This window comes from Ligilactobacillus sp. Marseille-Q7487 (genome assembly GCF_949152225.1).
GTDB lineage: Bacteria > Bacillota > Bacilli > Lactobacillales > Lactobacillaceae > Ligilactobacillus.
Window position 1 is genome coordinate 1,066,886 of record NZ_CASCJC010000001.1, and the last position, 115,343, is coordinate 1,182,228.

Sequence of the window (115,343 nt, forward strand, 5' to 3'; positions counted from 1 at the left end):
GCAATTTGGATAGTTTTTCCTCCTGGAGCCGCACACGCATCTAGTACTATATCATTAGGCTTAACTTCTAATGCTTCGACCGCTAACATTGCACTTTCATCTTGAACAGTAATAAGTCCTTGTTTAAAAGCTTCACTTTGAGGAGCAAAACCACCTTTTATTCTTAATGCTTGTGGGGTAACCGGACTTTCTTGCCAACTTAAATTATCCTTATCTAATTGTACTAAAATTTCTTTTTTAGCATGATTAGCATTTAATCTGACACTTTGCAGTGGATTTTGATTAATACTTAGCAAAATTTTAGTAGTTTTTTCTTGTCCTACTTCTTGCCAGAGCTCTTCAACAAGCCATAAAGGTGTACTTGTTTCAATGCTTAGTCGTTGTTTAACCGCTAATTTATCAAAACTTGGTAACCCTTGCCGATCAATAGCATGTAAGATACCTGTAACCAATTTGCGAATCCCACCATGTCCTTTAACCTTTGCTATTTCAATTGTTTCATTGAATATAGCCCGTTTAGGAATCTTATCTAAGAATTCCATCTGATACAAAGCACTCAATAATAGTTGTTTTACCCAAGGTTCTAGTTTTTGTGGCTTAGCAATAAAAGGAGTTAACCAATATTCTAACGTTAGTTTATGCTGCAAAACACCATAAACCAATGTTGTTAATAAATTAGCATCTTTTTTAGTTAAATTTTTTTGTTGTAAAATCTGATTTAAACCTAAATTAGAATACGTTCCTTGTTTTTCAATACGCGTTAATAACTCTATTGCCAAAAAACGTGGTGTTTGTTTTATGTTATTTGTCATCTGTAATAATTACCTGTCCTAATTTTATCCCTTGACCAACACCATTTAAATAATCGCTAATTTTTAGACGTGGCTTACCAGCTGGTTGCAATTCTTTAATACAATAAACAGTTCCTTGAGCCGCAGCAATTTTTAGTTCGTGTTTACTTATACCGACTACTGTTCCTGCTGGTTTATCCGTTTGTTGTACTAAAGGTTCAACATCCCATATTTTAGTACGCTTTTGATTCATTTGTGCAAAATAAGCACCTGGAGCTGGCCGTAACGCCCGTACTTGCCAATCGATTTGTTGCGCTGTTTGTGTCAAGTGCAAAACTTCTTCATGCGGCTTAATTGTTGGCGAAAAGACAACTTCTTGTTCATTTTGCTTAATGGGTGTAACTGTTTGATCTATCAATTTAGGTAAGGTTTTTAATAACAAGTCACGCCCAACGATACTCATCTTAGCAAAGATACTCCCTGTATCATCATCTTTTGTTATTGGCAATACTTCTTGAGAAATAATATCGCCAGCATCCATTTGTTTTACCATGTACATGATAGTAACACCTGTTTGTTGATCACCATTCATAATAGCATATTGAACCGGTGCTCCACCACGATACTTAGGTAAGAGCGAACCATGAACATTAATTGCAGCTATTTGAGCTGCATTTAATACTTGAGTTGGTAAAAATTGGCCAAATGCTGCTGTAATAATAAAATCTGGTTGTAAAGCAATGATTTCAGCCATCTCTTGACTACCACTTAATTTTTCTGGTTGTAACACCTTAATTTCATGTTTTAAAGCAACTTGCTTTACCGGAGAAGCCGTTAAAACTTTTTTTCTTCCAACTCTTCTATCTGGCTGAGTAACAACGGCTTTAACCTCATAACCTTGTGCAATGATTCCTTCCAAAATAGGTGCCGCAAATTGTGGCGTTCCCATAAATATAACTGATTTCATTAGTTCACTTCCCTTAAATCAAATAAAATTCAAAGGATTACGATCAATAGTTAATTGTAATCCTTGGCGTTGTTTTCCTTGACTAGCAATCAACAACTCTTGTAAATAATTTTCTAATTGTGGTTCATTTTTATACTTAATCACTATTTGATAATAATAACGATTATTAATACGTGTAATTGGCTTAGGTGTTGGTCCTAAAATTTTTGCACTAGAACTTAAATATGATTGCAATTCATTCTTTAAACGATATAGCTCGCGTGCTACCGTTGCTTCATCTTTATCACTAGCAGTTATTTTAATTGTATAATAATATGGCGGATATCCTCCACGATGACGCATGTTCATCTCAAGTGCAAAAAATCTTTCATAATTTTGTGTTTTAGCCAATGAAATTGCGTAATTTTGTGGATTGAAGGTTTGAATCAAAACTTCTCCTTTTTTAGTTGCTCGTCCAGCACGTCCACTAACTTGTGTCAATAATTGAAAAGTCTTTTCATTTGCTCTAAAATCCGGAAACGCTAAAGTTGTATCAGCATTTAATACTCCTACCAAAGTAACATCAGGAAAATCTAATCCCTTAGCAATCATTTGTGTACCCAATAAAATATCTGCTTTTTTTGCACTAAATTCTTCTAATAATTGTTCATGAGCACCTTTTTTCCTTGTAGTATCAACATCCATCCGTAAAATATTAGCATTAGGTAACAATTTTTGCAATTCTTGTTCTATTTTTTGAGTCCCTGTGCCATAACACCTAATCTTTTTCCCTTGACAACTTGGACAAGTTTTTAAAAAGGCCTGCTCATGGCCACAATAATGGCAACGTAAACTATTTGTATCCAGATGATACGTCAATGAAATATCACAATTAGGACAACGTAAAACTAAACCACAATCATGACACATTGCAAAAACAGAATGCCCTCGTCTATTTAATAATAATACAGCTTGTTCCTTTTTAGATATCCTATCTTTTAACGCTTCTAGTAATTCTTGAGAAATATCGGGTGTAGGTGCATATTTAGCAACTTTACGCATATCAATCAATTTGACTTCAGGTAATGTTTGGCCGTTGGCACGTTGATTCAAGCGCAACCAACAATAGACACCTTTTTGAGCACGGGCACGTGATTCAAGGCTAGGAGTCGCACTTCCCAGCACCAATGGACATTGTTGATATTTAGAACGCCACAAAGCCACATCACGCGTATGGTAACGAGGCATATCTTCTTGCTTATAGCTACTTTCATGTTCTTCATCCATTATGATTAAGCCTAAATCTTCTAAAGGTGCAAAAACCGCTGAGCGTGCTCCTACAACCACTTTAGCTTCCTTGCGCTTAATCCTACGCCATTCATCATATTTTTCGCCATCAGATAAACCACTGTGCAACACCGCAACATCTTGTCCAAACCGACTCTTTACTCTTCTTACCATCTGTGGCGTTAACGAAATTTCTGGCACTAACATCAAAGCGGTTTTATTTAACTTCAAAGCTTGCGCGATGCTTTGCAAATAAACCTCAGTCTTGCCACTTCCTGTAACACCTTGCAATAAAAAAGTCGTTGCTTTTTTAGCAATTATATCGTGCGTTATTTTTTCTAAAGCTATGGCTTGCTCGGAATTTAAACACAATGGTTGCGAAGATTGAATCTCTTTTTGATAGGGATCACGATAATGTTCAATTTTTTGGCGTGTCAACCAACCCTTTTGTAAAGCTATTTTAAAATCTTGATTGTCTAACTCAAAAATATTTGCTAAATCTTTTTGCAAACCATTTTCACCTTTTTTAGCTAGCTGTAATAAACAATTCAATAAACGCTGCTGGCGCTTGGCGTTTTTAGGGATTTTTTGCAATAATTCTTGATATTGTTTATCGCTTAAAGTTGGATAAATCACCTGTTGATATTTAGCCTTAACTTTATCTTTAACATGATAAACTACTTCTATTTGTTGTTGCTTAATTAGTACTTCTAATTTAGAAAATAATTTATCATCTAAGTCATTAGTTAAAAAAACTTCTTGTTGCTTTCCAAAAAATTGTTCAATTTCTGTATCAAAAGCATTATTAGTCAAACGACGCACACTTTTTTGATAACTAGCACGTAATGCATTAGGCAACATTACTTGTAAACAGCTAATCATAAAAGCAAAAGTTTGTTGACTCATCCATTGAGCTAACTGTAAGAATTCAGGTCCCAATACGGGCTGCAAGTCTTGAAGCCCTTCAATTTCTTTTAGCTTTACGTTATCTGGATTTTCTTTTGTTAGTCCCACAACAAAACCTTGAATTTGGCGTTTACCAAATGGAACAACTACACGCATTCCCTCAGCTATCTTAGTTTGAAGCGTTGACGGAATTGCGTATGTATATGCTTGATTTGTCTGTCTGCTAGGGACATCAACAATTACTTGGGCATAGCGTTCGATAATTTTTCGCCTCTTTCTTGTCTCAATGCTATAATTTCATCAAAAATCCATTCTGCTATTTGCCTTTTAGAAGCCTTGGGTAACGGTTTAGGCTGACGCTTTGGGGTTAATAAAGTTACTTCATTATCTTTCGTCCCAAATCCAATATCTGTACGTGCAACATCATTTGCCACTAACATATCTAAATTTTTAGCTATGAGCTTCTTTCCACCATTAGCCAATACATCTTGCGTTTCCGCTGCAAATCCTACCAAAAATTGGCTCTTTTTTTGTTGGCCAAGCTTCTTTAAAATATCCGGATTTTTCACCAATTCTAATGTTAAGGTTGGCGTATCTTTTTTAATTTTTTCTGTTGCTGGTTCTTTTACACGATAATCTGACACAGCCGCTGCCATGATTGCAATATCAGCATCAACAAATTCAGCTTGCATAATATTTTGCATTTGCGTAGTATTCTTAATCGCATGATATTTGATACCTACAGGAACTTGTAAGTTACTTGGTCCAGAAACTAAGACAACCTCTGCTCCACGTCTTTTAGCAACTTCTGCTAAAGCGTACCCCATCTTACCACTAGAAAAATTTGTTAAATATCTAACCGGATCTATTTTTTCAATTGTACCAGCTGCCGAAACAACTACTTTTAATCCTTTCAAATCTTGTTTAACTGCCATTTGTTGACTAATCCATGAAAAAATCTCCTCAGGCTGTGGCATCCGACCTTTTCCATCATATCCTTCTGCCAAAAAACCATATGCTGGTTCCATGATTTTTACCCCATCATCTTTGAGAACAGCTATATTTCTACTAGTTGCCGGATTAGATAACATCTTATCATTCATTGCAGGAATCACAAACTTAGGGGCTGCCGTTGCTAGCAATGCAGTGCTGACAAAATCATCTGCCAATCCATTTGCCATTTTGGCAATTATATTAGCGCTAGCAGGAACAACTACTGCTAAATCACTCCAGTCTGCTAAACTTATATGTGGCACAAAATCAGTTTGCCCAGGCATCTCAAAATCGGTATAAACTGGATTTTGACTCAAAGCTGCTAGCGTTAACGGTGTAATCATTTTTTGTGCACTAGCCGTCATTGCAACTTTAACATTTGCTTTGGCTTTAACAAATTCTCTGACGACATTAACCGCTTTATAGCAAGCAATTCCACCTGTTAAATAGATTGCAACATTTTTATTTTCCACAAGTTTTCCTCCCAAAACGATAATCATCGTTTATATTGTATCAATTTTATCTCAAAGAAAAAAGAGCCTAGGCTCAACGCTAGACTCCTCACAAATTTTATTAATCTTCTTGAATCTTAAGCTTTCCAGCTTCAACTTCTTCTAATGCACGTCCAACGTTTTTAACTGAAGTATATTCTGTTAACATTGGATCTTTTTGCATATCAAGTTCATGGGCACGCTTAGCTGCTAACATTACCAATGAGTAACGTGAGTTTACATGCTCTAACAACTTATCAACAGATGGATATAAAATCACTTTAAAACATCTCCTAACTGTTTTTTATAATCTGGTAAAAATCTCTTCACGCGCCAACGTTCTGCCCGAATAATCGTCTTGATTTTTTCCGTGGCCTTGATAACTTCATCGTTAACAACTGCATAATCATAGTTTTGCATCATTTCGATTTCTTCAACAGCTGTCTGCATTCTCTTATTAATCGTATCCAAATCATCGGTACCACGATTAATAATGCGCTGCCGCAATTCCATCAAGTCTGGTGGAGTCAAAAAGATAAATAACCCATCAGGCACTTTTTCTCTAACTTGCATCGCACCTTTGACTTCAATTTCTAAGAAGACATCCTTACCATTATCTAACATCTCATTAACGTATTTTAACGGTGTTCCATAGTAATTGTCAACATATTGAGCATATTCTAGCATGCCACCTTGCGCTATTTCTTGTTCGAATTCCTCTTTCGAAACAAAATAATAATCCTTCCCATTCACTTCACCCGGTCGCATATCTCTAGTAGTCATTGAGACTGAATAGTCAAAATTATTCCCTGGTTGTGAAAAAATCTCTTTTCTAACAGTGCCTTTTCCTACACCTGAAGGCCCTGATAGTACAATCAACATTCCTCTTTTAGCCATGCCACAATAGCTCCTCATAATATAGTGTTATCTACTATAATGCACTGAATAGACAAATTTTTCAAGTAATTATCGAACAAAAAAACTAAAAAATTAATATGAAAGTTATAAAAAGATTTTAATTATTCCATTTAGCCAGTTTTTCAGAATATTTTAAAATAACACTTGAAATAAAGAACGTTTGTTCGTATAATTGTTTTTGCAAACAAATGTTCGTTTTAATTAAAGAAAGGATTTGTTATTTATGAAAAATAAATTTTTAGCTTCTACACAACGCTTTTTTGATTCTGCACTTAATTACTTAGAAAATTTTTTCGTTCTTACACCATCTTCATCACCTAAACAAATGCCTGAATTTCAAATACGTTTTTGCGTCCAACAAGCAATTAAGCAAAATAAACCAGTTAAACTTCATGTAATTTGCCCTTCTAATCAAATTGAATTGATATCTGGTTACTTAACAAAAGGGCCTACCAATGAAGTATTTTTAATGCAACAAGCTCATAGTACACGCATAATTTTCTTGAATCAAATCCATTACTTACAACTAGTTTCTCCTTCTAGTCTCTCTGTAAAACACGCACTAAAATCTTGTTCTTAAGTATTTTATCAGAAATAAAAATGGATGTTTCCTAATAACTAAGAAACATCCACATATTTTAATAATCAAGTTATAAGATAAATATATCTAAGGTTTCGGATACATATCAAATTCTAATACATTTCAAGATATTGATCACGTTCCCATTCGGAAACTTCTTGGCGATATGCATCCCATTCTAAACGTTTTGCTTCTAAAAAGCTTGGACACAAATGAGGGCCCATTGCTGCTAACATTGTCTTATCTTCTTTCAGTGCTTTTAACGCATTATGCAAGGTTGATGGTAAGTCTTCAATATCATTTGCTTTACGTTCTTCTTCACCCATTGCATAGATATTACGATCAACAGATTTTGGTGGTTCAATCTTATTACGTAAACCATCTAATCCAGCTTCCAAAATAGCAGCTACTGCTAAATATGGGTTAGCTGCTGGATCAACACTTCTTAATTCCAAACGAGTAGATGCACCACGAGCAACTGGTACACGAACCAATGGTGAACGGTTATGACCAGACCAAGCAATGTAAACCGGTGCTTCGTAACCTGGAACTAACCGTTTATAAGAGTTAACAACTGGATTGGTAATAGCTGTAAAACCACGTGCATGCTTCAATAGACCACCTAGGAAATAATATGCTTCTTTGGAAAGCTGTTCTTTACCATTTTTATCGTAAAATGCATTTCCATCTTTATTGAATAATGACATATTAATGTGCATTCCTGAACCATTGATGCGTGCCAATGGCTTAGGCATAAATGTTGCATGCAAACCATGTTTACGCGCAACTGTTTTAACTACCAACTTGAAAGTTTGAATATTATCGCATGCACGTAAAGCATCTTCATATTTAAAATCTACTTCATGTTGACCTGGTGCAACTTCGTGATGTGAAGCTTCCACATCAAAGCCCATGCGTTCAAGTTCTAACACAATATCACGCCGACAATTTTCACCTAAGTCAATTGGAGCTAAATCAAAGTAACTTCCTTTATCGTTTAATTGAGTTGTTGGTTTACCAGTTGTTGGATCAAGCTTGAATAAGAAAAATTCTGGTTCTGGTCCAATGTTAAAATCAGTAAAACCTAATTCTTTCATTTCTTCTAGCACACGAATTAAATTATTTCGCGGATCACCTAAGAATGGTGTGCGATCTGCATTATAAACTTCACAAATAATACGGGCAACCTTACCATGTTCATTTCCCCATGGGAAAATCATCCAAGTTGATAAATCAGGATATAACCACATATCACTTTCTTCAATTCTTACAAAACCATCGATTGAAGAACCATCAAACATCATTTTATTGTCTAAAAGCTTATCTAACTGACTAACTGGAATTTCAACGTTTTTGATTGTTCCGTATAAATCTGTAAACATTAAACGTAAAAATTGAACATTTTCTTCTTTTGCAATTCGACGAATGTCGTCTTTTGTATAAGTTACTTTTGGCATTATTCAGTGCTCCTTATAAGTCAAATTAGAGATTTCTGTTATTCTGGAAAAAAGAATCATTTGTTCGATTAAAACCACCCACCGCAATAAATTCATCATGCAAAATTCTACGCACATCAGAATCTGTTAACGGCTTTTCTAATTGAGCTTGTTTGCGTGCCTCTTGTTTTGCTTGTTCTTCATAGATATGTTTGATTCCAGCCATATTAATGCCTTCAGACAAATAATCTCGAATTTCTAGCAATTTATCAATATCATTTAAAGAATACATCCGACGATTTCCTTCATTTCTTTCAGGAATCACCAATTCTTGTTCTTCATAATATCTAATTTGACGCGCAGATAAATTTGTCAATTTCATAACCGTTCCAATCGGTAAAACGGCCAATGAACGGCGTAACTCCTTTTCCTTCATAACGCTCCTCCTAACTATGGTTTTATAATAACAAGGGTATTTTCAAAAGTCAATATCTTTATGTTACATTTTCTAACATCAAATTAAAATCCTGTGAATTTCACTTAAAAATCAATGTTCTAACCATATTTCCACATCATTTATAACTTGTGTTAATTCTTCTGGATGTAAGACCAAATCATACCAATTAACATTCATCTTATTTCTAAACCATGTCAACTGACGTTTAGCATAATGACGTGAATTTTTTTTAGCTTCTACACTACACTCCTCTAGGGTTTTCAAGCCTTGAAGATATGGATAAAATTCTTTATAACCAATACCTTTTCCACTTGGTAAATCACTACCTCCATGAGCATACAAATACTTAACTTCTTCTAACAAACCTTGTGTTAACATCAAATCAACTCTACGATTAATCCGTTCATACAATACATCTCGCTGCGTCGTCAAACCAATTAAAAATGGATCGAATTCTAAACTTGCTTGATCTGCTTGCTGCGAAAATAATCGTCCTGTTTTTTCAATCACTTCTAAAGCACGCACAACACGCCGTTCGTTAGTCACTGGAATTTTTTGTGCTGCTAATAAATCCGTTTTAGCCAATTCTTCCCATAAAGCTTGTTGCCCTTTTTCTTTTGCAAATGCATGCCACTTATTACGGATAACTTCTTGACTATCATATTTATCATTTCCAAGGCTAAAATTATCTAATAGTGCTTGTAAATAAAAACCTGTCCCACCAACAATTAACGGCAATTTACCTTGTGCTTGAATTTCTTTGATAGCTTTACGACATTTTTCAATGAAAAGCGCAACAGAAAAACGTTCGTCTATATTACATTCATCTATTAAATAATGTTTAATCCCCCGCATTTCTGACGGAGTAATCTTAGCTGTTCCTACATCTAATTTACGGTAGACTTGCATTGAATCCCCTGAAATTATCTCTGCATTAAATTTTTTTGCTAATTCAATTGATAAATTCGTTTTACCAACCGCAGTCGGTCCAACAATTAACAAAATTTTTTGTCCAGTTTGCAATCTTTTTCTCCCCATCTTTTATATTTTCGTTATTATTTTAACATTTATCAAACTTTTTAGGAGTTATATCTAGATATTTTTTCAATTATCGTTCATAATGGATATCAGAAGTATTTCATTGGTAAAAAATGAAAACTTTATTAAAAGGAGGGAATCTCATGAAATCATTTGGTAAAGGCTTTTTCTTTGGTGTCGTTTCAACAATCGGTGCTTTAGCAGGTGCTGCTTTTGCATTTAAGAAAACTGTTGTTGAACCAATCGAAGAACGCGAAGCTATCTTAGAAGAACATCGTAAACGCGCTTTACGTAAAAGTCGCTCTGCTCATCAAGGATAATCTTAATAAAAAATGGCTCGGATTTAAACCGAGCCATTTTTTATTAATCTTGATACTTCTTCTTTTTGGTTTTACCATCCCATTTATCGTAACCGTTTTTTAAAATCACTAAATCACGATAGCCTTTTTTATGCAATTGTAATGCTGCACGTACAGCCATGGAACGGCCTGTTTCATAGATATAAATCGGTGTATCTTTGCGCAAACTATTTTCATACAACTTAAATTGAGACAATGGCATATTACGTGCACCTAAAATGTGTCCTGCTTCAAAGTTAGCAGCTTCTCGTACATCGATAACTTGTGCTTTCCGCATACCTTCTTTGAATTCTGCGTTATCAACAATTTTAGCAACTCTCTTACCACGCCAATTCAAATACATCGGATAAAAAATCATCCATAAGATAATAATAATTAAAATTACATTAATCACATACCATATGCTAATTTGTCCTAAAAGAAACAATCCCAAAAACTCCTCTCAATTCTAATTAATTATTGAAATTTTAAAGCTAATGAAGCTGCACCAATTACACCAGCATCATTACCAAGTTGAGCTAACTTAATCTTAGTAGTATTTCTAATCGTAGGGAATGCAAATTCTGCAAAGTAAGCTTTAACTTGATCTAACAAAAAGTCGCCAGCTGCAGAAACTCCTCCACCGATTACAATATATTCTGGATTAAGTGTACTTGCAAGATTAGCACAAGCTAAACCTAAATAACGACACACACGATCAACTACACTTTTAGCCAAGAAATCACCGGCTTTAGCCAAATCAAATACTAACTTAGAAGTTACTTCTTCACCATTATCCAATGTTTGTTTCAACTGCGATTCACCAGCAAATTCTTCTGCCATTTCACGCGCAACACGAACTACCCCAGTAGCGGAAGCATAAGTTTCTAAACAACCTTTATTACCACATGTACATTGATATCCACCTGGTTCAACATTAACATGGCCAATTTCACCACCAGCACCCATTCCATGAACCATAGCACCGTTAGCGATAATACCGCCACCTACACCAGTACCTAAAGTCATAAATACAACATCTGCTGCATTATCGCCTGCACCCATCCAACGTTCACCTAACGCTGCAACGTTAGCATCGTTATCGATAGCAAACTTAATCTTAGTTTGTGTTTCAATTTGTTCTTTGACATTTTGAACAGTTTTCCAATTTAGATTGTACGCTCCTACAACCGTACCTTTTTCTAAGTCGACAGTCCCTGGAGTACCCATACCGATTCCAACAAATTGTTCAGGGGTCATATTGTATAAGTCTAAATGATGGTTAATCGAATCAATAATATCTGGAACAATGTGAGAACCTTCATCTAAAATATTAGTTTCGATGCTCCATTTTTGTTGAATTTCGCCTGCAAGTGTCAAAATAGCAAACTTGATAGTTGTACCACCCAAATCAATACCAATTAGTTTTTTATCCATCATATTTCATCTCCTAAAACTTTTAGCCTTGTGATCGTTTTTCTTCTAATCTATGTTCTCGTGTTAATACAAGTTTAGCACTAATAAAAGTTTTTTCATCGATTACACCGGCTTTATGCAAATGATCTAACTCTAACGCCATTAATTCGATATCCCACATCCTTTTTCCTACATAAACAAAAACGCCAAAATTTTTCAAAAGTTGCTGAACATCATACAGAGTTTTCATCAGACCATCTCCTTAATTATACTGAATATTAAAGATTTTTTAAACCTATATTCCACATTAAAACATAAATAATGACCAATGCAATTAAAGCCAAAATACGTTTATGTCTTTCAATCATGCCTTTTCTTGGTAAGCCAACAATGTAAGCTAATAAAAAGCCAGCAAACAACCCACCTAAATGTCCACTCAAATCAGCATTACCAACAAAACTAAAAGCAACATTTAAGATAATTAATAACAAAAATTGTTTAGCATATGCTCGTAAATAAGGATTATTTTTAAAATTTTCAGCTAACATGAAAAATGCACCAAATAATCCAAATAAAGCAGTACTTGCCCCAGCGGAAATACCTGGATTAAATGCAAAACTTGCTAAATTCCCACCAATTCCACTTAATAAATATAAAAGTAAATATCTTGTTGGGCCAAAAAGCATTTCGATTTGCATTCCAATAAAATAAAGCGTCACCATATTTAAAATCAAATGTTCGATCCCAATATGTAAAAACATTGGTGTAAATAAACGCCACCATTGTCCTAAAGCAATTAATGGATTAAATTTTGCACCAAATGCCAATAAAACATTGACGCTTTCACTTCCTCCAACAACTGTCATCAATAGATAGACAACTATATTGACAGCTATCAAGCTATACGTTATCCATGGTTTACCAGCTAATTTTTTCTTTAACATTTTCAAATCCCCCACCATTTACTGTAATCACATAATCAACGTCAACATCCGTCGCGTCTATTTGCCATAATGGTTCAGGAAAAAAACGTAGCTCATCTGCTAAAGCAATTGTTACGCCACGATAGTCTTTTAAATAACGATCATAAAAGCCACCACCATATCCTACCCGCTTACCATTTGCACTAAAAGCAACACCTGGAACAATTATTAAATCAATTTGATCCTTAGGAAGCGTTGTTTCTAAAGATCCATTAGGTTCAATTACACCAAATGCTGTCTTTTTAAATGTTGTAGATTCTGTCATTTCAATAAAACGCATTTGATTTCCAGGTAATGTTTGTGGTAGTACAACTTGTTTTTGAGCATTTAAAGCTGTTAAAATCAACGATTTAGTATCTAATTCTAGATTGGTGCTCAATGTCAACGCAACAGTTTTTGCTTCTTTCCACGCACTTGTTTGCAACAATTTAGCTTGTAACTTTGCTAAAGCATATAATTGTTGTTCTTGAAAGCGACTTGCTAGACGTTTTAATTGTTGTTTTCTAAATACTTCCTTGGTCAACATCACAAAATCTCCTTATAAAGAAAAAAACAACAGGGTATTAACCTGTTGTTATTTTGTTTCGCGATGTACTGTTACTTTGTGATCGCGTGGGCAGTATTTTTTAAGCTCAATGCGATCTGGATTATTACGCTTATTTTTGCTTGTCAAGTATGTTTGTTCATGACATTCTGTACATTCCAATGTAATATTTACACGCATGTTTCAAACCTCCAAACTACGTCTCAATTTCAGCAAGACACACCTAGGTGCCTTCAACGTTAATATCATATCATTTTTTAAAGTTGAATGCTAGTATTTTTTACTTTTTTTGTTAAGTATTTTACCTTGACACTAAAAACTACTTTACTCAATCGGTTTCTTTAAAGCTATTTCAAAAGTGATAATACTAAATTCCACCCCAAAATTAAATAAGAAAAACGGTTGTATAATATTTAGGACTGATAATGTAAAATTTTTTTGCATTACGGTCCTTCTTTTATTTTCTCCATTTTTACGGCAAAATAAAAGAGATGGCCCACAACGCCAATCTAATTAAAGAAAGGACACCATCTCTATGGATAATAATATCAAACTTTTACTTGGAATTACAGACCCTAATTTAACTATTGACCCTAAATATCAATATACTTCGTATATTGAAGAAAAAATTATTAAAAATAGTAAGGCTTTGCTCTGTCATCTATATTTGTCTTACCCTATGTATTGCCCTAATTGTAAAGCATTGATGTTACATAACGGCACTAAAGTAGTTAATAATATTCATCTTTCTTCTGCTGGTAAAAAGCTTGTGCTTTCTATAAGAAAACAGAAGTATCTGTGTCCTGAGTGCAAAAAGACTGCGACAGCTAAATTTAAAGATACTAACTATCATGATCATTTTTCTAATGCTGTTAAAGCCAAACTTGTACGTGATTTAAGTCTATCCAGACCTATGTGTGAAATTGCTGCGGACTCTTTTACATCTTCAAACACAATTATTAGATCTTTAGAGAATGTAGAAAATAATTTTAAAGTCAATTGTAACTGGCTTCCTAGTCACTTATCCTTAGATGACTTCAAATCTGGTAAAAGATTTTCATCTAGTGGTATGAGTATGTGTTTAATCAACGCAGTCAATCATCGGATTATAGATATAATTCCTGAAAGAAATAATAAATTCCTTAGGAATTATTTCATTCAATATAGTTACAAAGCTAGATTATCAGTAATGACTATAACTGTTGACTTATATGCACCTTACCGCAGTTTGATTAAGGAGCTATTCCCTAATGCATTTATTATTGCAGATAAATTTCATGTGGTTACACAGGCATATACAGCTATGAATAAAATTAGAATTAGGGTTATGAAAGAATATGGAGCTGGAACCCATGAGTATCGAGCTTTGAAACGTTTTTGGAAACTACTTCTAAAAAATCAAGATGATGTTGATTATCATCGATATTATCCAAGGATAAATTTTAAATACGCTGAATTAAGCGATTCTGAAGTTTTAGATCGTTTATTTGATATGTCTTCTGAATTGAAAACAGCCTATGAATATTATCAGTTACTTCTACAAATGTACCGTAAAAACAGTTGTCAATTACTAAATTTATTAACTGATACAGTTTCTTGGAATCCTCCACCAGAAATGAGACAAGCTTTAAAAACTATCAAGAAGCATAAGGCAGAAATAGAAAATAGTTTTGTTTTACCTAGACTTACCAATGGTCCTATTGAAGGCGTCAATAATCACATTAAAGTAATTAAGCGTATAGCCTATGGCTATAATAATTTTAAGCATTTTAGACTCAGGATTCTGCTTTCGCTAAAAAATAATGTAATTTTCTTCTCCACCTAAAACAAAAAAACTATTAGACTTCCATCTAATAGTTTAAAAATAATAATTAAAATTTTGGCATCAGTCCTTTTTGACAAAGAACCAGAAAAACACTTGAATATACAAGTTAGCTACTATTCTAATCCATCATTACTCATAACTTGACTCCAGAATGCTTCATAAATTTTTTTAGCTGCATCCGTATTAACCCCAGTTGCCTTGGTAGTTCCTGGAAATGCCAACGCGATAACAACTTTGGCATCATCTGAAGGTGCATAGCTCACTAAACTTAACGTTTCTGTTTCAGCAGTTCCATGATAAGTTGTAGCAGTACCGGTTTTAGCACTGACTGATGGTTTCATGTCTTGGAACTTACTACCAGTTCTCCATGGACTAGTACCATGAACTACCTTCCAAAAACCATCTTTAACAACCTTCCATTGTGAATTTGTGGCAGGAACCACATTTAAAACATTTGGAGTAAACTCATAAACCGTTGAACCCAACGAGCCATCTGAATTAGTTTCACGAATTGATTCAAGAATATGTGGTTGCATTCGATAACCACCATTTGCAATGGTCGATGCATATTGTGCCAATTGTAATGTCGTATATGAATCATAGTTCCCAAATGATAAGTCAAGCGCCTTACCTATATCAGCTTGACTTGATGGGCCTTCAAACCCAGTTGATTCACCAGGAATATCAATCCCTGTCTTAACACCTAAACCAAATTGTTTAAAATAACCACGCAATTTATCAAAAATCGAAGTTGGTAATGATAATGCAGCACCTGGAACATAGTTAAACCCACCTTCTAGCATTGCTAATTTCATCATATATACGTTTGAAGAAACCATCAACGCATCAGAAGCAGTTAAAGCTACTGATCCATTACGGTTAAATAAAGAAGACTTAACCGGTGTTCCTTTTAATTTAATTGGTTCATCGACTAATGTGTTACTTTGCGGAGTAATAACTCCCGATAATAAACCGCTAATAACTGTTGCTCCTTTAACAACAGATCCCATTACATAACTTTGATTAATCGCGCCTAAAGCATTTTCTGTAACTTTTCCTGTCTCTAAATCACGATTAACTCCCGCCAAGGCATAAATCGCACCCGTATTAGGATTCATTACAACAGCATATGCTCCTGGTAAATATGGATTAGATCCCTTAATAGAATTAACAGCATCTTCCATAATCTGTTGTACTGTATTTTGGAACTGTGAATTAATCGTTAATACTAAATTATCTCCAGGTTTTCCGCCATATTTTTCAACTTCATCAACAATCGAACCGTTTTGCGTCTCAACATCTGTGATTGCTTTTGTTCCTTTTAAAACATCTTCATATTTAGATTCGATATAACTTGAACCAACACTATCATTACGCGAATATCCTTGCGCTAATAGTGTATTAATAGAATCACTTGGTAACCCTTGTTTTTCAGTCGTAACCGTCCCAATCACACTCTTAACAGATTCGCCATTAGGATAACTACGCTTCCAACTAGTCCCAATCTTTATTCCAGGTAATTTTGAAAGGTTTTCACCAACTTCTGCCATTTCTTTATCAGTAACATCACTTGTTTTTAAATAAACAGTTGATAAAGAATATGCTCCATTCATTTTACTATATAAAATAGCTGCTTGTTTTTGTCTTCCACTTAAATTTGCTTGTAAATTATGTTGTTTAACATATTTTGATTCAGCTTTATACAAATCATCGGGTTGCAAACTATCAGCATTAGCAATCTTTTTTTTGACATTTTCTTCATGAATTGGATTTGCTAAATAATAGTCAATTTCATCCGCTAGATTGATATTTTCATCTTCTACGCTAATATATTTAGTCAAATCATTAGCAATTTGATACATAACTGTAGCTGAAACGTTTAAAGGTTTAGTATAAGTAATTGCACGTGAAGAATCGTTAGCCGCCAATAGCTTACCAGTAGAATCATAAATCATCCCACGTTGTACATTCGTTGTTTCTGTACGCACATCTCCACTGTTTACTTCAGCTTCAAACATTGGTCCATTCACAATTTGTAAACGTGCTAATTGGATAATTAAGGCAGCAAATAAAATAAAAACTATTACAAAAAGAAAGTTCAACCGAAAAGGAATATGTGAGTGCGGCGCTTTCTCATTTTTAGTGGTACTTCTTCTAATAAATTTCACAAAAGCTATCTCCTATCTCATCTTGCAACTATGCTTACACGTATTGCACAAATTATATGGTATCACAAAGTATACCTTAACGGACACTTATTTGCGGTTAAAAATTTGTTAAAAGTTATTTTATTTACTAAACCCAACTCTAATTATGCTATGATGAATTTAGACTTTAAACGAAAGGATTCCAGTCTTTGAAGATTAAACGTTTTTTTAACAAAAATTATCCATTAATTTTTAGTTTTTTGACACCGTTCATTTTAGTATTGTTGTATTTTATTTCACGCCAAATGTATCCATTTGGAAAAAATAGCATTCTAACAGTTGATCTAGGTCAACAATACGTTGACTTTTTTGCATTTTACCGCCAAACACTTTTGCATTCTTGGGGAAATATTTTCTATTCTTTTGGAAAAGCACTGGGTGGACCTATGATTGGTGAATTTGCTTATTATTTACTAAGCCCTTTTAATCTTGTCTTATTACTTTTTCCAGGTAAAACAATCACAGCTGGGATAATGCTTGTTGTATTATTAAAATATGGCTGTGCTGGACTTAGCTTTGGGTGGCTACTTTATCAAACTAAATTGCAAAACAGCTGGAAAATCCCACTCTTTGCAACATCCTATGCTTTAATGGGCTGGGCAATTGCTAATCAATCAAATATCTTATGGTTGGACGCTTTAGTCTTTTTACCATTAATCGTTCTTAATCTTATTAACCTTTTAGAAGGCCAAAGAAATAAAGCATATTGTTTATGGCTTGTAGTTATGTTAATAAGCAATTATTACATGGCTTATATGATTTGTTTATTTTTATGTCTCTTCTTTTGTTGGCATCAAGTACAAAATTTTACAAATTTCAAAAAATTAATCTCAAACTTATGGCTATTTGCCAAAAATTCATTACTAGCCGTTGGTTGTGCTGCTGTTTTATTATTACCGACCGTTGCCACTTTGCAAACTAGTAAAGGTCAATATACCATCAATCATTTCAGTTGGAAATTAGAATATTTTCCTCCAAAGCTTTTATCTAAATTTGTAATCGGGGCATTTAACTTCGACCAAATGCCCCAAGGATTTCCTAATTTATTTATTGGAACATTAGGATTAAGCCTTTTTTTGCTTTATTTTTTAGATAAACGTTTTCCTTTAAAGAGTCGGATATGCGCTTTTTTAATCAGCAGCTTTTGTTTTGCTTCAACATTTATTGAACCTTTTGATCTTTTATGGCATGGAATGCAGTTTCCTGTCTGGTATCCTTATCGCTTCTCTTTTTTAATTTCGTTTTGGATGCTTTATCTAGGTACACAAGTTTTTAATACTAGATTTAAGATTACTTGCCAGAAACTTTTACTTTTAGGAATTTTTTTAACGGCTTTATTTGCTTATGTTTGCTTGAATGCCACTGATTTTTCCTTTATCAGTTCCAAAAATCTTTTATTATTTGCTATCTTTTTAATTCTTACATTATGGTTATTAACGCTCAAAACTACCCATAAAAATTACTATTTACTATTTTATTTAGTTATCGTATGTGAGATGGGGTGTAATCTTTTCTTAAGCTTAGGTAACTTATCTTATTTAACACAAGCTGATTACGTCTTACCTTCCACTTCTCTTGCAGCTGATGTGAAACTTATACAAAAAAAGAAACCTGTACTGTATCGCGTTGGTCAAACATATGCACGCACTAAAAATGATGCTTTAGCTCATAACTTTAATTCTGGATCTTATTTTAGCTCTGCACTTGAAAAAAGCCTACCTGATTTTTATGGACAGCTTGGTAATCCTGATGGCGATAACTATGTGACTTATACTAACGGAACACTAATCAGCGACAGTCTTTTAGCAATGCGTTACTTTTTTGATAATAAAGACTTAGGTGAAGTTGTTCCAGATTTAGAAAAAGAACAACTAAGCTCACAAAGTGAAAAAAGTGATTTAAAAGAGTATTCTCTTATTGAACAAACAGACTTAACACAAATTTATCAAAATCCTTTTGCTCTTAGTTTAGGTTATGGTGCATCTGAAAAATTAACAGATTTAAAAGTGTTATATAACGATCCTATTAGTTATCAAACTAACTGGTTAAACTTAGCAACTAACACTCCTATTAGCAATCGCTATTTTAGCGCACAAAATTTCAATGAAGTTGTCTTCCAAAATACTAAATCTAGCATCAACCTAACGGGGCAAACATTTAAGCGCACAGATAACGATAAAGATGCTCAAATTATTTTTAAGTTTACTCCGTCAACTAACGATTCATATTATCTAACTCTTGGACCACAGCTTTCTTCAACTAATGTTACTTGGTCTTTAGGCAATCGATTATTGCACTATTATGGAACTTTTAGGCATACAGTTATTTTAAATTTAGCAAATCAAGATAAAGGAAATGAAATCGTCTTGACTGCTAAGTTCAAAAAACAAAATCTTACGCTGGATAATTTTGTACTCTATCGCCTAAACAATCAAGAAGTCAAGAAAAAATTACAGCAATTACAAAAACATCAATTAAAAACAACTGACTTTAATTCTAGAAAAATACGCGGAACAATCACTGTTTCAAAAAAGCAATCCCTTTTAGCCACTACAATTCCTTATTCTAAAGGTTGGCATATTAAAGTTGATGGACATAAAGTTGAGACATTAAAAATTCAAGATACTTTCTTAGCATGTAAACTAAGTCCAGGCAAACATCATGTTGAATTATTTTTCGTGCCACCATATCTTTACTTAGGCTTGTTTATCAGTTTTATTTCTTTATTAATTCTTTTACTTTCAAACAAAAAACTAAATAATCAAAGGGCCTAAAATCCGGTTGTATAATATTTAGGACTGATAATGTAAAATTTTTTTGCATTACGGTCCTTCTTTTATTTTCTCCATTTTTACGGCAAAATAAAAGAGATGGCCCACAACGCCAATCTAATTAAAGAAAGGACACCATCTCTATGGATAATAATATCAAACTTTTACTTGGAATTACAGACCCTAATTTAACTATTGACCCTAAATATCAATATACTTCGTATATTGAAGAAAAAATTATTAAAAATAGTAAGGCTTTGCTCTGTCATCTATATTTGTCTTACCCTATGTATTGCCCTAATTGTAAAGCATTGATGTTACATAACGGCACTAAAGTAGTTAATAATATTCATCTTTCTTCTGCTGGTAAAAAGCTTGTGCTTTCTATAAGAAAACAGAAGTATCTGTGTCCTGAGTGCAAAAAGACTGCGACAGCTAAATTTAAAGATACTAACTATCATGATCATTTTTCTAATGCTGTTAAAGCCAAACTTGTACGTGATTTAAGTCTATCCAGACCTATGTGTGAAATTGCTGCGGACTCTTTTACATCTTCAAACACAATTATTAGATCTTTAGAGAATGTAGAAAATAATTTTAAAGTCAATTGTAACTGGCTTCCTAGTCACTTATCCTTAGATGACTTCAAATCTGGTAAAAGATTTTCATCTAGTGGTATGAGTATGTGTTTAATCAACGCAGTCAATCATCGGATTATAGATATAATTCCTGAAAGAAATAATAAATTCCTTAGGAATTATTTCATTCAATATAGTTACAAAGCTAGATTATCAGTAATGACTATAACTGTTGACTTATATGCACCTTACCGCAGTTTGATTAAGGAGCTATTCCCTAATGCATTTATTATTGCAGATAAATTTCATGTGGTTACACAGGCATATACAGCTATGAATAAAATTAGAATTAGGGTTATGAAAGAATATGGAGCTGGAACCCATGAGTATCGAGCTTTGAAACGTTTTTGGAAACTACTTCTAAAAAATCAAGATGATGTTGATTATCATCGATATTATCCAAGGATAAATTTTAAATACGCTGAATTAAGCGATTCTGAAGTTTTAGATCGTTTATTTGATATGTCTTCTGAATTGAAAACAGCCTATGAATATTATCAGTTACTTCTACAAATGTACCGTAAAAACAGTTGTCAATTACTAAATTTATTAACTGATACAGTTTCTTGGAATCCTCCACCAGAAATGAGACAAGCTTTAAAAACTATCAAGAAGCATAAGGCAGAAATAGAAAATAGTTTTGTTTTACCTAGACTTACCAATGGTCCTATTGAAGGCGTCAATAATCACATTAAAGTAATTAAGCGTATAGCCTATGGCTATAATAATTTTAAGCATTTTAGACTCAGGATTCTGCTTTCGCTAAAAAATAATGTAATTTTCTTCTCCACCTAAAACAAAAAAACTATTAGACTTCCATCTAATAGTTTAAAAATAATAATTAAAATTTTGGCATCAGTCCTTTTTGACAAAGAACCTAAAATCCAAAAGCTTGAATTTTAGGCCCTTTTAATTATACTAAATTTCTAATACCATTTGAGCTTTAACTAAGTAAAGGTATTTATGCGCAACTTTTTTATGCAAAATATTTTCTAATGCTTGTGCATATAGCTCTAATTGTCCTTGATAAAGCTGTTTTAATTTATGTTCACGTCCAACAAAATAATTATCTGTCTTATAATCAAACAAAATAATCTCGTCATTTTCATCGATGAAATAGCCATCGATAATCCCATGAACCAAGAGTGCTTCTTCTTGTAAATCTAGTTGTCCATTAAAAAGTTGATTTAATGGATAAAGTAAAGAAATAGGTTCTTCACGTCTTAAGCTTGCTTGAGATTGCAAGATTTTTTGTCCTAAAGAAGTTTGATAAAATGCCACAATCCCCTTAACATCTATTAATTGCGCTACTTCTGTAGTCAATAAGCCCGCTTGCAAAACTTCATCTAGCAAATCTTTGATCTTTTGTTCATTGATTTCACCTTGTAAATCAAGTTTTTGGAAAAGCAAATGCGTCGCCGTCCCAATTTGAGCCGCAGATACTTCAATGCTTTGCTGCATGAATTCAGGCAAAGCGTATTCACCAATATATTGCAGCCTACTATTATTGCTAAGTGCTGTTTCTTGGGTATCAAATTGGGGCATATTTTCATTATCCGGATCATCAATTAGCCGTTTAATATCACTAACAGCTTGATAAGCACTAATTTTTGTCAATAACTCATGCGGATAACGATACTCCAAAAGATCTTGTAGCGCACTACCGTCAAAATCTGTTTGTAATTCTTGCATTTTTAACCATTCATCAATACTTTGTTTAGGCATCTCACAAATTTCTAATTGTTGTTGTAAATAATCTTTACTCCAAATCTCTACTTTAAATGGAACATCTGTTGAAATCTTGGTACCATCAGCAAAATTAGCTATATCGGTAACTAAAGCATCCATATCATTAACCTTTTGTACACCTTGGTTGCGATATATCACTTTATCGATGAAACCTTCTGTGCGAACTAGACAATTACCAATCCAATCTAAATAACAAGCTTGCGTTGATTTTCGTAAACTAAGTGGCAAGGTCATATCACTTGCGTCAAGTGCCTTGCTCCACGTCTGTAAACAAGTAGCTAAATCACGATATTGTCCAACAATAAATAACCTTTGTTCTGCTCGTGTTAAAGCAACATACAATTTACGCATTTCTTCAGCCAATGACTTATTAAGACTTTCTTCACCAATTAGCGTTAAAATTGGTGTCTTAATTTTGGCTTTCACCTTAGTTTGTTCAACTTCTATTTCTTTTAAGTAATTCAAACCAAAGCCTAACTGTTCATCCAACAAATAATTTCCACGAACAATTTCTTGTAAATTAAATTGCTTTTTAGTATTGATTAAAAAAACAATTGGAAATTCTAGTCCTTTACTTTTATGAATTGTCATAAAAGTCACTGCATCTTCGCCACCCGTTAGATTAATCTGCGCTAAATCATTGTCTTTTGCTTGCATCTTTTTAATAAAGCGCACAAACTGAAAGATTCCTTTAAAACTCATTTTTTCATATTCTGTAGCCCGATTATATAAAGCATGTAAGTTAGCTTGACGTTTCTTACCTCCAGGCATCCCTGCGACATAATCTAAGAACCCTGTTTGCTGATAAATTTGCCAAATTAAAACAGCTAACTCATCTTTATGGGCGGTTTCTCTAAACAAAGCTAAATCGTCTAAAAAACGTTGTTGTTTACATTGAAGTTGTACTTCAAACTCTAAAGTTTCATCTGCTTTAAAATTCGTTAAAGCTGTGTAAAAATCTCCTTGTTTAGTTTGAATACGTAAATAACTTAATTCATTTTCATCAAAACCATACATTGGTGAGCGTAAAACCGCTACTAATGAAATATCTTGATGCGGATTATCGATAATCTCAAGTAAAGACATCATTATTTGAATTTCAGTTGTCTGAAAATAGTTATTAGCATTATCAACATTAACTGGAATTCCTTGATTCCTAAACTCTTCTGTAATCAATAAACTGTCACCATGCGTAGAGGCTAAGATTGCAATATCTGAATACTTGATTGGGCGCAATTGCTTAGTCTTTTTATCATAAATTAGGTTGTCTTGTCCTTTTAAAAGCTCTTTAATTCGTTGACAAACTAATAAAATTTGTCCTTGCTCTTTAGTATCAATTGTAAAATCTTGCGTCTCTTGTTCATCATCTGGTAGTTGCGATTCATAAATTAAAATTTCTGTAGGTATAGTAGCTAGCTGCTTTGGGTAACTCAAATTAGCTGCTTTTAGTTTTGCATCTTGATCATAATCAATCTCGCCTAACTTTTTATCCATCAATTGCTCAAAAATCAAATTAGTAAACTCTGTTACATTGGCAACTGAACGAAAGTTTTCTTGTAGTAAGATATTTTCACCTAAAAAATCCGGATTAAAGACATCATTTACATCAAGATTTTGATAACTTTGCAACTTTGCATTAAAAAGCTGTGGATTTGCTTGTCTAAAACGATAGATTGATTGTTTAATATCACCAACCATAAACATATTTTGCGAGGCAAGCTGTGTTAATAATGCTTCTTGAACACCGTTAGTATCTTGATATTCATCAACCATTATTTCTTGGTATTTCTCACGTAGCAATTCTACAACTTGTTTTCCTTCAGGACTTTGATTTGAAACAATCTCTAACGCAAAATGTTCTAAATCATTAAAATCAAGCAAGTGCCGACGCTTTTTTTCACGTTGATAGGCTTGACGAAATTCGACTACAATCTGTGCTAAACGTTTAACAACATCGCTTGAATTCAATAGTAATTCTATTAGTTCTTGACTATCTAAATAAAAATAGTCATTTTGAAGTTTTTTTATCGCATCTTTAGCTTGTTCATGCAAAGCTTTCATTTCTTTATTAATCTTAGCTGCTGGTGTGGTTAAATCATTTGGAACAGTGGGTGAACTATATTTTTTTAAAACAGGTTTCCCACTAAGATTAAATGTCGTTAACTTATTTTTTAAGCTATCAAAATCACATGTTTGCTGGCATTCTCGCATAATTTCTTTAAATGTATCTAATTCAGTTAATTGAGTCAGCTTTTTTTCTTCATACTTAGCTAGATTGCGCGCCTGTTTTTTTTCAAAATCTTTTAGCTCAGGATCAACCCCATTTACCCATAAATCATCCAATAAAGGTTTTAACTTTTCTTGATACAGAGTATTTCGTTTTTCTAAAATTCTAACTATTGCTTGTAGCCTTTGAAAAATAAGTGGCTGTAAATAACCTTGCCATAGTTTAGTCTCAGTAAAATCTTGCGTTGCTTGACAATCATAAAGCTTAGCTAAATGTGCTAGCCATTCTGTTGGCTGCGCATTTGCACTGGCAAATTCATCTACTTTCATTATCACTTGTGAGACGCCTTCATCACTGCGATCTTTCCCAAAAATTTGAATGATTTTTTCAAAGTTTTTAGCATCTGAAACTATCTTAGGATCCGTCTGTTTTCCAGTTAAAACATCTTCTAACTGTTGATAGTAACCTTCAAGTAATTCTTCCCAAACGTCATAACGCAATAAAATTCGCTCTGTTTCATCTGCTAGTAATCTAAAATTAGGATCTAAATCCAACAAATAATAGTAACTACGAATAAGTCGCATACAAAATGAATGTAAGGTGCTGATATCTGCAGTATTAACGCTCATTAATTGTTGTTGCAAGTGACGTTGCAGATTAGCAGCGCCTTTTTTAGGATTTTGATTTAACTCTTGTAATTTCTCTTGTAAAGCCTTGATCAAACGTTCTTTCATTTCTTTAGCTGCAGCTTCGGTAAATGTTACTACTAATAAGTTTTCTACACTCATTCCTTGCAACACAATTTTACGAATAATACGTTCAATCAATACTTTTGTTTTTCCTGAACCAGCTGAAGCTGAGACTAAAATATTATGTCCGGTATTTACAATAGCTTTTTGTTGTCCTATAGTCGGAGTAAATCCACCATTTTTTGCTTGTTTTTCTTCCATTAGGCACGCCCCTCCGCATTCAATAGTTCTTTAATTTTTAGCCACAATTCTTCTTCACTTAATTCTTCGATTCGATGATAATTATTAGCTGCTAAAAGTGTATCAAAAGTCATAATTGCTCCATAATCAGTATAATCTAAGCCCGTGTTATCTTTTAATTTATACGGCGCTAAATCTATCACACCTTCAAAAATTTGCTTTCTTGCTTCATTTAACTTTAAATCATTCAATAGCAATAATTCGTTAAACTGATTAAGTGTCAATAATTTACTTTGATTTTTAGCCTTGAAACTTTGTGAACCACTCTCAAATTTTAGTGGATAAGACATTGACTCTCCAGCTTTTTTATTTTGTGCTGCTTGCTTAAGTTTAATGTCTAAAGCTTGTAAATAACTATTTTCATCTAGTGAGCTTGGATCATCTGCACACCGATATAATCCTTGATAGACGTACTTTTGACTAATATTTTTTTGTGCCTTTCCTTGTTGTAAATCCTTAACATCAAATATTGGATCAAGTAATTGTAAATATGAAACACTTCCCAAATTAAGCAAGGTATCAGCAGAAATACCTAATTTTTCCAGTAAGTCTGGTGCTAAATGCAAATCAGCAACCTGTAACTTTGTTTTACTTAGATTATGCAATGCGTTTAAGTATGTCAATAATTGTAAAGATAGACCATTATAAGCTTTCAATAAAAAGTCTTGCATCTTTGCATTTAGATTGCCTGATTTATAATCAATAACATTCAAATATAAACTGGCATTAGCATCTTTAACCAAATCCAATCTATCAATGCGCCCACGTACATACATCTTATTTTGCAAACCATCTTTGGGATAAACTAAGGCTGGCAAAGAGCCTCCCATACCAAAACTAGTTTCTGTTTTTAAAGTATAAATTTCTTCACCGCTTTGTTGACGCTTAATAGCTTGACTTACTTGATAGATAGTTTTTTCCAATTGGCGTTTCGTATAACGATACCTAGCACTACTATTAAAAACCTTGAAACGTTGTTGTTCATCTAACTGCTCAAATGTTTGTTTCATCAAGCTATCAAATTCTTGACTGCTTAACTCTGCTACAGTCGCATGCTTTTGCAAAACATTTTGGAAAAACCCATCCAAAACCGCATGGAAAAACTCACCCGTATCAGCCGGAGCTAAAACAAATTCTTTTCTAGGCTGTAGCCGCAAACCATATTGTAAAAAATATTCATATGGATTGGCATAAAACGTCTCTAGCCTTGAAATAGAGGTAAATATTTCTGTACCATATAATTTTTTTACAATTTCAGGAGCTAATTTTTTGTGTCCATTCTCGTCAACTGGTGTCGTAGGTAAAATATCGTTTTGATAATTCAAACTTTGCAATAGCTGTTGCGTTAAAGCTGGCAATTTTTTACGTTCATATGCTAATAACCACTGCCATGGCAAATCTAATGTAGTTTGCTTTTCATAGGCTTCTTGACTAGCAGTAATCAACTCGCTTAATGAAGTTTGTGCTGTGCCTAAAAACGCTAAACCAGTTTGACCAATGTCATCACATAAGTCTATCGTCTTTAACTTTAATGCATCAGATATTTTTTTCACATAGCTTGACAATTCAAGTTTTTTACCATCAACATCGGATTTAGGAGCCGTAAATATAAGACGTTGACTTGGCGTTAAAAATGCCTGATAGTGTTTAAATGGTTCATCTGCTAAAACTAATTCACTATAGTCGTTGATAAACTTATGCTCTGATTCGGCTTGATTCCAATATTTTTCTAACAGGTGTCTATCTTGATCAGTCAATAACATATTATTTTCAACACGAACTGGCATTACATCATCACAAGCACCTATAATAAAAGTCACTTTGCGTGTTGCTAGTTGTGTCACACTAGTCTGTGAAAAAATAACTTGATCTAAGGTTGATGGGACACGTGAATAGGTCGCACTTTCAAAACCACTTTGTAAGATATCTAAAAATTCCTTTTCAATAAACGGCTCTTTACCTAATGCAATCACATACTCATCTAGTAATAAACAAAAAGCATCCCAAACTTGTTTAGGCCGTGTAAAATCATCATAGGAAGCATCCGTAGCTTGCAACTTTTCTTGTGCAGCCTTTTGCCACGCTTGCAATTGAGCTGTTACACCTATTTTTTGTAAAAAAGTAACTAGTTCAAAAACAGCCTGTTGACCAGTAGTAACTTGTGTTAATTTTTTAAAAAAGCCATTGAGCTGTTGAAAAATACTTCTTCGCAACATATTAATTTTTTGATTAAGCCCCAAAGAATCTTGTGCTTGTAAATGCTCTTTAGGGCTTTCATTAGGTTGTGGTTTCCTTTTTTGTATAACCCAATTTTCATCCCCCGACCAATCGCACACTGTCCGATAGCCATTTTGTAGTATACAATTTTCTAACAAATCAAGCATTCCACGGTATTCCTGTACAGTCAATTCATCTGCACCGATTTTAGGTATAAATAATTCAGTTTTTAGCAACCTCATCATTTCATGGTAGCCAAATCCCCGTCGCTTAATCGCAAAAAGTGCCATAATAAATTCGACTAAGGGATGATCTATCATACTTTTATCTAAATCAACGAAGACTGGAATTTGATATTGTTGAAAAATTGGCTGTAACAAATTACGATATTTGGTCATATCTGGCGTTAATACTAAAATTTCTTGATAACTATAGCCATTTTTAACTAATCGTCGAATTTGACTAGCAACATATCTTAACTCATAGACACGATCATTTGTTGTCACCAACATAAGATTTTCGTTAGATATTGCAGGATATGTCTTATCTCTAAGCAACTGATTGGTATCTATCCAATACTGTTCTAGCACCTGCAAGGTTGGTGTAACACGTGTTTGATCGGTAATAAAAGTTGTAGGCTCTAAAACTATTTTTAATTGTCTAGCTTCATTACAAAGACTGTTATACAGCCGTTGTTGCTTAAAAAACAAGCCTTGTGTTTGATTAATAGCTTCTTTAGTCATTGTCAAAGCAATTTCAACGCTCTTAGCTTGTTTAAATAATACGCTTAATACATCACGTTCTAGTGCACTAAAATGTGTAAATCCATTAAATATAAACACTGAATCTTGTAGATTCTTTGTCTCTAAATATTTCTTTAGTGCTGCCAAAACTTGTGCACTGTCCAAATAATCATCTTTTAAATATTCAACAAACTCTTGATACACTAAATTTAAATCATTAAGTTTTGCACGTAAATTTTCATTTTGTCCATTTTGTTTAGGTAAATTAACGATTAATTTATCTAAATCGCTTGGTGTAATTCCTCCAAGCTTTAATTCTAATAATTGTTCTGCTAATTTAGTCGCAAACCCAGGCTTTCCCTGCTCTCTTGTAAAGACATACAATTTTTTTGCATCTAAACCATGTAAAATATGCGCAACTACCATCGCTAAGCCATCTTGTGTTAAATGACGTCGTTGAAAAATCGCTTGGTCCTTCATAAAATACCAAGCTAAGCGCGTAAAAGAAAAAGTTTGGACATTGTTTTGTGCGTATAGATTGGTTATTTGACTAAACGCTTGACGCAAATACTTCAACAAGTTTACTTCTGATTCAAACTTTATATGATCAGGAACAATATAAAAATACTGACTATTCGGTTCTTTTTTGAGTCGCGTCACTATATCTTCAAACAACACCTTTTGCAAATCTTGCGATGCTGCTCCCAAAACAAATTTTAAACTCATCTTAGCTCCTCGCTTTCATTTAATACTATTAGTATATCATTTTTTATTTGAGCTAATTACAAAAAAGCAACGAAACTACTTTAGTAACGTTGCTTTTTAGCTAAATATCCGTTTGTTGTTTGAGATAATCATTCAAAGCCTGACCCTGCAAGTCTTGCCATTTCTTTGAATAAAATTTATCGTTAATTTGATATGTTGGCTGCTTTTGTTTATTCATCAAAAATGGTGCCACATATTGATCCATCTTCAACCAACCGCGCCAGCCTAAATGAATAGTATCTTGCATAAAGTATTTTTCAGCACCGTCTTTAGATAAGTCAGCAATATTATGAAAACCTTGACTTTCTAACTGATAACGAATCTTTTCGTTAAATTGCGTTAACATTTTTAAAGATAAGCCTGTAAAATTACTCCATTGGCGGTTAACCGGTGGAATTACGAATAAAACATCCGTATGATTTTTTGCAAATTGATTCAAAACTAATTGAAAATCTGCAAATTCTGGTGAAGCAACATAATTTTTACTTGCTTGTTCACCTGCTAATTTTCGGTACGTTTTTTTCAAACGCTTATTCCAAAAATTATTGCTAATTTCAAATTGATTATTATCCGTCTTTTTTTGTCCAATCTGATAGGCTAATTGATCTAGATCTGCAAAATCATAATTGTCGGGTAATGCTTTAGCTACACGTTTGATACGTTGCCGACGATCATTTAACTTTAAAGTTGAAAATAATTGATCTTCATGCATAAGTTGATTGCGGCGTAATTTCAAGTAAACTAATTGCATCTCAGACAAATTTTGACCATCTGCTTTCTTTTGAATACAATTCTCAATCATCTTATCTGAATGTGCAGATGGCATTTGTAATAAGCGTTTGGCTGCATAGCGTTGCATTTCTGTATTTTTATCTTGATTATCCAATAACCAAGTTACGGCTTGTAAATTAGAATAGTATAATGCAAAAGCTCCTGGCGCTATTCCTTGTTTAACAAACCATTGTGGCGAAATTACAAAAACAGCCTTCTTATCTTTTAATTGAGCATTAATTTCTTGCATACCAAAGAACTGAGATAACGATTGCGCTCCCATTGCTCCTAACAGAAACGGACGATATGGACGCTTATATTTTTGTGCCAGTACAAAAGGATGAAAAGCATCTATTCTTGAAAACTCCGATGATCCAAAAAAAGGAACATAATTTTTCTCAAGTGCTGTTTGTTTAACGATTGTTCCTTTAAAAATATTAGCCGACTGCGATAACGCCGCCCTTTTTAGCGTTACATTATCTATTTTTTTAGAACTAAGTGGTGCAACCAAAAAGACACCTAATAAGAATGCCGCTAAAAAGACCGGTCCAAAAATTTTGAACAGCTCTTTTCTTAACTTCATAGTTACATATTTTCAACTTTCGCAATAATTTTATTTGGTGTATCCCATTCTGTTCTTTCAAATTCAGAAACTGGAACTTCAATACCACATTGCATTTGTAATTCAAGTAATAACTGTACTGTCCCCATCGAATCTAACAAGCCACTTTCAAACAAGTTATAATCCATATCTGTTGCAAAATCTTGTCCTGTCAAACCTTCTAAAATTTCTAAAACTTTTTCTTTCATAATTTACTCCCTATCCTTTCTAATTTCTAAAAAATAATGTATCTAAAAATCCGGAAAAAATCAAAAAACTAAAGCAAACAACATTAAATGTGATAACAATCCCTAACAAATGTGTTGCTTTATTACTTGGTAGCTTAGCTTGATGCTTCTTTTTAAAGCGTAACCATGCATCACAGATGATAATTGCACAAGCATGAAACAAACCATAAACAATATAATACCAAGTCACACCATGCCAAAATCCCATTAGTAAAAATAAAACTAAATAACCGAGATTGGCGATTGTTACCTTATTAGTCAACAGTTTATTTTTCATGATAAAAAAGACAAACCGCATATAAACATAGTCTCTAAACCAAAACGACAAGGTCATATGCCATCTATTCCAAAATTCTTTGATATTCGGTGCACTAAATGGTTTATTAAAGTTAATTGGTGTTTTTACACCCAACAAATAACTAATAGCGACTGCAAACAAACTATAGCCTGCAAAATCAAAGAATAAGTCCATGGAATACACATACATATATGCTACTAATGCCCATGAAATTCCACCATCAAACAAAGCAACATGACCAACTTTAGGCAACAACACACTTCCAAAGAAATACGCCAAAACAAATTTATATAAAAAGCCTAAAAAGATATAAAAAACACCTTTACCCAACAATTGAATATATTCTTCTTTACTTGGGGCTTTATTATAATCTTGTAAAAAACGTCGATAGCGATCGATTGGTCCTGATGAAATAGTCGGGAAGAATAACAAGAAGTGCAAAACTTCTTTAAAATCAAGCTCTTTGATTAAACCATCCCGCATTTCCATAACTATTCCAACAACTTTAAATGTTAAATAACTAATTCCCAAAAAGCCAATTAAAGAATTATGCCCGCTTAAAGCCGGCGTTAACTTAACAATAACCAACGGTAAAATTGCTAAGATAACCGCTAAAACAAAGACACTACCACTGTTTTTTTGTCGCCTGTGATACAAGTATGCATATAAAATACACAACTCAAAAACAATGTATCCTATTAAGGCTAATCCTTCTTGCCACTTAGGACCTCCAAAGGTTAGCAATAAGAATAGAAATGAAATGACTGTTTCATAAACTCTAAATCTTTTACCATTTAAAAGACCGACCATAATAGGCAAAAGACCCAAACCTAGTAATAAAAAATACGTTGGATTTTGATATGGTTGTAGGTTTAACATGATCCATTAACCTCGGCCATTAATTTCTTACGGTCGATCTTACCATTTTGTGTCAAAGGCAAACTGTCAACATAAATGAAACGTTGTGGCATCATATAAGCCATCATTGTTTGATTTAATTCATCTTTAATTTCTTTGGTCAATTGGTTAACGTCTTTATTTTGAGTTTCTTTAACAACGACATAAGCCAACAACTGGCTAACTTTATGGTCTTTATCATATTTAGGAATCGCAATCGCTTGATTAATTACGCTAACTGCTGCCAAATGATGGTCAACATCTTCTAATTCAATGCGATAACCATGGAGTTTAATTTGAAAATCTAAACGTCCCTTATACAATAACTGACCGTTTTCATCATATTGACCTAAATCACCTGTTTTGTAGGCCCATTGACCAGCAATTTGTTTAAATGAAGCAGCTGTTTTTTCTGGATTATTCAAATAACCTGCTGAAACGCTCGGACCAATAATCGTAATTTCTCCAGCTTGGTTTAAGCCAACCTCTTGTTCATTTTCATCTAATAAAATGACGCGTGTATCTTCTTTAGCCTTTCCAATCGGTAAGCGCGTATAACTTTGCATAATCTGTTCATCCAACCTAACTACAGTTACCGCTACAGTGGCTTCAGTTGGCCCATAAGTATTATAAATCTGCGCTTGCGGGAATCTTTGCTTTAATTTATCAGCTGTTGCATGCGTCAATTCTTCACCACAAAATAGCAAATATGTCAAATCAGGTAAATTTTGTGCATTAAAGTTTGGATCTAACATACAAAGCTCGACAAAAGAAGGAGTTGACACCCATTCTTTAATTTTTAACGTCGGTAATTTAGCAAATAACTGTTTAAAATCCATACTAATTTCTTTAGGCATCGCAACTAATTTGCCTCCTAACAATAGGGTCGGATACAAATTCATTACAGACAAATCAAAAGAATACGGTGGCTGCGCTAAACAAGTCACACCTGTTGGTAAAGCAAAATCTTGCAACATCCAGTTACAAAAGCTTACCAAATTATCATGACTAATACGAACACCCTTAGGAACACCTGTTGTTCCCGAAGTGAAAATAATATAAAAATCTTCTTCTTGTTTAACACTCAACGTTGTTTCATATTGACAATCATTTGAAGTCATCAATGAAGTTAGCTCTTCATTGGTAATAATCAAGCTATCTAATGTTAAATCAAGTTCACTTATCGTAATACATGCTGCTGGTTTAGCAATTTCAACAATTAACTGTACGCGCTCTTTTGGAGAACTATCATCAATTGGAATATAAGCATGCCCAGCCTTAACACATCCTAAAAAAGCAACCAACATCTCAAAACTTTGACCACCAAAAACAACAATCGGTGCTTTAGCTGCTAAATTCATATTTTGTAAGTATTTAGCCAAGGCATCCGAATATGTCTTAAGTTGACCATAAGTATAAGTCTGGCCTAAATAATCATAAGCTTGTCGGTTAGGCTCTTTTAGCCCCCATTCGTCTATTCGGGATACAATACTTTTCATCAAATACTTCCTCCTACCTAAAACTCGTTATAGATGAAATGCGGTTGATCGACTCCACTATAACTATATAAATAAACAAGTAAAAACATAATTATGAAGTAAAAAACAGTTTTAGCTAAAAATTTAAAAACTTCATTTTGCCAGACTTTACGCAGTTTTTCTAGCATATTTTAGCCCCCTTTGAACCCATTTTTCATCACCAAATAACATGCCTACATATTATGTCCATTAGTTTAAAACTATTACAAATAAATTACAAGTAATTACCCTCTAAATTTTTTTAAAAATTTTCTTATATTTATTGAAAGTTTTATAAATTTTGACTTTACTTCATTACATATTGTTATAACTATCAAAACTTATTGTGGTTTTTTGTCAAATATTTAAACTTTATTTTTTGACATCAAAAGCCATTAAGATATTGCATTTGCTTAATCAAAATTAAAAAGGATTGACCCTTGTACAATCCAGAAATCAATCCTTACCAACTAGTAAAATAATCAGTTTATTTCACGATATGCTTTTTATTAATACTTCATTAAACTCAAAACATCATAGTTTTCAAGTTTAGCACGACCATTAAGATCTGTTAATTCAATAATAAAGGCACAACCAACAACGATACCACCCAATTGCTCAACTAAATCGATCGTTGCTCCAATCGTGCCACCCGTTGCCAATAAATCATCAGTAATCAAGACTTTTTGTCCTGGTTTAACCGCATCTTTGTGCATACATAAAGCAGATGTACCATATTCTAATTCATATTCCGCACGCACAACATCACGTGGTAATTTACCTTCTTTTCGTGCAGGTGCAAAACCGACACCTAGTTCATAAGCAACCGGACAGCCCACAATAAATCCACGTGCTTCTGGTCCGACAATCATTTCAACACCTTTATCTTTAGCAAATTGGACAATGCGATCAGTCGTTTGGCGATAAGCTTCGCCATCAGCCATTAAAGGTGAAATATCACGAAAAATAATTCCTTTTTCAGGATAGTCTGGAATACTTGCAACATAATTGTTTAAATCTACTGCCATAAATAATTCTCCTTTGTCATCTGCATTGTTGTCTAATCCATCTTTCAAGCTCATTGAAATCTGTACCTAACAAAAACTGTTGGTTTTTGCGTTCATACAGATACTTTTGATATGCAACAGTTTTTTCCAAAGGATAAAACTGTGGATTTGCAACAACGTGTATCGTCTCTGTTTTTATTTTAACAAAATTTGCTTCACTAAACACCTGTAACATAAAAATAAGTGTCGCTTTTTTACATTTTAGCTGGTTTGCCACACTTGCTAAATCACTCTTCAAGATTTGTTGTTTTTGCTTTAAATAACGATATAATGCTGAAAAATCCGCTCTATTAGGAACTTCTTGCCGCCAAATTTCTTTTGCAGTAAAAAAGATCGTTCGTAAATTTGTAAATTGGCTATGTGCCAAGACTTGTTGCAAACTATCAATATCTGGTGGAAAATCTACTAAAACCAAATTTTGCGTATTAATTTCATTTGTTTGTGATAACAAACAAGCTTGACTGTGCTGTTTGATATATGGTTTTAGTTGTTTTAAATATTTAGCATTAAAAAAGCCATAAGTTGCTGGTTGTTCAAACAAACTCGTAGTCAAAAGCTGATTTCTTTGATCTTTAATAGTAATTGAAAAATCTGTAGTTGCTATGTCTTCAATCATAATTTGAACACTTGCCTTATTTTGCCAAACGTTTTTATCTAGCGCTCCAACTAATTGAATAGCACTTGTTTCAGATGTCAATTGTTCCATGACTTCTTGTGCTACGCCAAATTTTAAAGCAGGGACTTGGACATTTTTATCTGCTAATGTCAAACGCAAATGATTTTTCTTTTCACCTAAAAAATTAATTGCTTTAACTTGATATCCAACAAAACCAAAAATCGGTTTAGGATTTGCCTGCCCAAAAGGCGCTAACAAGGCCAATTCATCAATTAAGGCTAAATTTAATTGTTCTAGCCGTAACTTCCCTGCTAAATGTAAGGTCTCTTTAGGCGCATTTGATAGATCTTGTTTTATAGCTTCTTGATCTAAAATCATTTGTAATTCGGCAAGTTTATCTGTTTTGATACTCAAACCACAAGCTAAATTATGCCCACCAAAACTTTCTAATAAGTCTAAATGATTATTTAGTGCACTAAACATATCAAAAGCTTCTAACGAACGCCCTGAACCTTTGGCGATGCCCTTTTCTCCTATATTAAACACTAAGGTCGGTTTACCGGTTTGTTCTTTAATTTTGCCAGCAATAATTCCTAAAATTCCTTCATGCCAGTCTTCATGTGCTAAAACATTCACCAAATGCGACTGATTTTGTGCACAAAGTTGTGCGCTAGCTTGTAGTATCGCTTGGTTAGTCAATTCTTGTCGCTTATTGTTTAATTCATTCGTCTTTTTAGCCAAATCTTTAGCTACATTTTCATCAAATGTTGTTAATAATTCAACACCTGCACTTGCATCATCTAAGCGTCCCAACGAATTTAACCGCGGGCCTAAATAAAAGCCTACCGTATCTGAGGTGAAATTTTTAAGATCAATCTTGGCTATATTATACAGTTCTTGTAAGCCTACACGATTAGTATTTACAAGCATCTCTAAGCCATATTTGACAAGTATCCTATTTTCATCAATCAAAGGCATAATATCTGCAATTGTTCCTAGTGCTACAAGATCTAACATTTCAACTGGAATTTCTTCTAATAAGGCACTTGCCAATTTTAAGGCTACACCAACACCTGCTAATTTCTTAAACGGATAATTTCCCATAGGATGATTGGGATGAATGATTGCATAAGCTATTGGTAGTTTACTTGGTATTTCATGATGATCGGTAACAATGACATCTATGCCTTGTTTAGCCGCATATTCTAAAGCTTCTCCTCCAGCAATCCCATTATCAACCGTAATGATTAAATCTGTTTGTTGCGCAATTAAATCTTGATAGACGCTCAAATTAGGCCCATATCCATCTAAGAAACGATTAGGAACATAAAAATCAACTTCAGCACCTAGTTGCAACAAAGTTTCATACATAAGTGCAGTACTTGTGATTCCATCGACATCGTAGTCTCCATAAACAACAATTTTTTGTCCTTCACCAATTGCAGTATATATACGTTGGACGGCTTTTTGCATATCGTATAGACTATATGGATCATATAGATCTTCTAATGTTGCTTGCAAAAACTGCGTAATTTTTGCTTGGTCATTATATCCTCTTTGCATCAAGATTCGTGTTAATAAAATAGATAAGTTAGTTTGTTTAGCAAGTTGTTTAACTTTTTGTTCATCTAACTTTATCTCATCACACCAATCTTTTTTAGCTATAATCACTTATTTCACCTCTTATTTTTTAGCAACTATTTTAGACTCATCTTTTGTACTACGACGCATTGTTTGATTTGCCTTAAGTCGTTCTGACAGTTGTTTATTTTCAGCTTTCAAGTGATAAATAACTGTCCACGAACTAAATAATGCAATCAAAGCTCCTAAAAAAACAGAGCCAACCAAAACCACTACTAACGGTAAGGTAATATTTCCCAAACCAAAACTAATAGTAACTGGTTGAACATTGAGCCAAGAAAAAATTACTACGATTAATACCAATAAAATAGCGATTAACGTTCTCCATTGTTTTTTCATCTGATTCATCCTTATTTTTTATTGAAAACCTGTCCTGCAAAATAATCACCCAACCGTGGACATGCTTCATATAGATGATGTGCTACTTCTAAAATCCCCGGTATATTCAATTCACGTTTGTTAGTGCCAATTGCACTAACAATTCTTGTCGCAACGATTTCTGGATTCAATACAAAATCGCCAACTTTTTCCAAATATTTTCCACTCTTATCTGCAAAGTCAAAGAAATCAGTACGAATTGGTCCTGGATTAACTGTTAACACATGAATTCCTAATGGCTTAACTTCTAAACGTAACGCGTTAGAATAACTGATGACTGCTGCTTTAGTCGCTGCATATATTGCTGCTTTAGGTGTCGCAATTTTACCAGCACTTGAAGCAATATTAACGACCAATCCTCGTTTTCTTTGTGCCATTTTTAAAGCAGCATATTTAGTCATATACATTAAGCCTAAAACATTAACCTTAAACATTTCTTCAGCAACATCCATTTCAAACTCTAAAACATTTTCCATCAAACCAAAACCAGCATTATTTATCACAACATCGATTGGTCCAACATTTTCTTCAACATCATTAACAAGTTTTTCTATTTGATTTGGTTGTTTTAAATCTAATTGATAGGCAAATGCTTGGCGTCCAGATAAATGCCGACAAGTCGCAGCTACATCTTGTAGTTTATTTAATCTGCGTGCACACACAACAACAATTGCACCTTTTTTGGCAACTGCATATGCTACTTGTTCACCTAATCCTGAAGACGCACCAGTAATCAATACAACTCTATTACATAAATTTTTTAAAATTTTATAACTTTGCATTTATTTTCCTCCTATGGCTTCATTATTTAGGAAAAGGAACTTTAATAATATCAAAATCCTTAACAACTTTTGTGTTATTAAAGATTTGTTGGGCATCATTTTGCAATTCTAAAACAGCCGCACCAAGATAACGTGCTGAAATATGCGTTAACAACAACTGCTTGACTTGTGCTTCCTTAGCAACGGATGCTGCTTGTTGACAAGTCGCATGATAATAGTTTTTAGCAATTTTTGCTTCACCTTTGCCAAAAGTACTTTCGTGCACTAAAACATCAGCATTTTTTGCAAGTTGTGCTACAGAAGAAACTTGTCTAGTATCACCTAAAATTGTAATAGTTCGACCCTTTTTAGTTTGTCCTAGATAATTCTTACCATCTAAAACTCTACCATCTTCTAAAGTCACCGTTTCACCGGCTTTTAATCGTCCATAAATTGGACCTGGTGCAACATTTTCTTCTTTTAACTTATCAATCAACAATTCTCCTGGATAATCTTTTTCTTCAATACGGTATCCAAAACAACTGATACGATGATCTAAACTCATGCATGTTACTTTAAAACGGAATTCGTCAAATAAAGTTCCAGCAAAATTTGGTGTTAATTCAACATATTCAATCGGATATGTTAATTTTGTTTGTGAAAATTTTAAACTCGTTTCTAGATATTGCTTTATGCCTTTAGGTCCATAAATCTTTAAGACATCTGCTTTTTGTGCGCCTTGAAATGAGCGACTGCTTAGAAAACCAGGCAAACCAAAAATATGATCTCCATGAAGATGTGTAATAAAGATTCGATCAACTTTGCGTGGGCGAATCGTCGTGTGCAAAATTTGATGCTGGGTACCTTCACCACAATCAAATAACCAGATTTCATTAATTTCATCTAATAATTTTAACGCCAAAGATGTAACATTACGAAACTTGGCGGGTGAACCTGCACCGGTTCCTAAAAATTCTAACTCCATAAAAACGTTCCTATTCTATCCAAACTTCTAACCTTTAATTATTAAAAGGTACACTATGCATTATTATAGCATGGATTTGCATCAAACCAAAGAATCGTCTATACTCAAAGAAAAAAATACGGAGGTCTTAACCATGAAAGTTGCCGATTTTCTTGCAAGCTGTCAAGGTATTAACGGACAGTTAGCTGTCTACTTTGAAGTAGCAAAAATACCTTTAAGCATAACTAAACTTACTTATGTAGCTAACACTAACATCCTTTATCTTCAAACATCTGCCCAACCTGCAATTAACTTACATTCATTATGCCAACAACTTGGCCACCTAACACCAGATAGCACATTGAAATTTCAAACCTCTCAACTAGAAGAATATAACATCTATGGCTTTAAAATTACCACTGAAAAACTCTTATTAGCCTAAAAATTGCTCTATAATTTATAGCCAGAAAACTTACATTTTATTGCGAAATTTCCAAACAAAATCCCCTTACTGCGAAATTTCAGTAAAGGGGATAAAATTATATTCATAATCTTAGTTAAAAAATGATTCTATCAGTCTGTTTTAATAAAGAATCCTTATTTTACAACATACTACTATTTTAAGATTTCACGAGCAACAAATGTTGCAAATTGTTTGCTTCCATCGACATTAGGGTGAATATTGTCTTCATAAAACCAATCAGGATGATTTTGACTATAAGTAAACCAATCAATAACCTTGATATTCTTATATTGCTTTGTAGCTGCTTGCAAATCTCCGTTAACTTGATCTTGCCATCTTCTAGTTGGAACATGTACGTTTACCCAATAGACTTGTCGTTGCCCGACAACTTGCATGATAGAGGCCAAATCATCTTGACTAAACGGTCCATTTGTTCCTAACACCAACAAAAGCTTATCACCTAACTGATTATTAGCATTCAAAGACTGCAAAATTGGCACAACATCTTTAACTTGTCTACCTACTTTAGCATCGACATACATTTGTGTAAATATTTGTTGTAACTGTATGCCTGTATCAGCTAAAACTGAATCACCTAAAGCCGTGAGTTTCATTTGTTGAGCTTGTTGACTTTGCTTAGCAGTCAAGCCATGTTCATTTACAGGTGGCTGTTTCTTAGGTGGTGCAGCAACCGTTTTTTCATGCAAAATTTTAGCATTGTTTTTTTGAACAATCTTGGTATTTTGTGCAATCTGCGTTTGTAAGCGGGTATCTTTTTTGGGTTCTAGCTTTTTAGCGCAAACAATTCCCACTAAAGCAATTACACTAACACTAGTCATTAAAAATAACTTGGCTTGTAACTTTTTATGTTTCAAATTAATATTTGTCAAATCAACCTTTTGTAACGGTCTTTCCAAATAGCGATATGATAACTCACTGATTGCTAAAATCAATAAAATCTCAACAAGTGCATGTAACCATGGATGAGCCGCAATGTTTTGAACCTTACTTTCATAAAAAATCATCAATGGATACTGATACAAATAAATTCCATAACTTCTTTTTCCTAGCCATGAAAAAACAGGGTTAGTCAGCCATTTATTCAAACTAGCTCCTGGATGAGCAACAACAGCCACTACTAAACAAGCTAAAAGCGAGTAAAAATACATCCCTCCACGATACAATAGCTCTGATTGATCATCAACGACTAAAAATAAACCACATAATATTATTAAACTCACACCACCGATAAGATTCAAAACGCATTTAGCATTTTTCGCTAATCTAGGCTTAAGATTTACACTAGGCCAAATCACTGCCAAAGTGGCTCCTAAAAGAATCGAAAATATTCTGGTATCTGTACCATAATATACGCGCGAAGGATCTTGATTAGGCTGATAGAGTGTACACATCATCAAAAATGATAATAGCGACCCTAACAAGAATATATTAAAAATATGACGTTTCTTTCCAATGTACTTTGCACATAAGCCAACAATTATCGGCCAAAATAAATAAAATTGACCTTCAATTGAGAGCGACCATAAATGTGTAAATGGTGATTGCACCGCTAAATGTTCAAAATATGACTCATGCAAATGAATTTGAAACCAATTATAAAGATAAACAAGATTGCTGCCAATTATACCACGAATATTGGTCAACAATGATCTTTCAAATAAGGTGATATAAGCAGTTGTGACGATTAATAACGCAACTAACGCCGGATATAAACGGCGCATTCTTCGCATATAAAAACCACCGATATCAATATAGTTATCTTGTTTCCATTCTTGAAATAACTGGTCAGTAATCAAATACCCCGATAAAACAAAAAAGATTGGCACTCCCAAAAAGCCACCTTTAAGTTGGTAAGGCATCAAGTGATATAAAATCACCCCAATTACCGCCAGACTTCTAAGGCTATCAAAGCCCGTGATGTATCTGCTTTTCTTTAATCTTTTTTCCAAAAAACCTTAACCTCAAATGACTATTCTACAAATTCAAAGACAAAATCTTTAATCTTAACCATATCTCCAGCCTTAGCTCCACGTGCCCGCAAGGCATCATCGACTCCCATCGCACGCAATTGCCGTGCAAAGCGCATCAAGCTTTCATCGTGCTCTAAATTAGTCATCTTAAAGAGTTTTTCAAGTTTTTCACCACTTAAAATCCACGTTGCATCAGCATCACGTGTCAAGATAAAATCTGGTTCTTCTTGTTTATCTTCAAATTTATATAATGCCGCTTGTTGTTCTTGTTTACGTTGAGCCAATGTTGCAAATTTTGGTGTTTGTTCCAAAATTTCAGCTGTACGTTTTACTAAAGCATCTAACCCTTGGTGTGTCAATGATGATATCTCCATCACTTCAGGTATTTGCTTTAATGTTTCATCTTGCATGAGTTTTTCTTTAAACTCCGCTAAATTTGCAGCAGCATCTGGCATATCCATCTTACTTGCAACCACAATTTGAGGCCGATCAAGTAGGGTTTCATCATATGTTGCCAACTCAGCATTAATCTTTTGATAATCATCAAATGGATCTCGGCCTTCCATCCCAGACATATCAACTAAATGTAAGATAACACGCGTTCTTTCAATATGTCTTAAAAATTGAATTCCTAACCCTACCCCATTTGAAGCACCTTCAATCAATCCTGGTAAGTCAGCCATCACAAAATCACGGCCATCATCTAAGCGGACCATGCCTAAATTAGGTACTAAAGTCGTAAAATGATACTGTGCAATCTTAGGCTTTGCGCTAGTTACCACGGAAAGTAAAGTTGATTTACCAACAGATGGAAAACCTACCAAACCAACATCAGCTAGGACTTTTAATTCTAAGCGCAAGTTGCGTTCAACACCAGGTTCACCATTTTCAGCAATCTCTGGTGCCGGATTTTTGGCAGATGCAAACCGCATATTACCACGGCCTCCACGCCCTCCCTTGGCTACAACTAATTCTTGGTTTGCTTCAATTAAATCGCCTAAAACTTCATCTGTATCAGCATCATAAACAGTCGTCCCTTCTGGAACAGAAATATATAAATCATCTGCTCCTCGGCCAAACATTCCTTTAATCATTCCATTTTGACCTGGTTGAGCTTTAAACATACGGTGATAACGAAAATCCATCAAAGTCCGCAAGCCTTCATCTACTTTTAAGATGACGCTTCCGCCTTTACCTCCATCACCTCCGGCTGGACCACCATTAGGAACATATTTTTCGCGTCTAAAAGCAACCATCCCATCGCCGCCTTTGCCAGCCTTAACTGATATTTTAACTTGATCTACAAACATTAATCGGTTGCTCCTTTCATTTTTTCATTGATTATTTTCTAAAATAAAGATACCAAGCCCAACTATACCAGTTTTTGGGGACTTGGTCAAAACTATTTTTAATTACTTTTCATTTTTTAAACTAAGTTGAATCGTTTGTGCAACACGCTGTGAGATTCCACAGGCTTGTAATTCTTCTAATGAAGCTTGTCTTATCTTTTTTAAATTACCGAACTTTTGTAATAATTTATTGCGTGTCTTAGGTCCTACACCTGCAATCATATCAAGTCTAGAAGCCAAAGAATTTTTCGAGCGTAGTTGTCTATGATAACTAACAGCAAAACGATGCACTTCATCTTGAATACGTTGTAAAAGATAAAACCCTTCACTCTTAGGATCTAAATCTATTTGTTGCATATTTTCTGCCAATAAAGCTGCCGTCTTATGGTGTGTATTTTTGACCATACCAGCGACCGGAATATCAAGTCCTAACTGATTTATCAAGACATCTTTGGCCGCTTTAACTTGGATTTGGGCCCCATCCATCAAGATTAAATCAGGTAAAGGTGCATTTTCTTTTAATAGTCGACTATAACGCCGATAAATAACTTCTTTAGTACTTGCTGTTTCATCAGCATGTTCAACCGTTTTTAACTTGTATTTACGATACTGTGTCTTTTCTGCACTTCCATCAACAAAACATACCATTGCAGACACAATATCTTGTCCTTGCAGATGTGAATGATCAAATGCTTCAATGCGATGTCCCCGTGCAATTCCTAAAGCATCAGTTAATTCATTCATCGCTTGAATCGTTTTTCTTTCGTCTAACTCTAATAATCTAAATTTTTCTTCCAAGACTAGGCGAGCATTTTTTTGAGCCAATTCAAGCAAATCTTTTTTAGCACCACGTTGTGGCGTTTTAACTGGAACACCTAAAATTTCACTCAAAACTTCCTTAGGCATCCCTGCTGGTACCAAAATTTCTTTAGGCAATATACGATTTTTTTGATTGTAAAATTGTAAGATAAACGAGGCAAGCTCTTCTGTTGGCTCTGCAATACAAGGAAACAGACGTTTTTCACGTTTCATTAAGCGCGCTTGTCTGATAGAAAAAATCTGTAATGAAAGCCACCCTTTATCCATATAAAATGCAAATAAATCTCTTGGTGTATTGTCATTGGAAATAATTTTTTGTTTTTCAACAGTAATCTCAACATAACGAATCTGGTCGCGTAGCTCAGCAGCTCTTTCATAATCCATTTCATCTGCAGCTTGTTGCATCTTTTGCGTTAATGTCTTTTTGATACCAGCAACATTTCCATTTAAAAATGATTTAATTTTTTTAATCTGTGCTTGATATTTTTCAGGTGGCACTTCTTGAAAACAAGCACCTAAGCATTGCCCCATATGATAATACAAGCATGGTCGCTTTTGATAACCACTGCATCTTCTTAATGGATATACTTTTTGCAAAAGTTGTAATGTTTCTTGGGCTGCATAGACATTAGGATATGGTCCAAAATACGCCGCACCATCCTTAGTAACTTGACTGACGATTTTTAAAGTTGGATCTTTTTCATTAGTAATTTTAATATACGGATAGCCTGTTCCACGCTTTAATTTAATATTGTAATGAGGCTTATGCTTTTGGATTAAGGTAATTTCTAACAAAAAAGCTTCCTTGTCAGTTGACGTAACAATTGTTTCAAAATCGCGAATTTCTTCAACTAAACGCGCTGTCTTACCTTCATGAGAACTCTTAAAATAAGAGCGCACTCGATTTTTTAAATTTTTGGCCTTTCCTACATAAATTATCTTGCTGTTGAGATCTTTCATAATGTAGCAGCCGGGTAAATCGGGCAATAATTTTAATTTATTTTCAAGATACTCAGTCGCCACTAATCTCATCCTTTCCTTTTAATCAACCAGCGTTTGCCATTTTTCCTTTGCCTGATAAGCTGCAAAACACATCTTAATTTGCTCATATGTGTTTTTTTCTGTTGCTAATGTCGGTAAATCGTCTAAACTAAAATATCTACTACTTAGCGTTTCTGTATTGGCAACAAATTGTCCTCCTAAATTTTCACATAATGCAAAAATCTTACATACCTTATTAGCATATACTGGACGATTGTGTTTTTCACGATCTTGTACAGCAATCAAGTGTTTAACTTCAACATCTAATCCAGCTTCTTCTTTGACTTCTTTAATCAAATTTTCTTTGACAGATAAATAAACCTCACACCATCCACCAGGTAATGACCAGGTATAATTATCTTCTTGCACTAACAAAATCTTATCATTTTTAAAAATAGCTGCTCTAGTATCTATTTTAGGTGTCTGATATCCTACTTCATTTGCAAAAAGATTATACACTTTAGCCATCGGAAGTTTAGTTTGTTTAGCTAACATTTCAACCGTAATTTCTCGAATTCTTGCAAAACGTTCTAAATCATACTTATCTTGACTATAAGCTAAGCCTGCTTGCGCTAGACTTTGCAATTCAACTATCCAATCTAGCCAACACATATCTTCCATTGTTTTATCTTCTTTATTTATACTATCTCTTGAAATTATAACGCGAAACGCCATTAGTACTCAACACTTGCGATTAACTTTTATCCAAAACAAAAAGGTGGAATTACTTCCACCTTTTTACTATAAAACTTTTGATAAGAAATCTTGCGCCCGTTTTGTTTGCGGATTTTCAAATACTTCTTGTGGTGTTCCAATCTCTTGCACATATCCATCAGCCATAAACCAAATTTCATCGGCAACTTCACGCGCAAAACTCATTTCATGTGTTACAACCACCATTGTCATTCCAGATTCCGCTAAATCTTGCATAACTTTTAAAACTTCACCCACCATTTCCGGATCAAGCGCACTAGTAGGTTCATCAAACAGCATTACATCTGGATCCATCGCCAAAGCTCGTGCAATTGCCACACGTTGTTTTTGACCACCCGAAAGACTAGCTGGATATTGATTTGCTTTGTCTGCTAAACCAACCTTTGCTAATAATTCTTGTGCTTTTTGTGTGGCTTCTTCTTCTAAAACACCCTTAACTTTCATTGGAGCAAGTTTAATATTTTCTAAGACACTCATATTAGGGAACAAATTAAATCCTTGAAACACCATCCCCATTTTTTCACGCAAGCTATTTAACTCTTTATCAGAAATATGTGCTAAGTCTTTACCTTCAAAAATAATCTTGCCTTCTGTTGGTTTTTCCAAAACATTTAAACAACGTAAAAATGTACTCTTACCCGAACCAGATGGTCCAATAACACAGATTACTTGACCTTTTTTTACAACTTCATTAATTTCTTTTAAAACTTCATTTTTTCCAAATGTCTTTTTTAAATTTTGAATTTCAATCATATTAGTCATGCTTCATCTTCCTTTCTAGCAAACCTAACAACTTGGAAAGACCAAACGTCATTACAAAGTAGATCATCATTGTGATAAATAACGGAACAACTCCTCGATAGGTTGCTGATTGTACTAATTGCGATTGATACATTAAATCTGTTACCCCAATGATTGAAACAATTGAACTTTCCTTAATTAAGGTGATAAATTCATTACCTAATGCAGGCCAAATATTTTTTAAAGCCTGTGGAATAATAACATAACGATAAGTATCCTTTTGTGACATACCTAAACTACGAGCTGCTTCTGTTTGTCCTACATCAATTGAAGAAATCCCAGAACGAATAACTTCAGCAACATAAGCACCAGAGTTTAATGAGGTGGCAATAATACCCGCTAAAAGCGCAGGTAATGATTGAATAATTGCCCCAACACCAAAGTAAATAAACATAACTTGAACCATCAATGGAGTCCCACGAACAAATTCAATATAAGCAATTGCTATTCCACGTAAAAATTTGCTATTTGAAAGACGTAAAAGCGCTAAAAGTGTCCCAAGAATAAAGCCAAAAAAGACAGATAATACTGTGATTAATAAAGTATATTCGATCCCTTTAGCAAAATAAGTCCAATAATGCCACATTGTTTTGTTGGCTGAGTTTTTGTTCATATATTCACCAGCAGATGGCAAATACTTTTTATCAATAAGTTTATCTTTTTTAATCTTTGCAATTGTTTTATTTGCAGCTTGAACTAAACTAGTTGAACCTTTAGGAAAAGCAATCGCTGTGCCATCTGTGTCGCCAACGTCTTTCCATTTTGGATCAAGTGCAACCATTCCATTATTAGCAGCATATGCTTTAGCTGTTGGTTCATCCATCGCAACAGCATCAACCTTATGACTTTGTAAAGCTAAAACTAAATCATTTAACTTTGTCAAACCTTTAATTTCAACATCGTCTATATTATTTTTAACGATATCATATTGAATTGACCCACTTTGGGCTCCAACTGCTTTACCTGTTAAATCTTTATATGTCTTGTATTTATTCTTATCAGCTTTATTAATAATTAAATATTGCTTGCTCTTATAATAAATGTCTGAAAAATCAACACTTTTTTTCCGTTCAGGACTTGGATTCATCCCCGAAATAATACAGTCGATTTTATTAGTTTCTAAAGCTACTAGTAACGAATCAAAATTCATGTTTTTAATTTCAACTTTAACACCAATATCTTTAGCAAATTGTTTAATAATATCAACGTCCATCCCAACAAACTTGGTTTGGCCATTTTCTTTAACTGTAAATTCATATGGGGGAAAATCAGCACTCATTCCGACTACTAAAGTTCCCTTATCTTTAATTTTTTGTAGTGAGTCTTCTGCTGCATTGACATGTGACCAATTAAATAATGGTAACAAGCAGACCACAAAAGTCACCATAAATAATATTAATTTTTTTACTTTATTCATCAACAATTTCTCCCTTTTACTTTACTAATGCTATTTGAGTATACCGCAACGAAAAATTTCATGCAAGTATTTTTTATAATATTCACGTTTTATTTTGTAAAAATGCATAATTATAATTTATATACAAAAATAAATTCATTTAGAAATTGAAAAATCTATTCGAAATTGATATGCTTAAGCTAAGATAACAAATAAAGAAGGTGAGTTTATGGGATTAAAGATTAATCGTCAAACCGATTTAACCGAGCTATTTGATCAATTTGCTATTGATCCGCTAACTAAAGAAAAGCAAGTAAAACAACCTCAAGAAAATAAAGATGATAAAACTAAGCAGACTAAAGAAACCAAAAAATAATCTGTTTATTAAATAAGCCTCTCCTTACTAATTGTAAAGTTATTTCCCATCACGAGAAAAAACTTTACTTTTTAGCAAAGAGAGGCTTTTTAATTAATTTTTAGGAGAAAAACCGTTTGGATAACGTTTATTCAAAGTTTCGATATTATTTTGTGCAACTTCATCAAATGGAATATCTGCCCATTGTGCGATTTGCGAAAGATACCATAAAACATCTCCCATTTCATGAATCAATTTATCACGATCAAGCTTTTTACCTTTAAAAGTATAATCTTTAATTAGATAAATTAATTGTCCTGTTTCTCCTGAAAGACCTAAAGCACAATTAGTCAATACCTGTTCATTACCATACAATGTCCGATTTGCGGCTTCTTGATATTCATTAAATTCCATTAATTTTCCTCCTGTAATCCTGTCATTTTTTCAATCCATTGCCAAACTTCTTGTTTGCCGGTTTTATCGACCGAAGAAAAAAGAATCAAATGATCTTTAGCTGTTAACTTTAATGCTTTACGAATTGTACTTTCACATTTATTATGTTTACTTCTTGGAATCTTATCTACTTTAGTTGCAACAACTAAAATTGGCAAATCATAATAATGCAAAAATTCAATCATTTGTTTATCCAACTGTGTAGGTTCATGCCGTGCATCAACTAAAGAAACAACTCCACATAGTTGTTTTCTTTGTGAAAAATATGTCTCTAACATAGCAGCCCATTTTTCACGCTCTTTTTGCGATACCTTAGCATACCCATATCCAGGAACATCGACAAAATATAGCTTCGATTCAATATTGTAAAAATTTAAAGTTTGCGTCTTTCCAGGTTGACTAGATGTACGCGCTAAATTTTTACGATTAATTAATGTATTAATTAAAGACGATTTACCAACATTTGAACGTCCTGCTAAAGCAATTTCTGGATAACCTTGTTCAGGATATTGTTCTGGTTTTACCGCACTAATCGTTAACTCAACATTATGAACTTGCATTTGTTTACTCCTTTTTCAAATTACAATTAATTTTACCACACCTAGCACTAAACTTCCTCAAAAAATATGTAATCACATCATAAAAAATAGCATCTCTCATCCAAGATAAGAAATGCTATCAGGCTCACAAAAAATCAAAGGGCCATGGTCCCTAAGATAGTTTGGAGATTAATTATTTAACTTTGACAACTTCCTTGTCGCCATAGAAGCCACAGCTTGGGCATACGTGATGAGATTTTCTCAATTCACCACAGTTAGGGCATGCGCTCATGCCAGGCACTTGAAGCTTGTAATGTGTACGACGTAATCTCTTACGTGTCTTAGATGTTCTACGTGCTGGTACTGCCATTAGTAGGCACCTCCTTTTTACTCTTTAGCAAAGTAATTCAACAAGAAAATTTTAAGTTTTTCGCATTAAATTTGCAAGCTTTAAATTTATTCAGAATCACTAAATAAGTCTTTAAGCTTGGCTAAACGCGGGTCAACTTGTTTTTCTTGTTGGTCTTTTAACTGATCTTCATAAACAACGTTCCAATCATTACCACTTGGTAAAATCGCATCTTCGCGCTGTTCATCTGCAGTTAAAACCTGCATAGGAATCTGTAACAAAATGTTATCTTCCACCACACTATTTAGATCTAAGATATCGTCATCTAATACAATAACAACATCTGTGTCTTCAAAGCGTGATAAATCTTGATCATGACGACTGACATAATGTTCAGTCAAATCAAAGTCCAAACAAACATCAGCTGGTTTTAGAGAACGTGTTGAAGGTAACGTTACTTTGACTTTAACACGCATATAGCCTAAAACACCTAGTTCATCAACCGAGAACATTCCTTTAACCTCAGCACTTGAAACTGCAATAATATCAGCTTGGCGCGCTTTTAGATTATCTTGAACGTCAAGAGTGGTTTCAAATTGGATTGGGTTAGCACCTGCCTGGCGCAATTCATTCCATGACCATTTCATGCTATATTCCTCCTAATGCAACAAGATTGATTATACAATCATGAAAATACTTTGTCAATGGTTTTTCCTTGACACCTTTAGTAAAACCGCTCAATTCACGCCGTCAATCCTAATCGGTGCTCGTTTCAAATCTTGTTCTTGTCCATTAACCAATTGATAAAGTTTCCCAGCACGATAATCAACTCGCAAACGTTTATTTTTATCTTTTTGACTAACTTTAGTATATAAACTATACTGTAAATTTTTCTTTACTTGATTTAAATAAGTCCGCCCTTTGGCACTAAAACCTAATAAACGCATATACGGCGCTTCATTATATTCTATGACTTCAGCGGGCTTTAAATTAACTAAAATCGCTTGTGCTAAACGACTCAAACGTGTATAAGTAAACCGCTTAGATTTAACGGCTTTTAACCACTCGTCAAACGTTGCTTCAGGCAACAATTGTGCTTGTTGTTGTAAACGATACTCGATTCCTTCTGCCATGCCATAAATTTCGGCTAACTCTTGTGGCGTCTTAATTAACAAACTGTAACGTAAGTAAGGCCAAAAATCATCCCAACTAACTAATCTTTGGTTGCATAAATCTTGATATGTGGCCTCAGGAACATACTGTGAAATGCTAGCAACATTTTCAATAACATTTGCTCTAATCGCCGAAGCACTGGCAATTGCTTGACCTTTTTTTAAATCGCGTTCGTGGTAATTAGCACCCAATCTTTGAATCGGATTGAGTCTTAGTGGTTCCCCTAAAGAATAATTTGCCTTGGCATAAGCTAGTCCTAAAACGTCATTAGGTTGCGAAAGATCATGCCCAATTTTCGCAGCAATCGCCTTTTGAAATGAAGCAGCATATGATTGATCATACTTATTAAATTCACCATAAACCTCATGCACTAAGCGCGCATAATTCATAAAATCATACTCTGCATGTTCTGCACCAAAAAGCAATTCACTAACACCTAAATCTGCTAGTAAACGAACAGCACCTAAAGCAAAACGATCCGCTGGTTGAACACATGCTACCATCGGAACTTCAATCACTAAATCAACACCGTTTTGCAAAGCTTGTTTTGCACGGGTCCATTTATCCATAAAGGCTGGTTCACCACGTTGCAAAAAATTTCCGCTCATTGCTACAACAATAATTGCATCTGGAAACATTTTTTTAGCCATTGTCACTTGATGTAAATGACCATTATGAAATGGATTATACTCAACGATTATCCCGACAACTTTCATCTTTTCGCCTCACTCGTTACTTTTGACAACAAAAAAACCACCGTGTTGTCTGTTCATCCGGTTGTTTAATACCAAAATCGGCTGTTATTTCAACATTTTTAAAACCTGCCTTAGCCAATAGTTTTTGGTAAGTTTCCATTGAATAGGTTCTTTCATGATGCTCTTCTTGTAACCGATCATACGCTTTACGTTGCTCATTCCACACAAAAAAGGTCAATTCATGAACCACACTATGCGGTAAATCATCGGCAAAACTACTCCAAACAAAAGCCTGATTCTCTTGCGTATAGTTATACATATACCCAGGATATATTTCATCTGTTTGGTATGGGGTAATGACATCAAATAAAAATACACCTGTATCACTTAAATGCTCATAAACTTGCTTTAAAGTAGCCAATAATGTCTTTTCATCTTGCAAATAACAAAATGAATCCGCAAAACACGTAATATTATCAAAAACCGGTAATTCGCTCAAGTCACTCATATTGCCTTGAATCAAGGTCAAATTAAGCTTTGCTTCGCTAGCATGACTGTCGGCGATAGCTAACATTTGTTCAGACAAATCAAAGCCCCATACATCATAACCCTTTTGTGCTAACATCACCGCTAAACGTCCCGAGCCACACGCTAAATCTAAGGTTTTAGATCCTTTGATTAGCTTTTTTTGTGCATAAGCCAACCAGTCATCATACATTTTGGGCTCCATTAATTCATCATATAATTGGGCAAAAGTCGTGTATATCATGATTATTTAAGCCATTCAGATACATCTACTAACGGTGCATCTACCCATAATTTTTCTAAATTATAAAATTGACGTGTTTCAGTCTTAAAGATATGAACAACAACATCGCCTAAATCCAATAAAACCCAATTAGCAGCATCCTTACCTTCAATATCACGTACTATAAGGCCTGCTTCTTGTACTTTTTCTTCAATATTTTCTGCAATCGCCTTTACTTGACGATCTGAAGTTGCCTGCATAATAACAAAATAATCAGCCAAAAAACTGATATTTTGCACATCTAAAGCTACAATCTCTTCTGCTCTTTTACTATCTGCCGCTTGCACGACAATTTGTAATAATTTTTTACTATTCATTCATTTACCTTCTTTCTACTTTGCCACCCAATGATTATACGTCACAATTGCTGCAGGATAAATTGTCTTTTTAGTCTCAATCAAATGTTTAAGTGTATGGTAAGTCTCATATCTTACCGCAGCTTGTAAATCAGATGCTGCAAGCTCTCTGGCCTCTGCTACACCTGGAAAATCACGATTTTCTTCAATATAATCGGCAACATATAGTATTTGTTCTAAAGTTGTCATCTGTGCAGCTCCCACCGTATGTTTTTCAACCGCACTTAAAATTTCTGCATCCGTAATTTTTAATTCTTGGGCAATCATCTTAGCTCCAACTACACCATGCCAAATATTGTTATTCCAAGACAATAAATCTTCATCCATATTGTGTTCTTTGATGCAGTTGATAAAGTCTTGATCGCTACGTTCCTTAGCATAATCATGTACCAAAGCAGCTACACTTGCTTTTTCAAGCTCACAACCATTTGCCTTTGCTAATTTTACGGCTGCTTTTTCCACTCCACAAACATGCTTGAAACGTTTAGGGCTCATTGCTTGTTGAACTATTTCTAGCAGTTGTTGTCTAGTTCCTGAATAATATTTGTTAGGATAACTAAGTTCTTTCATGATATAAGCCTTCTTCTCGAATATATTTTTCTACAGTTGGGGTTACTAAATACTTAATTGAGCACCCTAACGCTACTTTTTTACGAATTTGTGTTGAACTGATGTCAAAAATAGGTGCATCTACCCACAAAATAGGATATGGGCTTGTTTTAGCATAACCATTGCGTGTTACACCAACAAAATTGACTAGCTTTACTAACTCATCAATTCGATACCATTTAGGCAAGTATTCAACCATATCCCCTCCGATAATGAAATAATAATCATTTTCAGGGTGAAGTTCTTTTAACTGAACCAATGTATCGTAACTATAACTTACTCCTCCACGATTAAGTTCGATATCTTCAATTCCAAAACCTGGATTGTCAGCAATACTCAAGCGTACCATTTCTAAGCGAGTTTGTGCACTGATTGTCTCTTTTGCATCTACATGCGGCGGAACATTATCTGGCATAAATAAAACTTTATCTAACCCCAATTGGCTTTTGACCTGTTCTGCAATCATCAAATGACCTAGATGAGGTGGATTAAATGTTCCTCCCATCAAGCCAATTTGCTTTTTAGGTAGCATCTGAGCTTGACTTACTTTTGTTTTTGTATGATTGATTGTCACATTACTCACCTATGACACCTCTATTTAAAGTTTAGCAACTTCACTAGAATATTTGCGATTTTGCGGTTTGCTTGAACGTTTATATAAAACCAATACGCGGCCAATCTTTTGTACAACTTGTATTTGACTGTGTGTTTGAATGTACTCAATTGCTTCATCTTCTTCAACCAATGAATTTTGTAAAATATTAACCTTAAGTAATTCATGCTTGTCGATTGCATCGATAACTTGGTTTAACCAATTTTCATCAAGTCCGTCTTTGCCAATTTGAAAAAGCGGGCGCATATCATGTGCTTGCGCTCTTAAATAACGTTTTTGTTTTCCTTTTAAGTTCATCTTTTCTCTCCTAAATCATCGCTTTACGTAAGACAACGGCCACTCCTTTAGGTGCCCAACCAGCTACTACACAACCTGCTTTAACAGTAATCCAACCCAAACCAGCAAAAACTAAATCACTTTTTTGGGTAACTTTAAATTCATATCTGACTAATTCTGGAAAATGCTTCATTTCATCTGAAGTTGGTGGTTGCAATAAGCTTCCTGCATGTTTTTGATAAAATTCTGTTGCCTTTTGTGTCTTAGTTCGATGAATCATCAAATTATTTTCTAAATAAACAGTAACTCCGTCTTTCTTTTGACTAGTACTAATCAAATCAAAACGTGCTAATCCTCCTAAAAAGAGAGTCTGTTCAGGATTTAATTGATAAACCTTAGGCTTGATTTCTTTTTGTGGAGCAGCAATACGTAATTCTTTAGCCGACAAATAATGGGCCATTTGATTTTTATGAATAATTCCTGGAGTATCAATCAAGAAATGATCATCATCAAAAGGAATTTCAATTCTATCTAGTGTTGTCCCAGGAAACTTAGAAGTCGTAATCAATTCACTAATTCCGGTTTTTTGTTTAATAATTTGATTAATCAAAGTTGACTTACCTACGTTGGTAACTCCGACAACATAAACATCTCGGCCCTCACGATATTTATCAATCAACGTTAGTAATTCATCGATTTCATGATTTTTCTTAGCACTTGTCAAAACAACATCGATTGGACGTAAGCCTTGGGCATTTGCTTGTTGACGCATCCAATCTTTTAATTTAGATCGTTTAACCGATTTAGGAAGTAAATCTTCTTTATTTCCAACCAACAAAACTGGATTATCTGCCACAAAACGATGTAGACCAGGAATGATTGAACCGCTAAAATCAAAAATATCAATAACATTAACAATTAATGCGTCTGAATTTCCAATTTGATTTAATAATGCTAAAAAATCATCATCAGTCAATTGTACATCTGAAACCTCATTATAGTGGCGTAATCTAAAACACCGTTGACAATATAGTTCTTCTGTCTGCAAACCCTTAGCAATAGCTGATTGTGGTGTATATCCTAGCCCTTTAGGATCTTGGGATTGAATTTTAACTCCACAACCAATGCAGTATAAATCTTGTGTCGTTTCAGTCATCTAATGAATGCCCCCATGTTTTTTTCATTTGTCCTGTCTTTAGTAACTGACGTTTCACGATACCTTCGAAAAATCTATTAATTTTAGTATTCCAAGCATCCGATTGTACCAAAGGTTTTACCAAAATACTTCGAATATTAGCACTATTAGCCGCAGCTACATCTGTCATTAATTGATCTCCAATTAAAACTACTTCATCATCTCTTAGTGCATATTTTTCCTTAGCTAAATTTACGCCTCGTCCAAACGGTTTTAAGGCACGTGAAATAAACGGCAAATCAAATTTAGCTACTGCGCGTTTAACTCTTTGATGGTTATTATTCGAAACAACAATCACTGGAATTTCATGTTCTTTCATCAATTCCAACCATTGTTTTAATTCAGGTGTACCATCAGGATTATTCCATGCAATCAAAGTATTATCTAAATCAGTTAAAATTGCCTTGATTCCATGTGCCTTAATTTGTTCAGGCGTTAAATCATAGACGGACTCGATCATCCAAGTAGGTCTAAAATTTGCAAACATAACAATCTCCTTAATTCCTGCATTATATATTCCTCATTATAAAGGATTTCACTAAGATTTAGCAAAACAATCCACAATTCTCTGGCAAAAAAGGCTGAGACAACCAAATACTGTCCCAGCCTTTAGGCGCATTCAAACGCTAATTATTTTGCTAAAGCTTTCTTTGCTTCATCAACAAGAGCTGTAAATGCAGCTGCATCGCTGATTGCAAGGTCAGCTAACATCTTGCGGTTAACATCGATGTTAGCAAGTTTCAAACCATGCATTAACTTGCTGTAGCTGATATCATTCATACGAGCAGCAGCATTGATACGAGCAATCCATAATTTACGGAAGTTTGATTTTGTCTTACGACGATCGCGGAATGCATACAAGTATGACTTCATAACTTGTTGCTTAGCTACCTTAAATTGGATGTGCTTTGCACCGCGGTATCCTTTAGCTAATTTGATCATTTTTTTACGACGTTGACGCGTAACTGTACCGCCTTTAACACGTGACATGAAAATTCCTCCTTAAAAATCACTCAACCTACTGGCTGAATCTACCCACTATCTTGGGCCTCTTTATCTGTGTACTGTCTAGTACTTCAAATCGCTTAAATGCGTTAAGAATTCAAATGAAAATTATTTCATTTGGGAAAGCATTTGCTTGATACGTTTCATATCTGAAGCAGATACCATTGATGCCTTACGTAATTGACGGCGTTGTTTCTTTGTCTTGCCGTGGAAACGGTGAGATGTGAAAGCACGAGAACGCTTCAAACCACCATTTCCTGTACGCTTAAAGCGCTTTGCTGATGCGCGGTGTGTTTTTTGTTTTGGCATAATTGATCTTCCTCCTATGATGATAAAGCCTATTCTTTTTCGGCTTTAGGTGCTAGCATTAAAAACATGCTGCGACCATCCATTTTTGCTTTCGATTCAACTGTTGCAACATCTTGTGTTTCATCAGCGAACTTATTAAGAACGTCGCGGCCGATCTCTTTATGAGTAATTGCACGACCCTTGAAGCGGATGGAAACTTTCACTTTGTCCCCTTTTGCTAGGAACTTGCGCGCGTTCTTCATCTTCGTATTGAAGTCATTCGTGTCGATCGTTGGGCTCAAGCGGACTTCTTTAATATTAACCACTTTTTGCTTTTTACGAGCTTCACGTTGTTTCTTCTGCAACTCAAAACGATACTTCCCATAATCCATAATCTTGGCAACGGGTGGCTTCGCTTTTGGTGCAACTAAAACAAGATCTAAGTTAGCTTGTTCAGCTAAATTCAAGGCTTCTTGCTTGGTCTTGATTCCAAGCTGCTCACCATCGTCTCCAATCAAGCGGAGTTCTTTGGCGCGAATACCTTCGTTAACCATCTTATCAACTGCTATGGCGTTTCACCTCCATTAAAATTCAGGAGAAAATGCAGAAAAAAAGGTGTTTTGCAGTTGCAAAACACCCATAAATCCGTATTAAACGGAAATTAATTTCGTAATTCTGCCCGGGAGCTTGAACTCTCTAGGCGAGAAGCGGGTGCTTCTGCTTTTTTCTCAACTGTTAAATCATAACAAGTTTTAAATCATAAGTCAAGCAAAAATTCAGATTAATCTTCACGACTATATGTTTCAATGTCATGATTTAAAACTTGCATAAACTCATCAAACGTCATTGTTTCAGTCTTTTCTTGACCATACCGACGTACTGCCACAGTGTTATTAGCTACTTCTTGATCACCAACAACTAAAGTATATGGCACTTTATTTACTTGAGCTTGACGAATCTTGTAACCCATCTTTTCGTTACGATCATCGATACTTACACGATATTGATGGACTACTAAACGGTCACGTAAGCTCTTAGCGTAGTCAAAATGTAATTCATTTTTAACTGGAATAATTTCAACTTGTTTTGGTGCTAACCAAGTTGGAAAGGCCCCTTTGTACATTTCTGTCAAATAAGCTGTGAAACGTTCCATCGTTGAAATCACACCACGATGGATCATCACTGGACGATGTTCTTGACCATCTGCACCGATATAGTGCAAATCGAAGCGTTCTGGTAACAAGAAGTCTAATTGAATAGTTGAAAGTGTTTCTTCTCCACCTAAAGCAGTCTTTGTTTGAACGTCTAATTTAGGACCGTAAAAGGCAGCCTCACCTTCTGCTTCAAAGTATTCTAAGCCCATGTCATCCATAGCTTTCTTTAACATACTTTGAGATTTTTCCCACATTTCATCATCGTCAAAATATTTTTCAGTATTTTGCGGATCACGATAACTCAAACGGAAACGATAATCAGTAATATTGAAATCATGATACACGTCAACCATCAATTGCAAAATTTTCTTAAATTCATCTTCAATTTGATCAAGTGTCACAAAAGTATGACCATCATTTAAAGTCATTTCACGTACACGTGATAAACCTGTTAGCGCACCAGACTTTTCATAGCGATGCATCATCCCTAATTCGGCTAAGCGTAATGGTAATTCACGGTATGAACGTTTATGATGCTTGTAAACCTGAATATGTGATGGACAGTTCATTGGACGTAATTCCAACAATTCCCCGTCACCCATATCCATTGGTGGAAACATATCATCACGATAATGATCCCAGTGACCAGATTGTTTATACAAGTTAACATTAGCCAAGATTGGAGTATAAACATGATCATACCCTGAGCTAACTTCCTTGTCGATAATATAACGTTCTAAAATACGACGAATTGTTGCCCCATTTGGCATCCAATATGGTAAACCAGCTCCTACAGATGGATCAACAAAGAATAAATCTAAATCATTACCAATCACACGATGATCACGTTCATGTGCTTCTTTTTGACGTTGTAATTCATCATCTAAATCTTTTTGTTTAAAGAAAGCTGTCCCGTAAATACGTTGTAACATTGGATTACTTGAAGCACCTTTCCAGTAAGCTCCTGCTACAGAAAGCAATTGGAAGACTTTGATTTGACCAGTAGAAGAAAGTTGTGCTCCTTCTGATAAATCAATAAAATCACCTTGCTTGTACACTTCAACTTGACCGTTATTAGCAGCTGCTATATCTTTAACCAATTCTTCTTGATATTTATCACCAGCAACTAATTCTAAGGCTTGTTGTTCAGTATAAACTAAACGTTCGATTGGCAAATCAGCCTTGATGATTTCGGCCATTTTTTTGGTGATTTTTTTAAAATCAGCTTCGGCAACTTGCCCTGCTTGATTATCTGTATCATAGTAAAAACCATGTTCCGTTACATCACCTTTACCAAAATTCATTTCAGGATACAATTGATGTAAAGCATTCGCTAATACTTGAGCTGCTGTATGCCATAAAACAACCAATGCATCTTGTGAATCTTTAGTAACAATTTGAATTGCTCCATCTTCATTTAATGGTTGATTATAATCAACTAATTTATCATTAAATTTACCAGCTACTGCTTTTTTAGCTAAACTAATACTGATTGATTCAGCAATCTCTTTAACTGTAACACCAGCCGCAAATTCTTTCACTGCTCCATCAGGAAACGTGATTTTAATTTGTGTCATGTTTGACCCTCCTAAATAAAATAAAAAGCCCCTAGCACAAAATGTACTAGGGACGTTCATTAACGTGGTTCCACCCAAATTTAAGCCTAGTCTAAGACTAAACTCCTCAAGTCTGCTGTTAACGGAAGCAATCCGTCCTAACTTTTCATTAGGCTGTAAATGAAAGTGGTAAGTCATTATTTTAAGAAGCTTTCAGTCAAGGCTTCTTTCCCTGCAAGAATGACCGTTTGTCTTTCACATGATTTAGTTTAATTTAAACACTATCTATCATTTTTTGCAAGAGTTATCTGCCATTTTCATGAATTTCGCCAATTTTTTCCAATCATTGCACACTCATCAGCTAAAAATTTAATACGTTCCATCAATCTTTGGGCCTTCAATGGTTCTGAGATATCCCGATTATTAACCTCTAATGCTTGTTGTAACTCGTCTAATGAAAGGTTTGACGTAAAAAACGTTGGCAACTCTTGTTCCATGCGTGCTTGCAAAACAATTGCCAAACATTCATCGCGTACCCAATTACTTGTTTCAATTGAACCAATCTCATCAAAAATTAAAATTGGAACATCACATAATTCATTTAACAATTGGGTCGTTTGCCCATTGTTAATTGCATCTTTCATTTTTCTGACAAATTCAGGATAATACACTATTAAAGATGAATATCCTCGTATTGCTAACTCATTAGCTAAAGTAGTCATGAAAAAAGTCTTTCCAGTCCCAAAACTACCGTACAAATATAAACCTTTATGAAATTCATAAGGTTTTTCAATGTAATGATTCAAAAAGTCCATCATTTTTGCAAAAACTATTGATCTACTTGGATTATTATCATTTGTCGTAATATCTTTAAATCTCACTAATTTATTATGCTTAGGAGTTCGATTATTAAAAAAGCGGATTCTTTTTTTAATCTCTAGTTGACGTTGCTTTTCTAAAAACTCCGCAGTTGGCGTATAAACAACTTCTATTCTTTGATTATTTAAAACTAAGCTAGGTGTATATCCTGGTGTCATCGTTGCTTGGCCTTGAGCAAGTTGATTTTTTACTAATACAAACTCATATAACTTACTTTCACCACGTTTAATGATTTCTGGAGTAAGCTGGGCTTGATTATCCTTTAAAAAAGCTTTTACATCACTGTCAGGCCATACCTTTTTTTGCATGATCTCAATGTATTTTTCAGTTAAATTTGTTTCATTTTCTAAGTACCCATTAATTTTATTTAGCAATGTCAACACCTCTTTTCTTATTCATCTAAACGTCTTAGTTTTTCAGCTAGTTCAGCACTGCTAGGCACATTTTCTTGTTCAATTTTAATAGATTCTGGATTTGTAGCCCACTTTGGTAATTTTCCTTTTTGACGAACAGTCTTTTTAAACGACACCGGCGTCTTAGTTTGTGCGATCTTTGCATAAAAATCTTGTACCTTGTTCATTGCTTGTTGGGCTGTCATAATGTTATTAGCCTTCATATCCGCAATAATCTTAGTGAAATATTTTTCATTGAGAACACTATATTCTTGGTTAATAATTGCATAATGAATAACAATATTAACAACTTCAGCAGGAACCATTTTCAAGGCATTTTCAAGTAACTTAACCTCTTGAGAGCTAGCACTCTTATTTCTAATAATTTGTAAAAACATTACTGGTCGATAATACCTACATGCTTTAAGCAATTCTTGATTTTCATTATTTGATATATTTTGACTCTGTTTGACTTCAGCATTCATTACCGTTTCATCGGTAACTTTTAATTGCCAATCATATTGCTCTTGAATTCTTTTTTCAAAGCCAGCCCAATCAATGTCGTTATCTTGAATCGACCATGAAGCTTCTAGTAACGAAACAAGCTGCTGCTCTGTCAGACCATATAAAGCCTTTAATAAAGATAAACGTTCAATTTTCGCTAAAACGACTTCATCTAAAACAAAAGAATTCTTCACCAAATCATAAAAAAATTCTTTATCAAAATCTCCAACTATTTTGGGAAACTCAACTTGCGCTGTTTCTTCGGTCTGTGGCGCTTTTAGATTTTGTTGAAGTTGTTGTGGAGCCAACGAAAAGACATCAAGCAAATTACAACTGACTTCTGTCAAACCTTTTTCAACCGACTTAACAGTAACAAACTTATCTACCAAACACTGATACTGCTGTTCTCCTACAAATTGTAGTAATAATAAACGTAACATATCCTCTTTAAAAAATTGAGTCGGGGTCAATGGCTTTTGAAGTTCATAAACATAATAATTAGTTCCTTGCTTAGCATAAAATGTACGTAATAATCCTAAAGCTTCTAATTTTCTTTTAGCATCATAAAAAGCTTGCAATCCACATCCTAAAAGCATTTCTAAGTCAGATACTTTCATAATTGGTTGTTCTTTTTCTTGTGCTAAATCCCCGATTAAAGCATATAAACTAAATCCCACCGGTTCCATTAACGGTTGATATAAACGCAAAACGAACTGCAAATCTTGATACGTTATCGGGGCAACGCTTTGCAACATCACTGTATCTTTAGGTGAAATTTTCATTTTGATTACTCCTACTTAGCTATTTTTTACCATCTTTTAATAATTCATTTAATTCAGTCGCAAATGCTTTCATATCTTTAAACTCGCGGTAAACACTAGCAAAACGAATATAAGCAATATCATCAATCTGGGCTAATTCATCCATAACATACTTACCAATCAATTGACTGGCTATCTCGTTGCCACCTAAATTACGAATTTTCTTTTCCACAAGCTCTACAACTTCATTTATTTTATCCATTCCGATTTGACGTTTTTGAGATGCGCGAACAATCCCTTTACGAATCTTTTCTCTGTCAAATTCTTCACGTGTACCATCTTTTTTGATTACTAATAGTGGGGTTACTTCAATGCGTTCAAAAGTTGTAAATCTATGACCACAGTTTTCACATTCACGCCGTCTTCTAATAACTTGACCATTATCCGCCGAGCGACTATCAATTACTCGTGAACTACCGCACTGACATTGAGGACATTTCATTTTTTTCACCTCGGTTATTTAAAACTTACCTATAATATTTATTATAACCTATTTTATCAAATTCTTTAAGTCTAGCCATTTTTGAACCGCCAAACAAGTCTTTGACGGTTGTTGACTACTGTCGATGACAACATCTGCTAATTTTCTCTTTTGTTCATCTGGCATTTGACTTGCTATGCGTTGTCTAGCTTGTTGCATCGTCAAATTATCTCGTTTCATTACTCTTTGAATCTGTAACTTTTCAGGAATTGTTAGTACCATCACTGAATCACAAAGTTGTTGATAGTTATTTTCAAACAATAAAGGTATATCTAAGACAAGCAATCTAACATCTCTTTTTTTAGCTTCTGCAATTTCTTGCAAAAATAATGCATGTATCAAAGGACCCGTTATCTGATTTAACTGTTTTAATTTGGCTGCATCGGCAAAAACTAGTTGGCCTAATTTTTGTCGATTTAGTGTTAAATCCGCAGATAACACTTCATTTCCAAACACTGCTATGATTTCTTGCCAACCTTTTGTTTTGGGCTTAACAACTTCTCTAGCAAGTAAGTCAGCATCAATAATTTGAGCTCCTTTAGTTTTTAAATATGCACTAACAGTTGATTTACCCGTGGCTATACCACCAGTCAATCCTAAAATATAAGTCATCGACTCACCTTCTGACATTTTGGACAAAAATGTGTTCCACGTTGACCAACAACGATTTTTTCAATCTTTGTTTGACAACGTTCACATGGTTGTCCTTTTTTACCATAAACATGTAAATTAAATTGAAACATTCCACTGTGCTCAAATGCATCAGTATACGAGCGAATTGTTGTCCCACCGGCTTGAACAGCTAAAGCTAATTCTTCAATGATATTAGCATGTAAAACTTTAGCCTGCGCAAAAGTAATCTTATTACATAAAGTTTGCGGATGAATCTTACTCATCCATAAAACTTCATCAACATAAATATTTCCCAGACCCGCAACTAAACTTTGATCAAGTAAAGCAGTCTTAATGACTTTCTTTTTCCCTTGTAACGCTTGATAAAAATCTTTAACCTTAAAATCAGGTAAAACCGGTTCAGGTCCTAATTTACATAAACTTGTCGTGGATTCCTCTTGACCAGTTATAACTAGCTGCATTCTACCAAATTTGCGAACATCGTTGTAGCAAAGTTTTTGACCATTATCTAGCTCAAAAACAACATGCGTATGTTTTTTTGGCTCTTGTTTACTTGGCAAAACAAAATACTTACCTTCCATACGCAAATGTGAAATCATCGTTAGGTTATTCGAAAATCTAAAAAGTAAATATTTTCCTCTTCGATCAATCTTTTCAATCACTTGTCCGACTAATTTTTCGCAAAATTCAGTAGTATCTCCAATAATGATCTTAGGATAAAAGATTTCAACTTTAGTAATTTTAGTTCCTAGGACCAATTTTTCTAAACCTGCACGGACCGTTTGAACCTCTGGTAATTCTGGCATAATTCAATCTACTATAAAAATATAGCTTTTCCTTTCATCAAATCTATTTAGTATCAAACCACGTTAATCCATGGGCACTTTCAACCTTTAATGGAACTGCTAATTCAACTGCAGAATCCATAATCTTAGGTACAAGTTGTTCTAAAATTGCAATTTCTTCTTTAGGCGCTTCAAAAATCAGCTCATCATGAACTTGAAGTAACATCCTGGCTTGTAAGCCTTCTTTTTTTAAAGCTTTTTGCATTTTTATCATTGCAACTTTAATAATATCAGCTGCACTACCTTGAATTGGCGTATTCATTGCAGTTCTTTGTGCAAATGAGCGCAAATTAAAGTTTTTAGCATTAATATCTGGCAGATAGCGACGCCGCTTGAATATCGTTTCAACATAACCTTGCTCTTGCGCTTTGGCAACAATTTCTTGCATGTAACAATGAACTCCTGGAAAAGCTTCAAAATAAGTTTGAATGAATTCTTTTGCTTTTTTACGCGTTGTTCCTATGCTTTGTGCTAAACCAAAATCACTAATCCCATAAACAATCCCAAAATTAACGGCTTTGGCTTGACGTCTCATATCTGCAGTCACTTGTGTTGGATCACTTAAACCAAAAACACTCATCGCCGTATTAGCATGGATATCTAAATCATTTTTAAAAGCTTGTTGCATATTTTCATCACCTGAGATATGCGCTAATACGCGTAACTCAATTTGAGAATAATCAGATGCAAATATTTCCCAACCTGGCTTACTTGCAACAAAAGCTTGTCTAATCTTACGTCCTTCTTCTAAGCGAATCGGAATATTTTGTAAATTAGGATCAACAGAAGATAAACGTCCCGTGGCAGTTAAAGTTTGTGTATATCTTGTATGCACCTTACTATCTTTTTTAAAGATTACCTTTAACAACCCTTCAATATACGTCGATTGCAATTTAGCAAGTTGCCGATAACTTAAAATATCGTCTACAATCGGAGCCATTGGACGTAGTTGTTCTAAAACATCTACTGAAGTAGAATAACCCGTTTTGGTCTTTTTAATGACTGGCAACTGAAGTTTTTCAAATAAAATTACTCCTAATTGCTTAGGCGAATTCAAATTAAATTCCTCGCCTGCTTGACAATAAATGTCTTCTTCTAGTTGTGTCAAACGTTGTTTAAATTCCTCTTGCATTGTCAAAAGACGTTCTTGATCAACCTTAATACCTGCAATTTCCATTTCTGCTAAGACTAAAGCTAATGGACGTTCAATCGTCAGATATAAGTCTTCTTGACAATTGCTTCGTAATTTTTCTTGCAAGGAAGGTTTGAGTTGTGCAATGGTATTGGTTTTACGTACTAAATGTTGTAAGAATATCTCATCTTCAACTGGAATTTGTCGTTTAGCCCCTTTACCATAAACTTCTTCATCACTTGGCATTTGGTGATAATCATGTTGTAATGCTAGTTTACCCAAGTCATTATCGTTATCACTAGTATCTAATAAATACGATACTAATAACAAATCAAAGTCCAAGCCTTGCATTTGAATATCTAGTCGTCTCAAACCAACATAGGTTCTTTTAGCATCAAACAAATCAATTTTGATTACTGGATCTTCTAACAAACCTTTAATTGCTGGATTTTGCAACAATTCACAATTTCGACTAGCATAGTGCTTCGCGCCTACTTCAAAAGCAAAACCTAAAAAAAGAGCTGTATGATAATTATCATTATCCATTTCTAAATGAAAACTAAGCTTTTGAGTTTTCTTAGCATCTTCAATTAACTCAAAAACATTTTCTTCAGTCAGTAAAGTATATGCGATATCTGCTAATTGTTCTTGTGTTTGTAAATCTAATTGTGTTTGACCCAAAAGTTGCTCTAAAAAGCGTTTAAAATCTAATTCTTGATACAAAGTTACTAATGCGTTTTGATCTGGTCTAGTTAAGAGTAAATCTGCAACTTCAATTGTAATTGGAGCATCTTGACGAATCGTTGCTAAATCTTTACACAAATAAGCTATCTCTTGTTCAGCCACCAAGTTATCTTTCATCTTTGATTTTTTTAATTCATCGATGTGTTCATAGATTCCTTCAACACTTCCAAATTGACTCAATAATTTCACTGCTGTTTTTTCGCCAATTTTAGTCACACCCGGATAGTTATCTGAACTATCACCAACTAAAGCTTTCATGTCGATGATTTGTTGTGGCTCTAAGCCGTATTTTTCGCGCACGTGTTGTGGCGTGTATTCTTCGATTTCACTGACTCCTTTTTGCGTTACTGCAACTGTTATCTTATCGGTCACTAGCTGAGTTAGATCACGATCTCCAGTTACAATTACTACTTCATATCCAGCATCTTGTCCTTGCTTAGCTAATGTTCCAATAATATCATCTGCTTCATAATTGACCAGTTCATAATACTTAATTCCATACGCTTCTAATAATTTGCGCAAATATGGTAATTGTTCTAATAACTCGGTCGGTGTCTTAGCTCTTTGTCCTTTATAATCTGCAAATTTTTCGGTTCTAAAAGTTGTTTTACCCGCATCAAATGCAACCATTACATGTGTTGGCTTAAAGTCTGCTAAAATCTTATCTAACATATTTTTAAAAGCATAGATTGCGTTTGTGTGTAATCCATCATGATTTACAAATCGATCTAATGAACTATATAATGCGTAAAAAGCACGAAAAGCCACACTATTCCCATCGATTAAAACTAGTTTTTCCATCATTTTTCTCCTCAAATTTCCATTATTAACTTAATAATATTCTAACAAATATTTGTCCAAAACAAAAACCGATAGTCTAAGATTATAAATCTTTTAATGCTCCCCCAACTTATTATTTTGCATTCAAAAATCCCCCAAGTACTAACACTTGGGGGATTAAATTCTAATATTAATCTTTGCTATTTCCCATACCAAAAATTTGAAGTAAGTATAAGAAAATATTAACAAAGTCTAAATAAAGTTGTAATGCACCCATCAAAGCAAGATTTGTTGGGTTAATTTGACTACCATATTGCAAATACATTTGACGGAATTTTTGTGAATCCCATGCTGTTAAAGCACTAAAGATAATAACTCCGATAAACGAAAAGACATAGGTAATTGCTGAACTTTGCAGGAATAAATTGATTAAGCTAACAATTACTAACGCAATCAATGCAGCCATTGCTTGGCGCCCAATTCCTGAAAGATCTTTTTTAGTCGTTGTCCCAAAAGCTGCTAACACTACAAAGACTACCGCTGCTGAAACAAAGGCCATCGTAATGTCTTGAGCAGTATAAACTAATAATACAACTCCAAAAAACAATCCTTCAATTGCCGCAAATAAAAATAGTGTCAACATACTTAAAGCAGGATTACGATCCGCTTTAAACGACATTGAAATCGCTAAGCCCATTTGCACTACTAATAATAGTAACATCGCAAATTTATTTTGCACGAAAAACGCAAAAACACTTTGATAAAAAACAGTCACGCTTAACCAGGCAACCAAAGCTGAAACACCTACTGCTGCAGCCATAAAACCATACATCTTACCTAAAAAATTATTTAATCCCACCTGTGTCTGGGGCTCATAAATATTATTATTCATATTTTTCTTCCTTTCTTTTGCTTATCCTAGAGGTTTAGGCGGACGCACCATCAAAACAGCATCTAAAATTCTTTCTGCTTGACGATTAACGCCTTCAACAGACATCGTCACAACTTCTTTCATATTATCTACCTTAATGATTTCAAAATTAAATGTAACCATTTCATCGTGAAAAACAGGTTTAGGTAAATTTAATGAAATGTTAACAATTTCACTACCAGGTCCCGGAAAAAGTTTAGATACTGAACTTGTGATAATCCCCATTAACAAAACGGGTGGAATAATTGGTTTTTTATATTCCGTTTGTCTTGCATAACTTTGTTGAATATAGATTGGATTATCATCATTGGTCAATCCTAAATATAACAATAAATCTCTTTCCGAAATACTTTCTGTGACAGTCAATGAATCGCCTTCTTTAATTTGTTCGATTGTTTTGCCCTGCCGATACGCATCTTCAGACATTTACATTGCACCTCCATGAGATCTTAAAAATATTTTATCATAACTGATTCTTCTTTGCGATAGTCTACGCTTGCTAAAATATTAAAATATTTTAAATTTTATAATAAAGTCTGCTATACTAGGTTTAAAACAACAAAAGGATGCGTCTTATATGTTATATGAAGGATATATGTCATTTAACCAATATCAAACTTATTATCGCATAATTAAACCCGCTCACAGCACTAAAACACCACTAGTCATGTTACATGGCGGACCTGGATCAACTCATAATTATTTTGAGATTTTCGATGAATTTGCTCAAAAGTATAAACAACCAATCATCATGTACGATCAAATTGGCTGTGGTAATTCTAGTATCCCCAATGATCCTAGCATCTATAATCGTCAAACTTGGCTAAAAGAATTAGATGCTTTGATTAAGCATCTACAGTTATCATCATTTCATCTCTTAGGTCAGTCATTTGGCGGAATGCTTGCCATCATGTATTTATGCGATTATCAACCTACAAATGTCAAAAGTGTCATCTTGTCAAGTACACTTTCTGATGCTAATTTATGGGGGCAAGAACAACAGCGCATGATTAAAGAATTACCTTTAAATCTACAACAAGCTATTGCTTTAGCTCAGGAAACTGGCGACTTTACATCATCTGAATATCTTAAAGCTAACGAAGAATTCATGTTACGTCATTGTGCACCACATTTCACCAAAAATGATCCCGAACCACTATGGCGTCCTAAAAAAAGCGGAACACTAGCGTACCAAACCGCCTGGGGACCAAATGAATACTCTCCATTAGGAAATTTGGCCGATTATAACTACACAGCTAAACTTCACCAAATCAAGATTCCTAGTTTGATCATCAGTGGTACGGATGACTTATGCACTCCTTTGGTCGCTAAAACAATGTTTGATAACCTGCCTGATGCTAAATGGGAGTTATTTGCCAACTGTCGGCATATGCCTTTTGTTGAAAATTATCCTAAATACTGCCAAATTTTAGCAGATTGGCTCAACGAATATAATTAATACTCAAATGCTAATCATTTCAAAAATATTGCTAATAAACGCGCAATATTTTTGGAATGATTATTTTTTAGCATCGCTATGCCACATTTAACTAGCTGATAGAATAAATATCACTTAATAAGTGTAGCAAAAAAGAGCCATGAACTAATTCATGACTCTTTTCAAAACTTACTTTTATAGTCTAAAAGAATTTCTTAAACCACGCTAAACAACCAATAGCCGCTGTGACAATCAGTCCTCCGATTCCAACTAAATTATTAGTTGCTTCACCTGTTTGTGGCAAGTTATTTTTATTGACTTGTTTCTTTGAACCAGTCTGATCTTTGTTTTCTGTGGATGGTTTAGTAGTTGTCTTAACAACTTGAACTTTCACATTCACTTCGTCAATTGATCCATCTGCATAAGTCACAATTACTGTAGTTTCACTTGTTCCAAGTTTTTGTGAATCAATTGCTTGTTTCCAAGCAAACTTCGTATTAGCAGGTAACTTATCCTTATTCTTAATCGCTTGTGTTGCATCTAGCGCCTGCCCTTGTGTAACTACAAGATTAATTCCTTGTGGTTCGTATTGTTGTGCTAACGTTGGACCTGCTTGATTAGCCAAAACTGCTACTTTAACAGTAAGAGTAGTCTTTGAACCATCAGGATAAGCAATCTGGACGCTGCCTTCTTTAACGCCTGGTGTAGTCGTCTCGATTTCTTTTAGCCACGAAACCGTTGTTCCTGCTGGAAAACTGCCTTGATTGGTAATAATATCTGCCAAATCAATTTTAGCACCAACGTTGACCGTTATTTCTTGTGCCACTGGCGGATATTTTTGTGCATCATCTTGGGTTGAACTTGCTTTAACATTAACTGTTAATTTTTGTTGAGCTGTCAATCCTGCAGTGTTAGTTGCAGTAAGCGTTACCTCATATTTTCCTGGAGTTTTGATATCAACTTTACTTGTATCAACTTGCAAATCATCATAAACTGCCCCGTCGATACTATCATTGTATTCAAAGTATTGATTCCAATCAACACTGCTCAAGTCAGTATTCGTTGGCAAATCAACTGCGTTTTGTTTTAAGCTCAAAGATGGCGCCGTCCGGTTAATCATCAACTTAAATTCTGCCGCTGACGCAAATTTATCGGCTGCATCACCAATCGTATGCACTGGGACAAGACGAATCTTATTGGTTGTAACAGGATCAAAGTTGACCGTCTTAACACTATTATTACCAGTCCATGTTCCTTTAGCAATTGTCTTCCATTGATCGGTTGCTTTAATAGTATCTGGAATTTGAATTTCATATTCAGTGATAAGACCGTTTTTACCACTTGCACGTGGTACATAAACAAAGCCATTTAATTCGTAGTCTTTGTCCAAATCCATCTCAACTGTCCGTTGTTGAGTAGTAGTTGTTAGACTATAATCCGTATGCCAGATCGTATTAGGATCACCATCAAAGGCTTTGTCGATTGTTTCACCCGTACTACTATTGCCATATTCATTAATAGGTTTAATTTTACTATTGGAAATATATTTAGTATCTTCAACCAATATCAATTTCTTTTGTGCTTCTTGTAATTTTGTCAATCGAGTCTGCAATTCATTTAATGTCGCATTTTCATTTGCCACTACTTTTTGTGCATCTTCGAGTACAGCTACTAAATTCTTGTAACTTCCATTAGTATATTGACTCTTATCCAATGCTTTAACGGCATCAATTTGTGATTGTAAGTTATCACGTGCAATTTGTTTTTGTTCAGTATCAATATTTTTTTCTGCAATTTGTGTAACTTTGAAATTATCTAAAACAAAATCAGTATCACCACCATCATTTTGAATACCAAAGCCCATCTGACTAGCATTATCACCGGCTGTTACAAGATAGCTGACATGTTTGGTATGGTTTTTGCTCAAATCATTAGTAGATAAATCACCACTTGTCTTAGCTAAACCATCATAAACTGTTTGAGCCGTTTCACCATTCATAATTACTGGATGATATTGTCCGGCACCATCTGTTTGATAATCAAATTCAATCTTATAAGTTTTACCGCTTTCAAATTTAACCGATTGTGGATCTGTGACATACATCAAGCCACTAGCTTGTTTATGTGCCTTAAGTGACCAATCACCATCTAAAGCATCGTCAATCTTGTTACCATTCCACCCATATTGAGTATATTTATCATGTCTTTGTGACAAATGCACCCGTGGATCTTCAACACCACCTGCAGGCCCTTTAAAGAATGGATACAAACCTATTGCCCCAGCATCTTCAAAATCTTGTGAAATGATGATTGTATTACCATCAGCATCAACACTACCTTCTTGCAAATTCCCACTACGTTTTACTACTCGTAAATCATCAAATAATGTCTGTTCAGTACTTGCATCTGCAGCTAACGTAATTGACACGGTTTTGGCATTGCTTGGCACTTCGAAATCAACACGCGCTTTTTGCATATATGATTTAGTCTGTTCTTGATAACCCTTAGTATGATTACTATCAGCTTGGATATAGTTTTGAACGATTGAATCTTCAAATGAACGCGTATACTTCTTACCATCGACATCAACTGTTAAGGTTACCGGACGATTATTTGTTTGGGTATTTACATAAAATGAATATTTTCCTGCCGCTAAATCCGTTAACTCTTGGGTCATGCTTAGTTTTTCGCTACCAGCATTTAACAGATAATCACCGGTATCATTTTTTTCAACACTTGGATTTCCACTAGTAATTTGCCAGTTATTTTTCAAAGTATCCTTAGCATTAAATCCAGGGTCTTTTAGATGTGTGCCTTCACCAAAGGTTATTTCTTCTGATTTTTCGGCTGCAACAGTCAAAACATACGGCGTTTGCTTAGCTAGATTTAACGTTACACTACCATCTTTAACATCCACTGTCCCTTGATCAACACGTCCTTGATCAGTTAATTTATAAACATGTAATGAGCTGGCATTCTTAAATTTATCGGTTAACTTCCAAGTCGTTTGGCCATCTTGATCGTTCCAATAATACATCTTATCATAATTCAAACCATCCGTGTCTTTTGTGCCACTCTTGACGCCATTACCAACTTCATCACTTGAATCCCACGGTAATAGCATACTTACATTATGTCCGGTTTCAGAACCACCATAAGTCAACTTATCGTTTAATACTGGGATTCCATCAAGCGTAATTACCTTAGTTCCACTGGAATTATCAACTTTAACATCATGATCAAAGCTAATCGAGCCCACATAGTCTTTTTTAGTATTATCCCAATTGGCATTCCAGTTCATGATATTAAAATGTTGCAAGAATTTAGTTGGCAAATCAGTGCGATAAGTTACATCAACAAAGCTATCAAATGATGTCTTACCCACCCAGCCTTCGTAAGCTTCAAATTCTGCACCACCTAACAAGGAGTTATCAGCAATGATCCAAGAGTCTTTTTGATTGTTGCGGATAAAACGTTCAATATTACTGTTGATTCCTTTGGTTGATGAGCCACCATAAGCCTTTTCTGCTGACCAGTGATTCCACAAGCTATCATATTCCAAGGCACTTGGAAATTCATTGTGCAATTTCCAACCTAAACTGTTGATTTCACTAGCTAAACGACGTGACTCCCAGCCACCTTCAGTTTGATTCCCCCATACATCAACATAGATAAAATCAAGGTTTGGTGCTTCTTGTTTTAAGCTCTTTAAGCGATTATAACGATTACCACTTAAAGCATCATAACGCTGATTAATATAATATGACGGATCCAACCAATCCCAGCCTTTGCTGTTAATATCAACTAATTGTTCATTAAATGCCTTAGCTTCCGGATAAGCTTCAGTCGCATTAATATGCACACCAAAACTTGCATTTAATTTATGTCCAGCATCAATCAATTCATTGAAATCTTGGACGCCACCTTGGCGTTGTCCAATTGCATCATAATCTGGATGCGCTGAATCATGGCCTTCATTTTGATAACCTTTAAGCAAAACCGTTTGTCCTAAGCCATCAGTAATTGCCGCGACACGTTTGGTTTCATCTAAGGTCATTAAAAATGGATTAGTTGCTTGCGAAGCAAAATTCATTGGAATACGTTGAACAACAACGCGTTTAGTATCTTGCCAACCATAAGGATTATTCATGATTTGACGATAGGCAATCGCACCATCTTGCCAGTCAACTTTTCCATCATTATTTTCATCAAAAGCAAAAGCCACTTTCCATTCAGGCATATCTAACATATCATCACTTAACTTAGATGTATCGTCATCCTTAGCTCGAATTGTAAAGTAGTTAGATTCCATCCCTGTATTATTTTTTCCATTAATACTTTGAGTATTTAAAATAATTTTGTTATCTTCGGATTTATCATTTCCGTCTTGTGCTGCATTTGTCCATAAACCAACCGCTACATCATGATTATTCAAAAAGCCATAGCGATAATTTTCTTTATCAACGCCCTGCTTAGCTAATGTTTTAAAGGTATCACCTGTTTGCCCATTAGTTGAAGAACTTGTTGCAGTATACATTTTCATTCCTGCAAAACTTGCATCAGTCTCATCTGTGTCAAGCGAAGCCATCTCAAGTCCTGGAATAGCCAGTGTATGGATTCGATCACCTAACTCAGTTAGATTTTGCACTTTAAAACCAAACGTTTCTTCACTTAAGGTTGCAACAACATCAAATTTAGCGACATCATTTATGGTGATGGTATAAATAATTTGATTGTCACCTGATTTATTATATGAGACCGTTGGTGTATATTCTTTATCATCAATCTTAATAGTTGTTAATTGCTGTTGTGTAGCTTTAAATTCTTTACCGTTTTCAAATTTGTAACCATAAACAGTAGGAAACTTATCAGAAAGATAAACCGTCATTTTACTATTAGCCAAGTTTACAAAACTAAGATTTTTAGGCACAACAGTATTGGTTGTAGCCTTAACTTTTTTGCTTTTTTTATGTTTAACACTGACTTTTTTAGTTATTTTACTGTTGGTATCAGCATTAGCTCTAGTAGTAACCACGGTTACTGTCCCAACACTGGTAAATACCAAAGCAGCTACAACCCATTTTCGTCCTGCTTTATACATTTTATAACGCACTTTTTTATCCATGACAAAACTACTCCTTTATAAAAAATTGACTTAGTTACTGAAAAACAATAAAACTACGCATAATATTTATTCATTTTCACCAAGTATTCTAACTTCGTAAAGAAAGCGTTGTTAATATGTTTTTTCAAGGATTCTCAAGCTTAATATATCAACTTATTAAAAAAAATAATATATCAAGTAATGGATAAAAAAATTGACATATCAATCTCAAATACTATTTTTATTACTTTTATTTAAAGTTATTTGAAATATTTATCTTCTTTTTTTATAATGAACTCTATACTTTTTTCTCAAAACTTAATCTAAAATCTTTACAATTTTTTTGCATAAAATAAGTAACTTGTATTAATTTTTTTAAATCAAGAAAGTAAAAAAAGACACCGCCACAGCAGTGTCTTTTATTTTTTACATTTCTTCTGGAGCATGAACTCCTAAGAGGCGCAAAGATTCTTTTAAGACGATTGCCACACTCTTCACTAACGCCAAACGCGCTTGCTTTTGTTCATCATCAACCAAAATTTTTGAATTAGCATAGTATTTATTGAACGCCTTTGCCAAATGAATTGCGTACTTAGCAATTACTGATGGTTCGTATTCATTAACCGCACGCTTAACAACGTTACTAAAGTCACCCAATAAACGTAATGTTTCCCATGCATTTGAATCGGATAATTCATAGTTTCCAGCTGCTAAATCTTTAGCATCTGCTTTACGTAAAATACTCATCGCGCGTGCATGTGAGTATTGTACGTAAGGACCTGTTTCACCTTCAAAGCGCACAACTTCTTCCAAATCAAAATCAAAGTTATTCAAACGTTCATTTTTCAAATCATGGAAAATAACCGCACCAACACCAACTTGATCAGCTACAATTTCTTTATCTGCTAAAGTTGGATTCTTTTCTTCAATTTGTTTTAACGCTAAGCTAACTGCATCATTTAACACATCTTCTAATAAGATGATGTTACCTGCACGAGTTGATAATTTCTTACCACCTGAAGTAATCAAGCCAAATGGAATGTGATGAATATCATCTGCCCAAGCAAAGCCCATTTCCTTTAAAACAGCCTTTAATTGTTTAAAGTGATTAGTTTGTTCATTACCAACAACATATAGAGATTGTGCAAAATCATAAGTCCGATGACGATAAATTGCAGCTGCCAAATCACGTGTGATATAAAGCGTTGCTCCATCAGTCTTTTTAATCAAAGCTGGATTTAAATTGTATTTTTCAAGATCAACAATTTGTGCACCCTTGCTTTCTTTTAAGAGTCCCTTTTCTTCTAAAAGATTAACAACTTCATCCATCTTATCATTATAGAAAGCTTCACCATTATAAGAATCAAAAGTTACTCCCAACTTATCATAGATACTCATAAAGAATTGTAAGGACTCATCTCTAAACCATTTCCAAAGTTTAGTTGCTTCTGGATCACCATCTTCAAGTTTCTTGAACCATTCACGTGCTAAATCATCTAATTCAGGATTTTCAACATCTTCTTGATGGAAACGTACATAGTAACCTAACAAAGTATTGATCGGGTCTTTTTGAACTTCTTCTTCACTACCCCACATCTTGTAGGCTTGAATCAACTTACCAAATTGGGTGCCCCAGTCACCTAAGTGATTGATCTTAATTGGTTGATAGTTCGTCTTAGCCAAAAGATTGGCGATGGCGTTACCAATCACAGTTGAGCGCAAATGACCCATCGACATTGGTTTAGCGATATTAGGTGAAGACATATCAATTGGTACATTACGTCCTTTACCTAAATCTTGATTCCCATAAGCAGCACCTTTAGCCAATACTTGGTTCAAAATATCTTGACTATAAATATCCTTTGCTAAAAAGAAGTTTACATATGGTCCCACAGCTTCTACTTTTTCAAAACCATCTGTACTGATTTTTTCAACTAATTCTTGTGCGATTACTTGTGGTGCTTTACGTAAAACTTTTGATAATACAAATGCTGGAAAAGCATAATCTCCTAAATGTAACGCCTTAGGCACTTCAATTTTAGCCATGATTTCTGCTTGATCTAATTGACCATCGACAGCCATTGCAATTGCTTGGGCAACTTGTTGTTTGTAATCCATAATTTTCCTCCTAAAAACATTAATTTTAATCAATAAAAAAGTCCCTTACACTACACACATGTAAGAGACGAGAATTTTTTATCCCGCGGTACCACTCTAATTGATCAGCGATCCACTTTAAGTATTTAAATGTTTCATTCTAAAAAGCGCGCTTCAAATCTTTCCACTACCTAGCTTCCATCATCCTAGGCTCGCTGTAAGCTTATCAGATCCTACTTTTCTTTTATCATCGAATTATTAAAATAAAAGCATCTTCAAAATTGAAGATGCTAATTCAAGCGGGTGACGAGAATCGAACTCGCGACATCAGCTTGGGAAGCTGGGATTTTACCACTAAACTACACCCGCATTAACTAACGGAATATAGTATAGCACCTTTTTTCCAGCTTGTCATCAAGTTATTTAAATTATGCTGAAATTTTTTTCATATGTTTCAAACTAACAATGGCTTTTTCATGAAAATCACTAACGGCAATTGCATCTTCAGTGTCATTTTCCAAAATTGCAACCATTGCTGAATTTTCGTAAATTTTTTCTATCGCACCAACAAAATCATGCTTCAAAGCACCAAATTTTTTACATTTTACTTTATCGCCAATTTGGAATTCTTTTTCCATTAAATTCACTCCTAACCGGATAGCAATCTTTTCGCATAATACCAAATTTTTTTAATAAATGCAAGTTTTTTAACAATAATATATTTAAGGCTCTCACTGCCAGAACCATAAAATTACTTGAGTAATATTAGTATCTTGCCGTAGTAGACGAATAGTATTTTAATCATGTTCACATTTCTTCTTATAAGTTAGTTTTTCCTCTGAAAAGTTGTAAAACTTACTCCATTTTACAACTTTACAACTCACCTAACTACGTGTCTTTTTCATCTCTTTTTGAATATCATAAAAGCCTACATGGGTATAGGTGTTCAACGTCACGCCGATATCCAAGTGTTCCATAATCTTCTGCAATGTCCTAGGGTTCATGTCCGACTTTGCTATACATATTAGAATAAATGGTATGATGGCAGACATGGGGCGTTACCTTTGGCATTTCAGATTTATAAATTTTATTATACTTCTCACAGATATGCTGGAAATATTTCTCCGAGCGAAGGACAACTATTGGCATATCATTTTTGTCCAGATACAGAAAACCCACTTTACGTCTATCATAGGTTCTGTCTTAGGCTTTTTGCGGTTCTCAATGATTTTTCGGAAACACTTTTTCATCTCGTATGTTATAGGCACAGGTCTTGTACCGCACTCGATTTTCATCTCCTCTATAACATATTCCGTTTTCGCTGTAACTGATGATTGACGTTGATAACACCGTTTTTCAAATCAATATCCGCAATCGTCAGCCCTACAAATTCAGAAATCCGAAATCCAGTCTTAAAAATGATATGAATTCCCTCGTAGTATTTGGAAAAGTGTTTATCCTCTTTCACGAATTTCAGAAACGCCCGTTCCTGCTTTCTGGTGCGGGATTCTCTTGTCACACTGTCATCGACAACTACCGTGGCAAGCTGGAACTTAAAAGGATTTTTCTATCATCAATCGCCAACTAGAACGCTGGACTTACGACGCCACACCCATAATGTATAGTGCTATACCTTTTGCCGTCGCTTTGTAATTTAATCAGCCAACCTTTTACATCCGATAATTTCACCTTATCAATCCGTTTTTTCCAAAATCCTCTTTCTTGATAATGTTAATGATAAACTTGTAATTGGCTTCTGTATTATGCTTCACACCTGTTTTTTTATGACACATATTTCTTCACCAAATCCAGCACTGTCATTTCATTGCCGCAAGGAACAATATCATCTATCCAATTGTTCAGCATTTAAAATTTCAGAAACTGATTGACAACTATGATAATTTATACAGCGTTGATATGTTTTTAGAAAATCCAGTATACAGACTTTGATGGCGGAAAGATTATCTCCTACACGCCAACAGCCGAGAACGAAGAAATCTTGTCCAATCCTGCAAAGATACATCAAAAAAGGTGACACAGATATTACAGTATGAACTGACGCTACATAAGGATAGCAACTGGAAGGTTATCCGATAATCCTAATCCGCAAAACGGAAAGCAAACTTGATATCAGAGCCACATTTGCTATAATATAAGCGTGGAAAGTTTACTTTCCATAGAAAGGGAGATATTTTGAAGAATCGATTAGAAGAATTACGAAAGCAGAGAGGCATTAAACAAGAAGATTTAGCTACTGCACTAGAAGTATCTCGCCAAACAATAGGTTCTTTAGAAAACGACCGATACAATCCTTCTATCATATTAGCTTTTAAAATTGCAAGATACTTCCACATGAGCGTTGAAGAAATCTTTATCTATGAGGAGGAAAATGCAAAATGAAAAATAAAAATCAAATTTGGTACATTGGATATATTATTTCATTATTGTTAGTCCTTATTATTCTTTTTACAAATTTTTCAAAAATGGTAGATATGGGGCTTGCAGTTTTATTAAGCATGGTTTTTAGTGTTTCTCATGTTCAAATCTTGCATAACAAAATGATGAAAAATGATACTGATTATAAAATCAATGTTATGGATGAACGTAATATCATGATTAAAGAAAAGGCAGGTAATATAACAAATATGGTTAATACCGCATTATTAGGTATAGCAACCGTCATATTTATTTGCTTAGATTATGTAATTCCAGCGATTGTTACTGGAGTCATTATTGCAATTCAGCCTATTATATTGATTACTATTAGCAATATGCTTGAGAAAAAATGTAGAAATGAGATATATTGATTATGATTAGACTTAAAAAGCAAACGAGAGCCACTTTTTGGTGATTTCGTTTGCTTTTTATGTTTATGATTGAAGCGTTCTTCAAAAGTTGTAAATTCGTTATAAAATACTTCTTTTTATTATTGAAATCCGTATTAAACAAGAAGTTTTAGAAAAAATGACATCTCCTACCATAATAACTACACAATCTAACTAGTTATTATACGCCAGTTTTGTTCCAGTCCATTCATAGCTGTTAACAAAAAAAGATTATAAATAAAAACAACAATACCTTACCCTATTCTTCGTTAAGAATAGATTTTAAATATTAAACATACAAATTTTAATATCTTGACGGTCTGTAAAATATAATGCTATGGTTTACAATCAACAAAAATATGGATATAGTCCGTTTTTACAACATTAATTTTATATACCATGATTCTTCCAAATAATTTTTGTAAATCTTGGTATATGTAACCCATACTAAGATCTTATTATCGTCACTTAACGCATCAGCCGTATGATAACGTCTTCCCTATCGTTATAAATTTCAATTATTTAATAAAATCTATATCATTTTGTATTTATTCATTTTCTAGCGAATTATTTTCTAACTTCTCCCGTCGCTTTAACATTTTAACTGCTTTAACATAAGAAAAGATTAACACTACACACGAACCGATCCACGCTAATGGACTAGCAAAACAAGCCCCCGCATAACCAAACGTTGTGGCCAAAAACAACGCAGCCAAGGTTCTCATCACTAACTCAGAAACACCGGCAATCGTTGGCACGATACTTTGTCCAAGGCCTTGTAAAGTGTAACGAATAATAAATAGGACCGCTAAAACCACATAAAACGTGCAGTTAACGTTGAAATAAACCTGAGATAAATCTAAAACTTTTTGTTCTGAATGCCCTACAAAAAGCATCACCATTTCTTGGCCAAACTTCATGATCAACAAACCTGCAATAATACTAAAAGTACAAGAAACAAGTAGGCATTGCTTAACACCTTGTAAAATTCGTCCGTATTTACGTGCCCCATAATTTTGAGCTGTAAATGTTGCCATTGCAATTCCAAAAGACATCATCGGTAATGTTGCCACTTGATCAATCTTACTAGATGCTGTTGTAGCAGCAACAGCTGTCGTACCCAAACTATTTAATGCAGATTGGACCATAATCGAACCAATCGCAATAATCGATGCTTGAAACGCCATTGGCAAACCAACATAAAGATGTTGGCCGATTACTTTCCAAGTTACACTCTTAAAATCAGACCAATGAACTTGTAATAGCGGAATTTTACGGATGATATAGATAATGCATAAGAAAACAGAAAAAGTTTGTGCTACAATCGTTGCAATCCCTGCACCAGCAACGCCCCATTTAAATACAATGATAAATAATAATTCTAAAATAATATTAACTACAGCTGCAATAATCAAAAAATAAAGTGGTGTCCGACTATCACCTAGTCCTCGAATCATATTGGCTAATAAGTTATATGCCATCGAAGCAATAATCCCACCTAAAATAATAGAAATAAAAATAAATGCATCATGCTCAATTTTTTTAGGTGTTTGCATCAACACTAAGATATCTTTAATAAAATACAAACTCAAAAAGGTTAAAATTACAGTAACAACTAAACTAATCATAATGCTTGCTGCAAAACTTTCTCGAACTTTACGATAGTCTCTAGCTCCAAAATGCTGTGCAGTCATGATGGCTAAACCAGCCGTTAATCCTTGTGCAAACCCGATGATTAAAAATTGAATACTTCCGGTTGCACCTACAGCGGCTAAAGCATCGACACCTAATGTTTGTCCAACGATCAATGTGTCTGAAATTGTATATAACTGTTGAAATAAATTACCGATTAAAAGTGGTATTGCAAAGAATAAAATTAATTTAAGTGGATTTCCTTTAGTTAGTTCTTTCAAATCTTCATCCCCTGTTTTAACAATATTTTTCTTTTAAATAATTTTTAATCGTCTTAACAAAAGCCTTAGTCGAAGGTGTTTGTTGTGCTTCAAAATGCGTCACTAAACAAATTGTGCGGTAAAAGTCTTCGGCAAAAGGATAATGATTTACCTTACCCGAAAGCTTTTGTAAAGCTAATTCTGGTAAAATTCCCAAACCCAAACCACTTTCAACCATAGCAATAATCGATGCATCATCGATACTATATTGAATTGAATTTAATGAAACATTATAAGTATCCAATGCTTTTTTAGTATCACGATCATAATCAATTTGTTGCAAAATAAAAGTTTCATTAGCAACATCAGCCAACGTGACAGTCTTTTTATTTTGGGGTACAAAATCTTGAGGTGTTACACAATAAATACGATCTTTGCATAAAGGTGTAACTTCTAAATTTTGTGAAATTGGTAAAGCACTAAAACCAACATCTAACATTCCCAAGCGGACCTGTTCAGCCACATCATTAAAGTCACCTTGATTAACCGTCAATTCAATATCTGGATACTCTTTTTTAAAAGTATTAATAATATCTGGTAACCAGTTAATACAAACACTACTAAAAGCTCCGATTCTAACTCTTCCAGAATTCAATCCGTTAATATTTGCTGCTTCTTCATTAAGCTTTGCTTCTGTATTTAGTATTTCTTGAACAATCGGTAAAATTCTTCGTCCATCCGGTGTTAACGTCACACCTGTTCTATTTCTGATAAAGACCGCAAAACCAAGCTCTTTTTCAAATCCTGTAATCGAATGACTGATCGCTGAAGGGGTTACATTTAATTCCTTAGCAGCAGCAACGAAGGTTTTTTGCTTGGCAACTTCACTAAATACTTGGTACGAAAAATTAGCCATTTTATTATCTCACTTCCCCCATAAAAATTTACGCAATTTCAAACTACTCTTATTTAGGGTAAACGTCAACCCTTTTTTACCCTAAAAATACTATTTTACCCATAAAATTTTGACGAATTTAAAAATTTATAAAAATTCATCACTCAAGGATAACAAAAGACACAAAAAAGCGCAATTCTTTTTTTAGAAATGCGCCCCTAATATTAAAATTTATAATTTGTTGCTTTAAAGCCAATATCTTTACGATAAAAGCATCCATCAAAATCAAATTCATTCAAATACTGATAGGCTTGCTTTTGTGCTTGAATCAAGTTATCGCCTTGACTTATAACCGTCAACAAACGTCCGCCATTGCCCATAAAAGCTTCGTCGTGACTTTTAACGTTGGCATAATCAATATCAATTACATCTGTTTTATTCAAAACAGGTAAAACTTGATTTTTAATTGGTTCTTTAGGATAACCATTTGCTGCTAAGACAACGCCTAATACAGCTTGTGAACTTTCTTTAATCTGTGGCAATTCCAATTCGTTAACACAAGTATCTAGTAAGGTAAAGAAATCATTACTTATACGTGGTAAAATAACTTGCGTTTCAGGATCTCCTAATCTAACATTATATTCAATTACTTTTGGGCCTTGCTTAGTTAAAATCAAACCAATATAGATAATTCCACAATATTGGTATTTTCCTTTGTTTAAACCAGCGATGGTTGGCTTAACCACTTGCGTTAGCATTTTTTGATAGTCACTTTCTAAAAGCTGTGGTACAGGGCTATAAGCTCCCATTCCTCCTGTATTAGGTCCTTGGTCATTATCAAATGCACGTTTATGGTCTTGTGCTAATGGTAAAACGCGCCAATTTTTTTGGTTGGTCAATACAAATAGTGAATATTCATCTCCATCTAAAAATTCTTCTAAAACAATTTGTTTTTGTCCTTTTTTAAACATTAATTTAATCTCTAAACAAGCTTCTTGCTTGGTTTGCGCAATAACCACACCTTTTCCAGCTGCAAGACCATCAGCTTTAATAACAACTGGCTCGCCAAATTGCTCTAAACCCGCAATCGCACTTTTAGAATCTTGATAAGTTGCAAATTTAGCTGTTGGAACTTGATATTTTTCCATAAACCGCATTGCATAATCTTTAGAGCCTTCTAGTTGTGCTGCACGCTTGTTAGGACCTAAAATTTTTAAGCCATCAGCTTGAAACGAATCGACAATTCCTGCAACTAAAGCATTTTCTGGTCCTACAAAGGTCCACTCAATTTCATTTTCAATTACAAATCCTTTTAAAGCATCAAATGCCAATTCACAAATATCGACAGTTTGTATTCCATCATTTTGCATCCCGACATTTCCAGGGGCGCAAAAGACAGCTGCAACATGTGGACTTTGTAATAACGCCTTAGCAATTGCATGTTCGCGTCCGCCAGAACCAACTACTAAAATTTTGACATTATTTTTCATCACTTATCTACCTCAAATTAGTGTCTAAAATGTCTAACACCAGTCATTACCATTGCAATCCCATATTTATCTGCCATATCAATCGAAGCTTGGTCTTTGATTGAACCACCTGGTTGAACAATTGCCTTAATTCCATGCTTAGCTGCGTACTCTACGCAATCATCCATTGGAAAAAATGCGTCACTAGCTAATACTGCTTTATCATCTAAATGATCTTGGGCATGCGCAATTGCTATTTTAGTTGAATCAATCCGATTTGGTTGTCCAGCTCCAATCCCCAATGTTTGTTTGTCATTTGCAACCACAATTGCATTTGATTTAGTATGTTTAACAGCTTTCCAAGCAAATTCTAGCGTTGCTAATTGTTCTTTAGTTGGAGCTACTTTGGTCACAACTTGCCAACTGCTAGGATCTTCTTTCAATACATCTTGTTCTTGTACTAATAATCCTCCCATTACAGAAACAACCTCTAAACCAGTCTGTTCATCTTTAGTGCTAAAATCAAGTTCTAATAAACGAATATTTTTCTTTTGGGACAAAATAGCAAATGCTTCGGGTTCATAACTTGGAGCAATAATAATTTCCAAAAATAATTCATGCATCTTAGTCGCTGTTGCAACATCAACTGGACGATTTAACACAATGATACCGCCAAAAATCGATATAGGATCAGCTTGATAAGCACGTTGCCAAGCTTCTAAAATAGTTTGTCCTTTACCAATCCCACAAGGATTCATGTGTTTTAAAGCTACGACCGTTGGACTGTCAAATTCCCGTGCAATTCTTAACGCAGCATCAGCATCTTTAATATTATTATAGGATAGCTGTTTGCCATGAAGCTGTTTAGCTGAAGAAACAGAGTATTTTTTAGGTAGGGCATCTTGATAGAACCATGCTTTTTGATGTCCATTTTCACCATAGCGCATCTCTTGTTCTAAATCATAAGTTAAGGTCAATTTTTCTGGGGCCGTTTTTCCTACTTGTTCAGTTAGATATTGCGCAATCAACGCATCATAAGCGGCAGTATGTCTAAATGCTTTAGCAGCCAACTCAAAGCGTAATTGATGACTTGTATTTCCTTGATTGTTTATTTCTTCTAAGACACGTGTATAATCATCACTGTCAACTACAACCGTTACGTCTTGATGATTTTTAGCAGCAGAGCGTACCATGCTAGGACCACCTATATCGATATTTTCAATCGCATCAGCTAAAGTCACATTTTGTTTAGCGATTGTCTGCTTAAATGGATATAAGTTAACACAGACCAAATCAATCGGCGTAATTTGTAATTCTTCCATTTTTGCAACATGTTGGACCACATCTCTTCGTCCTAATATTGCTCCATGAATATATGGATTCAAAGTTTTAACACGTCCATCCATAATTTCTGGAAATCCGGTAACATCTTCAACACTAATTGTTGCAATTCCAGATTGCTCTAAAACTTTTTTTGTCCCACCAGTTGAGATAATTTCAAAATCATTTGCGATTAATCCTTTGACAAATTCAACTAAATTTGTTTTATCTGATACACTAATTAAAGCTCGTTTCATGAAAAATTTCTCCTTATCTTTTCTCTAAAATCTGGGCTAACACTCTTGGATACATTCGATGCTCACATGCATGAACTCTTTGCTCTAATGTTTCTAAAGTATCATCAGCTAAAATAGCAACATGCTCTTGGGCAATAATTGGACCTGAATCGACACCTGAATCAATATAATGAATCGTCACACCTGTTTTTTGCTTGCCATCTGCCAATGCACGTTCAATAGAATGAAGTCCCGGATACTCAGGTAAATACGCCGGATGAATATTAACAATCTTGCCTTCATATTTACTCAAAATCAGTGGCCCAATCACACGCATATAACCAGCTAAAGCTATAAAATCGATATTTTCTTGTTCTAAAAGCTGAGCAATCTTTTTTTCGTACAGTCCTTTTCCGCCACATTCTTTAACGGTAAAACTAACCGTTTTGATCTTATATTTCTTAGCTCGCTCAATTACATAAGCATCTGGGTGGTCACAAAACAATAGCACCAAATTTCCAGCAATCTTTTTTGCTTGAAAAGCTTGGGCTAACACTTCAAAGTTAGAGCCATTTCCTGATGCAAAAATTGCTACTCGCACATCTATCGCCTCACTTAATTACTATCTTTGTAGCATTTGTTGGCCTTTCTTGCAAAATGCCAATTTGCCAAACTTGTTGACCATTTGACGTCAAAATTTCTGTTACTTGCTTAACATTTTCTTTTGACACAGCTAATACCAAGCCAATTCCCATATTAAATGTTTCTAAACAGTCCTTAGTATTTAACTCACCTAATCCTTTAAGGTAAGTAAAGATTGGCGGAATTGTCCAGTTCATTTCAATTTGCGCTTGTAAATCATCATTAAACATCCGTGGTACATTTTCAATCAATCCTCCACCAGTAATATGGGCAATACCATGAACAAGTTTTTGTCTGACAAGTGGTAACACTGACTTTACATAGATTTTTGTTGGTTCTAAAAGAGCTGCTCCTAAAGTTTGCCCTCCTAATTTTTCAGGCTTACTATCCAAAGCTATGGCATGATCTTTAAAGACGATTTGACGAACTAAAGAAAAACCATTTGAATGTAAACCACTTGAAGCTAAACCTAGTAAAATATCTCCTTTTTGTGGCATATCAGCCGTTAATAAATCCTTTTTTTCAGCTGCTCCAGTTGCAAAACCTGCTACATCATACTCATCAAAGCTATACATATCAGGCATCTCTGCTGTTTCACCACCAACTAATGCACAATTGGCTTGTTTGCATCCTTGAGCTATTCCTGCTACAATTTGTGCCATCTTAGCTGGATCATTATGTCCTGTAGCAATATAGTCTAAAAAATAAAGCGGTTCTGCTCCCTGAGCTAAAATATCATTAACACACATCGCTACACAATCAATTCCGATGGTATCATGTTTGTTAAGCATTTGAGCAATCAGTAATTTAGTTCCTACACCATCACTTCCAGATACTAAAACGGGATGTTTTAAGTTTAAGGCACTCAAATCAAACATTCCACCAAAACTTCCGATTTGTCCCATCACACCTAATCGAGTGGTACTTTGAACATCAGCTTTGATTCTTTTTACTAATTCATAACCGGCAGTTACATCTACTCCAGCTTCTTGATATCGACTCATTTAGCATTGTTCCTTTCGTAAAGTTTGTTGTTGTAAAGATTTTAAATAATCGGCTTCATAATCGTATAATGGCGTTGGATATTGACCATCAAAATAAGCTACTGTCAACCCACCATTTGGATATTTGTTAGCATTTGGAATAGAAATGGCTTTAATTAGACTTTCAATACTTAAAAACTCTAAAGAATCCGCTCCAATAACCCGACACATTTCTTCTACACTATGATTAGCCGCCAAGAGTTCTGATCTAGTCGAAACATCAATTCCATAAAAACAAGGATACTTAAATGGTGGACTTGCAATCCGCATATGAACTTCAACAGCTCCCGCATCACGTAAAAGCTTAACAATTTGTTTAGAAGTTGTGCCACGTACAATTGAGTCATCGACAATAACAATGCTTTTGCCTTCAACCACACCACGCACAGCCGACAGTTTCATCTTAACTCCGCGTTCGCGTAATTCTTGTGTCGGTTGAATAAAAGTTCTAGCAATATATTGACTCTTAATTAACCCCATTTCATAAGGCAAGCCAGCCGCTTCAGCATAACCCGAGGCAGCCGAAAGTGAAGAATTAGGCACACCAATAACCATATCGGCTTTTTGTGTGGGATGTTCTTTAGCCAATAAACGCCCCATTTGTTTGCGTGCATTATGAACTGTCACTCCATGAATAATTGAATCAGGCCGAGCAAAATAGACATATTCCATCGAGCAAACAGCTAATTGTGTATCTTTAGTGAAGCAGTCGATTTTCAAACCATCTTTATCGATAATAATTAATTCGCCTGGCATTACATCTCTAACAAATTGGGCACCGATTACATCCAAAGCGCACGTTTCGCTAGCAACAATATACGCTTCATTTAACTTACCGATTACAAGTGGCCTAAAACCATTAGGATCAAGTGCCGCAATCAAACGATCTTTTTGCAATAATAAGAAAGCAAAACCGCCCTTCACCTCAGTCAAACTTTGCTTTAATGCCGTAATAAAGTCACAATCCTGTTTTTGACGAATCAAATGAATTAAAATTTCGGTATCTGAATTCGATTGAAAAACCGCACCGTTTTTTTCAAGTCTTCTTTTTAAGGATTTAGCATTAGTCAAATTTCCATTATGTGCCAAAGCAATATCACCATCATAAAAATGAAACAAAAATGGTTGAACATTTGCAATCGAATTGCTTCCACTCGTACCATAACGGACATGCCCAATTGCTGCTTTTCCTACTAATCGAGTCAGATCGGCTGGATTGGAAAAGACATCAGCTAACAAACCTCTGTCACGATGTTGATACAATCTCATTCCATCACTTGAAACAATCCCTGCACCTTCTTGTCCCCGATGTTGCAAAGTATGCAAGCCAAAATAAGTCAATTGACTGGCTTGGCTAGCACCAAAAACTCCAAAAACACCACATTCTTCATTTAATCCTTTGATTTCATTAAACAAGGTATTGCCTCCTTCCAGAGTTTTTGTGCTTTAGCAACTTCGATTTTCCATGTATCATCTAACGTCATAATTTCTAAATCAGCTTGAGCGCTAACTTCTCCAATCAACATAGCATCATCTTGCATGATTGCTTCAAATTCGGCTTGCTTTTCTTTAGATACACTAACTACAAAACGACCAGCAGTTTCACTAAAAAGTTGTGCTGCTCTAAAAGGTACGCTAACTTTAAGACCAAATTGTGTTTCAAAGACTTTTTCAGCCAAGCAAATTGCTAATCCACCTTCACTTATATCGTGACAGCTTTTTACTAAACCTTGTTGCATCGCACCTAATAACCGTTTCATATAGGCATTTATTTTAACTAAATCAAGTGAGGTTAAAGTGCCAGAGATTTCACCTAAAAGTAGCTTTTGCAATTCAGAGCCACTGTAATCTTCACCCGTTTGTCCTATCAAATAAACTTGATCATGTATGTCTTGAACCTTGCTTTTTACTAAGTATTGCAAATCATCAAGTAAACCAACCATTCCAACCATTGGAGTCGGATAAATAGCTTTTCCGTTATTTTCGTTATATAAAGATACATTCCCTGAAATAACTGGCGTATCAAAAATCCGACAAGCTTGTGCCATTCCTTGTACAGATTCATATAATTGCCAATAAATTTCTGGATCATTTGGATCACCATAATTTAAACAATCTGTCATCGCAAGTGGTAATGCTCCACTAGCAATAACATTAGCACACGCTTCAACTACCGCCATTTGCCCACCAATTTTAGGATCTAAATAAACAAAGCGCCCATTTCCATCAGTTGTCATCGCTAAAGCTTTTTTAGTGCCGCGAATTCGAATGACCCCTGCATCACTTCCTGGCCCAACAACTGTACAAGTTCTAACCTGAGAATCATAAGTTTGAGTAAACATTTCTTTTGATGCAATTGTTGGTTGTTGCAACATTTTAATAAATACCGCTTTACTATCGGTAATTTCTGGATACCAGTTTGCTGTTTTTTTAGCATCTAAATAATATTTAGGAACGCGTTGTTGACTAGGCTCTTCCAAAACATCATCAGTTAAACTCGAGACTGGAATATTAGCTACAACTTCACCATGATGATATAAAACATAATCATGTCCCTTGGTTACTCGACCAATTACAACAGCTTCTAGTTCATATCTTTCAAATAATTCTTTGACATCTTGTTCATGACCTTGACGTACGCAAAGTAACATGCGTTCTTGAGATTCACTTAACATAATTTCATAAGCAGACATATTAGGTTCGCGTTGTGGCACATCATCAAGTGTCAACTCTAACCCGCTATTTGCTTTAGCTGCCATTTCACAACTCGAAGAAACAATCCCGGCTGCTCCCATATCTTGAATTCCAACTAGCCAATCAGCATGCTTGCTAGTTAATTCTAAGCAAGCTTCCATCAAAAGTTTTTCCATGAACGGATCGCCTACCTGGACAGCTGAACGTTGCGTTTCTTTATCATCAGCAAAATCTGCCGAGGCAAATGTTGCCCCATGAATACCATCTCGTCCAGTCTTTGCGCCCACATACATAACTGCATTCCCAATGCCAGTAGCTCGTCCTTTTTGCATGTCTTTTTGTTCCATCAATCCTACACTCATAGCATTAACCAAACAATTTCCGGTATAGCATTCATCAAAGGTGATTTCGCCACCAACAGTCGGTATCCCCATGCAATTACCATAACCACCAATTCCAGCTACAACTTCATTGATCAAATACTTAGTACGCGGGTTATTTATTTCACCAAAATGTAACGAATCCAACGAGGCGATTGGTCGTGCTCCCATACTAAAAATATCTCGCAAAATACCACCAACACCCGTTGCAGCACCTTGATAAGGTTCAACTGCAGAAGGATGATTATGACTTTCCGCTTTAAAAACAACCGCCTGTCCATCTCCAATATCTACAATGCCAGCACCTTCACCAGGTCCTTGCAAGACTCGTTCATTTTCATTTGGAAAAAGACGTAAGACCGGTTTTGATTTTTTATAAGAACAATGTTCACTCCACATAACAGAAAACAAACCTGTTTCTGTATAATTAGGCAACCGATGCAACAATTTTTCACAAATATAATCGTATTCTTTTTGAGTTAATCCCCACTCCAAGTAAGGCTTTTGTTCTTTAATTTGTTGCGGTGTTAGTTCAGCCATTAACATTTCTCTCCCATCTTAATAGTTTGATTTTCCAACAACGATTTAAATAAGCGTAAACCATCCTCATTACCCAAAAGCGCTTCAACTGCTCGTTCCGGATGAGGCATCATACCTAAAACATTACCAGCCTTATTGGTTATTCCTGCAATATTGTTTAAGCTACCATTAGGATTTTCTTGACTATAGCGAAAGACAACTTGCTGATTATCTTCAATTTCTTTGAGCGTCTCTTCATCTGCATAAAAACTACCATCTGCATGAGCAATCGGTAATTTAATTTTTTCATTAGCTTTATATTGAGTCGTAAATGGTGTTTGATTATTGACGACTTCTAGTTCAATTGTCTTACAAATAAATTTCAAACTATCATTTTGTTTGAGTGCACCTGGTAACAAACCAGCTTCTGTTAAAATCTGAAATCCATTGCATGTCCCAAATACTGGCTTACCAGCATTAGCAAATTCAATAATTGCAGGCATGATATTGGTGAAACGCGCAATTGCACCACATCGCAAATAATCTCCATAAGAAAAACCTCCTGGTAGCATAACCGCATCAAAACCAGCTAAGCTTTTTTGTTTATGTGAGACATACTCGACATCAGCACCACAAACAGTATGTAATGCTTCATACAAATCAATATCACAATTTGAACCAGGAAAAACTACCACCGCAATTTTCATCTTTAGTCCTCCATTAATTCATAATGATACGTTTCAAGATTGAAGTTCACTAAAAGTTGTTCAGAAATTTCCTTAACAGCTTGCGCAACTTCTTTTTTATTTTCATCAATTTGAACATCAAAAAATTTTCCCACTTTGATCGAAACAACTTCATCATGCCCTAAAGATAAAACTGCATCTTTAATTGCTTCGCCTTGCGGATCAAAAACCGATTGCTTATATGTGACATAAATTCTAACATTAACCATAATTATTGTTCCTCCTTGTTTAAAACCGTTTGTAAGCGATGCAACACTTCTTCATATACTGGAGTTAGCTCACCTAAATCGCGTCGATACACATCTTTGTCCATATGTCGGTTAGTCTGTAAATCCCATAAACGACAATTATCTGGTGAAAATTCATCGGCTAAAATAACCGTACCATCACTCAAACGCCCAAATTCTAACTTATAGTCGACAAGTTGTAAGTTTATTTGTAAAAACAGCTCACTTAATAATTCATTGACTCTACGCGAAATTTGCCACATAGTCAGCAAATCTTTTGAACTGACTAAATTTAATGCTGCAATTTGTGATTCATTAATAAATGGGTCATCTAATTCATCACTTTTGTAATAAGTTTCTTCTACAGGCTGAATAAACCTTATTCCCTCTTTTACACCGTAACGACTAGCAAAATGTCCTGCCGAAAGATTCCTAGTTACCATCTCAAGCGGAATAATCTCTACTTTCTTAACTAGTTCTTCTGTTGTTGACAGTCTTTTAATAAAATGTGTTGGAATTTTTTGTTGATTCAAGTAAGTAAAAATTAAACTTGAAATTTCATTGTTAATTTGTCCCTTACCCTTTATTTGATCTTTTTTTTTGCCATTTAAAGCAGTTGCTTGATCAAGATAAACTACTCGTAAAATTTCAGGATCTTCTGTACTCCACATTTGTTTAGCTTTACCAGCATATATCATTTCAACCATTTATAATCACTTCTCCTAAAACCGAACATTGTTAGTATATAGTAATAAAAATATACAGTTTATTTATTACAAAAATAGATTATCAATTTAAAAAGACATAGTCAACAGCAAAAGACGAACTATAAAGAAAAAATTCTCAAAAAATTAGGCGTTTTTTTAAATAGCCTAACTAAAAAACCTTCAGACTCAAAAAGTCTGAAGGTTTTTTATTAATCACCTAACCCAACACGTTGGAAAATAGTATCAACTTGACGTAAATGCCAGTTATAATCAAAAGCATCATCTAGATCTGCTTGCGATAAGCGACTAGTAATCTCAGGATCTGCTTCTAACAACGGTCTAAACGGACGTTGCTCATCCCAAGCTTGCGCTGTTTTGGGTTGAATCAAATCATAAGCAGCTTCTCTACTCATGCCCGTATCAATCAATTTTAACAAGACACGCCCACTATAAATCAAACCAAATGTCCGTTCCATGTTTTTCTTCATATTTTCAGGAAAGACTGTTAAGTTTTCAATGATTCGACCTAAACGATTCAACATATAGTCTAATAAAATTGTCGTATCTGGCAAAATAATGCGTTCTGCTGAAGAATGTGAAATATCACGTTCATGCCACAACGATACATCTTCATAAGCAGTCATTACATGGCCACGAATCACCCGTGCTAAACCACAAATATTTTCTGACCCAATTGGATTACGTTTATGCGGCATTGCAGAAGAACCTTTTTGACCCTTAGCAAAAAATTCTTCAACTTCACGTGTTTCAGATTTTTGCAAACCACGAATTTCAGTTGCAAAATTTTCCAAACTCGTAGCAATCAACCCCATTGTTGCTACATATTCAGCATGCAAATCGCGCGGTAAGACCTGCGTAGAAATTTCTTGCGCTCTAATCCCTAATTTGTCACAAACATATTCTTCAACAAACGGATCGATATTAGCAAAAGTTCCTACTGCACCACTTATTTTACCAGCTTCAACGCCTTTGGCAGCATGTTCAAAACGTTCGATATTACGCTTCATTTCCGAATACCAACGCGCTAACTTCAAGCCAAACGTTGTTGGTTCGGCATGCACCCCATGCGTACGTCCCATCATGACAGTATATTTGTATTCTTTAGCCTTCTTAGCCAAGATTTCTTTAAAGTTTTGCAAATCTTGTCTAATAATATCATTAGCTTGTTTTAGTTGATACCCATATGCTGTATCGACAACATCTGTACTAGTCAAACCATAATGAACCCATTTCTTTTCTTCGCCTAGTGATTCTGAAAGACAACGAGTAAATGCAATCACATCATGATGTGTACTTGCTTCGATTTCAGCGATGCGTTGTACATCAAACTTAGCATTTTGGCGTAACTTTACAACATCTTCTTCTGGAATATGTCCCAGTTTAGCCCAAGCTTCATCTGCAGCCAACTCCACTTCTAGCCAACATTCAAATTTCTTTTCATCTGTCCAAATTGCTGCCATTTCTGGACGGGTATATCTTGGAATCATTATAATTTCTCCTTTAAGTTAGTCTGACCAAACCTTAGTTTCCTCAATTTCTACTAAAGTTTTATCTAAGTCATCAGTTAATATTGTAACATGTCCCATTTTTCTATCAAGTAGTGCTTGATCTTTTCCATAATCATGAAAATGCCACGAGGGTTTTGTTTGAATTAGCTTTTTAATAGCACAAACATGTTGGCCTAAAACATTAACCATCACAACTGGTTTTAATAGGGTTATTTGAGGTAAAGGCCAACCACAAATCGCTCGATTGTGAATCGCAAATTGCGAAAAATCACATGCTTCAATCGAATAATGCCCTGAATTATGTGGCCTTGGCGCTAACTCATTAATGTAAACACGTCCATCTTTACCAACAAACATCTCAACTCCCAAAACCCCACATAAATCTAAAGACTTTGCAATTTTAACCGCGGCTTGCTTAGCAACTTGTTGTAAGTTTTCAGCGATTCGAGCTGGAACAATGCTTAAATGTAAAATATGATTACGATGAATATTTTCACTCACTGGAAAAACTGTGATTTCTCCTGCTAAATTTCTAGCGACCATCACCGAACATTCTAAAGAAAAATCAAGCCATCCTTCTAAAATACATTTTCTTTGTCTTAAAAGCTTACCTGCTTCATTTAAATCCGCTGAATCATTAATATTAACCTGTGATTTCCCATCATATCCACCTTCACATGTTTTCAAAATACATGGATACCCGATTTTTTTGACAGCTTGTTTTAACTCTTGTTCATCGTTAACTTCACAAAAATCCACCACATCTAAACCTTGCTCTTTTAAGAAGGTCTTTTCAGTCAAACGATTTTTTGTAATCTTTAATAATTCAGTTCCTTGCGGCAACCAAATTGTCTTTTCTAATTTTTCAAGTGCTGCTAAATCAACATTTTCAAACTCGTAAGTTACCACATCAGCTTGTTTTGCCAGTTGTTGTAGGGCAGCAAAGTCATCGTAAGCTGCTACAATTTGTGCATCGGCAACTTGACCAGCTGAACATGTTGGATTAGGATCTAAAACCAACACTTTCATTCCATTTTCTTTGGCATCTAAAGCTAACATTTGTCCTAATTGACCACCGCCAATAATCCCAATTGTTTGTCCTTGCTTAATGTATTTCAAGATTTTCACCACTTTTTTTCGCTTGATCATGTAATTGCTGCCGATAAGCCGTCAATTTTTGTTGTAAACTTACATCATTAACCGCTAAAATTTGTAACGCTAAAAGCGCAGCATTTTTAGCTCCCGCTTCGCCAATTGCCGTTGTTGCAACCGGAATCCCTGCTGGCATTTGTACAATTGACAACAAGGAATCCATACCATTTAATGCCTTACTTTTAACCGGAACACCAATTACTGGCAAAATCGTATTAGCAGCTAACATACCAGGAAGATGTGCTGCACCACCAGCTCCTGCAATAATTACTTCAACACCATTTTTAATTGCTTGTTGGGCAAAGTCTGTCATTTCTTGCGGCATGCGATGCGCTGAAATAACCTGCTTATCATATTTGACTTCAAAAGACTCCAAAATTTTAGCCGCTTCTTGCATCGTTTGCCAATCTGAGATACTTCCCATGACAAGACTAATTTTGTTACTCATAAAAAATCCCTCCCAATCATCTTAAGAATAGCAAAGTCTTTTTTTAAAGTCAAAGAAAAATCGAACATTATCACTATATTTTTCTTATATAAATCGATTTTTGGTGTTTTAAAAAATTTTTTTAAGTTTAAAAGATAATATATCGATAAAAAAACGAACTATTTTTTAAGATTGAATTATCTTTGAACACTCGGTAAAATATTGAATGGTATTTAATTTTATATAACTTTAAGGAGGCTTTTTTATGATTATCATCGCCGGAATTATCGGCTCTGGAAAATCTAGTCTAACCGAAATTTTAGCGCAAGAATTCCAAGCCAAACCTTTCTACGAACCTGTTAGTGACAATCCGGTATTACCGTTATTTTATCAAGGAAATGAATTAGCTGCTAAAAAACGTGCTGCTGGCGATAAAAATGCCACTAATCCCTATACTTATTTGTTACAGACATTCTTTTTAAATCGGCGCTTCAAAATGATTAAAGAAGCTTCAAAATATACTAATAGTATTTTAGATCGCTCTATCCATGAAGATGCCATGTTTATGAAAATGAATACTGATTTAGGCAATGCAACTGCGATTGAATATCAAGTTTATCAAGAATTACTAACACATATGCTAAGCGAACTAGATGATAGCATTGTAGCTAAACAACAAAATCTAACTATTATCATCAAGGTTTCTTACCATACAATGCTTCAACGTATCAAAAAGCGTGGCCGTAGTTTTGAACAAGTAGAAAATGACCCTTCTTTAAAAGAATATTACCACAATCTTTTAACATACTATGATGATTGGATTGCTACTTATCATGACACTCCAACACTTGTAATTGATGGTGATCGTTATGACTTTGTCGGAAATGAAAGCGACCGTCAATATGTTATCAAGCAAATTAAAGACAAACTAACAACTCTCAAAGAGCAAAATTAAAAAACTTGTATAAACTTCATATACTTAATTAGCAAGTTATTACAACATAAGTTACAATTTTCAAAACTAAAATAAATAAATTTCTTCAGTAATTTTAACGCTACTCTCAGATTATCGTGTTACAATACAACACGATATAAAATTAGAACAAACACGAGGACTTTAACCGTGGAAATCAGAAGAATCGAACCACAAGATGATAGTGCTATCCAAGAGATTATCAAACAGTGTTATCCCATTCAACAAGAAGAAAAATTACAGACTTTAAAACGCTTGCGTAAAAGTTTTTGTTACATGCCTACATTAGAAGTTGTAGGTCAAATTAATAACAACATTTGTGCTCATGGTATGCTAAACGAAGCGATTATCGGACAAAAACTTGGTTTAGTCTTTAGCTTTTTAGAAGTCGCACCTGAATATCAACGAAATGGTCTAGGCACTCAATTAGTACGTGTGCTCTTAAATCGCGCACAAGCTTCTGGGTATCGCTTCATTGCCGTTCAAGGTGATCCCAAATTTTTTAGCAACTTTGGCTTTATTATCACTGATCCAGATGTTATTCGTTTGCCTTTCAACGAAAAAACACCTCTTATGATTAAGGAATTAGTCAACAATAGTTTACTCGATGTTACAGGGATATTGAATTATGATTAAAAAAATACTATCAACCACCATTATTTTTTGAAAGGTTGATAGTATTTTTTAATTCTAAGTCGTTTCAAAAGACATTCCATTTAAATAATGGTATACCTAGCCAAAGAATTTATAAAATAAAATTAATTATTATGTTTTATTCCACTCTTTCTTCAATTACCCCTAAGATATAAATTCTATTAACTTTTCTAGGCTAAGGATTATCCACTCACTACCAATCATCTATTAAAACATTAATAATTAATATTAATAATCCCTAGTTTTAGGCTTATCTCTTCTGTATTATTTTACTCATCCTTTAAACTTTTATCAAAAATTCCTAGGAGGAAAAAATTATGAAAAAAATAAGTTATTTAGCTTAGCTTTGGCGCTAGTTTACTTTTATTAAATAGCTCATTTAATAGTGTACATGCAGCTGGTTCTGGCAATAGCACAACTAACTTAACTAACCAAACAACTGGTTACCAAGCACAATTTTCTGAAAATGCAACGGCAACTTCAACAGTAGAACTTGCTATTAATCCAGGTACTTTAACATTGGATGCTGTTCCTGATTTACGCTTTTCATCAACAAATATCAATCAAATAGCAACTGGGGAAACAACATTAGATCTTTTCGATGGTAACATCACCAAAAACTCAACTGCTTTTGACGGAAATTCTTCTCATCAACTTCAAGTCAGTGACTTACGAGGAAATAGCGGAGATTGGAAATTAACCGCACAGCTTAGTGAATTTAGATCTGCTAGCGGTGAAACTTTACCTGGTGTCATTATGTTGTTAAATGTTACAACTGGACAAGGTGCCACCCACTCAACCACACCAGCTATAATCACGCCCAATACTATGCTATTTGCAAATTCTAGTGCAAGTATTGTTGCACGTGGAAATGATACAACCGGCAAAGGTATTAATAACTACACGTTAAACACGAGCGGAACTAAGACACAACTTATCATTCCTAAAACTTCAAACGCCAAAGCAAAAACTTATCAAGCAGATATTACTTGGGTACTTTCTACAACTTATAGTGCACCTAGTGCATTTTAATAACATTGAGGTATCACATGAATAAACATCTTATTAAAATATTGTTTTTGAGTAGCTTATGTTTATGTATCTTCTTGATACATCCTAAAAAAGTCATAGCAGCCACACAAACGGGCTTTACTATCCAACCTGTATTACCAACAAATCAAATTTCAGATAACAACTATTTTGATTTAAAAGTTGCACCTAATCAACAACAAGATATCAAGCTTTCAGTAACTAATTTACAAAACAACAAAATCAAGATTAAGATTTCTCCCAATCCTGCCTATACCAATTCAAATGGTGTCATTGAATACGATAAGCATAAACCTACGCAACTAACCTCTGAGGTAAATATCGCTACAGTTTTCTCTGAACCACAAAAAATCACACTTAAACCTCATGAGCAACGTGAAGTTACTTTCAAGTTAAAAATTCCTTCCCAACCATTCAGTGGTATGCTTTTAGGTGGCTTTTATGCTCAGCGCTTAGATTCCTCTAACTCTACAAGTACTTCTAAACAATTAACGACAGTAACTAATCATTTCGCTTTAGTTGTCGGAATTTTACTAAGAGAAAATCTCGAAACAAAGACTACTCCTAATTTAAAATTCAACAAAATTGATACTACAAAAATGGAATCTCAAAATGAACTATTACTACACTTAACTAATCCTACTTCCCAAGCATTTGGTAAAACAACCATTAAGGCTAAAATCTATCCTCAATCTTCTAGCAAATCTGTTGTTAAAATCACACGCCTAGACCAAGAATTCGCTCCAACAAGTGACTATAATTTCACAATTCCATTAGGTTCAAACAAACTACCCGATGGCAAATATCGCTTAGAATTAACTGCTACTTCCGGAAAAAAACATTGGCACTTTCAACAAAAATTCACTATAAAAACTCCATTAACTTCTAAATTAACACCTAATTTCAGTTCCTCATTTACACCAATTGCTAATAACAACGGGCCATTAATCTTACTAGCTTTATTAGTTATAATCTTAGTTTTAGGATTAACTATCCGGCTTATCAAACGCAACAAAAAATACTAGTCATTACTGATATACACCCTCTTTTACTGGCCAATCCAGTAAGGAGGGTTATTTTTATGCACTACTTACAAGAATACAAAATAAAATTACGCCAACAAACCAAATACACGAGGTAGAAAATTCCAGATGTGTTCTGAAAAAATAAGAAGCAAACAATTTTAATATTTTAAAATACAAAAATTAAATGCGTGGCAAAGTCACATTAACTTTCTAAATATTTGTAATTTATTTTAAAAACAATAAAAAAGCAAGCAAAAATAAAATGGATGCCCCTGTAAAACACAAGAAAGCATCCATGAGATAATTTTAAATTAAATTTTTATGTTAAAAATCGATTTATAGCAGCACTATCCTTTTTATTAAATCAATTCTTTTTGTTCTTCATAAGCCTTAGATATTTTACTAAAAGCTCCTGGATCTACATTATCGACTGCATGCGAAATTGTATCTAGCGCAGCAACATAATCATAATCTTCATTGAAAAGTTTTAACGCTTTTTGATAAGCATCCGCTATCTCAGGATAACGATTTCTATAGCGATTGGCATATTGTAACATTTCTTCTGTTAATAAAGAACTGTCAATCAATTCATTTGTTTTTGTTTCTAAAACATCTAAATCAGATTGTGTATCCAACAATCCTTTAGTGATTTCATCCATATTGATTTGACTGCACCTTAACGCTTGAGATAAATCCTTAATTTCTTGGGCAACACGATAAAAATATCCTAGATATTCTTTGGTTAAACCTGGAAGATTCAACTTTTCGACACGACGCTTAAGTTGATGAATCTGTAAATCAAAACTCTCTACCGCTTTTCGTGCTTCTTTTTCTTCGTGCCATAAATTAGCCACACCATCATTAATTTGTTTTTGTTTTTGTTCAATCTCGGTTAATGCTTCTATATTATTCAAACAAAGCGTTAACTCTTGACTATAAATTGCCTTTTTTTGTTCTTTTTGCTCTAAGTATACATGTTGTTGCTCTTCAATTCTATCTAATTGTTCATTTAATATCCGTGCATCTTCTAACTCGTTATGCGTCAAGGTATAATTTTGTTTCAAGCGTTCAAGCGCAACCAGTAGTTCGTATTGTTGTTGCTTAGCATGCTTAAAGAAAGCAAAATAATATTTTTCTTTAGCTTCTAACTGAGCTTTAGCGCTATATTCTTTTTCAAAAACATCATAAACGGCATCTATTTCATCCATCAATTGATCATTTATTTTTTTAGAATTCTCAATATTAACCGAAGTAATATTTTCAATAAATTCAGTCATCTGCTGGTTAATTTGAGTCAATTTAGCACCCATATCATCACTAAAGCCATGACCTTGATCTTGCATCTGAGCTAAAGCAGCTTGCAACTCTTTAATTTGTTCAGGAAAAACATTATGGTAATTTTTATAAAGTGGCGGAATTTGCTCAATGGCATTTTGTAACTCACTAGTTTGCATCTTTAATGATTGCAATGACGGTGCAGCAGCTACATAATCACCACTTTCCATTAATTTAACATAAGCATCAAAGTCTTTTTCTAACTCACCCAAGGTATCTTCTAAAACATCTAAAGCAGGGCCAAATGAAAAACTTTTTGCTAATAACACCTTACGTAAAGAATGATAACGTTCATCCAAGCTATCAACCGCTCGTTGTTGTTCTTTGGTATCACGTTCGATTTTTTCCAAATCATTTCTTATTTCATTAAATCTTTGACTCACATTTTCTATTTTTTTATCAATTGTAGCCATATCTTGTTTGACTGAAAAAACATGCATTTGTGAATTTGTTTCTTGTAAAAGATTCAATGTTTCTGACAACTCAGGCAATTGTCTATTCAATAAATAGCGATAACCTTTATCAAGTTTTTCAAATTCTGTTAAGCTCTCACCTGTCAAATTCAGCTGACTGATTGAAGCTAATTTCTTTTCAAGTGAACAGGCCTGTAATTTCTTTAGTTCACTTTGATATTCTGTGATTTTTTGAGCATAATTTTTACGCATGTATAATACCGCTAAATAGCAACATACTACAATTACGATAATCGCAATAAAAATATATTCCATGAGTCCACCTTCTATTCTTAGCTACACTGATAATTTTTAATTAAATAAGTTGAAATATTTCATAATTCATTCTAAAATCTATTATTAATTATAACATATGAATCAAACGCATTTTGCTTTTTTATTTAATTATTTTAAAGGAGATAAAATTATGTCTGAATCCGTTTTAACTCAACAACTTGATGCCCTTTTACAAGGAGAAAACAACATTATTGCTAACTTAGCAAATGCTAGCGCCTTATTAAATGAACATCTCTCAAATATCAATTGGGTTGGGTTTTATCTTTACGACCAAGAAACAAACACATTAAATCTTGGACCATTTCAAGGAAAAGTTGCCTGCATGCATATTCCTTTGGGACAAGGTGTGTGTGGTAGCGCAATAGCAGAGCAAAAAATTTTACGTGTTGCTAATGTACATGAATTTGCTGGTCATATTGCCTGCGATGCCGCTAGCAATTCTGAGATTGTCTTACCTTTAATCAAAAATGGAGAAATTTTAGGTGTTTTAGATATTGATTCTCCTGAATTAAATCGGTTTAGCGCCCATGACGAACAAGAATTAGCAGCTTTTGTAACAACTTTGTTAAAACATATCTGATAATTCCTTGACAATTTTTACTTTCTAGTGTTATATTGAAACTTGTGTAAAATAATGCAGCAGTGAGTGGTAAGCTCGTCAACAGTTTATTGCCGTTTCGGTTGATTAGTAACTTTTCGGCTGCAAAAGCGAAAATCCAAAATAAACTGCACGAATACTAAACTCACAAGGATTATTTTACTCCATTAATAAATATTTTGGAGGAATTTTTCATGTCACGTTATACAGGTCCATCCTGGAAAGTTTCCCGTCGTTTAGGGATTTCTCTTTCCGGTACAGGTAAAGAATTAGCTCGTCGTCCATACGCACCAGGCCAACATGGTCAAAACCGTCGTAAATTATCAGAATACGGTTTGCAATTACGTGAAAAGCAAAAATTACGTATGACTTACGGTTTATCCGAACGTCAATTTGCTAACCTTTTCGTTAAAGCTGGTAAGATTCGCGAAGGTAAGCACGGTGATAACTTCATGATCCTTTTGGAACGTCGTTTAGACAACGTTGTTTACCGTTTAGGTTTGGCTACAACTCGTCGCCAAGCTCGCCAATTGGTAAACCATGGTCATATCACTGTTGACGGCAAGCGCGTTGACATCCCTTCATACGATGTTAAACCAGGCCAAGTTATCTCTTTACGTGAACGTTCAAAAGATTTACAAATCGTAAAAGATGCTTTAGAAGCTGTTGTTGGGCGTGTACCATTTGTTTCCTTTGATGAAAACACAATGGAAGGTTCTCTTGTTCGTTTACCAGAACGTGAAGAACTCGACGCAAACATCGATGAAGCTTTAGTTGTTGAATACTACAACAAACTTTAATCTTGCGTTTTACGCAAAAACCTGCACTTATTGGTGCAGGTTTTTTATTGCACTTGATTGGTTTTATTTTTTGAGATATGTTAAAATTTAGACAAATTAACTCAAGGACGGTACATTAAATGACCAATAATGATTTACAAGATCATCTCAATCATGCAGTCTATGGTACTCCGCAATTAAAACCAGACGAACAACGCAAATACTTGGGAACTTTTCGTGAACGTGTCGATTTAGTCTTAACTTTTGGACAATTAAGTACACCAGAATATCTTACAGCACTGGCCCAAGAAACTAAATTGCACCCTGAATATATTTTATTAGTTAACGCTGCTATTCCAAACAAGATACTAGCCAAAATTTTAAAACTTGCTCAAGATAATCATATTCAAGTCACCACTACTAGTAATGTGAGCTTTGGTACTCAAAATGATGATTCCGCAGTCATTTTAGCTGCAAAAAAACAAGCACTCAATCTGGAAATAATCGATGTTGCCAAGCGCTATCCGTTAAACAATTCTTCTGTTACAGACACAACTCAAAAAAGTTTTTGGCACCGTTTTTTTAACTAAAAAGCGCTTAACACGCAAAAATGTGTTAAGCGCTTTGTTTATTCCTACTGCCAAATTTCTGTTGTGAAATGATCTACATATAGATTAATAATTCGAGCTCCCCGTGTAAATTGAAATACGTGTTGTAACCTGAAATATTACCATAATTTAATTCAATACCTGCTAGCTTACTTTGAAAACTGTTGTCATGATCATGTCCAGCAAAAACACCCTTAACATTTTTTGGCGTGAAAAAGCATAAAATAATCCCGAATTGGGTTCTCCACAACAAATATTTTCCAAATTTTTCCCTGCTATTAATTCTTGTTTAACAGCTTGTCGATACTCAGGTAACGGTATATGCAAAAAACTTAAATCACAATCTTTAACACTACGATCTTGTGATTATTTTAGATACCACATAATCTGTTCAGGTTCAATTACCGCATATTTGCTGGTAATTTCCCACTTACCATAATCATCACTATCAAAGACATATAACTTATTGCGAACCTGATCTTCACAATAAATGTCTAATACATAATTTTGCCGATCAAAAATTGTATAGCTATCGTGTTTATCAGCTAAATATTTAAGATGGTCTTCAAACTCACGTAGTTGTTGTCTACTAAAATCCCCTTCAGCATCATGATTACCATAAGTAATCGCAATCGATATTTTTGTTTGATTTAACACATCATATAACTGAATTAATGTTTGTTCAGGATCTGGATTCTCCAACCCCCATAATAAATCGCTCGTCATCATTAACAAGTCAAATTACTTATCTTTTAAAAAGTTTGTCATATCACGAATAGTCCGCTTACTTTCCTGATTTAAAGGTAATGGACTTAAATGAATATCGGTTAATTGACAAATTTTAAAAAGTTGATCTTTTTTTACCATTAATTTCTTTTTCAAACTCCTCTAATTTTTTAAATTTAGCTAACCATTAAAATATAATTTTTATGTATGCAACCTAAATATCATCCCCTAACATCAAAACCATCTAATATTATGAACTACTATGTTAGCGAATTTAATAGCTTAAATAATAAAATTTTTCTCAAATAAAAAACAGCCAATCCTAAGACTGACTGCTATATTTTTTATACTTTCCAAGCTTGCAACAATTTAGTAGCAATATCTTGACTATCAAGCAACATTACATTTTCATGTATGGAATAATCAATTTCGGTATGTGCACTCAAAAAGACCAATAATTCTGGATGAGCTAAATCATATGGTTGATAAAGATTAGGTAAAATCACATCTATACCACCATCATTTAAATGCAAACTCTCAGCTAATTCAACAATTTTTGTTAAATAGCTTTGATTAATTTCATCAAGTACTTCTAAATATTGTGCTTTCGTATTTGAACTAGCATCATAGCGTAATAAAACTTGAATGCCTCGAGGAATCACCTCATCAAGTCTAATTCCTTGATTCTTTAATGTTTCCGTTTCAATCTCATCTAAAACATACTGTTTTTTAGCTAGCAATTGCTCTAAAGTCGATCTTCCATCACCAACCACATTAGCTGGAATTCTTTCAACTATGCTAACTACTTTTTTATCGGCAATCAAAGCTCGATAAGTCGAGCCAGACACAACTTGCTCAACTAAAACAGGTGAACCTTGTTTATGAATACGACTAACTGCTGCAATAAATTGCTCTTTAGTAGGCCCTAAACGAAAAACATGGGCTTGTTGTTGAGCATTGGCTAAAGCACTTTTAACGACAACTGCTCGTTTCTTAATCTTAGAATACAGTTCATGTGCTTGTTGCATATTATTTATTTCCCATGATTGTAACGTATAAAAACCTGCTTTTTGGGCTAGCCTATTAGCTTGTTGTTTATACTGTAGTAATTGCTGATATGGTGCGCTATTTTTTTCAGTTTGGATACCTTTTACAATCACACGCTTACCAATTTGTAAGACCCCAGCTTGTGCCAATAAAATTTGGTACGTAATCCCATTTAAAATTGCCGCTTGCAATAATTTTTGCGAGTTTGTATCTAATTTTTGAGTTGTAGCACTTATATCTTTTTGCCATTTTAAGGCTTGTTGCTTTCCAAACTCCAAAATAGAACTTGGCTGACGTAATAGTTTAGCTGCTGGTGTTTCTTGTGGGTCGTTAATTCGTTTCTTTAATTTAGTATAGACTGCCTGCCAATCAAAATAAGCAAATTGAGTCGCAAATCGGTTAAGTTCCTCTAATAAATGTAAGCTTGTTTGTGTTGCTTGATTCTTAGCATAAGGACTTTGTGCTACAATTTCTTGGGCTTGCATACGTTTTTGCGATAAAATTTGTTTTAAATCACCATTATCACACCCAGGTATCATCAAGAAATAACCTATCATCACTTCCATTAACTTTAGATAATCTTTACCGATTCCTAAGCGTTGCTGATCGTCATAATTAGCCGTTTGTATTTCTAAATATAAAATACCTTCTTGCTTAGTTTCTGTTAATTGAGTACATCCTAATTTAACCCAATCTTGACAACTAAGATTATGTGTTGTTTTTAGATAACCTTTTATTGTATGATAATCAATTTGATCTAGTTGGGCTAGTTGTTGTTCATCTAGTATCGCACAAGAATTTCTTTTAGGTGCTACTTTGCCTTCTTTTTGGCCACGAGCAAAATCATATGGATTAGCACCAAACAAATACTCAACAAACCATTGATGTGCAATTAACTGCTGGGCAACTTTTAAATATAATTGATTTCTAAAATCCAAGTAGGTCAATCCTGCTTTTTTAAACTTAGCCTCAAATAGTTCTTCAGCTAACTTTTCTGGCCATGCTACACGAATTTGGGTAGAATTTTTAGCTTGTGTTACTCCACTTCCTAAAGGCCACAATAACTGCTTTGTTGTTAACTTAGTGAGCAAAGCATCTTGTTGAATTTGCATGTCATTAATTACATCTGTTAGGCTTTGCCCTTTCTTAGTTATTAAAGTTACCTGATCAAGATTAGGTTGATTAAAATATTGATTGGCTGTTAAACCTAAACTTATAGTGTTAGCTTGTAAATCTGGCGTTACACAATTCCAAGTACGACTAACTTGCCAGCTTAAACAATGTAATGCTTGAGTTAGCTCTTGTTCAAAAATTTGTTGACCAATTTCATCAAATTTCACATTTCTTCATCCTTTAACTTGTAAGTCTTTATCTTATATTTTAACAGATTTTGTTTAAGAAAGTGATTTGCCAAACAGATTAATCTCACAAAAATGATATAATACTATTAAAAATGAACTTTTATTTAAAGAAAGGAAAAACTATGCAACCTTTAGCTTATCGGATGCGTCCTACAAAAATCGAAGAAATTGTCGGACAACAACACTTAGTTGGTCCTAATCAAATTATCAATCGAATGGTTAAAGCCAAGCTATTATCATCGATGATACTATATGGTCCGCCAGGCATCGGTAAGACTAGTATTGCCAGTGCGATTGCTGGTTCTACCAAATATGCTTTTCGAAGCTTAAACGCTGCAACTGATAGCAAAAAAGAATTAGAAATCGTCGTTGAAGAAGCTAAAATAAGCGGAACAGTCATCTTATTACTAGATGAAATTCATCGTTTAACCAAACCAAAACAAGATTTTTTGTTACCTCACCTTGAAAATGGGCGCATTATCTTAATTGGCGCTACTACAGAAAACCCATATATCGCTATTAATCCCGCGATACGTAGTCGTACGCAGATTTTTGAGTTAAAGCCTTTAACCATTTCAGATATCAAACAAGCGCTAAAAAGAGCACTTGACGATAAGGAAAATGGCTTAGGTAAAATGAACATTAAACTTTCAGATGAGGCATGCAATCACTTGGCACAAATTACTAATGGAGATTTACGCAGTGCTTTAAACGCACTTGAATTAGCTGCGTTATCGACACAAGCTGATGAAGCTGGGCAAATTATTTTAGATTTAAAGATAATCGAAGAATGTGTCCAAAAAAAAGCACTAACGCATGATAAAGATGGCGATGCTCATTACGATGTTATCTCTGCTCTCCAAAAATCAATCCGTGGCTCAGATACTGATGCTTCTTTACACTATATGGCACGGTTAATAGAAGCTGGTGATTTAATAAGTCTAAATCGGCGCTTATTAACGATTGCATATGAAGATATCGGTTTAGCCAATCCACAAGCAGCTGCCCGAACCGTAGCAGCTGTTCAAGCAGCCGAAAAACTTGGACTTCCAGAAGCTCGTATTCCTTTAGCCGTAGCTGTTATTGATCTTTGCTTATCTTACAAATCAAATTCTGCCATCTGTGCAATTGATGCCGCCCTAAAAGATATCACAAAAGGAAATTTTGGCGAAGTTCCTGCACATCTACGCGATGCTCACTATCAAGGAGCTGAAAAACTCGGACGCGGTATTGACTACAAATATCCGCATAATTTCACCTCTGATTGGGTAAAACAACAATACTTACCTGACAAGCTTAAAGATGTTTCTTACTATCAAGGAAAAGAAAATGGACGCTATGAACAATTTCTCAAACAGCAATATGAACGTCTAAAAAAAGCTCAACGAAATTAAATTAAGTCTGTTAAATTTGCTTTAGATCTTAGGTTATGCTATTATTGGGATGAACTTCTGAGATATACGTGTTGACTCATCAATGTAAGGTTGACCGAACACCTATAATCTTAGTGTCTTTGATAGCTAGTAGCTGGCATGCTCATCTCACTTGAGTCCCAAAAGCTAGCTGACGAGGCCATTTTCCTGCTTACACGCGGGTTCAACTACAGAGTCTACAACGGTATCAGCGGATTTTCCAAAGTGTAAGCTTTGCTAGGGTGGTAGGAATCTACCGCCCTTTTTACTTTGCGTAAAGGAGTTTTAACTGTGTTAGTCTCTATTTTATTATTCATCTTAAGTCTTATTGTTTTATTTTTAGGAATTTTTTTATGGCTCCATCGAAAAAAGCCATTTTTAATTTTCCACCCCGAAAAAGTCAGTGGTTTAACTAAGTTTTTAAGCCTTTGGAGCTGGGTTTTGATTTTATTAGGCTTAGCAACCTTAAGTTGTCTTTTTAGCAGTAATACACTTTTAATTGCATTTGTTTTAATCGCAGATGCATTGGCTGTAAGCTTCATTTCATTTTTAATGTTAGCTTATTTACACTAAAACACTCTCAAGCGTTTTCACTTTATTTTTTGCTATAAATCTAGTAAAATTAATGTGAGGAGATAATAGAAAGGATGATTTTTATGTTACAAAATTACAAAAATATTCTCGTCCCTGTTGATGGTTCTTATGAAGCTGAATTAGCTTTCAAAAAAGCTATCGACGTTGCCAAAAGAAATGGTACTGATACAAAGTTACACTTGGTTCATGTAATCGATACACGTGCTTTCCAAAATATCTCTAGCTTTGATACTGCAATGGTTGAACAAGTTTCAGAAACAGCTAAAAAAACGATGGATGGCTATGTGAACGAAGCACAAAAGGCTGGATTTAGCAATATTGACTATACCGTTGAATATGGTTCACCAAAAGTTGTTATTGCTAAAGATTTACCAAAAGAAAAAAATATCGATTTAATTATGATTGGTGCTACTGGACTAAATGCTGTTGAACGTATTTTAGTCGGCTCCGTTACCGAATATGTCACCCGCGCAGCAACTTGCGATGTTTTAGTTGTACGGACAGACTTAGATAATAAAGCCGTTTTAAATAAGAAAAAATAGTTTTTATTACGAAGTGAGCTTACTCACTTCGTATTGTTTTTATTTACAAGAACATCCTTCCAAATGATCGTTAACAACACCTACTGCCTGCAAAAAAGAATAAACAATTGTTGGTCCTAAAAAACTAAATCCTAATTTCTTAAAATCTTTAGCAATCTGACTCGATAATTTAGTTTGATTAGGAATTTCTTCTGGATATTTCCAATGATTATTTAAAGGCTGATAATCGACATAATTCCAAACAAGCTCATCTAAACTATGCCCTTGTCTTTTTAGTTTAACTACTAATTTAGCATTATTAATAATTGCTTCAATCTTACGTCTATTGCGAATAATATTGGGATTATTTAGTAGTTCTTGGATTTGCATTTCATCCATTTGTGCTACTTTTTGTACATCAAAGTTTGCAAAAGCTGTGCGTAAAGCTGGCCTTTTAGCCAAAACAATTTGCCAGCTTAAACCTGCTTGTAAAATTTCTAACGCTAAAAACTCAAACAGCTGACAATCGTCATGTTTTTCTTTCCCCCATTCATCATCATGATATGCTTTCATTTCAGGCGTAGTATCATATATCCATGCACATTGCACTTAAATCACCTCATTTCTTTTATTTAAAATACGCAAATCATATCTCTTTTAACAAAATTTTTAACTTCATGTTATTATTTCTACTTACCCGCTGTAGCAAACTAGTTTTATCAGTAATAATAGCCGTTGCTCCCAGAGTTTGACTCATTTGAGCACTTACTTTTTGATTAACAGTCCAAACATAAAAAGCTTTTTTTAACCTTTGTGTTTGACTACTTAGCAATAATGTTTGATTTAATGACAAAAAATCTGCCTTAGCAACTTTAGGCGCAAACAAAGTAAATGGTTCTACATAACCTATTTTTAGCTGTGGTGCCATTTGTTTAATCTTTCGTAACAGTCGATAATTCATCGTGTGTATCTTCCAATGGTTTTGGCTTATCATTGCTCCATAACGTTTAATGAAATCAGCAATAACTTTATTTGACCATAATTGTTCACTCTTTAATTCGATCAATACCGGTTGGTTTAACGCTTTGGCAACTTGTAAATAATGTGTCAACGTCGTCAAATGCGTTGCTTTGTCGCCTTGCTTTATGCTTAATTTTTGTAAATTAGTTGCTGTTTGTTGTTTAATGCTAATGTTTTTTCCGGCTACAGTTAATAATTTGTCATCGTGACTGACGATAAAATTATTATCTTTAGTGACTCGTACATCGATTTCAACAAAGTCTGGGTGAACATGTAGTGCAGTTTGTTTAAGCGCTACTAATGAATTAGGTACTGCAGTAACATTTGCCACTCCTTTATGCGCAATAATTTGCAGTCTAGAAGTATTTGGCAATACATTACACATTAATATTAGACCGTTCAAACAAATTAAAATACTAATTATTATTATTTCTTTTACGCCACTCTTTTTAAATTCCAACGCTTTAGGAGCAACAATTTTTAAGCGTGCATACCAAAAAAGTGCGCATAAAACGCTTTGCAACAACAAATTACCGGCTAATGCTATAAAATTTGGCAACCGGGTAAACATATGCCAAACAAAAAAGCGACTAAAAAAAATAACAATCACTAACAATGTTAGCTTAAAAGGAAAGTTTTGTCCTGTTAACTTCCACGAGCGTTGTATTGCTTGTTTAAAAGTAAGATTTGTTTGTACGCCTAAGCTCCAAGTCCATATCAAGCGTAATAAAATATATATTCCTAAAAGATATATACTTCCACCTATGGTAAAAATAAAAATACGATATCTAAAAATAAAATCTAAAACAAATGGGTTAAGCTCAAGTTGTCCTAGAAAAGCACGCCATACATTCAACCAAATTACCGGCACCCAGCAACACCAACTAAACATCCAGCATAATTTAGGCCAAATCTTTCTGGTTATCTCTCCTTGTAAAATATACTCATTGATTAACGCACCTATGAATAGACATAAGACAAATAATAAAGGTATAGTTGCACTTAATCTAAACAAAAGCGCTAAGATCAATAATAACCCCACACAAAATCCTCCCTTTTATACAAAAAAGACCAGATATAACATCTGGCCTTACTCAATTAGTTTTATTTTTTCTTACCATCGATGATCTTAGTACCGACTTTTTCAGTTCCTAATTCCACAAAATCATAATGTAATTTAGCATTATCGTTAAATTCATCAATGGCTAATTGAATCAAGCGATCGATTAAATCTGCATATGAAATGCCACTTACTTCCCAAAGTTGTGGGTATAAAGAAATATTAGTAAATCCTGGTAAAGTATTAGCTTCACCAAAGTATGGCACATTATTTTCATCAACCAGGAAGTCCATCCGTGCTAAACCACGGTTATCTAAGACACGGAAAGCATCGATTGACATTTGTTGGATTTCTTTAGTTAAATCTTCTGGCAAATCAATTGGAATTTGGAAGACTACACCAGAAGCATCAACGAACTTGTTGTTGTAATCATAGAAGTCGTCACCTTCTGGAATGTTGATTGCACCTAATTTAGAAGCTTTTGTTTCACGGTTTCCAAGAATTGAGCATTCGATTTCACGTGGATTCTTGATAGCTTCTTCAACCATCACTTTAAAGTCATAGTGGAAGCCATCTTGAATTGCTCGATCAAATTCTTCTTTGTTAGTAACTTTATATACACCAACTGAAGAACCTTGACGTGCTGGTTTAACAAATAATGTTTCACCTAATTGAGCACTACATTTTTCATAGGTATATTCAGCTTGGTTTTCAGGTGTTACAACAACATATTTTGTATTGCGAATTCCATGCAAGGTCAATAATTGCTTGGTTAAGTCCTTATCAAACGAAACAGCTGATGAAGTGATTCCACTTCCAATCCATGGCTTGTTAAGCAAACGGAACAATGCTTGAATTGTACCATCTTCACCCATATTTCCATGGATAACTGGATAGAATAAATCAACATCTTTAACTTCAGATAAGTTTTGAATATTAGCTAATGGATTAGAAAAATCGACATCTTTAGTTGCTTGAGCCACAACTTCATCTTCATTTTCACCATCAAAAATGCGCATTGAATCTTTGTTGCCTAATAAAAAGCCTGTTTTGGTGAACATAAATACTGAAACTTCGTATTTATTTTTATCTAAGGCATCATAAATATTATGTGCTGAACGTTTTGAAACATCATGTTCTGAGGAATTTCCTCCGAAAAATAAAGCAATGTGTAACTTCTTATTTTCCATTTAATAATCCGTCCTCTTCATTATTTTTTTATTTAACTAAATATATTATACGATAAAAAAATTAGCTTTGCTAGTATTGTCACTATCCAATAAAATCCGACTTTTTAATATTTAATTAGAGAATTTATCTTTTACACAAATTAACATCTGTTATCAAGAAATTACACAAAATTTACATGCTATCTTTTGCTAAATCTAAATAAGATTGTTATCATGAAAAAAGAAAGCATTAAGGAGGTTATTACTATGTCTAAAAACTTATTTGGCATTATTTATATGTCCTCGTTAAAAGTTAAATTAACCATCTTTGATTTAAAAAACATGAATATTCTTGAAGAAGTTGATTCGGCTGAATTTATTCCACATAATTCACAAACAAACATTTATACCCAAGAATTGTCCAAAATTACCCTAGCTTTAAACGGATTTAAACAATTACTAAAAGATTATCACGTCCAAAGTTTCCGTTTTTTTGGTAACAAACAATTATTAGATGATGTTTCGGCTCGCTATATTGCCGATCAAATCTTTGTGCGGACTAACCTTAAAATTTCATGGTTAAATACTGGACAAGTCAACTTTTTTAAAGCGCAAGCAGTTATTGGACAACTGCAAGCCCTAAACGATACTACATATGAAACGACTTATTTACTAAGCCTAGGTTCCAACTTCATTACGATTTTTGAATTTCATGATAACAAATTCAAAACAGTCTGGAACATTGAATTTGGGCAACATGAACTAAATGATATCCAACAAGCACTACGCTTAACTGCCAATGACTCGACTGAAGTTATCAACGATTATATTAAAAGTAAACTCGAATCATTAAAAAATATTTTTCCTAAAACTAATGGTAAAGTCCGTTTAGTTTTACAACATTCCGTGGCCTTGCGTAATAAATTTATCAAATCAACCGAAACAACGGCTGAAATTAGTATCGGTGAATTTCAAAAAATTTATCACGATATTATCAACAATACTGATCAATATCTAACAAATTCATTTGCAATTGATGATAATCGTTTGAGTCGTGTAATCCCACATTTTTTAATTGTCAATCGCATTATTAAGCTACTTAAAGTAGATACCTTAATGTTAACTACCTTATCTGTTACTGAAGGACTTGCCTTACAACAAGCCATTGATAACGGATTTGTTACTGCTGATTTTTCTGAGATGATTCTAACTTCTGCCCAAAACATTGCGAATCGCTATTTAACTGATAATAGACATCGTATGAATGTTAAAAAATTTGCGCTACATCTTTTTGACCAACTTAAACGCTTGCATCATTTAACTACACGGCACCGTTTATTGCTGCAAATTGCGTGTGAAGTCGATGATATTGGGAATTTTATCAATCCTAAAGGTCATTACCGTCATTCTGCTTATATTTTAGAAGCTAATAAAATTATTGGCCTATCAGATAACGAAAATCAAATTATTGCTGAGATTTCACGCTATCATAGTTCAGAAAGCCCTGAAATCGACCAACATCACTATCAGCATCTAGATGATGATATTCAAATGATAGTTGCCAAACTAGCCGCTATCTTACGGATTGCCGATGCCTTAGATGATTCACATAATCAAAAGATTAAAAAGATTTCAATCTCGCTAAAAGAAGAACAACTTATTATTAGTGCCTTTTGTAATCAAGACCTTACTTTAGAAAAATGGTCGTTTACCCAAAAAGCCCCTCTTTTCAAGGAAGTCTTTGGAATTGAGCCCGTTTTTAAACAAAGGAGAGTGCGTAACTAATGTCAAAAAAATTTGCTAAACATACTTATTTTCAAAATCGTGAACTCAGTTGGCTAGCCTTTAACGGACGTGTTTTAGAAGAAGCGCGGGATTTAGATAATCCGTTACTTGAACGTGTTAACTTTTTAGGCATCACCCAAAGTAACGTTGATGAATTTTTTATGGTTCGGGTGGCAGCCTTAAGCCGACTCATTGCAGTTGACCTTGAATCAAAAGATGCAGCTGGTTTAACGCCTACTGAACAATTAGCCCAAATTAATGTTGTTGAACACGAGATGGTTGAAAGACGCTACTCAACTTACAATCGTTCCTTAATTCCACAGCTTGAAAAACATGAAATTTATCTTTTGAAACCCAACCAGCTAAACGAAGAACAATATGAATTTATTGAACGCTACTTCAATGATGAACTTTATCCTGTTTTAACACCGATGGCAGACGATTCATCCCGTCCGTTTCCTTTTATTAGTAATAACTCATTAAACCTAGCGATTCGTTTATTTGATCCAACTAAAAAAGAAGAACTTTTTGCCACAATTCGAGTTCCTGAGGTCTTTTCACGCCTCGTAAAACTTCCTTTAGCTGAAAATAGTTTTATCTTGCTTGAAGATATTATTAAAGAATTTATTGTTCGCTTATTTACTGGCTTTGAAGTTTGCGAAACTGCAACTTACCGTGTCATTCGGGATATGTATTTAGATGTGGCTGAAAAAGATACTTCAGATTTGCTTTTGGCGGTTAAAGAACAACTTAAAGAACGTGAACATGGCGATGTGGTGCGCTTAGAATTTGAAAATTCAATTAGTAAAGCTTTACGTAAGCGACTAATCAAAGCTCTTGAAGTTAAAGATCAAGCGATTTATACAATTAATGGACCATTAGATTTAACCTTTTTAAAGAAATTACCACGTTTAATCGAGGGACATGAAGATTTAAAATACCCTAAGTTCAAAGGTTATCGCCCACATAAATTAACTGGTTCTTATAACATTTTTGATGTTATCAAAAAACAAGATCTTTTATTACAACACCCCTATGATTCATTTGGCATTGTTGTTGATTTTATCAAACAAGCTGCTTTAGACCCAGATGTTTTAGCTATTAAGATGACCCTTTATCGTGTTTCAGGAAACTCACCTATTATTAAATATCTTGGTTTAGCTGCTCAAAAAGGTAAACAAGTAACCGTTTTGGTTGAAGTTAAAGCGCGCTTTGATGAACAAAATAATGTCCGTTGGGCTAAAGAACTTGAAAATATGGGCTGTCACGTAATCTATGGACTTGTAGGTTTAAAGACCCATTCAAAAGTAGCCCTTGTGATTCGCCACGAAGAAGATGGAATTCGGCGTTACTTACATCTTGGCACGGGTAACTATAATGATGTCACGGCTAATTTTTATACCGATATGGGATTATTAACTTGCCAAAAAGATATGGGAGTTGACGCTACTAATGTCTTTAACATGCTATCTGGTTACGCCCGCCCGCCTTATTTTTATCAATTGCACATTTCACCTAATCATATCCGTAAATTTATTTATCGTAAAATTGATGAAGAAATTGCGATTGCTAAACAGGGTCGCTTTGCTTTAATCAAAATGAAAATGAATTCTTTATCCGATCCTAAAGTCATTGAAAAACTTTATGAAGCCTCGGCTGCAGGAGTTAAAATTCAATTAATTATTCGTGGAATTTGTTGTTTGAAAACAGAGCTTCCTGAAGTTAGTGAAAATATCGAAGTCCATTCAATCGTTGGGCGCTTCCTTGAGCATAGTCGTATCTATTATTTTTATAATGATGGTATCCAAGATGTCTATTTATCAAGTGCCGACATGATGACGCGCAATCTAAATCGACGCGTCGAGTTGATGTTTCCTATCTTACAGTCCGATTTAAAGGAAGAAACTATCCAAATTTTTGAAAAAATGTGGTCTGATAATGTTAAGGCGCGTATTTTACACGGAAATAAATTTGAACGAATCGATCGCCGTGGTTTAAGTCTGCATAACTGTCAAGAAGAGTTTATTGAGCAAGCTTTGAAAAAACAAAAAAAACAACAAGCTCAGCTCAAAAAAGCTAATCAAAAATCAGAAGTTTTCATTCCTTTAACTCAAAATGCAGACTCTCCTTTCGAAGCAACTCAAATGGAGGAAAAAGACAATGATTAATTTTGCAGTCATCGATCTAGGTTCAAATTCAATTCGGATGCGTATCACTCAGCTAGATGAAAACAAGCAGCTCACAGTTACTCATCAAGTTAAAGAATACGTTCGTCTCTCAGAAAATATGGAGCCTAATAAAATTTTACAACCAGAGCCGATTAACCGGACTTTAGCCGCTTTAAGAAGTTTTAAAGTAATTTATGAAGCATTACCAAATGT

General features: G+C 34.4%; 106 protein-coding genes, 1 tRNA gene and 1 other annotated feature (2 of these 108 running past the window's edge). Of the genes, 23 read left to right on the forward strand and 84 right to left on the reverse strand.

What is annotated here, in order from left to right:
• The 6 genes from rsmB to gmk all read right to left on the reverse strand — a co-directional run.
• Positions 1-812: the 5' portion of a 16S rRNA (cytosine(967)-C(5))-methyltransferase RsmB gene (gene rsmB / locus QM017_RS05275; protein ID WP_178196510.1), read on the reverse strand. Its footprint begins 526 nt before the window's first position; 812 of the gene's 1,338 nt are visible here — the first part of the coding sequence; it begins with the start codon at positions 810-812; the stop codon falls past the left edge of the window.
• Complete coding sequence (fmt, locus tag QM017_RS05280) at positions 802-1,758, reverse strand: methionyl-tRNA formyltransferase (protein ID WP_178196508.1); 957 nt, start codon at positions 1,756-1,758, stop codon at positions 802-804. Before fmt ends, rsmB begins: the two co-directional genes overlap by 11 nt.
• An 18-nt stretch (positions 1,759-1,776) precedes the next feature.
• A complete protein-coding gene (gene priA, locus QM017_RS05285; protein WP_282709566.1) occupies positions 1,777-4,191 on the reverse strand; it encodes a primosomal protein N' in 2,415 nt (804 codons plus the stop codon).
• The gene (gene coaBC / locus QM017_RS05290; protein ID WP_282709073.1) at positions 4,170-5,396 is read right to left on the reverse strand and encodes a bifunctional phosphopantothenoylcysteine decarboxylase/phosphopantothenate--cysteine ligase CoaBC; all 1,227 of its coding nucleotides are present in this window, start codon (positions 5,394-5,396) and stop codon (positions 4,170-4,172) included. The genes priA and coaBC overlap by 22 nt, the downstream gene beginning before the upstream one ends.
• A 100-nt stretch (positions 5,397-5,496) precedes the next feature.
• Positions 5,497-5,694 carry a DNA-directed RNA polymerase subunit omega gene (rpoZ, locus tag QM017_RS05295; RefSeq protein ID WP_178196504.1) on the reverse strand — a complete coding sequence of 66 codons (198 nt, stop codon included), beginning with the start codon at positions 5,692-5,694 and terminating at the stop codon, positions 5,497-5,499.
• Positions 5,691-6,311, reverse strand: a complete 621-nt coding sequence (gene gmk, locus QM017_RS05300) for a guanylate kinase (protein ID WP_178196502.1) — start codon at positions 6,309-6,311, stop codon at positions 5,691-5,693. Before gmk ends, rpoZ begins: the two co-directional genes overlap by 4 nt.
• A 244-nt stretch (positions 6,312-6,555) precedes the next feature.
• Here gmk and QM017_RS05305 point away from each other — a divergent pair, with 244 nt between their 5' ends.
• On the forward strand, positions 6,556-6,912 hold the full coding sequence (locus QM017_RS05305) for a hypothetical protein (protein ID WP_178196500.1): 357 nt from the start codon (positions 6,556-6,558) through the stop codon (positions 6,910-6,912).
• A gap of 113 nt (positions 6,913-7,025) precedes the next feature.
• Here the strand turns inward: QM017_RS05305 and glnA are convergent, their stop codons facing one another.
• The 3 genes from glnA to miaA all read right to left on the reverse strand — a co-directional run bounded on the left by glnA (position 7,026) and on the right by miaA (position 9,828).
• Positions 7,026-8,369: a type I glutamate--ammonia ligase gene (gene glnA, locus QM017_RS05310; protein ID WP_178196498.1), complete on the reverse strand. Its 1,344-nt coding sequence runs from the start codon at positions 8,367-8,369 to the stop codon at positions 7,026-7,028.
• 25 nt (positions 8,370-8,394) lie between these two features.
• The gene (locus QM017_RS05315) at positions 8,395-8,784 is read right to left on the reverse strand and encodes a MerR family transcriptional regulator (protein WP_178196496.1); all 390 of its coding nucleotides are present in this window, start codon (positions 8,782-8,784) and stop codon (positions 8,395-8,397) included.
• Between the two features lie 111 nt (positions 8,785-8,895).
• Positions 8,896-9,828, reverse strand: a complete 933-nt coding sequence (gene miaA, locus QM017_RS05320; protein WP_282709074.1) for a tRNA (adenosine(37)-N6)-dimethylallyltransferase MiaA — start codon at positions 9,826-9,828, stop codon at positions 8,896-8,898.
• Positions 9,829-9,986: 158 nt separating this feature from the next.
• On the opposite strand from miaA, the gene QM017_RS05325 reads away from it, so the two are divergent.
• Positions 9,987-10,163, forward strand: a complete 177-nt coding sequence (locus QM017_RS05325) for a DUF3042 family protein (protein ID WP_178196492.1) — start codon at positions 9,987-9,989, stop codon at positions 10,161-10,163.
• Between the two features lie 43 nt (positions 10,164-10,206).
• On the opposite strand, the gene QM017_RS05330 is transcribed toward QM017_RS05325, so the two are convergent.
• The 6 genes from QM017_RS05330 to rpmG form a co-directional block, all read right to left on the reverse strand.
• Positions 10,207-10,560: a rhodanese-like domain-containing protein gene (locus tag QM017_RS05330; RefSeq protein WP_178196630.1), complete on the reverse strand. Its 354-nt coding sequence runs from the start codon at positions 10,558-10,560 to the stop codon at positions 10,207-10,209.
• A gap of 98 nt (positions 10,561-10,658) precedes the next feature.
• Positions 10,659-11,618, reverse strand: coding sequence for an ROK family glucokinase (locus QM017_RS05335; RefSeq protein ID WP_282709075.1), 960 nt, complete (start codon positions 11,616-11,618; stop codon positions 10,659-10,661).
• A 22-nt stretch (positions 11,619-11,640) separates the two neighbouring features.
• Positions 11,641-11,847: a YqgQ family protein gene (locus QM017_RS05340; protein WP_178196488.1), complete on the reverse strand. Its 207-nt coding sequence runs from the start codon at positions 11,845-11,847 to the stop codon at positions 11,641-11,643.
• 28 nt (positions 11,848-11,875) lie between these two features.
• On the reverse strand, positions 11,876-12,541 hold the full coding sequence (locus tag QM017_RS05345) for a rhomboid family intramembrane serine protease (protein ID WP_282709076.1): 666 nt from the start codon (positions 12,539-12,541) through the stop codon (positions 11,876-11,878).
• Positions 12,516-13,106, reverse strand: a complete 591-nt coding sequence (locus QM017_RS05350; protein ID WP_282709077.1) for a 5-formyltetrahydrofolate cyclo-ligase — start codon at positions 13,104-13,106, stop codon at positions 12,516-12,518. Before QM017_RS05350 ends, QM017_RS05345 begins: the two co-directional genes overlap by 26 nt.
• 48 nt (positions 13,107-13,154) lie before the next feature.
• Positions 13,155-13,304, reverse strand: coding sequence for a 50S ribosomal protein L33 (gene rpmG, locus QM017_RS05355; protein WP_025021837.1), 150 nt, complete (start codon positions 13,302-13,304; stop codon positions 13,155-13,157).
• Between the two features lie 355 nt (positions 13,305-13,659).
• Between rpmG and QM017_RS05360 the strand changes: the two genes are divergently transcribed.
• Positions 13,660-14,949: an ISL3 family transposase gene (locus tag QM017_RS05360; protein ID WP_282708737.1), complete on the forward strand. Its 1,290-nt coding sequence runs from the start codon at positions 13,660-13,662 to the stop codon at positions 14,947-14,949.
• A 113-nt stretch (positions 14,950-15,062) separates the two neighbouring features.
• On the opposite strand, the gene QM017_RS05365 is transcribed toward QM017_RS05360, so the two are convergent.
• The gene (locus QM017_RS05365) at positions 15,063-17,117 is read right to left on the reverse strand and encodes a penicillin-binding protein 2 (protein ID WP_282709078.1); all 2,055 of its coding nucleotides are present in this window, start codon (positions 17,115-17,117) and stop codon (positions 15,063-15,065) included.
• Positions 17,118-17,311: 194 nt separating this feature from the next.
• Between QM017_RS05365 and QM017_RS05370 the strand changes: the two genes are divergently transcribed.
• Together QM017_RS05370 and QM017_RS05375 are read left to right on the forward strand one after the other, a co-directional pair.
• Positions 17,312-19,930, forward strand: coding sequence for a YfhO family protein (locus tag QM017_RS05370; protein ID WP_282709567.1), 2,619 nt, complete (start codon positions 17,312-17,314; stop codon positions 19,928-19,930).
• A gap of 140 nt (positions 19,931-20,070) precedes the next feature.
• Positions 20,071-21,360 (forward strand): ISL3 family transposase, encoded by a 1,290-nt coding sequence (locus QM017_RS05375; protein WP_282708737.1) that lies wholly within the window; start codon positions 20,071-20,073, stop codon positions 21,358-21,360.
• Positions 21,361-21,483: 123 nt separating this feature from the next.
• Here the strand turns inward: QM017_RS05375 and addA are convergent, their stop codons facing one another.
• The 12 genes from addA to rnz all read right to left on the reverse strand — a co-directional run bounded on the left by addA (position 21,484) and on the right by rnz (position 39,035).
• Positions 21,484-25,491, reverse strand: coding sequence for a helicase-exonuclease AddAB subunit AddA (gene addA / locus QM017_RS05380; RefSeq protein ID WP_282709079.1), 4,008 nt, complete (start codon positions 25,489-25,491; stop codon positions 21,484-21,486).
• Positions 25,491-29,216, reverse strand: coding sequence for a PD-(D/E)XK nuclease family protein (locus QM017_RS05385; RefSeq protein WP_282709080.1), 3,726 nt, complete (start codon positions 29,214-29,216; stop codon positions 25,491-25,493). The genes addA and QM017_RS05385 overlap by 1 nt, the downstream gene beginning before the upstream one ends.
• 100 nt (positions 29,217-29,316) lie before the next feature.
• Positions 29,317-30,609, reverse strand: coding sequence for a D-alanyl-lipoteichoic acid biosynthesis protein DltD (gene dltD / locus QM017_RS05390; RefSeq protein ID WP_282709081.1), 1,293 nt, complete (start codon positions 30,607-30,609; stop codon positions 29,317-29,319).
• Between the two features lie 2 nt (positions 30,610-30,611).
• Positions 30,612-30,836 carry a D-alanine--poly(phosphoribitol) ligase subunit DltC gene (dltC, locus tag QM017_RS05395; protein WP_282709082.1) on the reverse strand — a complete coding sequence of 75 codons (225 nt, stop codon included), beginning with the start codon at positions 30,834-30,836 and terminating at the stop codon, positions 30,612-30,614.
• Between the two features lie 19 nt (positions 30,837-30,855).
• Positions 30,856-32,052, reverse strand: a complete 1,197-nt coding sequence (gene dltB / locus QM017_RS05400) for a D-alanyl-lipoteichoic acid biosynthesis protein DltB (RefSeq protein WP_282709083.1) — start codon at positions 32,050-32,052, stop codon at positions 30,856-30,858.
• Positions 32,046-33,569 carry a D-alanine--poly(phosphoribitol) ligase subunit DltA gene (gene dltA / locus QM017_RS05405; RefSeq protein WP_178196470.1) on the reverse strand — a complete coding sequence of 508 codons (1,524 nt, stop codon included), beginning with the start codon at positions 33,567-33,569 and terminating at the stop codon, positions 32,046-32,048. The genes dltB and dltA overlap by 7 nt, the downstream gene beginning before the upstream one ends.
• A 17-nt stretch (positions 33,570-33,586) precedes the next feature.
• The gene (locus QM017_RS05410; protein ID WP_178196468.1) at positions 33,587-33,736 is read right to left on the reverse strand and encodes a teichoic acid D-Ala incorporation-associated protein DltX; all 150 of its coding nucleotides are present in this window, start codon (positions 33,734-33,736) and stop codon (positions 33,587-33,589) included.
• A gap of 360 nt (positions 33,737-34,096) precedes the next feature.
• On the reverse strand, positions 34,097-34,615 hold the full coding sequence (locus QM017_RS05415) for an adenine phosphoribosyltransferase (RefSeq protein WP_178196466.1): 519 nt from the start codon (positions 34,613-34,615) through the stop codon (positions 34,097-34,099).
• A gap of 16 nt (positions 34,616-34,631) precedes the next feature.
• A complete protein-coding gene (recJ, locus tag QM017_RS05420) occupies positions 34,632-36,941 on the reverse strand; it encodes a single-stranded-DNA-specific exonuclease RecJ (RefSeq protein WP_282709084.1) in 2,310 nt (769 codons plus the stop codon).
• A 12-nt stretch (positions 36,942-36,953) separates the two neighbouring features.
• Positions 36,954-37,250: a LapA family protein gene (locus QM017_RS05425; RefSeq protein WP_178196462.1), complete on the reverse strand. Its 297-nt coding sequence runs from the start codon at positions 37,248-37,250 to the stop codon at positions 36,954-36,956.
• Positions 37,251-37,261: 11 nt separating this feature from the next.
• Positions 37,262-38,071 carry an SDR family oxidoreductase gene (locus QM017_RS05430; protein WP_178196460.1) on the reverse strand — a complete coding sequence of 270 codons (810 nt, stop codon included), beginning with the start codon at positions 38,069-38,071 and terminating at the stop codon, positions 37,262-37,264.
• A gap of 22 nt (positions 38,072-38,093) precedes the next feature.
• Complete coding sequence (gene rnz / locus QM017_RS05435; protein ID WP_178196458.1) at positions 38,094-39,035, reverse strand: ribonuclease Z; 942 nt, start codon at positions 39,033-39,035, stop codon at positions 38,094-38,096.
• Between the two features lie 133 nt (positions 39,036-39,168).
• On the opposite strand from rnz, the gene QM017_RS05440 reads away from it, so the two are divergent.
• Entirely contained in the window at positions 39,169-39,456 is a 288-nt protein-coding gene (locus tag QM017_RS05440; protein ID WP_178196456.1) for a hypothetical protein, read from the forward strand.
• Positions 39,457-39,629: 173 nt separating this feature from the next.
• Here QM017_RS05440 and QM017_RS05445 read toward each other — a convergent pair whose 3' ends face one another.
• From QM017_RS05445 to QM017_RS05470, 6 genes are all read right to left on the reverse strand, one after another.
• Positions 39,630-41,447 (reverse strand): acyltransferase family protein, encoded by a 1,818-nt coding sequence (locus tag QM017_RS05445; protein ID WP_282709085.1) that lies wholly within the window; start codon positions 41,445-41,447, stop codon positions 39,630-39,632.
• A gap of 20 nt (positions 41,448-41,467) precedes the next feature.
• A complete protein-coding gene (gene obgE, locus QM017_RS05450; protein ID WP_282709086.1) occupies positions 41,468-42,778 on the reverse strand; it encodes a GTPase ObgE in 1,311 nt (436 codons plus the stop codon).
• 102 nt (positions 42,779-42,880) lie between these two features.
• The gene (gene uvrC / locus QM017_RS05455) at positions 42,881-44,659 is read right to left on the reverse strand and encodes an excinuclease ABC subunit UvrC (protein ID WP_282709087.1); all 1,779 of its coding nucleotides are present in this window, start codon (positions 44,657-44,659) and stop codon (positions 42,881-42,883) included.
• An 18-nt stretch (positions 44,660-44,677) separates the two neighbouring features.
• A complete protein-coding gene (locus QM017_RS05460; RefSeq protein WP_282709088.1) occupies positions 44,678-45,298 on the reverse strand; it encodes an NUDIX hydrolase in 621 nt (206 codons plus the stop codon).
• 120 nt (positions 45,299-45,418) lie between these two features.
• Positions 45,419-46,153, reverse strand: a complete 735-nt coding sequence (locus QM017_RS05465) for an amino acid ABC transporter ATP-binding protein (RefSeq protein WP_282709089.1) — start codon at positions 46,151-46,153, stop codon at positions 45,419-45,421.
• Positions 46,146-47,609 (reverse strand): ABC transporter substrate-binding protein/permease, encoded by a 1,464-nt coding sequence (locus QM017_RS05470; RefSeq protein WP_178196446.1) that lies wholly within the window; start codon positions 47,607-47,609, stop codon positions 46,146-46,148. Before QM017_RS05470 ends, QM017_RS05465 begins: the two co-directional genes overlap by 8 nt.
• A 208-nt stretch (positions 47,610-47,817) precedes the next feature.
• On the opposite strand from QM017_RS05470, the gene QM017_RS05475 reads away from it, so the two are divergent.
• On the forward strand, positions 47,818-47,964 hold the full coding sequence (locus tag QM017_RS05475) for an SPJ_0845 family protein (RefSeq protein ID WP_178196444.1): 147 nt from the start codon (positions 47,818-47,820) through the stop codon (positions 47,962-47,964).
• A 93-nt stretch (positions 47,965-48,057) separates the two neighbouring features.
• Here QM017_RS05475 and QM017_RS05480 read toward each other — a convergent pair whose 3' ends face one another.
• From QM017_RS05480 to QM017_RS05595, 24 genes are all read right to left on the reverse strand, one after another.
• Positions 48,058-48,357 carry a nucleoside triphosphate pyrophosphohydrolase family protein gene (locus QM017_RS05480; RefSeq protein WP_178196442.1) on the reverse strand — a complete coding sequence of 100 codons (300 nt, stop codon included), beginning with the start codon at positions 48,355-48,357 and terminating at the stop codon, positions 48,058-48,060.
• Complete coding sequence (gene yihA / locus QM017_RS05485; RefSeq protein ID WP_282709090.1) at positions 48,357-48,956, reverse strand: ribosome biogenesis GTP-binding protein YihA/YsxC; 600 nt, start codon at positions 48,954-48,956, stop codon at positions 48,357-48,359. The genes QM017_RS05480 and yihA overlap by 1 nt, the downstream gene beginning before the upstream one ends.
• A 172-nt stretch (positions 48,957-49,128) precedes the next feature.
• Positions 49,129-49,305 (reverse strand): 50S ribosomal protein L32, encoded by a 177-nt coding sequence (gene rpmF, locus QM017_RS05490; protein WP_282709091.1) that lies wholly within the window; start codon positions 49,303-49,305, stop codon positions 49,129-49,131.
• A gap of 86 nt (positions 49,306-49,391) precedes the next feature.
• Positions 49,392-49,931, reverse strand: a complete 540-nt coding sequence (locus QM017_RS05495; protein ID WP_178198421.1) for a YceD family protein — start codon at positions 49,929-49,931, stop codon at positions 49,392-49,394.
• A gap of 90 nt (positions 49,932-50,021) precedes the next feature.
• Positions 50,022-51,173, reverse strand: a complete 1,152-nt coding sequence (locus tag QM017_RS05500; protein WP_282709092.1) for a nucleotidyltransferase — start codon at positions 51,171-51,173, stop codon at positions 50,022-50,024.
• A gap of 16 nt (positions 51,174-51,189) precedes the next feature.
• Positions 51,190-51,921, reverse strand: a complete 732-nt coding sequence (locus QM017_RS05505) for a class I SAM-dependent methyltransferase (protein ID WP_282709093.1) — start codon at positions 51,919-51,921, stop codon at positions 51,190-51,192.
• Positions 51,922-51,923: 2 nt separating this feature from the next.
• Positions 51,924-52,277 (reverse strand): ribosome silencing factor, encoded by a 354-nt coding sequence (gene rsfS, locus QM017_RS05510; RefSeq protein WP_178198418.1) that lies wholly within the window; start codon positions 52,275-52,277, stop codon positions 51,924-51,926.
• A gap of 15 nt (positions 52,278-52,292) precedes the next feature.
• Positions 52,293-52,886 carry a bis(5'-nucleosyl)-tetraphosphatase (symmetrical) YqeK gene (gene yqeK / locus QM017_RS05515; protein ID WP_178198417.1) on the reverse strand — a complete coding sequence of 198 codons (594 nt, stop codon included), beginning with the start codon at positions 52,884-52,886 and terminating at the stop codon, positions 52,293-52,295.
• Positions 52,873-53,457 carry a nicotinate-nucleotide adenylyltransferase gene (locus tag QM017_RS05520; protein WP_178198424.1) on the reverse strand — a complete coding sequence of 195 codons (585 nt, stop codon included), beginning with the start codon at positions 53,455-53,457 and terminating at the stop codon, positions 52,873-52,875. The genes yqeK and QM017_RS05520 overlap by 14 nt, the downstream gene beginning before the upstream one ends.
• Before the next feature lie 66 nt (positions 53,458-53,523).
• The gene (gene yhbY, locus QM017_RS05525; RefSeq protein ID WP_178198416.1) at positions 53,524-53,835 is read right to left on the reverse strand and encodes a ribosome assembly RNA-binding protein YhbY; all 312 of its coding nucleotides are present in this window, start codon (positions 53,833-53,835) and stop codon (positions 53,524-53,526) included.
• A gap of 10 nt (positions 53,836-53,845) precedes the next feature.
• Positions 53,846-54,970, reverse strand: coding sequence for a ribosome biogenesis GTPase YqeH (gene yqeH / locus QM017_RS05530; RefSeq protein WP_178198415.1), 1,125 nt, complete (start codon positions 54,968-54,970; stop codon positions 53,846-53,848).
• Positions 54,963-55,496 (reverse strand): YqeG family HAD IIIA-type phosphatase, encoded by a 534-nt coding sequence (locus QM017_RS05535; protein WP_178198414.1) that lies wholly within the window; start codon positions 55,494-55,496, stop codon positions 54,963-54,965. Before QM017_RS05535 ends, yqeH begins: the two co-directional genes overlap by 8 nt.
• A gap of 143 nt (positions 55,497-55,639) precedes the next feature.
• Entirely contained in the window at positions 55,640-55,999 is a 360-nt protein-coding gene (gene rplT, locus QM017_RS05540) for a 50S ribosomal protein L20 (protein ID WP_178198413.1), read from the reverse strand.
• Between the two features lie 123 nt (positions 56,000-56,122).
• A complete protein-coding gene (gene rpmI, locus QM017_RS05545) occupies positions 56,123-56,323 on the reverse strand; it encodes a 50S ribosomal protein L35 (RefSeq protein ID WP_178198412.1) in 201 nt (66 codons plus the stop codon).
• 29 nt (positions 56,324-56,352) lie between these two features.
• Positions 56,353-56,856, reverse strand: coding sequence for a translation initiation factor IF-3 (infC, locus tag QM017_RS05550; RefSeq protein ID WP_178198411.1), 504 nt, complete (start codon positions 56,854-56,856; stop codon positions 56,353-56,355).
• 47 nt (positions 56,857-56,903) lie between these two features.
• Positions 56,904-57,031 (reverse strand) — a sequence feature (ribosomal protein L20 leader region).
• Between the two features lie 52 nt (positions 57,032-57,083).
• Positions 57,084-59,033 (reverse strand): threonine--tRNA ligase, encoded by a 1,950-nt coding sequence (thrS, locus tag QM017_RS05555; protein ID WP_282709094.1) that lies wholly within the window; start codon positions 59,031-59,033, stop codon positions 57,084-57,086.
• Between the two features lie 296 nt (positions 59,034-59,329).
• On the reverse strand, positions 59,330-60,265 hold the full coding sequence (gene dnaI, locus QM017_RS05560) for a primosomal protein DnaI (RefSeq protein WP_178198409.1): 936 nt from the start codon (positions 60,263-60,265) through the stop codon (positions 59,330-59,332).
• Positions 60,266-60,282: 17 nt separating this feature from the next.
• A complete protein-coding gene (locus QM017_RS05565) occupies positions 60,283-61,569 on the reverse strand; it encodes a DnaD domain protein (protein ID WP_178198408.1) in 1,287 nt (428 codons plus the stop codon).
• Between the two features lie 19 nt (positions 61,570-61,588).
• Positions 61,589-62,050 (reverse strand): transcriptional regulator NrdR, encoded by a 462-nt coding sequence (gene nrdR / locus QM017_RS05570; RefSeq protein WP_282709095.1) that lies wholly within the window; start codon positions 62,048-62,050, stop codon positions 61,589-61,591.
• 48 nt (positions 62,051-62,098) lie between these two features.
• Complete coding sequence (gene coaE, locus QM017_RS05575) at positions 62,099-62,701, reverse strand: dephospho-CoA kinase (RefSeq protein WP_282709096.1); 603 nt, start codon at positions 62,699-62,701, stop codon at positions 62,099-62,101.
• The gene (mutM, locus tag QM017_RS05580) at positions 62,698-63,528 is read right to left on the reverse strand and encodes a DNA-formamidopyrimidine glycosylase (protein ID WP_282709097.1); all 831 of its coding nucleotides are present in this window, start codon (positions 63,526-63,528) and stop codon (positions 62,698-62,700) included. Before mutM ends, coaE begins: the two co-directional genes overlap by 4 nt.
• Positions 63,529-63,571: 43 nt before the next feature.
• Positions 63,572-66,247, reverse strand: a complete 2,676-nt coding sequence (gene polA / locus QM017_RS05585; RefSeq protein WP_282709098.1) for a DNA polymerase I — start codon at positions 66,245-66,247, stop codon at positions 63,572-63,574.
• A 166-nt stretch (positions 66,248-66,413) separates the two neighbouring features.
• Positions 66,414-67,115, reverse strand: coding sequence for a Bax inhibitor-1/YccA family protein (locus QM017_RS05590; protein WP_178198403.1), 702 nt, complete (start codon positions 67,113-67,115; stop codon positions 66,414-66,416).
• 21 nt (positions 67,116-67,136) lie between these two features.
• Positions 67,137-67,580 (reverse strand): MaoC/PaaZ C-terminal domain-containing protein, encoded by a 444-nt coding sequence (locus QM017_RS05595; RefSeq protein WP_178198402.1) that lies wholly within the window; start codon positions 67,578-67,580, stop codon positions 67,137-67,139.
• Positions 67,581-67,731: 151 nt separating this feature from the next.
• On the opposite strand from QM017_RS05595, the gene pepI reads away from it, so the two are divergent.
• On the forward strand, positions 67,732-68,613 hold the full coding sequence (gene pepI, locus QM017_RS05600) for a proline iminopeptidase (protein ID WP_178198401.1): 882 nt from the start codon (positions 67,732-67,734) through the stop codon (positions 68,611-68,613).
• A 181-nt stretch (positions 68,614-68,794) separates the two neighbouring features.
• Here pepI and QM017_RS05605 read toward each other — a convergent pair whose 3' ends face one another.
• From QM017_RS05605 to QM017_RS09220, 5 genes are all read right to left on the reverse strand, one after another.
• Positions 68,795-73,717: an endo-alpha-N-acetylgalactosaminidase family protein gene (locus tag QM017_RS05605; protein WP_282709099.1), complete on the reverse strand. Its 4,923-nt coding sequence runs from the start codon at positions 73,715-73,717 to the stop codon at positions 68,795-68,797.
• Positions 73,718-74,122: 405 nt separating this feature from the next.
• On the reverse strand, positions 74,123-75,814 hold the full coding sequence (gene argS, locus QM017_RS05610; RefSeq protein WP_178198399.1) for an arginine--tRNA ligase: 1,692 nt from the start codon (positions 75,812-75,814) through the stop codon (positions 74,123-74,125).
• A 277-nt stretch (positions 75,815-76,091) separates the two neighbouring features.
• Positions 76,092-76,162: transfer RNA gene (locus tag QM017_RS05615), tRNA-Gly, on the reverse strand.
• 59 nt (positions 76,163-76,221) lie between these two features.
• The gene (locus QM017_RS05620) at positions 76,222-76,431 is read right to left on the reverse strand and encodes a DUF2187 domain-containing protein (RefSeq protein WP_178198398.1); all 210 of its coding nucleotides are present in this window, start codon (positions 76,429-76,431) and stop codon (positions 76,222-76,224) included.
• A gap of 662 nt (positions 76,432-77,093) precedes the next feature.
• Positions 77,094-77,312, reverse strand: a complete 219-nt coding sequence (locus QM017_RS09220; protein WP_349238472.1) for a tyrosine-type recombinase/integrase — start codon at positions 77,310-77,312, stop codon at positions 77,094-77,096.
• Between the two features lie 674 nt (positions 77,313-77,986).
• Here QM017_RS09220 and QM017_RS05625 point away from each other — a divergent pair.
• Positions 77,987-78,193, forward strand: coding sequence for a helix-turn-helix transcriptional regulator (locus tag QM017_RS05625; RefSeq protein WP_178198397.1), 207 nt, complete (start codon positions 77,987-77,989; stop codon positions 78,191-78,193).
• Positions 78,190-78,600 (forward strand): hypothetical protein, encoded by a 411-nt coding sequence (locus QM017_RS05630; RefSeq protein ID WP_282709100.1) that lies wholly within the window; start codon positions 78,190-78,192, stop codon positions 78,598-78,600. The genes QM017_RS05625 and QM017_RS05630 overlap by 4 nt, the downstream gene beginning before the upstream one ends.
• A 566-nt stretch (positions 78,601-79,166) precedes the next feature.
• On the opposite strand, the gene QM017_RS05635 is transcribed toward QM017_RS05630, so the two are convergent.
• The 14 genes from QM017_RS05635 to purE form a co-directional block, all read right to left on the reverse strand.
• Positions 79,167-80,531, reverse strand: coding sequence for an MATE family efflux transporter (locus tag QM017_RS05635; protein ID WP_178198395.1), 1,365 nt, complete (start codon positions 80,529-80,531; stop codon positions 79,167-79,169).
• A gap of 16 nt (positions 80,532-80,547) precedes the next feature.
• The gene (locus QM017_RS05640) at positions 80,548-81,426 is read right to left on the reverse strand and encodes a LysR substrate-binding domain-containing protein (protein WP_178198394.1); all 879 of its coding nucleotides are present in this window, start codon (positions 81,424-81,426) and stop codon (positions 80,548-80,550) included.
• A 203-nt stretch (positions 81,427-81,629) separates the two neighbouring features.
• A complete protein-coding gene (purD, locus tag QM017_RS05645) occupies positions 81,630-82,895 on the reverse strand; it encodes a phosphoribosylamine--glycine ligase (protein WP_178198393.1) in 1,266 nt (421 codons plus the stop codon).
• A 17-nt stretch (positions 82,896-82,912) separates the two neighbouring features.
• Positions 82,913-84,451: a bifunctional phosphoribosylaminoimidazolecarboxamide formyltransferase/IMP cyclohydrolase gene (purH, locus tag QM017_RS05650; protein WP_282709101.1), complete on the reverse strand. Its 1,539-nt coding sequence runs from the start codon at positions 84,449-84,451 to the stop codon at positions 82,913-82,915.
• A gap of 13 nt (positions 84,452-84,464) precedes the next feature.
• Positions 84,465-85,031 carry a phosphoribosylglycinamide formyltransferase gene (gene purN, locus QM017_RS05655; protein ID WP_178198391.1) on the reverse strand — a complete coding sequence of 189 codons (567 nt, stop codon included), beginning with the start codon at positions 85,029-85,031 and terminating at the stop codon, positions 84,465-84,467.
• Positions 85,032-85,041: 10 nt separating this feature from the next.
• The gene (purM, locus tag QM017_RS05660; protein WP_282709102.1) at positions 85,042-86,076 is read right to left on the reverse strand and encodes a phosphoribosylformylglycinamidine cyclo-ligase; all 1,035 of its coding nucleotides are present in this window, start codon (positions 86,074-86,076) and stop codon (positions 85,042-85,044) included.
• A complete protein-coding gene (gene purF, locus QM017_RS05665; protein WP_282709103.1) occupies positions 86,077-87,531 on the reverse strand; it encodes an amidophosphoribosyltransferase in 1,455 nt (484 codons plus the stop codon).
• On the reverse strand, positions 87,507-89,729 hold the full coding sequence (purL, locus tag QM017_RS05670; RefSeq protein ID WP_282709104.1) for a phosphoribosylformylglycinamidine synthase subunit PurL: 2,223 nt from the start codon (positions 89,727-89,729) through the stop codon (positions 87,507-87,509). Before purL ends, purF begins: the two co-directional genes overlap by 25 nt.
• Positions 89,729-90,415, reverse strand: coding sequence for a phosphoribosylformylglycinamidine synthase subunit PurQ (gene purQ, locus QM017_RS05675; protein WP_178198387.1), 687 nt, complete (start codon positions 90,413-90,415; stop codon positions 89,729-89,731). Before purQ ends, purL begins: the two co-directional genes overlap by 1 nt.
• Before the next feature lie 2 nt (positions 90,416-90,417).
• Positions 90,418-90,663: a phosphoribosylformylglycinamidine synthase subunit PurS gene (purS, locus tag QM017_RS05680; protein ID WP_178198386.1), complete on the reverse strand. Its 246-nt coding sequence runs from the start codon at positions 90,661-90,663 to the stop codon at positions 90,418-90,420.
• A gap of 2 nt (positions 90,664-90,665) precedes the next feature.
• Positions 90,666-91,388: a phosphoribosylaminoimidazolesuccinocarboxamide synthase gene (purC, locus tag QM017_RS05685; protein ID WP_282709105.1), complete on the reverse strand. Its 723-nt coding sequence runs from the start codon at positions 91,386-91,388 to the stop codon at positions 90,666-90,668.
• 209 nt (positions 91,389-91,597) lie between these two features.
• The gene (gene purB, locus QM017_RS05690; protein WP_178198384.1) at positions 91,598-92,896 is read right to left on the reverse strand and encodes an adenylosuccinate lyase; all 1,299 of its coding nucleotides are present in this window, start codon (positions 92,894-92,896) and stop codon (positions 91,598-91,600) included.
• Positions 92,897-92,914: 18 nt separating this feature from the next.
• On the reverse strand, positions 92,915-94,066 hold the full coding sequence (gene purK / locus QM017_RS05695; protein ID WP_282709106.1) for a 5-(carboxyamino)imidazole ribonucleotide synthase: 1,152 nt from the start codon (positions 94,064-94,066) through the stop codon (positions 92,915-92,917).
• Positions 94,023-94,517, reverse strand: a complete 495-nt coding sequence (gene purE / locus QM017_RS05700) for a 5-(carboxyamino)imidazole ribonucleotide mutase (RefSeq protein WP_282709107.1) — start codon at positions 94,515-94,517, stop codon at positions 94,023-94,025. The genes purK and purE overlap by 44 nt, the downstream gene beginning before the upstream one ends.
• Before the next feature lie 244 nt (positions 94,518-94,761).
• On the opposite strand from purE, the gene QM017_RS05705 reads away from it, so the two are divergent.
• From QM017_RS05705 to QM017_RS05720, 4 genes are all read left to right on the forward strand, one after another.
• Positions 94,762-95,451 carry a deoxynucleoside kinase gene (locus tag QM017_RS05705; RefSeq protein ID WP_178198381.1) on the forward strand — a complete coding sequence of 230 codons (690 nt, stop codon included), beginning with the start codon at positions 94,762-94,764 and terminating at the stop codon, positions 95,449-95,451.
• A gap of 168 nt (positions 95,452-95,619) precedes the next feature.
• On the forward strand, positions 95,620-96,105 hold the full coding sequence (locus QM017_RS05710; RefSeq protein ID WP_178198380.1) for an N-acetyltransferase: 486 nt from the start codon (positions 95,620-95,622) through the stop codon (positions 96,103-96,105).
• A 516-nt stretch (positions 96,106-96,621) separates the two neighbouring features.
• Positions 96,622-97,155, forward strand: coding sequence for a WxL domain-containing protein (locus tag QM017_RS05715; protein WP_282709568.1), 534 nt, complete (start codon positions 96,622-96,624; stop codon positions 97,153-97,155).
• 17 nt (positions 97,156-97,172) lie between these two features.
• Positions 97,173-98,198, forward strand: coding sequence for a DUF916 and DUF3324 domain-containing protein (locus QM017_RS05720; protein WP_282709108.1), 1,026 nt, complete (start codon positions 97,173-97,175; stop codon positions 98,196-98,198).
• A 359-nt stretch (positions 98,199-98,557) separates the two neighbouring features.
• Here the strand turns inward: QM017_RS05720 and QM017_RS05725 are convergent, their stop codons facing one another.
• Positions 98,558-100,261, reverse strand: a complete 1,704-nt coding sequence (locus tag QM017_RS05725; RefSeq protein WP_282709109.1) for a septation ring formation regulator EzrA — start codon at positions 100,259-100,261, stop codon at positions 98,558-98,560.
• 151 nt (positions 100,262-100,412) lie between these two features.
• Here QM017_RS05725 and QM017_RS05730 point away from each other — a divergent pair, with 151 nt between their 5' ends.
• The 3 genes from QM017_RS05730 to QM017_RS05740 all read left to right on the forward strand — a co-directional run bounded on the left by QM017_RS05730 (position 100,413) and on the right by QM017_RS05740 (position 102,249).
• The gene (locus QM017_RS05730) at positions 100,413-100,862 is read left to right on the forward strand and encodes a GAF domain-containing protein (RefSeq protein WP_282709110.1); all 450 of its coding nucleotides are present in this window, start codon (positions 100,413-100,415) and stop codon (positions 100,860-100,862) included.
• A 212-nt stretch (positions 100,863-101,074) separates the two neighbouring features.
• Positions 101,075-101,680 carry a 30S ribosomal protein S4 gene (gene rpsD, locus QM017_RS05735; RefSeq protein ID WP_178198376.1) on the forward strand — a complete coding sequence of 202 codons (606 nt, stop codon included), beginning with the start codon at positions 101,075-101,077 and terminating at the stop codon, positions 101,678-101,680.
• 119 nt (positions 101,681-101,799) lie between these two features.
• Positions 101,800-102,249 carry a YueI family protein gene (locus tag QM017_RS05740; protein WP_282709111.1) on the forward strand — a complete coding sequence of 150 codons (450 nt, stop codon included), beginning with the start codon at positions 101,800-101,802 and terminating at the stop codon, positions 102,247-102,249.
• Between the two features lie 384 nt (positions 102,250-102,633).
• On the opposite strand, the gene QM017_RS05745 is transcribed toward QM017_RS05740, so the two are convergent.
• The 3 genes from QM017_RS05745 to QM017_RS05755 all read right to left on the reverse strand — a co-directional run bounded on the left by QM017_RS05745 (position 102,634) and on the right by QM017_RS05755 (position 105,380).
• Positions 102,634-102,969 (reverse strand): hypothetical protein, encoded by a 336-nt coding sequence (locus tag QM017_RS05745; RefSeq protein ID WP_282709112.1) that lies wholly within the window; start codon positions 102,967-102,969, stop codon positions 102,634-102,636.
• A 39-nt stretch (positions 102,970-103,008) separates the two neighbouring features.
• Positions 103,009-103,149, reverse strand: coding sequence for a hypothetical protein (locus QM017_RS05750; protein ID WP_282709113.1), 141 nt, complete (start codon positions 103,147-103,149; stop codon positions 103,009-103,011).
• 188 nt (positions 103,150-103,337) lie between these two features.
• Positions 103,338-105,380, reverse strand: a complete 2,043-nt coding sequence (locus tag QM017_RS05755) for a hypothetical protein (RefSeq protein WP_282709114.1) — start codon at positions 105,378-105,380, stop codon at positions 103,338-103,340.
• A gap of 143 nt (positions 105,381-105,523) precedes the next feature.
• On the opposite strand from QM017_RS05755, the gene QM017_RS05760 reads away from it, so the two are divergent.
• The 3 genes from QM017_RS05760 to QM017_RS05770 all read left to right on the forward strand — a co-directional run bounded on the left by QM017_RS05760 (position 105,524) and on the right by QM017_RS05770 (position 107,949).
• Entirely contained in the window at positions 105,524-106,795 is a 1,272-nt protein-coding gene (locus tag QM017_RS05760) for a replication-associated recombination protein A (protein ID WP_282709115.1), read from the forward strand.
• Between the two features lie 309 nt (positions 106,796-107,104).
• The gene (locus QM017_RS05765) at positions 107,105-107,386 is read left to right on the forward strand and encodes a hypothetical protein (RefSeq protein ID WP_282709116.1); all 282 of its coding nucleotides are present in this window, start codon (positions 107,105-107,107) and stop codon (positions 107,384-107,386) included.
• A gap of 83 nt (positions 107,387-107,469) precedes the next feature.
• Positions 107,470-107,949: a universal stress protein gene (locus QM017_RS05770; protein WP_178198370.1), complete on the forward strand. Its 480-nt coding sequence runs from the start codon at positions 107,470-107,472 to the stop codon at positions 107,947-107,949.
• Positions 107,950-107,988: 39 nt separating this feature from the next.
• On the opposite strand, the gene QM017_RS05775 is transcribed toward QM017_RS05770, so the two are convergent.
• The 3 genes from QM017_RS05775 to QM017_RS05785 all read right to left on the reverse strand — a co-directional run bounded on the left by QM017_RS05775 (position 107,989) and on the right by QM017_RS05785 (position 111,198).
• Positions 107,989-108,537: a DNA-3-methyladenine glycosylase I gene (locus tag QM017_RS05775; RefSeq protein ID WP_282709117.1), complete on the reverse strand. Its 549-nt coding sequence runs from the start codon at positions 108,535-108,537 to the stop codon at positions 107,989-107,991.
• Positions 108,538-108,574: 37 nt separating this feature from the next.
• On the reverse strand, positions 108,575-109,990 hold the full coding sequence (locus QM017_RS05780) for a glycerophosphodiester phosphodiesterase family protein (RefSeq protein WP_282709118.1): 1,416 nt from the start codon (positions 109,988-109,990) through the stop codon (positions 108,575-108,577).
• Between the two features lie 62 nt (positions 109,991-110,052).
• Positions 110,053-111,198 (reverse strand): D-alanine--D-alanine ligase family protein, encoded by a 1,146-nt coding sequence (locus QM017_RS05785; RefSeq protein ID WP_282709119.1) that lies wholly within the window; start codon positions 111,196-111,198, stop codon positions 110,053-110,055.
• A gap of 246 nt (positions 111,199-111,444) precedes the next feature.
• On the opposite strand from QM017_RS05785, the gene QM017_RS05790 reads away from it, so the two are divergent.
• The 3 genes in view from QM017_RS05790 to QM017_RS05800 are tightly spaced (each overlapping or abutting the next) and all read left to right on the forward strand, a layout consistent with a single transcriptional unit that may run on beyond the window.
• Entirely contained in the window at positions 111,445-112,962 is a 1,518-nt protein-coding gene (locus QM017_RS05790) for an exopolyphosphatase (protein ID WP_282709120.1), read from the forward strand.
• Positions 112,962-115,130: an RNA degradosome polyphosphate kinase gene (locus tag QM017_RS05795; RefSeq protein WP_282709121.1), complete on the forward strand. Its 2,169-nt coding sequence runs from the start codon at positions 112,962-112,964 to the stop codon at positions 115,128-115,130. Before QM017_RS05790 ends, QM017_RS05795 begins: the two co-directional genes overlap by 1 nt.
• Positions 115,123-115,343, forward strand: partial view of a Ppx/GppA family phosphatase gene (locus tag QM017_RS05800; RefSeq protein WP_178198365.1) — the 5' portion only. The gene runs 709 nt beyond the window's last position; 221 of the gene's 930 nt are visible here — the first part of the coding sequence; it begins with the start codon at positions 115,123-115,125; its stop codon lies beyond the right edge, outside the window. Before QM017_RS05795 ends, QM017_RS05800 begins: the two co-directional genes overlap by 8 nt.

Coding starts and splice junctions, on each gene's coding strand:
- nrdR (WP_282709095.1), bottom strand. CDS start 62,050: ATGAAATGTCCTCAATGTCAGTGCGGTAGTTCACGAGTAATTGATAGT.
- purD (WP_178198393.1), bottom strand. CDS start 82,895: ATGAAAAATAATGTCAAAATTTTAGTAGTTGGTTCTGGCGGACGCGAA.
- QM017_RS05340 (WP_178196488.1), bottom strand. CDS start 11,847: ATGAAAACTCTGTATGATGTTCAGCAACTTTTGAAAAATTTTGGCGTT.
- QM017_RS05335 (WP_282709075.1), bottom strand. CDS start 11,618: ATGGATAAAAAACTAATTGGTATTGATTTGGGTGGTACAACTATCAAG.
- purC (WP_282709105.1), bottom strand. CDS start 91,388: ATGGTTGAAATGATATATGCTGGTAAAGCTAAACAAATGTGGAGTACA.
- argS (WP_178198399.1), bottom strand. CDS start 75,814: ATGGATTACAAACAACAAGTTGCCCAAGCAATTGCAATGGCTGTCGAT.
- QM017_RS05590 (WP_178198403.1), bottom strand. CDS start 67,115: ATGAATAATAATATTTATGAGCCCCAGACACAGGTGGGATTAAATAAT.
- rnz (WP_178196458.1), bottom strand. CDS start 39,035: ATGGAGTTAGAATTTTTAGGAACCGGTGCAGGTTCACCCGCCAAGTTT.
- QM017_RS05360 (WP_282708737.1), top strand. CDS start 13,660: ATGGATAATAATATCAAACTTTTACTTGGAATTACAGACCCTAATTTA.
- QM017_RS05630 (WP_282709100.1), top strand. CDS start 78,190: ATGAAAAATAAAAATCAAATTTGGTACATTGGATATATTATTTCATTA.
- QM017_RS05795 (WP_282709121.1), top strand. CDS start 112,962: ATGTCAAAAAAATTTGCTAAACATACTTATTTTCAAAATCGTGAACTC.
- QM017_RS05730 (WP_282709110.1), top strand. CDS start 100,413: ATGTCTGAATCCGTTTTAACTCAACAACTTGATGCCCTTTTACAAGGA.
- QM017_RS05350 (WP_282709077.1), bottom strand. CDS start 13,106: ATGTTGACCAAGGAAGTATTTAGAAAACAACAATTAAAACGTCTAGCA.
- mutM (WP_282709097.1), bottom strand. CDS start 63,528: ATGCCAGAATTACCAGAGGTTCAAACGGTCCGTGCAGGTTTAGAAAAA.
- infC (WP_178198411.1), bottom strand. CDS start 56,856: ATGGTTAACGAAGGTATTCGCGCCAAAGAACTCCGCTTGATTGGAGAC.
- QM017_RS05640 (WP_178198394.1), bottom strand. CDS start 81,426: ATGGCTAATTTTTCGTACCAAGTATTTAGTGAAGTTGCCAAGCAAAAA.
- purB (WP_178198384.1), bottom strand. CDS start 92,896: ATGATTCCAAGATATACCCGTCCAGAAATGGCAGCAATTTGGACAGAT.
- purQ (WP_178198387.1), bottom strand. CDS start 90,415: ATGAAAATTGCGGTGGTAGTTTTTCCTGGTTCAAATTGTGATATTGAT.
- QM017_RS05465 (WP_282709089.1), bottom strand. CDS start 46,153: ATGACTAATATGATTGAAATTCAAAATTTAAAAAAGACATTTGGAAAA.
- addA (WP_282709079.1), bottom strand. CDS start 25,491: ATGGAAGAAAAACAAGCAAAAAATGGTGGATTTACTCCGACTATAGGA.
- QM017_RS05375 (WP_282708737.1), top strand. CDS start 20,071: ATGGATAATAATATCAAACTTTTACTTGGAATTACAGACCCTAATTTA.
- coaE (WP_282709096.1), bottom strand. CDS start 62,701: ATGACTTATATTTTAGGATTGACTGGTGGTATAGCCACGGGTAAATCA.
- QM017_RS05325 (WP_178196492.1), top strand. CDS start 9,987: ATGAAATCATTTGGTAAAGGCTTTTTCTTTGGTGTCGTTTCAACAATC.
- purH (WP_282709101.1), bottom strand. CDS start 84,451: ATGAAACGAGCTTTAATTAGTGTATCAGATAAAACAAATTTAGTTGAA.
- purE (WP_282709107.1), bottom strand. CDS start 94,517: ATGAGTAACAAAATTAGTCTTGTCATGGGAAGTATCTCAGATTGGCAA.
- QM017_RS05760 (WP_282709115.1), top strand. CDS start 105,524: ATGCAACCTTTAGCTTATCGGATGCGTCCTACAAAAATCGAAGAAATT.
- QM017_RS05480 (WP_178196442.1), bottom strand. CDS start 48,357: ATGGAATTTAATGAATATCAAGAAGCCGCAAATCGGACATTGTATGGT.
- QM017_RS05345 (WP_282709076.1), bottom strand. CDS start 12,541: ATGTTAAAGAAAAAATTAGCTGGTAAACCATGGATAACGTATAGCTTG.
- QM017_RS05565 (WP_178198408.1), bottom strand. CDS start 61,569: ATGAAAATTTCACCTAAAGATACAGTGATGTTGCAAAGCGTTGCCCCG.
- QM017_RS05415 (WP_178196466.1), bottom strand. CDS start 34,615: ATGGCAGTAGATTTAAACAATTATGTTGCAAGTATTCCAGACTATCCT.
- QM017_RS05595 (WP_178198402.1), bottom strand. CDS start 67,580: ATGTCTGAAGATGCGTATCGGCAGGGCAAAACAATCGAACAAATTAAA.
- QM017_RS05740 (WP_282709111.1), top strand. CDS start 101,800: ATGACCAATAATGATTTACAAGATCATCTCAATCATGCAGTCTATGGT.
- QM017_RS05505 (WP_282709093.1), bottom strand. CDS start 51,921: ATGATATACACGACTTTTGCCCAATTATATGATGAATTAATGGAGCCC.
- QM017_RS05605 (WP_282709099.1), bottom strand. CDS start 73,717: ATGGATAAAAAAGTGCGTTATAAAATGTATAAAGCAGGACGAAAATGG.
- QM017_RS05425 (WP_178196462.1), bottom strand. CDS start 37,250: ATGAAAAAACAATGGAGAACGTTAATCGCTATTTTATTGGTATTAATC.
- dltA (WP_178196470.1), bottom strand. CDS start 33,569: ATGAAAAGTATTGTATCCCGAATAGACGAATGGGGGCTAAAAGAGCCT.
- QM017_RS05535 (WP_178198414.1), bottom strand. CDS start 55,496: ATGTTTGCAAATTTTAGACCTACTTGGATGATCGAGTCCGTCTATGAT.
- QM017_RS05500 (WP_282709092.1), bottom strand. CDS start 51,173: ATGAAAGTTGTCGGGATAATCGTTGAGTATAATCCATTTCATAATGGT.
- QM017_RS05475 (WP_178196444.1), top strand. CDS start 47,818: ATGGGATTAAAGATTAATCGTCAAACCGATTTAACCGAGCTATTTGAT.
- yihA (WP_282709090.1), bottom strand. CDS start 48,956: ATGCAAGTTCATAATGTTGAGTTAACGATTAGTGCGGTAAAACCAGAA.
- purK (WP_282709106.1), bottom strand. CDS start 94,066: ATGATCAAGCGAAAAAAAGTGGTGAAAATCTTGAAATACATTAAGCAA.
- QM017_RS05720 (WP_282709108.1), top strand. CDS start 97,173: ATGAATAAACATCTTATTAAAATATTGTTTTTGAGTAGCTTATGTTTA.
- QM017_RS05460 (WP_282709088.1), bottom strand. CDS start 45,298: ATGGAAGATATGTGTTGGCTAGATTGGATAGTTGAATTGCAAAGTCTA.
- QM017_RS05495 (WP_178198421.1), bottom strand. CDS start 49,931: ATGAAATGGTCATGGAATGAATTGCGCCAGGCAGGTGCTAACCCAATC.
- fmt (WP_178196508.1), bottom strand. CDS start 1,758: ATGAAATCAGTTATATTTATGGGAACGCCACAATTTGCGGCACCTATT.
- rpmI (WP_178198412.1), bottom strand. CDS start 56,323: ATGCCAAAACAAAAAACACACCGCGCATCAGCAAAGCGCTTTAAGCGT.
- QM017_RS05620 (WP_178198398.1), bottom strand. CDS start 76,431: ATGGAAAAAGAATTCCAAATTGGCGATAAAGTAAAATGTAAAAAATTT.
- glnA (WP_178196498.1), bottom strand. CDS start 8,369: ATGCCAAAAGTAACTTATACAAAAGACGACATTCGTCGAATTGCAAAA.
- QM017_RS05520 (WP_178198424.1), bottom strand. CDS start 53,457: ATGCTACCTAAAAAGCAAATTGGCTTGATGGGAGGAACATTTAATCCA.
- purM (WP_282709102.1), bottom strand. CDS start 86,076: ATGAGTCGATATCAAGAAGCTGGAGTAGATGTAACTGCCGGTTATGAA.
- polA (WP_282709098.1), bottom strand. CDS start 66,247: ATGATGGAAAAACTAGTTTTAATCGATGGGAATAGTGTGGCTTTTCGT.
- QM017_RS05330 (WP_178196630.1), bottom strand. CDS start 10,560: ATGATTTTTTATCCGATGTATTTGAATTGGCGTGGTAAGAGAGTTGCT.
- QM017_RS05470 (WP_178196446.1), bottom strand. CDS start 47,609: ATGAATAAAGTAAAAAAATTAATATTATTTATGGTGACTTTTGTGGTC.
- yqeH (WP_178198415.1), bottom strand. CDS start 54,970: ATGACTGAAACGACACAAGATTTATACTGCATTGGTTGTGGAGTTAAA.
- rpmF (WP_282709091.1), bottom strand. CDS start 49,305: ATGGCAGTACCAGCACGTAGAACATCTAAGACACGTAAGAGATTACGT.
- dltD (WP_282709081.1), bottom strand. CDS start 30,609: ATGAAGTTAAGAAAAGAGCTGTTCAAAATTTTTGGACCGGTCTTTTTA.
- QM017_RS05315 (WP_178196496.1), bottom strand. CDS start 8,784: ATGAAGGAAAAGGAGTTACGCCGTTCATTGGCCGTTTTACCGATTGGA.
- dltC (WP_282709082.1), bottom strand. CDS start 30,836: ATGAAAGAAAAAGTTTTAGAAATTTTAGAAGGTTTGACAGGACAAGAT.
- QM017_RS05705 (WP_178198381.1), top strand. CDS start 94,762: ATGATTATCATCGCCGGAATTATCGGCTCTGGAAAATCTAGTCTAACC.
- thrS (WP_282709094.1), bottom strand. CDS start 59,033: ATGACACAAATTAAAATCACGTTTCCTGATGGAGCAGTGAAAGAATTT.
- QM017_RS05770 (WP_178198370.1), top strand. CDS start 107,470: ATGTTACAAAATTACAAAAATATTCTCGTCCCTGTTGATGGTTCTTAT.
- rsfS (WP_178198418.1), bottom strand. CDS start 52,277: ATGAATAGTAAAAAATTATTACAAATTGTCGTGCAAGCGGCAGATAGT.
- pepI (WP_178198401.1), top strand. CDS start 67,732: ATGTTATATGAAGGATATATGTCATTTAACCAATATCAAACTTATTAT.
- dltB (WP_282709083.1), bottom strand. CDS start 32,052: ATGTTAAACCTACAACCATATCAAAATCCAACGTATTTTTTATTACTA.
- QM017_RS05440 (WP_178196456.1), top strand. CDS start 39,169: ATGAAAGTTGCCGATTTTCTTGCAAGCTGTCAAGGTATTAACGGACAG.
- purL (WP_282709104.1), bottom strand. CDS start 89,729: ATGGCTGAACTAACACCGCAACAAATTAAAGAACAAAAGCCTTACTTG.
- yqeK (WP_178198417.1), bottom strand. CDS start 52,886: ATGAAAGAACTTAGTTATCCTAACAAATATTATTCAGGAACTAGACAA.
- QM017_RS05785 (WP_282709119.1), bottom strand. CDS start 111,198: ATGGAAAATAAGAAGTTACACATTGCTTTATTTTTCGGAGGAAATTCC.
- QM017_RS05410 (WP_178196468.1), bottom strand. CDS start 33,736: ATGCTAGAAAAACTGCGTAAAGTCTGGCAAAATGAAGTTTTTAAATTT.
- purS (WP_178198386.1), bottom strand. CDS start 90,663: ATGGTTAATGTTAGAATTTATGTCACATATAAGCAATCGGTTTTTGAT.
- yhbY (WP_178198416.1), bottom strand. CDS start 53,835: ATGAACTTAAAAGGAAAACAAAAACGTTATTTAAGAGCGCAAGCACAT.
- QM017_RS05430 (WP_178196460.1), bottom strand. CDS start 38,071: ATGCAAAGTTATAAAATTTTAAAAAATTTATGTAATAGAGTTGTATTG.
- QM017_RS05305 (WP_178196500.1), top strand. CDS start 6,556: ATGAAAAATAAATTTTTAGCTTCTACACAACGCTTTTTTGATTCTGCA.
- rplT (WP_178198413.1), bottom strand. CDS start 55,999: ATGTCACGTGTTAAAGGCGGTACAGTTACGCGTCAACGTCGTAAAAAA.
- QM017_RS05725 (WP_282709109.1), bottom strand. CDS start 100,261: ATGGAATATATTTTTATTGCGATTATCGTAATTGTAGTATGTTGCTAT.
- rpmG (WP_025021837.1), bottom strand. CDS start 13,304: ATGCGTGTAAATATTACATTGGAATGTACAGAATGTCATGAACAAACA.
- QM017_RS05385 (WP_282709080.1), bottom strand. CDS start 29,216: ATGAGTTTAAAATTTGTTTTGGGAGCAGCATCGCAAGATTTGCAAAAG.
- obgE (WP_282709086.1), bottom strand. CDS start 42,778: ATGTTTGTAGATCAAGTTAAAATATCAGTTAAGGCTGGCAAAGGCGGC.
- rpsD (WP_178198376.1), top strand. CDS start 101,075: ATGTCACGTTATACAGGTCCATCCTGGAAAGTTTCCCGTCGTTTAGGG.
- QM017_RS05790 (WP_282709120.1), top strand. CDS start 111,445: ATGTCTAAAAACTTATTTGGCATTATTTATATGTCCTCGTTAAAAGTT.
- gmk (WP_178196502.1), bottom strand. CDS start 6,311: ATGGCTAAAAGAGGAATGTTGATTGTACTATCAGGGCCTTCAGGTGTA.